The sequence below is a fragment of the Arthrobacter sp. genome, assembly GCF_048266065.1.
Taxonomy (GTDB): Bacteria; Actinomycetota; Actinomycetes; order Actinomycetales; family Micrococcaceae; genus Arthrobacter_H.
The window spans coordinates 1-114,491 of the sequence record NZ_JBLXAH010000002.1 but is presented as its reverse complement, the minus strand read 5'-3'; the positions used below and the strand labels follow the sequence as shown (position 1 = coordinate 114,491).

At 68.3% G+C, this 114,491-nt stretch carries 109 protein-coding genes, 3 tRNA genes and 1 riboswitch (1 of these 113 running past the window's edge); of the genes, 81 read left to right on the top strand and 31 right to left on the bottom strand.

The genetic code is table 11. The features are described 5' to 3' along the window. The 6 genes in view from ACN0TP_RS03690 to ACN0TP_RS03665 are tightly spaced (at most 60 nt apart) and all read left to right on the top strand, a layout consistent with a single transcriptional unit that may run on beyond the window. Positions 1-1,341: the 3' portion of a protein kinase domain-containing protein gene (locus tag ACN0TP_RS03690; protein ID WP_417216790.1), read on the top strand. The gene continues 375 nt to the left of window position 1, outside the view; the window shows 1,341 of its 1,716 coding nt (coding positions 376-1,716); its start codon lies off the left edge, out of view; its stop codon occupies positions 1,339-1,341. 55 nt (positions 1,342-1,396) lie between these two features. Next, positions 1,397-2,098 (top strand): hypothetical protein, encoded by a 702-nt coding sequence (locus tag ACN0TP_RS03685; protein ID WP_417216787.1) that lies wholly within the window; start codon positions 1,397-1,399, stop codon positions 2,096-2,098. A 60-nt stretch (positions 2,099-2,158) separates the two neighbouring features. Further along, positions 2,159-2,788, top strand: coding sequence for a TetR/AcrR family transcriptional regulator (locus ACN0TP_RS03680; protein ID WP_417216785.1), 630 nt, complete (start codon positions 2,159-2,161; stop codon positions 2,786-2,788). Next, on the top strand, positions 2,785-3,441 hold the full coding sequence (locus tag ACN0TP_RS03675) for a VC0807 family protein (RefSeq protein ID WP_417216782.1): 657 nt from the start codon (positions 2,785-2,787) through the stop codon (positions 3,439-3,441). The genes ACN0TP_RS03680 and ACN0TP_RS03675 overlap by 4 nt, the downstream gene beginning before the upstream one ends. Before the next feature lie 4 nt (positions 3,442-3,445). Further along, on the top strand, positions 3,446-5,794 hold the full coding sequence (ligA, locus tag ACN0TP_RS03670) for an NAD-dependent DNA ligase LigA (protein ID WP_417216780.1): 2,349 nt from the start codon (positions 3,446-3,448) through the stop codon (positions 5,792-5,794). After that, complete coding sequence (locus ACN0TP_RS03665; RefSeq protein ID WP_417216777.1) at positions 5,791-6,627, top strand: inositol monophosphatase family protein; 837 nt, start codon at positions 5,791-5,793, stop codon at positions 6,625-6,627. Before ligA ends, ACN0TP_RS03665 begins: the two co-directional genes overlap by 4 nt. 21 nt (positions 6,628-6,648) lie before the next feature. Here the strand turns inward: ACN0TP_RS03665 and ACN0TP_RS03660 are convergent, their stop codons facing one another. The 8 genes from ACN0TP_RS03660 to ACN0TP_RS03625 form a co-directional block, all read right to left on the bottom strand. After that, the gene (locus ACN0TP_RS03660; RefSeq protein ID WP_417216774.1) at positions 6,649-7,464 is read right to left on the bottom strand and encodes a sulfite exporter TauE/SafE family protein; all 816 of its coding nucleotides are present in this window, start codon (positions 7,462-7,464) and stop codon (positions 6,649-6,651) included. 71 nt (positions 7,465-7,535) lie between these two features. Next, entirely contained in the window at positions 7,536-8,390 is an 855-nt protein-coding gene (locus tag ACN0TP_RS03655) for a glucosamine-6-phosphate deaminase (protein WP_417216772.1), read from the bottom strand. 31 nt (positions 8,391-8,421) lie between these two features. Next, on the bottom strand, positions 8,422-9,369 hold the full coding sequence (locus ACN0TP_RS03650; protein WP_417216769.1) for an ROK family protein: 948 nt from the start codon (positions 9,367-9,369) through the stop codon (positions 8,422-8,424). Then, on the bottom strand, positions 9,366-10,856 hold the full coding sequence (locus ACN0TP_RS03645; RefSeq protein ID WP_417216766.1) for a glycoside hydrolase family 3 protein: 1,491 nt from the start codon (positions 10,854-10,856) through the stop codon (positions 9,366-9,368). Before ACN0TP_RS03645 ends, ACN0TP_RS03650 begins: the two co-directional genes overlap by 4 nt. Then, positions 10,853-11,692: a carbohydrate ABC transporter permease gene (locus ACN0TP_RS03640; protein WP_417216764.1), complete on the bottom strand. Its 840-nt coding sequence runs from the start codon at positions 11,690-11,692 to the stop codon at positions 10,853-10,855. The genes ACN0TP_RS03645 and ACN0TP_RS03640 overlap by 4 nt, the downstream gene beginning before the upstream one ends. Then, entirely contained in the window at positions 11,689-12,696 is a 1,008-nt protein-coding gene (locus ACN0TP_RS03635; RefSeq protein WP_417216762.1) for a carbohydrate ABC transporter permease, read from the bottom strand. The genes ACN0TP_RS03640 and ACN0TP_RS03635 overlap by 4 nt, the downstream gene beginning before the upstream one ends. A gap of 86 nt (positions 12,697-12,782) precedes the next feature. Then, a complete protein-coding gene (locus ACN0TP_RS03630) occupies positions 12,783-14,150 on the bottom strand; it encodes an extracellular solute-binding protein (protein WP_417216759.1) in 1,368 nt (455 codons plus the stop codon). Positions 14,151-14,221: 71 nt separating this feature from the next. After that, on the bottom strand, positions 14,222-15,373 hold the full coding sequence (locus ACN0TP_RS03625; RefSeq protein WP_417216756.1) for an ROK family transcriptional regulator: 1,152 nt from the start codon (positions 15,371-15,373) through the stop codon (positions 14,222-14,224). 125 nt (positions 15,374-15,498) lie between these two features. Between ACN0TP_RS03625 and ACN0TP_RS03620 the strand changes: the two genes are divergently transcribed. The 6 genes from ACN0TP_RS03620 to ACN0TP_RS03595 all read left to right on the top strand — a co-directional run bounded on the left by ACN0TP_RS03620 (position 15,499) and on the right by ACN0TP_RS03595 (position 21,284). After that, positions 15,499-16,023, top strand: a complete 525-nt coding sequence (locus tag ACN0TP_RS03620; RefSeq protein ID WP_417216753.1) for a GNAT family N-acetyltransferase — start codon at positions 15,499-15,501, stop codon at positions 16,021-16,023. A gap of 84 nt (positions 16,024-16,107) precedes the next feature. After that, positions 16,108-16,404 (top strand): Asp-tRNA(Asn)/Glu-tRNA(Gln) amidotransferase subunit GatC, encoded by a 297-nt coding sequence (gene gatC, locus ACN0TP_RS03615; protein WP_417216750.1) that lies wholly within the window; start codon positions 16,108-16,110, stop codon positions 16,402-16,404. 3 nt (positions 16,405-16,407) lie between these two features. Continuing rightward, positions 16,408-17,955, top strand: coding sequence for an Asp-tRNA(Asn)/Glu-tRNA(Gln) amidotransferase subunit GatA (gene gatA, locus ACN0TP_RS03610; RefSeq protein WP_417216748.1), 1,548 nt, complete (start codon positions 16,408-16,410; stop codon positions 17,953-17,955). A gap of 1 nt (position 17,956) precedes the next feature. After that, entirely contained in the window at positions 17,957-19,468 is a 1,512-nt protein-coding gene (gene gatB / locus ACN0TP_RS03605; protein ID WP_417216746.1) for an Asp-tRNA(Asn)/Glu-tRNA(Gln) amidotransferase subunit GatB, read from the top strand. A gap of 88 nt (positions 19,469-19,556) precedes the next feature. Then, entirely contained in the window at positions 19,557-20,456 is a 900-nt protein-coding gene (locus ACN0TP_RS03600) for an aminoglycoside phosphotransferase family protein (protein ID WP_417216743.1), read from the top strand. Between the two features lie 66 nt (positions 20,457-20,522). Then, on the top strand, positions 20,523-21,284 hold the full coding sequence (locus ACN0TP_RS03595) for a type 1 glutamine amidotransferase domain-containing protein (RefSeq protein ID WP_417216740.1): 762 nt from the start codon (positions 20,523-20,525) through the stop codon (positions 21,282-21,284). A gap of 16 nt (positions 21,285-21,300) precedes the next feature. Here ACN0TP_RS03595 and ACN0TP_RS03590 read toward each other — a convergent pair whose 3' ends face one another. Together ACN0TP_RS03590 and ACN0TP_RS03585 are read right to left on the bottom strand one after the other, a co-directional pair. Further along, positions 21,301-21,807: a hypothetical protein gene (locus ACN0TP_RS03590; protein ID WP_417216737.1), complete on the bottom strand. Its 507-nt coding sequence runs from the start codon at positions 21,805-21,807 to the stop codon at positions 21,301-21,303. A gap of 51 nt (positions 21,808-21,858) precedes the next feature. Further along, positions 21,859-22,797, bottom strand: a complete 939-nt coding sequence (locus ACN0TP_RS03585) for a LysR family transcriptional regulator (RefSeq protein WP_417216734.1) — start codon at positions 22,795-22,797, stop codon at positions 21,859-21,861. A gap of 129 nt (positions 22,798-22,926) precedes the next feature. Between ACN0TP_RS03585 and tdh the strand changes: the two genes are divergently transcribed. From tdh to ACN0TP_RS03570, 3 genes are read left to right on the top strand one after another with little or no spacing between them, the layout of a single operon-like run. Further along, positions 22,927-23,976, top strand: coding sequence for an L-threonine 3-dehydrogenase (tdh, locus tag ACN0TP_RS03580; RefSeq protein ID WP_417216732.1), 1,050 nt, complete (start codon positions 22,927-22,929; stop codon positions 23,974-23,976). A gap of 23 nt (positions 23,977-23,999) precedes the next feature. After that, positions 24,000-25,199 (top strand): glycine C-acetyltransferase, encoded by a 1,200-nt coding sequence (locus ACN0TP_RS03575; RefSeq protein WP_417216729.1) that lies wholly within the window; start codon positions 24,000-24,002, stop codon positions 25,197-25,199. A gap of 4 nt (positions 25,200-25,203) precedes the next feature. Then, complete coding sequence (locus ACN0TP_RS03570; protein WP_417216726.1) at positions 25,204-26,454, top strand: MFS transporter; 1,251 nt, start codon at positions 25,204-25,206, stop codon at positions 26,452-26,454. A gap of 4 nt (positions 26,455-26,458) precedes the next feature. Here the strand turns inward: ACN0TP_RS03570 and ACN0TP_RS03565 are convergent, their stop codons facing one another. The 3 genes from ACN0TP_RS03565 to ACN0TP_RS03555 all read right to left on the bottom strand — a co-directional run bounded on the left by ACN0TP_RS03565 (position 26,459) and on the right by ACN0TP_RS03555 (position 30,360). Further along, complete coding sequence (locus ACN0TP_RS03565; protein ID WP_417216724.1) at positions 26,459-26,710, bottom strand: Txe/YoeB family addiction module toxin; 252 nt, start codon at positions 26,708-26,710, stop codon at positions 26,459-26,461. 1 nt (position 26,711) lies between these two features. After that, positions 26,712-26,969 carry a type II toxin-antitoxin system Phd/YefM family antitoxin gene (locus ACN0TP_RS03560; RefSeq protein WP_417217478.1) on the bottom strand — a complete coding sequence of 86 codons (258 nt, stop codon included), beginning with the start codon at positions 26,967-26,969 and terminating at the stop codon, positions 26,712-26,714. A 145-nt stretch (positions 26,970-27,114) separates the two neighbouring features. Beyond that, entirely contained in the window at positions 27,115-30,360 is a 3,246-nt protein-coding gene (locus ACN0TP_RS03555; protein WP_417216721.1) for an efflux RND transporter permease subunit, read from the bottom strand. A gap of 119 nt (positions 30,361-30,479) precedes the next feature. On the opposite strand from ACN0TP_RS03555, the gene ACN0TP_RS03550 reads away from it, so the two are divergent. Beyond that, positions 30,480-30,944: a MarR family winged helix-turn-helix transcriptional regulator gene (locus ACN0TP_RS03550; RefSeq protein ID WP_417216719.1), complete on the top strand. Its 465-nt coding sequence runs from the start codon at positions 30,480-30,482 to the stop codon at positions 30,942-30,944. Between the two features lie 242 nt (positions 30,945-31,186). On the opposite strand, the gene ACN0TP_RS03545 is transcribed toward ACN0TP_RS03550, so the two are convergent. The 4 genes from ACN0TP_RS03545 to hutH all read right to left on the bottom strand — a co-directional run bounded on the left by ACN0TP_RS03545 (position 31,187) and on the right by hutH (position 34,701). Then, the gene (locus ACN0TP_RS03545; protein WP_417216717.1) at positions 31,187-31,381 is read right to left on the bottom strand and encodes a hypothetical protein; all 195 of its coding nucleotides are present in this window, start codon (positions 31,379-31,381) and stop codon (positions 31,187-31,189) included. Further along, positions 31,378-32,340 carry a hypothetical protein gene (locus ACN0TP_RS03540; protein ID WP_417216715.1) on the bottom strand — a complete coding sequence of 321 codons (963 nt, stop codon included), beginning with the start codon at positions 32,338-32,340 and terminating at the stop codon, positions 31,378-31,380. The genes ACN0TP_RS03545 and ACN0TP_RS03540 overlap by 4 nt, the downstream gene beginning before the upstream one ends. A 154-nt stretch (positions 32,341-32,494) precedes the next feature. Beyond that, the gene (locus ACN0TP_RS03535) at positions 32,495-33,106 is read right to left on the bottom strand and encodes a HutD family protein (RefSeq protein WP_417216712.1); all 612 of its coding nucleotides are present in this window, start codon (positions 33,104-33,106) and stop codon (positions 32,495-32,497) included. Between the two features lie 32 nt (positions 33,107-33,138). Further along, the gene (hutH, locus tag ACN0TP_RS03530; RefSeq protein WP_417216709.1) at positions 33,139-34,701 is read right to left on the bottom strand and encodes a histidine ammonia-lyase; all 1,563 of its coding nucleotides are present in this window, start codon (positions 34,699-34,701) and stop codon (positions 33,139-33,141) included. A gap of 147 nt (positions 34,702-34,848) precedes the next feature. On the opposite strand from hutH, the gene ACN0TP_RS03525 reads away from it, so the two are divergent. From ACN0TP_RS03525 to ACN0TP_RS03490, 8 genes are all read left to right on the top strand, one after another. Beyond that, the gene (locus tag ACN0TP_RS03525; protein WP_417216706.1) at positions 34,849-35,562 is read left to right on the top strand and encodes an IclR family transcriptional regulator; all 714 of its coding nucleotides are present in this window, start codon (positions 34,849-34,851) and stop codon (positions 35,560-35,562) included. After that, on the top strand, positions 35,559-37,256 hold the full coding sequence (gene hutU / locus ACN0TP_RS03520; protein ID WP_417216703.1) for a urocanate hydratase: 1,698 nt from the start codon (positions 35,559-35,561) through the stop codon (positions 37,254-37,256). The genes ACN0TP_RS03525 and hutU overlap by 4 nt, the downstream gene beginning before the upstream one ends. A gap of 3 nt (positions 37,257-37,259) precedes the next feature. After that, complete coding sequence (locus tag ACN0TP_RS03515; RefSeq protein ID WP_417216700.1) at positions 37,260-38,603, top strand: YjiH family protein; 1,344 nt, start codon at positions 37,260-37,262, stop codon at positions 38,601-38,603. Positions 38,604-38,607: 4 nt separating this feature from the next. Continuing rightward, a complete protein-coding gene (locus tag ACN0TP_RS03510) occupies positions 38,608-39,915 on the top strand; it encodes an allantoate amidohydrolase (protein WP_417216697.1) in 1,308 nt (435 codons plus the stop codon). Continuing rightward, the gene (locus ACN0TP_RS03505; RefSeq protein ID WP_417216695.1) at positions 39,912-41,156 is read left to right on the top strand and encodes a formimidoylglutamate deiminase; all 1,245 of its coding nucleotides are present in this window, start codon (positions 39,912-39,914) and stop codon (positions 41,154-41,156) included. Before ACN0TP_RS03510 ends, ACN0TP_RS03505 begins: the two co-directional genes overlap by 4 nt. Then, on the top strand, positions 41,153-42,373 hold the full coding sequence (hutI, locus tag ACN0TP_RS03500) for an imidazolonepropionase (RefSeq protein ID WP_417216692.1): 1,221 nt from the start codon (positions 41,153-41,155) through the stop codon (positions 42,371-42,373). The genes ACN0TP_RS03505 and hutI overlap by 4 nt, the downstream gene beginning before the upstream one ends. A gap of 327 nt (positions 42,374-42,700) precedes the next feature. After that, positions 42,701-43,279 (top strand): hypothetical protein, encoded by a 579-nt coding sequence (locus tag ACN0TP_RS03495; protein WP_417216689.1) that lies wholly within the window; start codon positions 42,701-42,703, stop codon positions 43,277-43,279. Further along, positions 43,174-43,797 (top strand): RES family NAD+ phosphorylase, encoded by a 624-nt coding sequence (locus ACN0TP_RS03490; protein ID WP_417216688.1) that lies wholly within the window; start codon positions 43,174-43,176, stop codon positions 43,795-43,797. The genes ACN0TP_RS03495 and ACN0TP_RS03490 overlap by 106 nt, the downstream gene beginning before the upstream one ends. Before the next feature lie 43 nt (positions 43,798-43,840). Here ACN0TP_RS03490 and ACN0TP_RS03485 read toward each other — a convergent pair whose 3' ends face one another. Then, positions 43,841-44,440, bottom strand: coding sequence for a class I SAM-dependent methyltransferase (locus tag ACN0TP_RS03485; RefSeq protein WP_417216685.1), 600 nt, complete (start codon positions 44,438-44,440; stop codon positions 43,841-43,843). 82 nt (positions 44,441-44,522) lie between these two features. Here ACN0TP_RS03485 and ACN0TP_RS03480 point away from each other — a divergent pair, with 82 nt between their 5' ends. The 3 genes from ACN0TP_RS03480 to ACN0TP_RS03470 all read left to right on the top strand — a co-directional run bounded on the left by ACN0TP_RS03480 (position 44,523) and on the right by ACN0TP_RS03470 (position 47,097). Continuing rightward, entirely contained in the window at positions 44,523-45,266 is a 744-nt protein-coding gene (locus ACN0TP_RS03480) for a CPBP family intramembrane glutamic endopeptidase (RefSeq protein ID WP_417216682.1), read from the top strand. Positions 45,267-45,328: 62 nt separating this feature from the next. Next, on the top strand, positions 45,329-45,919 hold the full coding sequence (locus ACN0TP_RS03475) for a TetR-like C-terminal domain-containing protein (RefSeq protein ID WP_417216680.1): 591 nt from the start codon (positions 45,329-45,331) through the stop codon (positions 45,917-45,919). Continuing rightward, positions 45,916-47,097 carry an SGNH/GDSL hydrolase family protein gene (locus tag ACN0TP_RS03470; protein WP_417216678.1) on the top strand — a complete coding sequence of 394 codons (1,182 nt, stop codon included), beginning with the start codon at positions 45,916-45,918 and terminating at the stop codon, positions 47,095-47,097. Before ACN0TP_RS03475 ends, ACN0TP_RS03470 begins: the two co-directional genes overlap by 4 nt. Positions 47,098-47,152: 55 nt before the next feature. On the opposite strand, the gene ACN0TP_RS03465 is transcribed toward ACN0TP_RS03470, so the two are convergent. After that, positions 47,153-47,797, bottom strand: coding sequence for a VOC family protein (locus ACN0TP_RS03465; RefSeq protein WP_417216675.1), 645 nt, complete (start codon positions 47,795-47,797; stop codon positions 47,153-47,155). A gap of 161 nt (positions 47,798-47,958) precedes the next feature. Continuing rightward, a riboswitch (SAM riboswitch) is annotated at positions 47,959-48,075 on the top strand. A gap of 66 nt (positions 48,076-48,141) precedes the next feature. On the opposite strand from ACN0TP_RS03465, the gene ACN0TP_RS03460 reads away from it, so the two are divergent. Both ACN0TP_RS03460 and metX read left to right on the top strand, forming a co-directional pair. Further along, positions 48,142-49,497 (top strand): bifunctional o-acetylhomoserine/o-acetylserine sulfhydrylase, encoded by a 1,356-nt coding sequence (locus tag ACN0TP_RS03460; RefSeq protein WP_417216672.1) that lies wholly within the window; start codon positions 48,142-48,144, stop codon positions 49,495-49,497. A 17-nt stretch (positions 49,498-49,514) separates the two neighbouring features. Further along, on the top strand, positions 49,515-50,639 hold the full coding sequence (gene metX, locus ACN0TP_RS03455; RefSeq protein ID WP_417216670.1) for a homoserine O-acetyltransferase MetX: 1,125 nt from the start codon (positions 49,515-49,517) through the stop codon (positions 50,637-50,639). Positions 50,640-50,654: 15 nt separating this feature from the next. Here metX and ACN0TP_RS03450 read toward each other — a convergent pair whose 3' ends face one another. Then, entirely contained in the window at positions 50,655-51,542 is an 888-nt protein-coding gene (locus ACN0TP_RS03450) for an SGNH/GDSL hydrolase family protein (RefSeq protein WP_417216669.1), read from the bottom strand. A gap of 67 nt (positions 51,543-51,609) precedes the next feature. Here ACN0TP_RS03450 and ACN0TP_RS03445 point away from each other — a divergent pair, with 67 nt between their 5' ends. The 3 genes from ACN0TP_RS03445 to ACN0TP_RS03435 all read left to right on the top strand — a co-directional run bounded on the left by ACN0TP_RS03445 (position 51,610) and on the right by ACN0TP_RS03435 (position 53,756). Further along, the gene (locus tag ACN0TP_RS03445; protein WP_417216666.1) at positions 51,610-52,257 is read left to right on the top strand and encodes an alpha/beta hydrolase; all 648 of its coding nucleotides are present in this window, start codon (positions 51,610-51,612) and stop codon (positions 52,255-52,257) included. A gap of 123 nt (positions 52,258-52,380) precedes the next feature. Further along, a complete protein-coding gene (locus ACN0TP_RS03440) occupies positions 52,381-53,412 on the top strand; it encodes a hypothetical protein (protein WP_417216664.1) in 1,032 nt (343 codons plus the stop codon). Next, entirely contained in the window at positions 53,409-53,756 is a 348-nt protein-coding gene (locus ACN0TP_RS03435) for a GntR family transcriptional regulator (RefSeq protein ID WP_417216661.1), read from the top strand. The genes ACN0TP_RS03440 and ACN0TP_RS03435 overlap by 4 nt, the downstream gene beginning before the upstream one ends. Positions 53,757-53,770: 14 nt before the next feature. On the opposite strand, the gene ACN0TP_RS03430 is transcribed toward ACN0TP_RS03435, so the two are convergent. Next, positions 53,771-53,998 carry an RNA-binding S4 domain-containing protein gene (locus tag ACN0TP_RS03430; RefSeq protein WP_417216658.1) on the bottom strand — a complete coding sequence of 76 codons (228 nt, stop codon included), beginning with the start codon at positions 53,996-53,998 and terminating at the stop codon, positions 53,771-53,773. A gap of 58 nt (positions 53,999-54,056) precedes the next feature. On the opposite strand from ACN0TP_RS03430, the gene ACN0TP_RS03425 reads away from it, so the two are divergent. The 16 genes from ACN0TP_RS03425 (at position 54,057) to ACN0TP_RS03350 (ending at position 70,557) form a co-directional block, all read left to right on the top strand. Then, positions 54,057-55,055 carry a DMT family transporter gene (locus ACN0TP_RS03425; RefSeq protein WP_417216655.1) on the top strand — a complete coding sequence of 333 codons (999 nt, stop codon included), beginning with the start codon at positions 54,057-54,059 and terminating at the stop codon, positions 55,053-55,055. 103 nt (positions 55,056-55,158) lie between these two features. After that, positions 55,159-56,544: a glycine--tRNA ligase gene (locus ACN0TP_RS03420; protein ID WP_417216653.1), complete on the top strand. Its 1,386-nt coding sequence runs from the start codon at positions 55,159-55,161 to the stop codon at positions 56,542-56,544. 73 nt (positions 56,545-56,617) lie between these two features. Next, positions 56,618-57,529, top strand: coding sequence for a GNAT family N-acetyltransferase (locus ACN0TP_RS03415; protein ID WP_417216650.1), 912 nt, complete (start codon positions 56,618-56,620; stop codon positions 57,527-57,529). 149 nt (positions 57,530-57,678) lie between these two features. After that, on the top strand, positions 57,679-58,857 hold the full coding sequence (dusB, locus tag ACN0TP_RS03410; RefSeq protein ID WP_417217476.1) for a tRNA dihydrouridine synthase DusB: 1,179 nt from the start codon (positions 57,679-57,681) through the stop codon (positions 58,855-58,857). Continuing rightward, complete coding sequence (locus ACN0TP_RS03405) at positions 58,841-60,169, top strand: deoxyguanosinetriphosphate triphosphohydrolase (RefSeq protein WP_417216647.1); 1,329 nt, start codon at positions 58,841-58,843, stop codon at positions 60,167-60,169. Before dusB ends, ACN0TP_RS03405 begins: the two co-directional genes overlap by 17 nt. A gap of 89 nt (positions 60,170-60,258) precedes the next feature. After that, positions 60,259-62,244: a DNA primase gene (gene dnaG, locus ACN0TP_RS03400; RefSeq protein WP_417216645.1), complete on the top strand. Its 1,986-nt coding sequence runs from the start codon at positions 60,259-60,261 to the stop codon at positions 62,242-62,244. Between the two features lie 64 nt (positions 62,245-62,308). Next, positions 62,309-62,381, top strand: a tRNA-Asn gene (locus ACN0TP_RS03395). Positions 62,382-62,496: 115 nt separating this feature from the next. After that, entirely contained in the window at positions 62,497-63,942 is a 1,446-nt protein-coding gene (locus tag ACN0TP_RS03390) for a lipase maturation factor family protein (RefSeq protein WP_417216642.1), read from the top strand. Positions 63,943-64,041: 99 nt separating this feature from the next. Beyond that, a complete protein-coding gene (locus tag ACN0TP_RS03385) occupies positions 64,042-64,851 on the top strand; it encodes an SGNH/GDSL hydrolase family protein (RefSeq protein WP_417216640.1) in 810 nt (269 codons plus the stop codon). Between the two features lie 63 nt (positions 64,852-64,914). Beyond that, positions 64,915-64,990 (top strand) — tRNA-Asn (locus tag ACN0TP_RS03380). A 430-nt stretch (positions 64,991-65,420) separates the two neighbouring features. Further along, entirely contained in the window at positions 65,421-66,221 is an 801-nt protein-coding gene (locus ACN0TP_RS03375) for a phage holin family protein (RefSeq protein WP_417216637.1), read from the top strand. A gap of 96 nt (positions 66,222-66,317) precedes the next feature. Beyond that, entirely contained in the window at positions 66,318-66,938 is a 621-nt protein-coding gene (locus ACN0TP_RS03370; RefSeq protein WP_417216634.1) for a CDP-alcohol phosphatidyltransferase family protein, read from the top strand. After that, positions 66,926-67,834 (top strand): DMT family transporter, encoded by a 909-nt coding sequence (locus ACN0TP_RS03365; protein ID WP_417216631.1) that lies wholly within the window; start codon positions 66,926-66,928, stop codon positions 67,832-67,834. Before ACN0TP_RS03370 ends, ACN0TP_RS03365 begins: the two co-directional genes overlap by 13 nt. Before the next feature lie 93 nt (positions 67,835-67,927). Beyond that, positions 67,928-69,118, top strand: a complete 1,191-nt coding sequence (locus tag ACN0TP_RS03360) for a glycosyltransferase (protein WP_417216629.1) — start codon at positions 67,928-67,930, stop codon at positions 69,116-69,118. Between the two features lie 81 nt (positions 69,119-69,199). Beyond that, positions 69,200-69,273: transfer RNA gene (locus ACN0TP_RS03355), tRNA-Ile, on the top strand. A gap of 87 nt (positions 69,274-69,360) precedes the next feature. Next, positions 69,361-70,557 (top strand): glycosyltransferase, encoded by a 1,197-nt coding sequence (locus tag ACN0TP_RS03350; RefSeq protein ID WP_417216626.1) that lies wholly within the window; start codon positions 69,361-69,363, stop codon positions 70,555-70,557. On the opposite strand, the gene ACN0TP_RS03345 is transcribed toward ACN0TP_RS03350, so the two are convergent. Beyond that, positions 70,517-71,089 (bottom strand): murein hydrolase activator EnvC family protein, encoded by a 573-nt coding sequence (locus ACN0TP_RS03345; protein ID WP_417216624.1) that lies wholly within the window; start codon positions 71,087-71,089, stop codon positions 70,517-70,519. The two genes, ACN0TP_RS03350 and ACN0TP_RS03345, sit on opposite strands and share 41 nt — an antisense overlap. Positions 71,090-71,478: 389 nt before the next feature. Between ACN0TP_RS03345 and rpsB the strand changes: the two genes are divergently transcribed. From rpsB to ACN0TP_RS03315, 6 genes are all read left to right on the top strand, one after another. Then, on the top strand, positions 71,479-72,387 hold the full coding sequence (gene rpsB / locus ACN0TP_RS03340; protein ID WP_417216621.1) for a 30S ribosomal protein S2: 909 nt from the start codon (positions 71,479-71,481) through the stop codon (positions 72,385-72,387). Between the two features lie 124 nt (positions 72,388-72,511). Then, a complete protein-coding gene (gene tsf, locus ACN0TP_RS03335) occupies positions 72,512-73,351 on the top strand; it encodes a translation elongation factor Ts (RefSeq protein ID WP_417216619.1) in 840 nt (279 codons plus the stop codon). Between the two features lie 172 nt (positions 73,352-73,523). Further along, entirely contained in the window at positions 73,524-74,249 is a 726-nt protein-coding gene (pyrH, locus tag ACN0TP_RS03330; protein WP_417217474.1) for a UMP kinase, read from the top strand. 87 nt (positions 74,250-74,336) lie between these two features. After that, positions 74,337-74,894 carry a ribosome recycling factor gene (gene frr / locus ACN0TP_RS03325; RefSeq protein ID WP_417216616.1) on the top strand — a complete coding sequence of 186 codons (558 nt, stop codon included), beginning with the start codon at positions 74,337-74,339 and terminating at the stop codon, positions 74,892-74,894. Continuing rightward, complete coding sequence (locus tag ACN0TP_RS03320) at positions 74,894-75,850, top strand: phosphatidate cytidylyltransferase (protein ID WP_417216613.1); 957 nt, start codon at positions 74,894-74,896, stop codon at positions 75,848-75,850. Before frr ends, ACN0TP_RS03320 begins: the two co-directional genes overlap by 1 nt. A gap of 77 nt (positions 75,851-75,927) precedes the next feature. After that, positions 75,928-76,512 (top strand): DivIVA domain-containing protein, encoded by a 585-nt coding sequence (locus ACN0TP_RS03315; RefSeq protein ID WP_417216611.1) that lies wholly within the window; start codon positions 75,928-75,930, stop codon positions 76,510-76,512. Here ACN0TP_RS03315 and ACN0TP_RS03310 read toward each other — a convergent pair. The 4 genes from ACN0TP_RS03310 to ACN0TP_RS03295 are packed head-to-tail and all read right to left on the bottom strand — an operon-like array spanning position 76,493 to position 80,341. Next, entirely contained in the window at positions 76,493-78,013 is a 1,521-nt protein-coding gene (locus ACN0TP_RS03310) for a cation acetate symporter (RefSeq protein WP_417216609.1), read from the bottom strand. The two genes, ACN0TP_RS03315 and ACN0TP_RS03310, sit on opposite strands and share 20 nt — an antisense overlap. Next, positions 78,010-78,405 carry a hypothetical protein gene (locus ACN0TP_RS03305; RefSeq protein WP_417216606.1) on the bottom strand — a complete coding sequence of 132 codons (396 nt, stop codon included), beginning with the start codon at positions 78,403-78,405 and terminating at the stop codon, positions 78,010-78,012. Before ACN0TP_RS03305 ends, ACN0TP_RS03310 begins: the two co-directional genes overlap by 4 nt. After that, positions 78,402-79,118 carry a LytR/AlgR family response regulator transcription factor gene (locus tag ACN0TP_RS03300; protein WP_417216603.1) on the bottom strand — a complete coding sequence of 239 codons (717 nt, stop codon included), beginning with the start codon at positions 79,116-79,118 and terminating at the stop codon, positions 78,402-78,404. Before ACN0TP_RS03300 ends, ACN0TP_RS03305 begins: the two co-directional genes overlap by 4 nt. A 35-nt stretch (positions 79,119-79,153) precedes the next feature. Further along, positions 79,154-80,341, bottom strand: a complete 1,188-nt coding sequence (locus ACN0TP_RS03295) for a sensor histidine kinase (protein WP_417216600.1) — start codon at positions 80,339-80,341, stop codon at positions 79,154-79,156. Positions 80,342-80,555: 214 nt separating this feature from the next. On the opposite strand from ACN0TP_RS03295, the gene ACN0TP_RS03290 reads away from it, so the two are divergent. Next, a complete protein-coding gene (locus ACN0TP_RS03290) occupies positions 80,556-80,972 on the top strand; it encodes a DUF485 domain-containing protein (RefSeq protein ID WP_417216597.1) in 417 nt (138 codons plus the stop codon). After that, positions 80,969-82,606 carry a cation acetate symporter gene (locus ACN0TP_RS03285; protein WP_417216595.1) on the top strand — a complete coding sequence of 546 codons (1,638 nt, stop codon included), beginning with the start codon at positions 80,969-80,971 and terminating at the stop codon, positions 82,604-82,606. Before ACN0TP_RS03290 ends, ACN0TP_RS03285 begins: the two co-directional genes overlap by 4 nt. A 108-nt stretch (positions 82,607-82,714) precedes the next feature. On the opposite strand, the gene ACN0TP_RS03280 is transcribed toward ACN0TP_RS03285, so the two are convergent. Continuing rightward, positions 82,715-83,176 carry an Lrp/AsnC family transcriptional regulator gene (locus ACN0TP_RS03280; RefSeq protein ID WP_417216593.1) on the bottom strand — a complete coding sequence of 154 codons (462 nt, stop codon included), beginning with the start codon at positions 83,174-83,176 and terminating at the stop codon, positions 82,715-82,717. A gap of 203 nt (positions 83,177-83,379) precedes the next feature. On the opposite strand from ACN0TP_RS03280, the gene pdhA reads away from it, so the two are divergent. The 3 genes from pdhA to ACN0TP_RS03265 are packed head-to-tail and all read left to right on the top strand — an operon-like array spanning position 83,380 to position 86,900. Then, positions 83,380-84,507, top strand: a complete 1,128-nt coding sequence (gene pdhA / locus ACN0TP_RS03275; protein WP_417216591.1) for a pyruvate dehydrogenase (acetyl-transferring) E1 component subunit alpha — start codon at positions 83,380-83,382, stop codon at positions 84,505-84,507. Then, positions 84,504-85,511, top strand: coding sequence for an alpha-ketoacid dehydrogenase subunit beta (locus ACN0TP_RS03270; RefSeq protein ID WP_417216588.1), 1,008 nt, complete (start codon positions 84,504-84,506; stop codon positions 85,509-85,511). Before pdhA ends, ACN0TP_RS03270 begins: the two co-directional genes overlap by 4 nt. A 9-nt stretch (positions 85,512-85,520) precedes the next feature. Next, entirely contained in the window at positions 85,521-86,900 is a 1,380-nt protein-coding gene (locus ACN0TP_RS03265; protein ID WP_417217472.1) for a dihydrolipoamide acetyltransferase family protein, read from the top strand. A 105-nt stretch (positions 86,901-87,005) separates the two neighbouring features. Here the strand turns inward: ACN0TP_RS03265 and ACN0TP_RS03260 are convergent, their stop codons facing one another. Then, positions 87,006-87,470 carry a GNAT family N-acetyltransferase gene (locus ACN0TP_RS03260; RefSeq protein WP_417216585.1) on the bottom strand — a complete coding sequence of 155 codons (465 nt, stop codon included), beginning with the start codon at positions 87,468-87,470 and terminating at the stop codon, positions 87,006-87,008. A 90-nt stretch (positions 87,471-87,560) separates the two neighbouring features. After that, a complete protein-coding gene (locus ACN0TP_RS03255) occupies positions 87,561-88,232 on the bottom strand; it encodes a TetR/AcrR family transcriptional regulator (protein WP_417216582.1) in 672 nt (223 codons plus the stop codon). A gap of 81 nt (positions 88,233-88,313) precedes the next feature. Here ACN0TP_RS03255 and ACN0TP_RS03250 point away from each other — a divergent pair, with 81 nt between their 5' ends. The 7 genes from ACN0TP_RS03250 to ACN0TP_RS03220 all read left to right on the top strand — a co-directional run bounded on the left by ACN0TP_RS03250 (position 88,314) and on the right by ACN0TP_RS03220 (position 95,486). Further along, complete coding sequence (locus ACN0TP_RS03250) at positions 88,314-89,921, top strand: carboxyl transferase domain-containing protein (RefSeq protein ID WP_417216580.1); 1,608 nt, start codon at positions 88,314-88,316, stop codon at positions 89,919-89,921. 5 nt (positions 89,922-89,926) lie between these two features. Next, on the top strand, positions 89,927-91,954 hold the full coding sequence (locus ACN0TP_RS03245; protein ID WP_417216578.1) for an acetyl/propionyl/methylcrotonyl-CoA carboxylase subunit alpha: 2,028 nt from the start codon (positions 89,927-89,929) through the stop codon (positions 91,952-91,954). A 10-nt stretch (positions 91,955-91,964) separates the two neighbouring features. Further along, positions 91,965-93,128 carry an acyl-CoA dehydrogenase family protein gene (locus ACN0TP_RS03240; RefSeq protein ID WP_417216576.1) on the top strand — a complete coding sequence of 388 codons (1,164 nt, stop codon included), beginning with the start codon at positions 91,965-91,967 and terminating at the stop codon, positions 93,126-93,128. Positions 93,129-93,137: 9 nt separating this feature from the next. Then, positions 93,138-93,701: a MaoC family dehydratase gene (locus ACN0TP_RS03235; protein WP_417216574.1), complete on the top strand. Its 564-nt coding sequence runs from the start codon at positions 93,138-93,140 to the stop codon at positions 93,699-93,701. Then, on the top strand, positions 93,698-94,522 hold the full coding sequence (locus ACN0TP_RS03230; RefSeq protein ID WP_417216571.1) for an HpcH/HpaI aldolase/citrate lyase family protein: 825 nt from the start codon (positions 93,698-93,700) through the stop codon (positions 94,520-94,522). The genes ACN0TP_RS03235 and ACN0TP_RS03230 overlap by 4 nt, the downstream gene beginning before the upstream one ends. A gap of 79 nt (positions 94,523-94,601) precedes the next feature. Next, a complete protein-coding gene (locus ACN0TP_RS03225) occupies positions 94,602-95,033 on the top strand; it encodes a MarR family winged helix-turn-helix transcriptional regulator (RefSeq protein WP_417216568.1) in 432 nt (143 codons plus the stop codon). Positions 95,034-95,063: 30 nt separating this feature from the next. After that, the gene (locus ACN0TP_RS03220; protein ID WP_417216566.1) at positions 95,064-95,486 is read left to right on the top strand and encodes an organic hydroperoxide resistance protein; all 423 of its coding nucleotides are present in this window, start codon (positions 95,064-95,066) and stop codon (positions 95,484-95,486) included. Here ACN0TP_RS03220 and ACN0TP_RS03215 read toward each other — a convergent pair whose 3' ends face one another. Together ACN0TP_RS03215 and ACN0TP_RS03210 are read right to left on the bottom strand one after the other, a co-directional pair. Then, on the bottom strand, positions 95,487-96,176 hold the full coding sequence (locus ACN0TP_RS03215) for a response regulator (protein WP_417216563.1): 690 nt from the start codon (positions 96,174-96,176) through the stop codon (positions 95,487-95,489). Next, the gene (locus ACN0TP_RS03210; protein WP_417216560.1) at positions 96,173-97,795 is read right to left on the bottom strand and encodes an ATP-binding protein; all 1,623 of its coding nucleotides are present in this window, start codon (positions 97,793-97,795) and stop codon (positions 96,173-96,175) included. The genes ACN0TP_RS03215 and ACN0TP_RS03210 overlap by 4 nt, the downstream gene beginning before the upstream one ends. Positions 97,796-98,001: 206 nt before the next feature. Between ACN0TP_RS03210 and ACN0TP_RS03205 the strand changes: the two genes are divergently transcribed. From ACN0TP_RS03205 to ACN0TP_RS03135, 15 genes are all read left to right on the top strand, one after another. Next, positions 98,002-99,006 carry a Bug family tripartite tricarboxylate transporter substrate binding protein gene (locus ACN0TP_RS03205; RefSeq protein WP_417216558.1) on the top strand — a complete coding sequence of 335 codons (1,005 nt, stop codon included), beginning with the start codon at positions 98,002-98,004 and terminating at the stop codon, positions 99,004-99,006. Then, positions 99,003-99,506 (top strand): tripartite tricarboxylate transporter TctB family protein, encoded by a 504-nt coding sequence (locus tag ACN0TP_RS03200; RefSeq protein ID WP_417216555.1) that lies wholly within the window; start codon positions 99,003-99,005, stop codon positions 99,504-99,506. The genes ACN0TP_RS03205 and ACN0TP_RS03200 overlap by 4 nt, the downstream gene beginning before the upstream one ends. Next, positions 99,507-101,138, top strand: a complete 1,632-nt coding sequence (locus tag ACN0TP_RS03195; protein ID WP_417216552.1) for a tripartite tricarboxylate transporter permease — start codon at positions 99,507-99,509, stop codon at positions 101,136-101,138. It abuts the gene before it with no gap. A gap of 616 nt (positions 101,139-101,754) precedes the next feature. Next, positions 101,755-102,147, top strand: coding sequence for a hypothetical protein (locus ACN0TP_RS03190; protein ID WP_417216550.1), 393 nt, complete (start codon positions 101,755-101,757; stop codon positions 102,145-102,147). Positions 102,148-102,994: 847 nt separating this feature from the next. Beyond that, a complete protein-coding gene (locus ACN0TP_RS03185) occupies positions 102,995-103,534 on the top strand; it encodes a hypothetical protein (protein ID WP_417216547.1) in 540 nt (179 codons plus the stop codon). A gap of 48 nt (positions 103,535-103,582) precedes the next feature. After that, a complete protein-coding gene (dxr, locus tag ACN0TP_RS03180) occupies positions 103,583-104,812 on the top strand; it encodes a 1-deoxy-D-xylulose-5-phosphate reductoisomerase (RefSeq protein ID WP_417216544.1) in 1,230 nt (409 codons plus the stop codon). Next, positions 104,809-106,176, top strand: coding sequence for a M50 family metallopeptidase (locus ACN0TP_RS03175; protein ID WP_417216541.1), 1,368 nt, complete (start codon positions 104,809-104,811; stop codon positions 106,174-106,176). Before dxr ends, ACN0TP_RS03175 begins: the two co-directional genes overlap by 4 nt. Further along, positions 106,169-107,797: a hypothetical protein gene (locus tag ACN0TP_RS03170; RefSeq protein ID WP_417216538.1), complete on the top strand. Its 1,629-nt coding sequence runs from the start codon at positions 106,169-106,171 to the stop codon at positions 107,795-107,797. The genes ACN0TP_RS03175 and ACN0TP_RS03170 overlap by 8 nt, the downstream gene beginning before the upstream one ends. A 40-nt stretch (positions 107,798-107,837) precedes the next feature. Beyond that, positions 107,838-108,128: a YciI family protein gene (locus ACN0TP_RS03165; RefSeq protein ID WP_417216536.1), complete on the top strand. Its 291-nt coding sequence runs from the start codon at positions 107,838-107,840 to the stop codon at positions 108,126-108,128. An 80-nt stretch (positions 108,129-108,208) separates the two neighbouring features. Beyond that, positions 108,209-109,369: a flavodoxin-dependent (E)-4-hydroxy-3-methylbut-2-enyl-diphosphate synthase gene (gene ispG / locus ACN0TP_RS03160; protein ID WP_417216533.1), complete on the top strand. Its 1,161-nt coding sequence runs from the start codon at positions 108,209-108,211 to the stop codon at positions 109,367-109,369. A gap of 114 nt (positions 109,370-109,483) precedes the next feature. Next, positions 109,484-110,395 carry a GNAT family N-acetyltransferase gene (locus ACN0TP_RS03155; RefSeq protein ID WP_417216530.1) on the top strand — a complete coding sequence of 304 codons (912 nt, stop codon included), beginning with the start codon at positions 109,484-109,486 and terminating at the stop codon, positions 110,393-110,395. Between the two features lie 113 nt (positions 110,396-110,508). Continuing rightward, entirely contained in the window at positions 110,509-111,351 is an 843-nt protein-coding gene (locus ACN0TP_RS03150; RefSeq protein ID WP_417216527.1) for a hypothetical protein, read from the top strand. A gap of 110 nt (positions 111,352-111,461) precedes the next feature. Further along, complete coding sequence (locus ACN0TP_RS03145) at positions 111,462-113,261, top strand: proline--tRNA ligase (protein WP_417216525.1); 1,800 nt, start codon at positions 111,462-111,464, stop codon at positions 113,259-113,261. A 12-nt stretch (positions 113,262-113,273) separates the two neighbouring features. Further along, complete coding sequence (locus ACN0TP_RS03140; protein ID WP_417216522.1) at positions 113,274-114,098, top strand: sulfite exporter TauE/SafE family protein; 825 nt, start codon at positions 113,274-113,276, stop codon at positions 114,096-114,098. 90 nt (positions 114,099-114,188) lie between these two features. Next, a partial coding sequence (locus ACN0TP_RS03135) for a hypothetical protein (protein ID WP_417216519.1) occupies positions 114,189-114,491 on the top strand: 303 nt, incomplete at its 3' end.

Sequence of the window (114,491 nt, the reverse complement as noted above, 5' to 3'; positions counted from 1 at the left end):
GCCGTGGAGACCGCGCACCGTGCCGGCATCGTCCACCGGGACATCAAACCGGCGAACATCCTGGTTACCGACTACAACCGGCCGGCGCTCACCGACTTCGGGATCTCCGGCACCACCGACACGCTCGACGACGAGGCCGGCCTGTCCATCCCGTGGTCCCCGCCCGAGGCCTTCGCCGGCGGTGCCCCCAACGGCGTGAAGATGGATGTCTGGTCGCTCGGCGCCACGGTCTATACACTGCTGGCCGGTCGATCGCCGTTCGTGCGTGCGGGGGCGGACAACTCCCAGCGCGAACTCATCTCCCGCATCACCACCTCACCGCTTCCCCCGCTGAACCGCCCCGACGTCCCCGCTGCCCTGGAACAGACGCTGGCCACCAGCATGGCGAAGAACCCCGCGGCGCGCTTCGAATCCGCCCGCGACCTGGCCCTGGCGTTCCAGCGTGTGCAATCCGAACTCGGCTTGTCGGTGACCGCGTTCGAGGTCATGGAGGAACCAGCACCCCGCGAGGACCCGGGCGACGGGAACGACGGCGAGGCAACCCGGGTCCGCCAGGTCGTCTCGATTGATCCGGAGGCCAGCACCGGCTCAGTGAAGCCAACCGGAACTGCATGGGCCACCCCGGAGGCCGAGCACACCGTCCTCCGTCCCGCAGGAGCGCCCAGCACCGCAACCCCGGATCCGGCAGCGACCCCGGCGGGCGCGGGCGATGAAGCCACGATCATGCGCGGACGCCTGCCCGACGGATCGCTGGCCGGCGCCCGGCCACGCACGACCGACGGCAACGGTGCCGCACCGCAGGGCGTGCCGCGGGCCCATGGCCGGCCATCGTACGCCGCCGGCGAGGAGCCCGGTGCCCCCGGATGGGTCCCCGCGGTCCCGCCGGCCACCGGCGCGCCCGAACGCGGCGGGCAACGTTTTCCCACCGGACTGGTCGCTGGCATCGGAGCCGTGCTGGCGATCATCATCGCCGGGATTTTCGTCGTGGCGGCACTGAACCGCGGTGTCGACTCCGACCAGGTCTCCTCTGGCGCCCCGCCCAGACAGGGCCCGGCGGACCCGTTGCTCGGCAACGAGGGAGTGGTTCCCCAGGTCAAGGGATTCGCCTCGAAGACCTCGGGTGGCAAGGTCACCTTCACCTGGAAGAACCCGGAACCCCGCGCGGGCGATGCCTACTACTGGGCCCCGGTCACGGCGACGGATCAAGGGGAAAACCGCAAGGTCGACAAGCCCACCGCCACCACCACTGAGGTGAAGGGGGAGCCGACCTGCATCCAGGTGGTGCTGGTGCGCGAGAACGGCAAGGCCTCGGATGCCAGCAGGTATTGCGCCAAGAGATAGTCTGGACAGTGGATAATCCGAGGGGGATCAACGAACGACGCAGGGGGCGCGAAACGTGACCGAAGTGAACATTGATTTTTGCGGGGAATGGTTTCCGGTTGCCGACGAGCAGGTGTTCACCATCGGCCGCGAGGGGGACCTGGAGGTCGACGACAATCCATACCTCCACCGCCGGTTTCTGACCATCGCCCGGTACGACAACATCTGGTGGCTCTCCAATGTCGGCTCCCGGCTGGCGGCCACCATCGCCGACGCCACCGGGGGCATGCAGGCATGGGTGGCACCCGGAGCCCGCATCCCGCTGGTTTTCGGACAGACCAACGTCGTCTTCACCGCCGGCCCCACCACCTACGAGTTCTCCGTCCACCTCGCCACCCCGGCCTTCCGGCAGGAATGGAGCGCCGACGACGGAGACGGCCAAACGACCATCGGCCCCGTCGTGTTGACCGACGCCCAACGGGCGTTGGTGGTGGCCTTGGCCGAACCCATGCTGCGCCGCGATGGCAACGGGCTCAGCTCCATCCCGACCTCCGCGAAGGCCGCCAGCCGTTTGGGCTGGCCACTGACGAAGTTCAACCGCAAGCTGGACAACGTCTGCGACAAGCTGGACAAGTCGGGAGTCGCCGGCCTGCGCGGTGGTGCCGGCAAACTCGCGACCAACCGGCGTGCCCGCCTGGTCGAACATGCTGTTACCTCACATCTGGTCGTCCCGGCGGACCTGCCGTTGCTCGACGCCGAACTCAACGCCGACGACTGAAGCACCGTCCCCTGACAGGGGGCCCTAGCCAATGCTGGCCGGGCGGACTAATATTTGGCCATGCGGTCAAATAATGCCACGGGCTCTCACGACGGACGGACCTTCATCGAGCAGGCGCGGCGTGCCCAGATCATTGAAGCGGCCATCGAAACCATCGCCGAGCTGGGGTACGCCCGGGCCTCCCTGGCGGAGATCGCCCGCAGGGCGGGCATCAGCAAGGGGGTGATCTCCTACCACTTCGCGGGCAAGGACGAACTCACCGAACAAATCGTCCTGGAGCTCTACACGCGCGCGGGGGCTGGCATCGGCGATCGCGTCGACTCCGCGGAGTCGGCCGCAGCTGCCTTGCGCGGCTACGTCGAGGCGAACCTGGACTTCATCGCGGGGCATCCGGAACAGGTCCGGGTGCTCGTGGACATCTTCATGAACTTCCGCCATCCGGACGGCTCGCCACACATCGATGCCGACGGCCAGGACGGGCTGTTGGGCCATCTCGGTTCCCTGTTGCACCAGGGACAGGAAGCCGGGGAATTCCGGGAGTTCGCCGTTCGTCCGATGGCGATCGTGATCCGTTCCGCCATCGACGCGGCATCCGGCCAGCTGGCCCTGGACCCGGCATTCGACGTCCGGGCCTATGCCGCCGAGTTGGTGGCCACGCTGGAGCGGGCCACCCGGAAGGACCAACCGTGAACCGGGATCCGGCCACCGGCCGGCGCATCGCCGGGTCCCGGACGTCCCTGATCCTGATGCTGGTCGAAGTCATCGTTCCCCTGGCCCTGTTCTACATCCTGCGGGCCGTCGGCGTGGGGCAGTGGGCTGCACTGCTCATCAGCGGCGCGGCACCACTGCTCGCGCTGGCCTACCGCTGGATCGCGTACCGGAGGATCGAGATGTCCTCGATCTTCACGTTGAGCATTCTGGTGGCGGGGACCCTCATCGGCCTGCTGACGGGGGACCCGCGGCTACTGGTCGCCCGCGAAAGCTATCTGACGGGCATCGTCGGCCTGTGGATGATCGGCACGCTGTGGGCTGCCCGGCCGTTCATCCTGGTGGCCACGATGCCGCTCCTTCCCCCGGCGACCGCGGCCACCTGGGACGCGAATTGGCGGCAGGAAACGGTATTCCGCAAGGTGATGCGGGCGATGACGCTGGCCTGGGGGTGCGCCTTCCTGGTCGATGCCGTCGCCCGGATCGTCATGGCCTACACCCTGCCCCTGGACATTGTTCCACTCGCCGGAACCGCACTCCTGGTGCTGCTGCTCATCGCCGTCGTGCAATTCAGCAAGGCCTACGGGCGTCGGGCCGCCTCGGCTCCCACCCGTCGGGTCGGTGGGGCAAGATAGAGGGGTGACGAACAGCGAGCAGCAGGACACCACGGCCCGTACCACCACGAAATCCACGGAGGGCGCCACGACGTCGGCCGGCGAGGAGGTCATCCCCGCGGACCGCCTCCGCGACGAGTACCAGCAACTCATCGAGGACGTGCGCCGGTACAGGACCGCCTACTACGTCGAGGACAGCCCGGTCGTCTCCGACGCCGAATTCGATGTGCTGTTCCGCCGGCTCGAGGAGATCGAGCAGCTCCACCCCGAGATCGTCTCCAACGATTCGCCCACCCAGGAGGTCGGCGGTGAGGTCTCCGCCGCCTTCTCGCCGGTCAAGCACCTCACCCAGATGTATTCGCTCGAGGACGTGTTCTCCCTCGAGGAGCTCACCGCGTGGCTCGAACGCGCCACGGTGAACGCCGGAACCCGGGCCGCCAAGCACCAGTTGCGGTGGCTCTGCGAGGTGAAGATCGATGGGTTGGCCATCAACCTGCTGTATCGCAACGGAAAGCTCGTGCGGGCCGCCACGCGTGGCGACGGGACCACCGGTGAGGACGTCACCCACAACGTGCTGACCATCAAGGACATCCCCACCGAGCTGGCCGGGAAGAACTGGCCCACGGAGGTCGAGGTCCGGGGCGAGATCTTCTTCCCGTCCCAGAAGTTCAGGGAATTCAACGAGGCGCTGCTCGAAGCCGGCAAACCAGAATTGGCCAACCCGCGCAATGCTGCAGCCGGGTCGCTGCGCCAGAAGGATCCCGCCGAAACCGCGAAACGCCCGCTGGGCATGTTCGTCCATGGGTTCGGTGTGCGCGAGGGCCTGGACGCGGCCTCCCAATCCGAGACCTACGAGCTGCTCAAGGAGTGGGGGCTGCCCGTCACCCCGTACTCGCAGGTCGTGGATTCCATCGACGAGGTGCTGGCCTACATCGAGAAGTTTGGGGCGGACCGCCACTCGCTGGTCCACGAGATCGACGGGATCGTGATCAAGGCGGACGCCTTCGCCATCCAACGCGCCCTCGGATACACCTCCCGGGTCCCGCGCTGGTCGGTGGCCTACAAATACCCGCCGGAGGAGGTCCACACCCGGCTGCTGGACATCCGCGTCAACGTCGGACGCACCGGCCGGGTGACCCCCTACGGGGTGATGGAACCGGTCAAGGTCGCCGGCTCCACCGTGGAAATGGCGACCCTGCACAACCAGGATGTCGTCAAGGCCAAGGGCGTGCTGATCGGCGACACCATCATCCTGCGCAAGGCAGGGGACGTCATCCCCGAGATCGTCGGCCCGGTGCTGCCCCTGCGGGAGGGCCGTGAGGAGGAACTGCGCGAATTCGTGATGCCCACCCACTGCCCCTCCTGCGGTGAACCGCTGGCCCCGGCCAAGGAGGGCGACGTCGACATCCGGTGCCTGAACGCCCAATCCTGCCCCGCCCAGCTGACCGAGCGCATCGCCCACCTGGGAGGCCGCGGTGCCTTCGACGTCGAGGCGTTGGGCGAGGAAGCAGCCCTGGCCCTGACCATGGGCCCCGGCCCCGACCCCGCAGGACTGGGCGGCATCGCCGAGCCGGCCGGCCCCGGCCCGATCACCAACGAGGCCCAGATCTTCGACCTGGCCACCGGCCACGCCGATGACACGCTGCGCGATGCCCTCGCCGAGGTCAAGGTCTGGCGGGAAATCCGCCGCAAGGGCGTGCCCACCGGAACCTTCGAACTCGTGCCCTACTTCTGGACCAAGGGCACCGACAAAAAGCCCTCGGCGCCCACCGCCAACACGAAGACACTCTTCAGCGAACTCGAAAAGGCCAAGACCCAACCGCTCTGGCGGGTCCTGGTCGCCCTGTCCATCCGCCACGTCGGGCCCACCGCCTCGCGCGCCCTGGCCACCCACTACGGGTCCATGGACGCCATCCGCACTGCAGTCACCGCCGAGGACGCGATGGAAAAGCTCGCCGACGTCGACGGGGTCGGGCCGATCATCGCCGAGGCGCTCATCGAATGGTTCGGCGTCGACTGGCACTTGGACATCCTGAAGGCGTGGGCCACCGAGGGGGTCCGCATGAAAGACGACTCCCACGGCCAGACCGAACGCACCCTGGAGGGGCTGACCATCGTGGTCACCGGTTCACTCGAGGGATTCAGCCGCGACGAAGCCAAGGAGGCGATCATCATCCGCGGCGGCAAGGCGTCCGGTTCCGTCTCCAAGAAGACCAGCTACGTGGTGGCCGGCGAGGCGGCAGGATCCAAGCTGGACAAGGCCCAATCCCTCGGGGTTCCCGTGCTGGACGAGGACGGCTTCCGCACCCTGCTAGCAGAAGGCCCCGCACCGGAAACCGACCAGGAAGCCACGACCGACGGAGACACCGCATGAGCCACAACACCGCAGCAACGCCCGACCTGACCGCCGAGCTGTTGGCCACCGCGCGACGCGCCGCCGCCGCCGGTGCCGCCGTGTTGGCACAGCGCCACGGCGTCCACATCGAGGCCGACACCAAGTCGGCAGCGGGGGACTGGGTCACCGACTACGACCGCCGTGCCGAACAGGCAGTCCGCGAGGTCATCACCGCCGAACGCCCCCGGGACGCGATCACCGGCGAGGAATACGGCAACACCACCCCCGCCGACGCCAGCCCGTACCGGTGGTCCATCGACCCGTTGGACGGCACGGCGAACTTCGTGCGCGGCATCCTCTACTACGCGACCTCGGTCGCCGTCGCCGGCCCCGCACCCGAGGGCACCGGCGAGCAGGTCTGGCTGGCCGGCGTCGTGCAGGCACCGGCTTTGGCCAGCACCTGGTGGGCCTCCCGCGGTGCCGGGGCCTGGCTGGGGGGAACCGACGCCGGGGACGACGCCGGTGCCCGCCGGCTCACCGGTCCCGTCCCCGGGGCAGCTGGTGCCCTGGTTGCCACCGGGTTCGGCTATGACGCGGAACGTCGCGACTTCCAGGTCCAGGCACTGGCCGCGCTGATGCCCGGATTCGCCAACGTGCGCCGCATCGGGTCCGCCGCCTTGGATTTGTGCCTGGTCGCAGACGGCACGCTGGATGCCTACGCTGAATATGGCACCGGCGAACACGACTGGTCCGCCGGGGCCCTCATTGCCGAGGAGGCCGGCTGCCCGGTGTTGCGGCCGGACACCGACCCGGGCTGGCAGGCCGTCGGGTACGTGGACTTCGACCAGCTGCCGGCGCCGCCGGCCGGTTGAGCGCCGCACAACCGGCTGGGCTCAGGCCGGGCGGATCACCAGCATCGACACCAGCACCACCACCAGCAGCACGATGAAGGCGATGGCGTGGACGCGGTCGGGCATCTTGCCGACCAGGCGTTTGGCCACGGCAATCGTCGGCAACGACCCGGCCAGCAGCCCGGCCATGGCCAGCAGGTCGATGTAGCCGAGGCGGCCCGCCGCCAGGGCGCCGGTGGTGGCCGGCAGCGAGAACGCGTACACCGCAGCGCCGACGACCGAGACGGGAACCGAGAGCGGGTTCGCCATCGCCGCCGAGGTCGCCATCGGCAGGCCCAACCGGCGCAGCAGGGGCACCGTCATGATGCTCCCGCCCACGCCCAGGAAACTGGCGACGGCACCGATTCCGAGCCCACCGACGCTGGTGGTCACCGGTCCCAACCGGCGTTCGGGGGCGTCCGCGGAACGGGAGATGAACCCACGCCGCAGCAGCGAGTCCACGATCGTGATCGCCAGGTAGGCGATGAACAACACGTGGAGCAGGGCATCCGGGACCCGGGTCGCCACCAGTGCGCCGATGAGTGCGCCGACGCCGATGTAGCCGACCAGCGGGAACAGCATCCCGGTCCGCAGCCTGCCAGATCGCCAATGGGCCAGCGTCGCCGAGAGCGAGTTGACGATCATCACGGCCGTCGAGGTGGCGACGGCCACCAGCATCGCATCGGGCCCGGTACCCGAGGCGACGGCCACCGCGTACACCACCGGGACGATCACGAAACCGCCGCCGAAGCCGAACAGCACGGTGGTCAGTCCGGTCAGGATGCCGAAGGCGGCGAAGGTCAACAGGGTGGGAAGCATGATCCGATCCTAGGAGAGGTCGCTCGAAGACGGCTTCCCCATGACGTGGCCGGAAACGCCCCCGCGCGTGCTCACGGCGTCCCGAGTCCGGCAGCGGCGTCGTCATAGTAGGACCGGTTGCGCAGGCGGGCCGCTGCGGCGCCGTCCAGGACGACCACTGCATCGGGGTGCCACTGCAGGATCGAGGCCGGGCAGGACGCGCTGAGCGCTCCCTCCACGGCGGCGGCCACAGCGGCTGCCTTGCCGGAGCCGGTGGCGATCAGCACCAGGCGGCGGGCTCGGGCGATGGTGCCCAACCCCTGGGTGAGGCAATGGGTCGGCACGTCAGCGGGGTCGGCGAAGAAGCGCGCGTTGTCGGCGCGGGTTTGTGCCGCGAGCCGTTTGACGCGGGTGCGCGATGACAGGGCCGATCCGGGCTCGTTGAAGCCGAGGTGCCCGTTCACCCCGATTCCGAGGATCTGCACGTCGATGCCGCCGGCATCGATGATCTGCCGCTCGTAGTCGTGGGCCCGCCGCGTGAATCCGGCTGCGGTTCCAGTGGTTTCCGCGGTCGCGTCGGGGACATGGAGCCGGTGAGTGGCCAGCCCGATGACGGCGCAGACCTCGCGTTCCAGGATGCGGCGGTAGGACTGGGGATGGCCGGCCGGCAGTCCGATGTACTCATCGAGGGCAAACCCCTGCGCATCGCCGAACCATGCCTCCGAGCGTTCGACGGCCCGCCCGAGTTCCGCGTACAGCCCCAGGGGTGAGGAGCCGGTGGCCAGGCCCAGCACGGGTGGCAGGCCGTCGTTGCACGCTTCCTTTCGTGCGCCGGGAAGGCCGGCCAAGACGGCGGAAGCGGCGCTCCGGGCGGCCTGGGCGGGCGACGTGCAGATCAGGACCTGCATGCGTGCACCGCCCCCGACGGGTGCTGTGGCGTGCTGCACGCACGAGGTGTCCCGGGGTCGACGGTGCCCCTCATGCGGGGACTCCCGAGGGCCGCTGCGGTGTGGGCAGGGGCCCGTGCTGGAGCATGGCGGCACCCAGGGCGGCAACGGGCAGGTCGGCGGGTACCAGCTCGATCCGGGAGGCCAAATTCAGTGATGCCACGAACTCGGAGGCCCGGGCGCGTTGTTCGATTTCCCGGGCCAGGGCCGTGCTGAGGTCCCCACCGAGTCGGGTGAGCCCGCCGCCGATCACGATCCGGTCGGCCCCGGTGGTGAGCACCAGCATCTGGACCGCCAGGAACAACCCGGCGGAGAGCTGCGCGCCGGCGGCCGCAGCGGAAGTGTCCCCGTTGTCGGCGGCCACGAAGGGATTGCGCCCGTGCGGTCGGCCCGATCCACCCGGTGGCCACATGCGTTCGAGTGCCGAACCGGAGACCAGGGTTTCGAGGCAGCCGCGTTGACCGCATTTGCAGACGGCATCCCCACCCATCGGCAGGTGTCCGATTTCCCCCAGGGAACCGTCGGAGCCGCGCAGGACTTCGCCGTTGCGGACCAGGGCTGCTGCCAATCCGGTGCCGATGTTCAGATAGGCGAGCGTGCCGTCGGTGTTCCGCTGGTCCAACAGGTGGTGGGCACCCAGGGCTGCCGTCTTGACGTCGTTGTCGACGGCGACCGGTTGGTCCAGTGCGGCCCCCAATCGTCCGGCGAGGTCGAGTCGCTCGACGCCGAGGTTGACGGCGTGGCTGACGAGTCCGCTCTCCCGGTCCACGAGGCCCGGCATGCAGGCCCCGATGAAGGAGAGGCCGGCCGTCGTGGTGCCCGCCGCGGCCACCGCCTCGAGGGCCAGGGATGCAGCGACCCGCACCACGGCATCCGGGCCGTGGCCCGAGGCCCTGGTGCGCAGGACGGCCAGCCGGCCATCGGTGTGGACGATGGCCGCTGCGGTTTTGGTTCCGCCGATGTCCAGCCCGAGTTTCATGCGTTTCCAGCTTCCGGCAGGACAGTGGACCGTGGGCGTCCGCCGTCGAGCAGGAACCGGGCCAGGGCCTGCCCGACGACGCGGGAGGCGCCGAACGTCACGACGTCCGCAGCCGCCCGCGGCCAACCGCAGTCGACGAGGATCACCGGATGCCCGGCCGCCCGTAGCCGGGTGGCGGCATCGTACGCCGGGTGGCCCGAATGCAAACCACGGGCCACGACGGCGACCTTGGACCCCGTGGCCACCGCGGATTCGGCGGTCATTGCATCTGCGGCCGCCGGGCCCCACGGAACCTGCCCGACGGCCATGTTGGCGGCCGATTCGACCTGGACGATCACCGCTGGTGCCGGATCGCGGAGCCAGGCGGCGGTGTTGGGGCCGACGTCGAAGGCCTCTTCCAGCCGTGGGCCCACCGGGGTGGCGGGGGAGGCGTCAGTACCCCGAACACGTGGGGAACCGGCAGGCGGCGCTGCAGGCGGCACGGCAGGGAAGCCCGACGCCAGCCGGGTGTTGCGGGCCACGGCGTCTTCGAGTCGGGACGCAGGGAGCCGGCCCGATTCCACGGCGTCGACGATGGCATCGAGGCAGGCAGCGTAGAGCCCACCCGTCGTTCCGGAACCGAGGCACAACATGTCAGCCCCGGCAATGAGGGCGCGGACGGCGGCCTCGGGGATCCCAATCCCGGCGGAGGCACCTGCCATGTCCAGGGCATCGGTGATGACCACACCCCGGAAGCCCAGTTGGCTCCGGAGCACCTGCTGCAAGATGGCGGGCGAGAAGGTGGCCGGACGCCCGGGATCCAGGGCCTCAACCACGATGTGGCTGGTCATGATGGCGGCACCGCCGGCTTGGACGACGGCGGCAAAGGGCACCAACTCGCGCCGGTGCAGGGTCCCGGCGTCCACCGTGACCCGCGGAAGGTCCAGATGGGAATCTGTCGTGGTGTCGCCGTGGCCGGGGAAATGCTTGGAGCAGGAGGCCACGCCCGCTGACTCCAACCCGGCGATCCATGCCGCGGTGTGCCGGGCCACCAGGTCGGGATCATCGCCGAAGCTGCGTACCCCGATCACCGGATTCTCCGACGCCGAATTCACGTCGACCACCGGGGCCAGGCTCAGGTTGATGCCGAGGTCCACAAGTTCGGTCCCGATGGCAGCGGCGCTGGCCCGGGTGAGCTGCGTGTCGTCCAGCCGGCCGAGTACTGCGTTGCCCGGCTGGTCGGATCCGGTGAGATAGTGCAGGCGCGTCACATCGCCGCCCTCCTCGTCGGTGGCCAGCAGGGCGTGCGGGGCCAGCTCACGCAGCCGGGCACAAAGTTCCCGCAGCTGGGTGGGGGAGGCCATGTTGTCCCCGTAGAGGCAGATGGCCGACAGTCCTTCAGCGTAGGCCTGCAGCACCCACACCGGGGCCGAGGTGCCGATGAAGCCCGGCAGGAGGGTTCCTGCGGCACGACGCCGGAGGATGGCACCGGATCCCGTGCCGCTCATCCCTTCACCGCCCCGCCGACCAGCCCACTGCTCATGCGGCCCTGGACGATCAGGAAGAAGACGATCACCGGCAGCGCGACCAGGGTGGAAGCGGCCATGACCATTCCCCAGTCCGTCTCACGGCTGGCACTGGCCTGGACGAATCCCCGCAACCACAGCGGAAGCGTCTTGGCCTGGTCTTCGGTCATCACCACCAGGGCGATGGTGAATTCGTTCCAGGCCTGGAGGAAGGCGTAGACGCCGGAGGCGACCAAACCCGGTGCCAGGAGCGGAAAGGTGATGCGCAGGAATGCCTGGGTGCGGCTGAGGCCGTCGACCATTCCCGCCTCCTCCAGTTCCACCGGAATCCCGGCGACGAATCCGCGCAGCATCCACACGGTGAACGGGACGACGGCGGCGGTGTAGAGGACGGTCAGGCCCACGACGTTGTTGAGCAGTCCCACCGAGGACATCATCTTGTACTGGGCGATGAACAGTCCCTCGGCCGGAAGCATCTGGATCAGCAGCAGGGCGAGGATGAACGAACGGCGGCCACGGAAGCGGAAACGGCTGACGGCCAGTGCCCCGAGGAATGCGATGACCAGGGTGGCCGCGACGGTCGCCAGGGTCACCGTCAACGAGACGGCCAGGGCGGGGAGGAACCCGCCGTCGGCGAAGACTGCGGCGAAGTTGTCCAGCGAGCCGCCCCAGGGCACGAAGGTCGGCGTGGCGCTCTGCAGCACGACATTGGGCAGCAGCGAGGAATTGAGCATCCAGTAGACCGGGAAGGCCCACGCCAGGGCGATGGCGATGGCCAGCAGCGAGTACAACGAGGTGGCGACACGGGCGGACCTCATGCGGCTTCCTCCTTCATCAGGGAACGGACGTAATACCAGCTGACGGCCACCGTGATCAGGAGCATGACGATCGACACCGCGCTGGCGCTGCCGAAGTCACCGGAGCCGACACCCAGTTGGTAGATGTAGGTGCCCAGCAGGTGCGTTTCGTTGGCCACGCCGCCGGCATCTTGGAGGAGTTTGATCTGGGTGAAGACGCGCAGGTCCCAGATGATCTGCAACAACAGCACGATGGAGAGCACGGGGGCGATCAGCGGCAGGATGATGAGCCGGACCCGCTGGATGCCGGCGGCGCCGTCCATGGCAGCCGCCTCCAGGACCTCTTCCGGGATCTGGGTCAACCCGGCATAGAGGCTCAGGGCGACGAACGGCACGCTCATCCACACCACGATGATCGCCGCGATGGCAAAGAAGGTCACCGGCTCGGCCAGCCAATTGTGCCCGGCGGCATCGACACCGATGCGTGTCAGCAACCAGTTCAGGACACCCCGGCGCCAGTCGACGAGCCACACCCAGACGGTCATGGCCGCCACCAGCGGCATGGCCCAGGCCAGGAGCATGGACACCTGCAGGACCAACCGCACGACCGTGCCCACCCGCTTCATCAGCAGGGCTAGCAGGCCACCAATCAGGACAGTGGCGAACGCGCACACCAGGCAGAACAGCAGGGAGCGTCCCAGGACCGTCCACAGGGCCGGGTCGGTGAAGATCGTGACGTAGTTGGCCAGGCCGACGAATTCCGGGGGCAGGCCGAATTGTTGCTTGAGCCCAAACTCCTGGAAGCTCGTGGCAACCTGCCACGCGACGGGATAGCCCAGCGCGCCGACCAGCACCGCGATGGTGGGCAGGACCAGCAGCAGCGGCAGCACACCCCGACGCCGTCGCGGCCCACGCGATGCGGTGCCGGATCCGGAGGCGCGACCCGGTGTCTCCGGATCTTCGGGCGCCACCGTCCGCACTTCCCGGGGGGAAGACGACGGCGGTGCCTGGGTTCTGGGCGTCATGGTGGCCTCTCATCGCGGCGTTGGGGGCGGGTGGATGGACGGCCGGCTGTCCCGGCCCGGTGGGGCAGGGACAGCCGGCCGGCGTGCTACTCCATGTTCAGTTTCGGCGTGATCTTCGCGTCGTACTCCGCCGCGAGCCCCGCGAGGTCGTTGGAGTCGCGGATCTTGCCGAAGAACTCCTCGAGGATCTGCGAGGACTCCACAGCTGCCCATCCCGGGGCCGCCGGGGTCAGCTTCGAGTTCGACGCCGAGGCGATGGACGCCTGCGCGAACTGGTCGTCGCCGAGCGAGGAGTTGTACTCGCTGTTGGCCGGACCCAGGCCCGCCTTGCCCAGCATCTTCTGGTAGTCCGCGGAGAAGATGATGCGCATCAGGTCCTTGGCCAGTTCGGGCTGCTGGGATTTTGCGGAGATGCCGATGTTGGAGCCGCCGGCCAGGACGGGTGCCGGCTGGCCGTCGTTGCCGGGGAGCACGAAGGTATCGAACTTCTTCTCGTCCCAGACACGCGTGTTCTTGCCGTCATCGCCCTTTTCCAGGTTGCCGATGGACCAGTGGGCCCACCCCGGGGCCATGATCGTGGCTGCCGCCAGCGACGTCTTGCCGGTGGGCTTGCCGGCGTCGTCCAGGATCTCGTCGGCGTCGTTGATGTAGAGCCACGGCGTGACGTCCTTGGCGTCGGAGGGGGCCTTTGAGGCGTTGCGGTAGAGGTCCTGGAGCTGTTCGAGGCCCTTGATGGTGTTGGGGTCCGAGAGCGTCGACTTCCATTGGCCATCGACCTTCTTGGCGAGGTCCCCGCCATTGGCGAAGATCCAGGAGATGCCGTTGCGCCAGTCCTGCCCACCGATGAAGAAGCCGGAGAAGTTCTTGATGTCCCGGGGGTTCTTCTCGGTGATGGTCTTCACCGCCGTGTTGAACTCCTCGAGGGTGCCGGGCTTCTCGACCCCTGCCTCCTTCCAGAGGTCGTTGCGCATGAACATGTACCGCGAACCCGAGTAGTAGGGCAGGGTGAACTTCTTGCCATCCACCGAGCCGGCCTCGACGAACGAGGGGATCAGCTTCTCGCCGCCGAGTTCGTCATACATGTCGGAGAGGTCCAGGAAGGCGCCCACATTGGTGAAGGTGGGAGACTGGGTATTGCCCATTTCGACGACGTCAGGGGTGTTGTTGGCGTCGGGCAGCGCAGTGGTCATCTTGGTGACCAGGTCGCCCCACCCCTGCTCCTCGATCTTCAGGGTGGCCCCGGTCTGGGCGGTGAATTCCTTCTTCAGGTAGCTGCGCAATTCGTCAGGGGTGTCGCCTCCGGCGAGCCACAGGGTGATGGACTTTCCCACGTTGTCGGCGGCCGCCGTGGAGGACTGTGCCGGCGAGGATGCCGCTGAAGTCGACGAGCCGGCACATCCGGAGAGTGCCAGCGCAGCGGCGGTGAGCGCCGCGAGGCCCAAGAGCTTTTTCATTGCTGTTCCTTCGGGTTGGAGCGAGGCGATGCCGGGGGGCACCTCCATCTGGTTCAAGCGCAGTTCGACTCTCAGGCCACCCCCAACCGGTTCCAGAGGACCAGGACGGCCGTTCCGAGCAGGACGATGTCCTCCGGGGCCGCAGCCAACCGGACCGAGACCGGGGGCGGTTGCTGGGGGAGTAGGCGTTGGCGGAGGGTGCGTTCGGTGCTGGCCAGCAGCGGGCCGTCCAACAGGTCGGTGGGTCCGCTCAGGACGATGTCCGTCAGATCCAGGGCGCCGACCACCGGTGCCAGGGCGATGGCCAACCGTTCCCCGGCGGTGCGCAGGACCTCGTCCGAGGCGGCTGCGGGATCTGCGGCGGCTGCGGCCGTGGCCAGGCTGTGTTTCAGCGACGGCACTGAGAGCCACGTTTCAAGGCAGCCGTCCTTGCCGCAGCTGCACCGGGTGCCGCCGTCGGTGCCCACCGTGACGTGGCCGATTTCCCCTGCGGCGCTGTGGACACCACGCACGCGCTGGCCTCCGATGATCAGGCCCGATCCGACGCCGCGACCGACCTTGATGAGAATCATGTCGGCGCCTCCTTCGCCGAAGGTGTAATCGGCGTGGACGGCAGCGTCGGCGTCGTTGGAGACCAGGGTGGGCAGGCCGGTTTCGGTTTCGAGCAGCGTGCGCAACGGGACATCGGTCCATCCGAGGTTGGGTGCCGTCAGGACCACGCCGTCAGCGTTGACGACGCCGGGCGTGCCGACGCCGATGCCCAGCAGCGGGGCCGTGGCCAGGGCTGCAGCTTCCCGCGCCATGTCCAGGACGAGTTCGATGACGGCATCGCCGGTTTCCCCGGTCAGGCGCCGCTCGGTCCGGGCCAGGATGTTGCCGTCGAGGTCCAGGACTGCAGCGCGCAGGATGGAGTCCTCGGCCAGATCGAGTCCGAGGATCTGCAGGCCGCGGCGGTTGAGGTCCACGAGCATGGCCGGCTTGCCCGGTCGCACAGCACCGGTCTGGCCCAGTTCGATGACATGGGTGCGCTCCATCAGCTCGGCGACCAGGTCGGAGACCGTGACACGCGTCAACCCGAGTGCACGCGAGAGGTCGGCGCGGCTCATCGGGCCCCCCGAGTGCAGGGTCTGGAGCACCAGGGACAGGTTGTGCTCGCGTCCGTGGGAGGGCAGGGCTGCGTTCTCGAGGGACAGGCGGTGTCTGCGGGCGGGTGCGCTGGTCATGAATGTTAGTAAAGTGTACTAACAATCAAAAAACAAGACGTGGATCACATTTTTCTTGACGATCCGAAAGGCACCGCGGGGAACGATGCCGGGGCAGTGTCCCGGCGGTGGCAAAATGGACGACGATGACTTCTTCCGCAGCGCACCCGCCGTCCACGATCACCATCCGCCAGGCCACGGCGGCCGATTATCCCGAGATCGCCCGGATCACCGTCGAGTCCTACCTCTCGGCGGGGCACTTCGACGATCCGGACCACCCCTACCTGCAGGTGGTCCAACAAGTTGCCGAACGTCACGCGGCAGCCGAGATCCTCGTCGCCGAGCGGGACGGAGTGGTCATCGGCGCAGTGACCCTGGTGCGGGCGGGCAACCCGTATGCCGACATCGCGCTGGAGAACGAGCTCGAATTCCGCATGCTCGTCGTGGATCCGGCAGCCCAGCGCTCCGGGGCCGGACGGGCAATGATGCAGGAGATCATCCGGCGCGGACGCGCGATGGACGGGGTGGACACCGTCTCGCTGACCACCGGCAGCAACTGGCTGGCCGCCCAGGCCCTGTACACCCACCTGGGGTTCCGCAACGTCCCGGAGCGCGACTGGCTCGTGCCCGACACCGACATCCTGCTCAAGGTCTACACCCTGGCCCTCTAAGCGCCCGCGGGCCGGGGGAAACGCCCGCCGGTCCTGAACTAGACTGGTGGGGAAAACCCACCACCCATCAATTCGGGGAGATACATGCCTGCCATCAGTCGTGAGGACGTTGCCCACCTGGCGCAACTGGCCCACCTGGAGATGAGCGATGCCGAGCTGGAGAAAATGACCGGCGAACTCGGTGTCATCGTCGACGCGATCAAATCGGTGAGCGAAGCCGCCGGTGACGACGTCCCGGCCACCAGCCACCCGCTGCCGCTGGTCAACGTGATGCGCGCGGACGTCATCGGGCAGACCCTGACCCAGGAAGAGGCCCTGCAGAACGCACCCGACGCCGAGGACGGCCGCTTCAAGGTCCCGGCCATCCTGGAAGGGGAGTAGGACATGAACGAGCTCATCAAGCTCTCCGCGGCCGAACTGGCCGCGAAACTGCGTGACGGCTCCGTCACCTCCACCGAGGCAGTGCAGGCCCACCTGGACCGCATCGCCGCCGTCGACGGCGGGGACCGCGGCGTCCACGCCTTCCTGCACCTGAACGGGGAGGAGGCGCTCGCCGTCGCCGCCGAGGTCGACGCGATCCGCGCCGCCGGTGGCCCCGAGGCCGAGGCCCTGCACCCGCTGGCCGGCGTGCCCATCGCCATCAAGGACCTCATCGTCACCAAGGGCCAGCCCACCACCGCCGGCTCCAGGTTCCTCGAGGGCTGGATGAGCCCCTACGACGCCACGGTGATCGAGAAGATCCGCGCCGCCAAGCTCCCCATGCTCGGCAAGACCAACCTCGACGAATTCGCCATGGGTTCCTCCACCGAGCACTCGGCCTTCGGCAACACCCGCAACCCCTGGAACCTGGACCGGATCCCCGGCGGCTCCGGCGGCGGCTCGGCGGCAGCAGTGGCCGCCTTCGAGGCCCCCCTGGCCCTGGGCACCGACACCGGCGGCTCCATCCGCCAGCCCGGCGCCGTCACCGGAACGGTCGGCGTGAAGCCCACCTACGGCGGTGTCTCGCGCTACGGCGCCATCGCCATGGCCTCCTCGCTGGACCAGATCGGCCCGGTGACCCGCACGGTGGCCGACTCCGCGCTGCTGCACGAACTCATCGGCGGCCACGACCCGAAGGACTCCACGTCCATCGACGGCCCGGTCCCGGACCTGGTGGCTGCGGCCGCCCAGGGCGCCACCGGCGACCTGACCGGAGTCCGCGTCGGCGTCATCCGCGAGCTGCAGGGAGAGGGATACGACGCCGGTGTCCAGGCCCGCTTCGATGAATCCCTGGAGCTGCTGCGCGGCGCCGGGGCACAGATCGTGGAGGTCTCCTGCCCGAACTTCGAATACGCGCTGGGCGCCTACTACCTGATCATGCCCTCCGAGGTCTCCTCGAACCTGGCCAAGTTCGACGGCGTGCGCTACGGCAACCGGGTACTTCCCACCGACGGTCCGATGACCATCGAACGCGTCATGGCCTCCACCCGCTCCGCCGGGTTCGGCGACGAGGTTAAGCGCCGCATCATCCTGGGCACCTACGCCCTGTCCGCCGGCTACTACGACGCCTACTACGGCTCGGCGCAGAAGGTCCGCACGCTCATCCAACGGGACTTCGACGCCGCCTTCGCCCAGGCCGACGTGCTGATCTCCCCGACCTCCCCGGTCGTCGCCTTCGAGCTGGGCTCCAAGCTGGATGACCCGCTGGCGATGTACCTCAACGACGTCGCCACCATCCCCGCCAACCTGGCCGGCATCCCGGGCATCACCGTCCCCGGTGGGCTCTCCGAGGACCTGCCGGTCGGCATCCAGTTCCTTGCCCCCGCCCACGAGGATGCACGCCTCTACCGGGCCGGTGCCGCGTTGGAGAAGCTGCTGGAGGACCGCTGGGGCGGACCGCTGATCAACCAGGCCCCCGAACTGGCCGAATCGTCCAAGGAAGGTGTCGCCTGAAATGGCCCACGCAACGGAAGAACTCGTCGACTTCGATGAGGCCCTGGACCGCTACGATCCGGCCCTCGGCTTCGAGGTCCACGTCGAGCTGAACACCGCCACCAAGATGTTCTCCGACGCCCCGAACGCCTTCGGCGACGTCCCGAACACCAACGTCACCCCCGTGGACCTGGGCCTGCCCGGTGTCCTGCCGGTGGTGAACAAGAAGGCGGTGGAATACTCGATCAAGATCGGCCTGGCCCTGAACTGCCAGATCGCCGAATACTGCCGCTTCGCCCGGAAGAACTACTTCTACCCGGACACCCCGAAGAACTTCCAGACCTCGCAATACGACGAGCCCATCGCCTTCGACGGCTACCTGGACATCGAACTCTCCGACGGCGAGGTCTTCCGCGTGGAGATCGAACGCGCCCACATGGAGGAGGACGCCGGAAAACTGACCCACATGGGCACCTCCGGCCGCATCCAGGGCGCCGACTTCTCGCTGGTGGACTACAACCGTGCCGGCGTCCCGCTGGTGGAGATCGTCACCAAGCCGATCCTCGGTGCCGGCAAGCGCGCCCCCGAACTGGCCAAGGCCTACGTGGCGGCCATCCGGGAGATCGTGAAGAACCTCGACGTCTCCGACGCCAAGATGGAACGCGGCAATGTCCGCTGCGACGCCAACGTCTCGTTGATGCCCAAGGGGACCACGAAGCTGGGCACCCGCTCGGAAACGAAGAACGTGAACTCGCTGCGCGCCGTCGAACACGCGGTGCGCTTTGAGATCGAACGCCACGCTGCGGTGCTGGACGCCGGCAACCAGGTCGTCCAGGAGACCCGCCACTGGCACGAGGACACCCGGACCACGACCTCCGGCCGCCCGAAGTCCGACGCCGACGACTACCGCTACTTCCCCGAACCGGACCTGGTGCCGATCGTCACCACGCGGGAATGGGTCGAGGAACTGCGCGCTCAGCTGCCCGAGCCCCCGGCCGAACGCCGCAAGCGCCTGCAGGCGGATTGGGGTTATTCCGACGCCGAATTCCGCGACGTCGTCAACGCCGGTTTCCTGGACGCCATCGAGGAGACCATTGCCGCCGGCGCCAGCCCGGCAGTGGCCCGCAAATGGTGGATGGGCGAGATCTCCCGCCTGGCCAAGAACGCCGACGTCGAGCCGCTGGACCTGGGCGTCACCCCGGCAACCATCATCGAGCTCAACTCGCTGATCGAAGCCAAGAAGATCAACGACAAGATCGCCCGCCAGGTCCTCGAATTCGTGGTCGCCGGCGAGGGGACGCCAACCGAGATCGTCGAAAAGCGTTCGCTGGCCGTCGTGAACGATGATTCCGCGCTGGGCGCCGCGATCGACGAGGCGATGGCCGCCATGCCCGACGTCGTCGCGAAGATCAAGGACGGCAAGGTCCAGGCCATCGGCGCCCTCATCGGCCCGGTCATGAAGGCCACCCGCGGGCAGGCCGACGCCGGCCGTGTCCGCGAGATCGTGCTGGAGAAGCTCGGCGTCGACGGCTGACACCGGCCGTTTGAACACCTGCCTGGGGCGGGCGGATCACCGTGATCCGCCCGCCCCACGGCGTTGCGGGATTGTGTACCGTGAACCCATGACAGCTCAGCAGGGCCCAGCCGGTGGGGTTCCGGCGCACGATGTGGACATCGACGATGCCCTGGTCCGGACCCTGCTCACCGACCAGCATCCCGACCTGGCCGGACTGCCGCTGGCGCGCGCCGCCAACGGCTGGGACAACGTGGTCTACCGCCTCGGCGACGAGCTGGCCCTGCGGTTGCCGCGCCGGTCCGCGGCCCATCAGCTGCTCCTGAACGAACTGCGGTGGCTGCCCTTCCTGGCGCCGCGCCTGCCCCGGCCCATCCCGGCGGCCGTGCGCCGCGGCAGCCCGACCGCCGGGTATCCCTACCATTGGGCCGTCGTGCCCTGGTTCCCCGGCCACAGCGCGGCACGGCGTCCGCCCGCGGGCCGGGATGCCTACGCCGGGGATCTCGGCCGCTTCCTGCGCTCCCTGCACGTCCCGGCCCCCGCCGACGCCCCCCGCAACCCGGTTCGCGGCGTCCCCTTGGCCACCCGGGCCGCAGCCTTCGCCGACCGCCTCGCGACGGCCGGTCTGCCCGTGGAGGGGCCCTGGCAGGAGATCTTCGACGAAGGCGCCGCCGCGCCGGCGTACCAGGGGCCTCCGCTGTGGCTGCACGGTGACCCGCATCCGCACAACGTGGTGGTGGCACCCGGTGAGGGCCCGGCGGCGCTGGAAGCCGTCGTCGACTTCGGGGACATCACCGCAGGAGACCCGGCCAGCGACCTGGCCGTGGCGTGGCTGCACTTCACCGCGACCGGGCGGGATGCCTTCCGCCGTGAACTGCGCTACGACGACGCCACCTGGCTCCGCGCCCGCGGCTGGGCGGTCCACTATGCGGTGCTGATGTCCCAGCTGCCGTCCGCTGACCCCCTGCACGACGCCGGGGCGCACGGCCTGCGTGAACTCGCCCCGTGAGGGCCCCGCCGTGCAGGGGAACGTCGTTTGTTCTAGGGTGAAACACACCGACGAAAGGAACGATTCGTGAAGAAGATCCTGATGGTACTGACCAGCGTCGACAAGATCGGCGACGAGGCAACCGGCTACAACGTGGCCGAAGCGGCACACCCGTGGAAGGTGTTCAAGGACTCCGGGCACTTCGTGGACTTCGCCTCCATCCAGGGCGGCCAGCCCCCACGCGACACCGTCGACACCGAGGACCCCATCCAGGTGTCCTTCACCGAGGACGAGACCACCCGTGCCGGGCTCTACAACACCGCACGCGTTGACGTCGTCGACCCGGACCAGTACGACGCCGTCTTCCTGGTGGGCGGACACGGCACCATGTGGGACTTTCCCGACAACGAGGGCCTGCAAAAGCTCGTGGGCAGCGTCTACGACGCCGGCGGCGTGGTTGGCGCCGTCTGCCACGGACCCGCGGGCCTGTTGAACGTGGAGCTGTCCAACGGCTTCCGCCTGGTCGAGGGGCGCAAGGTGGCGGCGTTCACCAACGACGAGGAGGTGGCGGTCGGCAAGGACAAGGTCATCCCCTTCTTCCTGGCCGATCGGCTCGAGGAGCAGGGCGCAACGCACGTGCAGGCGGACGTCTTCGAGGAGAAGGTCCAGGTGGACGAACGCCTGGTGACCGGCCAGAACCCCGCCTCCGCCGCCGGTGTGGCCAAGGAAATGGAAAAGCTCCTGGCCGAGGTCATCCATCAGGAGAAGGCCGAGGAGGAGTCCGAGTCCGAGGCATTGCGTGCCGAGAAGGACGCGGAAAAGGCTGCGGCCGCCGAGGATGGGAACTGACCCCTGAAACGGGTCCCTACGAGGGCACGACGAGCAGCCAGTACTCGGCCTCCTGCGGAAGGTCCAGGGTGAGGATGCCCGTTTCCGCTCCGAGGGGCAGCGTGGCGCCGGTGGCCCCGTCGGGGAGGCAGGTGCCGGCATGGAAGGTGCCGAAGGTGGCCCGGAAGTCGGCCCCCGCGGAGCAGGTGACGTAGATCCGCAGGCCCGAGGATTCCGTGGGGTCAAGGGCAGGGATCCTGAAGCCGGCGGGCCCGGTGCCGCGCTGGTGGACCAACGGGGCGGGGAGTCGATCGATCTCCGCCCCGTCGGCTTGCATGGCTGCCCAGTAATCGACCTGCGGATCGGATAATCCCTGGTCCCCGAGCGGCCCTCCGCTCGACCCGCCGGTCGACGCGCGGGCACCGTGGGTCGGCGGCACGGACCCATGGACGGGGTCGTCCGGGACCGGCAGGGGGCTCGCGGTGCAGGCGGTGGCCAGGGCCACCGTGAGCACGGCAAGGCTCCCGGCGATGCGTCGTTGCATGGCGGCCTCTCCACAGTGTTTAGGCCATCGTCCGGTGGGTGCCGTTGATTGTCAACTAGATTGATTATTGTGTCGTGGTCCCTCGTCGGCGGCGCGTTCGGCCATGGTCTCGCGCAGGGCCGCCGCCACCCGTTGCACCGAGACACGGCGCATCGATTCCGGCCGGGCCAGCAGGTCGATGCGCCGCCGGTTGGCCACACCCTCCAGGGGCAGGAGCACCACGCCGGTGCCAACCAGGGACCCTGCCGTGTACCGCGGGATGATGCCCAGCACGTTGCCGGTGCCGACCAGTTCGGCGACCGTGGCGTAGTCGTTGATCCGGTGGACGATCTCCGGCGCCGATCCGGAGACCGCGGAGATGGCGCCGAGGATGTCGGCGGGGGAGTAGCCCTCACGGCTGACTGCCCAGCGTTCGCCCCGCAAGTCTTCCGGGTTCACCGCCCGGTGCCCGGCCAGGCGGTGCCCCACGGGCACTGCGACGTCCAACGGCTCGTGCGCCAGGGCCATCACGGTCACCTGGTTCTCCGGCCATGCCGGGGTGTGGTCCATCCGGTGGGCCAGGACCAGGTCGTAGCGTGAGGTCAACGCCGGGAAATCGTGCTGGGCGACGTCCTCGTCGGAGAACAGCGGTTGCGGGCCACCGGATGCCTTGAGCCGCGCCAGCAGCGGGGCGAAGAGGGATTGGCCCACCGAGTGGAAGCCGGCGAGCGTGACCGGGGCATCGGCGTCGTTCTGGTAGTTCCCGATGGCCGCCCGCGCATCGGCGAGCGAGGCGACGACTGCCGCGCCGGCGTCGGCCAGGATCCTCCCCGCCTCGGTCAGCACCAGGGTCCGCCCCTCCTTGCGGGTCAGTGGCACGTCGACTCCGCGCTGGAGCAGCGCCAACTGCTGGGAGACGGCCGATGGCGTGACGAACATGGCCTCGGCGACGGCGCGGACGCTGCCGAGGTCCCCGAGCTCGCGCAGGATCTGCAACTGATGGACTTCCATTAGATGATCCTAAATCGTCGCTTGAGATACTCGTGCATTATCTAAACTATTGATGTGGGTCCAGCGGTGCCAGACTGGGACCAGACGCGGTGTCAGCCGCAACCCGCCAGCAGCCCAGCAGAGGAACCCATGAAGGCACTGTACAAATCCGGCCCCCACGCCGGACTCGAACTGGTCGACCGCCCCGAGCCGGTGACCGGCCCGCACGAGGTCAAGATCCGCGTCATGACCGCCGGCATCTGCGGCACCGACCTGCACATCCTCGCGTACGACGACGCAGCTCAGGCCATGATCAATGCGCCACTGGTCCCCGGGCACGAGTTCTACGGCGAGGTCGTCGAGGTCGGCGAGCTGGCCACCCACGTCGCCGTCGGCGACCGGGTCTCGGGCGAGGGCCATGTGGTCTGCGGGATGTGCCGCAACTGCCGGGCCGGGCGGCGCCAGATGTGCATCAACACGGTCTCCGTCGGCGTCCAGCGCGATGGCGCGTTCGCCGAATACGTCGTCATCCCCGAAACCAACGTCTGGGTCCACCGCGACGAGACCATCACCCCGGAACTAGGCGCCATCTTCGACCCGTTCGGCAATGCAGTGCACACCGCGTTGGCCTACCCGCTGGTCGGGGAGGACGTGCTGATCACCGGTGCCGGGCCCATCGGGTTGATGGCGGCCGAGGTCGCCCGCCACGCCGGCGCCCGCAAAATCGTCATCACTGACGTCTCGGCGCCGCGGCTGGAGTTGGCCCGCACCATGGGCGTGGACCTGGCCATCGACGTCTCGGCCTCGCGCATCCGCGAGTCGCAACGTGAAATGGGCATGGTCGAGGGGTTCGACATCGGGCTGGAGATGTCCGGGCACGCCAGCGCACTGCCGGAGATGATCGACAACATGAACCACGGCGGCAAGATCGCCATGCTGGGGTTGCCGAGCACGCCGATCGACATCAACTGGGGCAAGGTCGTCACCCACATGCTCACCCTCAAGGGCATCTACGGGCGGGAAATGTTCGAGACCTGGTACGCGATGTCCGCCATGCTCGGCTCCAACGAGCAGCTGCGCACCAGGATCTCCTCCATCGTCACCGACCGGCTGCCGGCCACCGAATGGGAAGCCGGCTTCGAGGCCGCCCGCGCCGGACAGGGCGGCAAGGTCGTGCTCGACTGGACCGTCTTCAACTAACCGCAGGCCCGAAAGGCAGCATCATGTACTCCACCCTGAAGGACCAGCTCACCGCCGACCTGGCGGAGATCACCGACGCCGGAACGTTCAAGCACGAACGCCGCATCGACTCCGCCCAGTCCAGCCACATCGCCGCCGGCGCCCTCGGTGCCCCGGCCCGCGAGGTGCTGAACTTCTGCGCCAACAACTACCTGGGCCTGGCCGATGACCCGCGGCTGATCGAGGCCGCGAAGACCGCCTTGGACGAACGCGGCTTCGGCATGGCCTCGGTGCGCTTCATCTGCGGCACCCAGGACCTGCACCTGGAACTCGAGTCCCGCGTCTCGGCGTTCCTGGGCACCGAGGACACCATCCTGTTTTCCAGCTGCTTCGATGCCAACGGCGGCGTCTTCGAATCACTCTTCGGCCCCGAGGACGCGATCATCTCCGACGCACTGAACCACGCCTCCATCATCGACGGCATCCGCCTGTCCAAGGCCAAGCGCTTCCGCTACGCCAACCAGGACATGGAGGACCTGCGCACCCAACTCACCGCGGCACAAGAGATGAACGACGGCGGTGGGCCGCGTCGGTCGATCATCGTCACCGACGGGGTCTTCTCCATGGACGGCTACCTCGCACCGCTCGCGGCCATCTGCGACCTGGCCGACGAATTCGGTGCCCTGGTCATGGTCGACGACTCCCACGCCGTCGGTTTCATGGGAGCCACCGGCGCCGGCACCCCTGAGCATGCCGGGGTCTCGGACCGCATCGACATCTACACCGGGACGTTCGGCAAGGCCCTGGGCGGCGCCTCCGGCGGCTACGTCTCCGGGCGGAGCGAGATCGTGGCGATGCTGCGGCAGAAGGCCCGCCCCTACCTGTTCTCCAACTCGCTGGCCCCGGCCATCGTCGCCGCCACGCTCAAGGCGCTGGAACTGGTCGTCGAATCCGGGGAACTGCGCACCCGGCTGTTCGAGAACGCTGCACTGTTCCGCCGCCGGATGACCGAGGAGGGCTTCGAGCTGCTCGACGGCGAACACGCCATCATCCCCGTCATGTTCGGCGACGCGGCGAAGGCCGCGCAGGTGGCCGATGCGATGCTCGAGCACGGAGTCTACGTGACCGCCTTCAGCTTCCCGGTGGTGCCGCGCGATGCCGCCCGCATCCGCGTTCAGCTCTCCGCGGCCCACTCAGCGGAGGACATCGAGGCCTGCGTGCAGGCGTTCGTGGCCGCCCGGTAGCGACATGACCGTCGGGAGCGGCGCGGTGCCCCTGGGGCGTCCCTATGCCTGGCTGTGGTCCTCGTCCGCGCTGTCCAACCTCGCGGACGGCGTGCTGAAGGTTGCCCTGCCCCTGGTGGCGCTGCGGTTCACCGATTCCCCGACGCTCATTGCCGGGCTCGGGGTGGCCCTGAGCCTGCCGTGGCTGCTGTTCTCGCTGCCGGCCGGTGCGCTGGCCGACCGCTGGGACCGGCGACGCAGCATGCTCTGGGCCAACGTGGTCCGCGGAGGCGTCGTCGTGGCCCTCGGCACCGCCTTCGTGCTCGGCGCCGGAAACCTCTGGATGCTCTACGCAGCGGCGGTCATCATCGGCAGCACCGAGACGCTGTACGACACCTCGGCGCAATCCATCCTGCCGCAACTGGTCCCCACCGCGGGCCTGGACCGCGCCAATGGCCGGCTGCAGGCCGCCGAGCTGACCACCAACCAGTTCATCGGCCCACCGCTGGGTGGCCTGCTCGCCGCCAGCGGGGCCGCGCTCTCGTTCGCGACGCCGGCCGGGCTGTGGCTGGTGGCCGTCGGGGCCCTCTGGATGGTGCGCGGGAACTTCCGCATCGAACGCACCGGGTCTCCCGTCACCCTGCGCGAGGACATCGCCGAGGGCCTGCGCTTCCTCTGGTCCAACCCCGTCCTGCGTGTGCTGGCCGCCATGACCGGCGCGTTCAACCTGGCCACCAGCGCCGCCTTCGCGGTCTTCGTGCTCTATGCCGTCGGCCCGGCGTCGGTTCTGCATCTGGAAGGCGCAGCCTACGGTGCCTTGCTCGCGTCCACCGCCGCCGGTGCGGTGGTGGGGGCACTCTTCGCCGGGCAGGCGGTGGCCCGGATCGGACGGGCGGCGTCGTTGTTGATTGCCATCTGCACCGGTGCCCTGTTCGTCGGCGTCCCGGCGGTGACCTCGAACGTCTGGCTGGTCGGCGGGGTCTTCGTGCTGGGGGGATTGGGGATGGCATTCTGGAACGTCGTCACGGTGACCCTGCGCCAGCGCATCGCCCCGGCCCGGTTGCTGGGACGCGTCAACAGCGGCTACCGCCTGCTGGCGTGGGGCACCATGCCCATCGGTGCCGCGCTGGGTGGGCTGATCGGCGAGGCCTGGGGTCTGCGGGCCGTCTTCGCCATCATGGCGGTGCTGACACTGTGCCTGCTGGTGGGCCTCATCTGGGTGACCGACCGCCACATCGCCGAGGCAGAGGAGGCGGCCGAACGGGCGGCCCGCTGATGGTTCAGTAGGGGAACCGGCAGGCCGCGATGAGGACGTCGTCGCCGTCGATGCGGCATGCCAACCGGTGTTCCTGGTCGATTCGGTGGGACCAATAACCGTGGAGGGCATGTTTCAGGGGCTCCGGTTTGCCGATGCCGTGGGTTCCGTTGCGCTGGACATCACGGATCAACGAATTGATCCGCTTCAGTATCCGACGGTCCTCGGTTTGCCAGATCAGGTAATCGTCCCATGCGGCGCAGGACCAGAGAAGCATGCTAGCCGGCGTTCGGAAGGTCCCGGACGGTGCCGCGGCCCGACTCCAGCTGGTCGATGGCGTCCATGAGTCGGCGCGCGTTGGCGGGGCTGCGCAGCAAGTGAGCGGTTTCCACGAGGGAGTCGTATTCGGATTGCGCGACCTTGACGACTGGCTCGTGGCCGGTTCGGGTGATCACCACTTCCTCAAGGTCGTCCACCACGGCGTCCAAGGTTGCCGCGTAGTTGGCCCTCGATTCCGAGTAGCTGAGAGTCCGCATCATCAGGCCTTTCACGGACAAGATATTGCACGCCGCGTCTTCTCTTGCAGACAACAGGGCAGCTGGTGGGGCCGGCGCGGAGCCGAGACCACGGTGGGCGAGGGCCGACCCGCTGCTGCGGATCGGCCCTCCAGTGGGGGAATGGCTACGCGTTCGTCGCGGTGTGGGGCGGCAGGTCGGGCTCCACGGGGGCGGCGTGGGCGCCGTGTCCGGCGCTGCGCGATGCCTTGCGTTGTTCCCGCTTTTCCTTGCGTCCTTCCACCAGCCGGTACAGTACCGGAACCAGGATCAGCGTCAGGGCCGTCGAGGACACCAGCCCGCCGATGACCACGATCGCCAGGTCCTGTGAGATGAACCCGCTGGAACCGGTGACGCCGAGCGCCATCGGGGTCAGCGCGAAGATCGTCGCCAGAGCGGTCATCAGGATCGGGCGCAACCGTTGGCGGGCGCCGTTGACCACGGCTTCCTGCACGCTCTGGCCCTGCCTGCGGTACTGGTTGACCAGGTCGATCAGCACGATGGCGTTGGTGACCACGATCCCGATCAACATCAGCAGGCCGATCAGCGAGGCGACGCCCATGGGCTTGCCGGAGACGAGCATGAGCAGGATCGCGCCGGTGGCCGCGAACGGGATGGAAACCAGCAGGATCAACGGCTGGATCAGCGAACGGAACTCGGCGACCATCAGCAGGTACACGATCGCGATGGCGACCAGCATCGCCAGCCCCAGCTGCTTGAACGAGTCGGTCTGCTGGGTGCTGACGCCGCCGAGCTCCACCGAAACGCCGCCGGGCAGATCAAGCCCGTCGAGCCGGTCCTGGACGGCGGCCGTGACCGCGCCGAGTTCGCCGTCGTCGGGGGTCAGGGACACGGTGGCGACCAGGTCGCCGCCCTGCCGGCTGACCGAGGAGGGCGTGCTGACCTGCTGGATGTCGGCGAGGTCGGAGAGCTTCTTCATGCCGCTGGCCGTCGGGATCGTGAAGTCCTCGAGATCCTTCTGGGAGGATACCGAGGTGCCGGAGTCGACGTAGACCGAGAGGTCCTTGTTGTCGATCCGGATGCTGTCCACGGCCTGCGGGTTGGCCTCCGAGGCCACCATGCCGGACACCTGCATTTCGGTCAGCCCCGCCTGCGCCGCCTTGGCCCGGTCGACGGACACCTGGATGGTCGGCTGGTCAGCGGCGAGGTCGCTGGTCAGGTCGGCGGCGTGGGGGGTGCCCTTCAACGCCTTCATGACCTGGTCGGAGGCGTCGGTGAGTGCCGCCTTGTCATCGTGTGCCTTGACGATGACGTCCACGGTGCTGGATCCGTAGGCGGCGGCCTGGCCAACGGTGATGGTGTCACCGGCCGGCAGGTCGGAGAGGCGCTGCGTGATGGCGTCCGAAATCGCCGTCTGGTCGCCGTTGGGATCGGTGTTGACCATGTAGGTGGCCGTCCCGGACCCGCCGCCCATCATGGCTGCCAGGCCTTCGCCGCCGACACCGGCGGTGAGCAGGACGCTTTCGACGCCGTCGGAGTCCAGCAGGGCGTCCTCGGTGGCCTGGGCGGTTTTGCTGATCGTGTCCAGATCCGCTCCGGAATCGAATTTCTGGGTCACCTGGAGGCTGTTCTGCCCCGTGCTGCCCAGGAAATCGACCTTGAGCAACGGCAGGATGCCGGCGGTCAGGACCAGGATCAGCACGGCTCCGACCAGTGTCCAGACCGGGTGGCGCTGGGTGCCGCGCAGGATCGGCAGGTAGCCGCGCTGCAGCCAGCTCTTGCGCTCCTTGTCCTCCGAGGCGGCCCGTACCTGGACGGGGTCGACCTCGTGGGTGGGCTGGCGCATGAACCAGTAGGCCAGGATGGGCACGATGGTCAGGGCGACCAGCAGGGACGAGAGCATCGCGATGGCCACGGTGAGCGCGAACGGCCGGAACAGCTCGCCCACCATGTCGCCGACCAGCGCGATCGGCAGGAACACCATGATGGTGGTCAGCGTCGAGGCGGTGATCGCGCCGGAGACCTCCTTCACGGCGGCCAGGATCGCGTGGCGCTTCTCTTCCCCGTAGCCCAGGTGCCGCTTGATGTTCTCGATGACCACGATGGAGTCGTCGACGACACGGCCGATGGCGATGGTCAGTGCACCCAGGGTCAGCATGTTCAGCGAGTAGCCGCCGAGGTTCAGCCCGATGAAGGTCACCAGGACCGAGATGGGGATGGAAATCGCGGTCACCAGGGTCGAGCGCAGCGAGAGCAGGAAGACCAGGATGACGACGACGGCGAACGCCAGTCCCAGCAGGCCCTCGATGGCCAGATGGCTGATGGACTGCTCGATGAAGGGTGCCTGGTCGAAGATCGGGGTGATGGCCCCGCCCTTCCCGAGTGCGTCCCTGAAGGCGTCGAGCTGGTCATTGACCGCGTGGGAGATGGAAACCACGTCGGCATCGGGCAGCGCGGTCACCTGGACCGACTGGCTGGGCACTCCGTTGGTGCGGGTGATGGAGGTCTGCTTTTCGGTGGTGAGCTTCACCGAGGCGACGTCGCCAATGGTCTTCACGGGGCCGGTGGCCGGTGCCGCGGGCGGCTGCTGCCCCTGTCCGCCCGGGGTGGCACCGGTGGCACCTGGTGCGCCGCCCGTGGACGGCTGCTGCTGGGCTGCGCCGGTCGACGATGCGGGCAGCAGCGGCAGTGCCTTGACGGCGGCGAGCGATTCAACGGGGTCCCCGACCTGGACCGCCACGGACTCGTGGTCCTCGATGATGGTGCCGGCCGGCAAGGTGGTGCCGTTGGAAGTCAGTGCCGAGGAAATGCTCTGCGCGCTCAGGCCGGCGGCGGCCAGCTTCCTGGTGTCGGGGGTGATGGTGATGCGCTGCGTGGACTCGCCGCTCAGCTGGACGTCCCGGACGCCTTCGATGCCCTGGATTTCCGGGAGCACCGAGGATTCAAGGGTTTGGCTCAGCTGTTCCGACGAGGCGTCGGAGGACGCGGTGAGCATGACGACGGGGATGTCCGAGGTGCTGCCGGCCAGGATTTCCGGTTCGGAGCCCTCGGGCAGCTGGGCCTTGACGGTGTCGATGGCGTCGCGGAGGCTCGATTCGAGCTTGTCCTGGTCCAGCCCATATTCGGTGGAGACGGTGATCGTCGAGACCGACGGGGACGACGTGGCCGAAACGGTGTCCACCCCGCTGACGCCCTTGAGCGCCTTGGAGAGGGGAAGGCTGATCTGCTGGTCAACGATCTCCGGGCTGGAACCGACGGCGGTGGTCATGATCGTCGTCTGGGGAATGCTGATCGGGGGGATCAGTTCCTGTTTGAGCGAGCCCATCGATACGACGCCGGCCACGGCGATGATCAAAGTCAGCAGGGCGACGACGGCACGGTTGGCCAGACTCAGGCGGGCGAGATGGTGCACGGGGTTTCCTTCGACGGAAGACGCGGGGGAGCGCAGCGGTAGGCTGTCCAAATAAGCATAGCCCTCGGCTAAGCAATGGTTCATGAGCCGCAGCCGGCGGCGACGAAGGAGCGGGGACGATGGAGGAGCGGGAATCGCTCATGGGCCGCATCGAGGCCCTGGACGCGGCGACTGGGCGGCTGCGGCTGGATGCCTCCATGGAGGCGCTGATGTCGCTGCCCCTGACCGTCCAGCAACTCAGGGCCACCGCGGTGGTGATCACGGGGAACGGTGACACGACGGCGCAGCGCATCGCCGAGGTGCTCAACGTCTCGTTGGCAACGGTGTCCGGCATCGTTGACCGGCTGGTGGCCCATGGGGTCGTCGAACGCGTTCCGGACGACCGGGACCGACGTGCCCGCCGGCTGGTCGCCACCGACCGTGGCCGGGAGATCATCCAGTCGCTGATGGTGGAAGCCGACGGGTTTCGGCGTGCCGCGGTAGAGCGGCTGGACATCGAGGACCTCAGGGCACTGGTGCAGGGCCTTGAAGCTTTGATGCGGGTGGCGTTCGCCAGTGGCGTGACGGCCCCGCATGCGGAATAACTGGCGCCGTTGCGGATTCCGGGGCACCCGACTGACGTCTCACCCCGGTGCGTCATGGTTTCAGGGAAATATCCGTGGGTCTTCGCGTCCTCGGAAAGATGAGACGAGGGCCGCTAACAATGCGGCCAAATAGGGCCATGGACTTTTAGTGCGGGAGGCGCAGGGTGGAATGCCCTGTTGGACGACGCGCCCGAGGACTTCGCAAACGTCTGCCCTTGCCCCCGAACTGATCCCTGCTCCAACTACTTGGAAAGTTCGCTCAGGTAGGAGTTCAGAAGATTCTTTTGACGTCGATCTTGGAGCTGTTTGGACAACTTTGTAGCTGCTGTGGACCTGGCGCGGCTCTCGTCCCTGAGTTGAGCGATATTTTCCTCGGTGCGACGAGCTGCTGCCGATTCGGCAGGAGTCAGTTCGGACGGTTCAAGTTGTGCCTTCACGTCGACTCGTCCTCTCCCGCTTCCAAATGTGTTTCCTGCGTCACTCCATCATAGTTCTCCGACGGATGGGGGCCCAGGCTTGAGTGAGTCGAATCCTGCGGCGTGTGCCCAGGGTTTCGCATTTTGGAACGACTTGCCAGGACACGTGGTCCTTCTTCGAGGGCGAGAATTGCGCCCATTATTCGGGCGAGGGACACGGTTGCGACGCGATCGAGTTCAGTCAGGTCGCCCACGTTGGGGGCGTTGATGGACAGCATGCCAAATGCGACGGCACCTGCCTTGACCGGAACAGATATGAAGGTCTTATAGGGCTTGACGTGCCAGTCCACGTCGCATTCCTCGGGACAGGATCGTATTTCGCAGGCCATGTCCCGGCCGTCCATGAGTTTCCAGATCGAATGTTCTGGCTGGTCCTTCTCGAAGAAGACCGTCGTGGCCTCGTTATGGCGACCGCGGCTCTTCGGGTTGCCGAGGATCCGATATCCGCCTTCGTAGGTGAGGGGATAGTACGTTGCCTGCACGGCGGATGCGACGGGTAGTTGCGCCGCAGCTGCCGCAAGCTGTGTGCGAAGCGTGATGAGGCTGGTCGCACGGGCCTTGCCCTCAGCGAACGAGGCGTCGTGGATATCGTCGAGAACTGAATTGATGGACGCCACCACTCGATGTCCTGCTGCTTCTTCCGCTCGTACTTGAAGGAGTGCAATCTTGGCGCCTTGCTGATCCGCCACTTTGTCGGCGATCACGGCAACGGCAGCAGCGATTCCCAAAATTGTTGTCATCAAGACGGCTGCCGACGGCATTTTTCCGTCGGCGTCGAGCCAATAGCGCGGTACGACGGCAAGCGCTACCGCTGTCACCCCGACGACGCCCGTCAACAGCCACTTTTCACGCAGCCACAAGGCCGCGTAGCCGATATTCCAGCTTAATCCGCGAGTCTTAGGGGCCTCGATAGCGCTCACTTTCAGGTCATCCCACAACCAGGGCACGGCGAATGGGGGCTGTAGATTACGTCCACGGGTGCGCGGTGCGGCGTCCTGGTGCAGGGCCTGGAGGCGCTGGTGAGGGTGGCGTTCGAGGACGGCGGACCCGCGCCTTCAGCAGGCTAGGGCCCGCTCAGGCGGGGTCGACGGAGACCACTGCGAGGAAACCGCGCCCGGAGACCTCCGGCGGAGTCTCGTCGTTGCCGACCACGGTATCCAGCCGCTGCAGTGCGGTGCCCTCGGCTTCACCGGGTGCCGGGATGGCCACGGCGTTGCCTTGCAACAGCACGGCGTGCTGGCCGCCGAAGACCGGATGGGGACGTTTCTTGGACAGTTCCACGATCACCACATGCCCGCGGAACCCCGGTCCGGTGATCAGGTTCAGGTCCCGGATGGGGCCCTCCGGCAGGCTTGCGCTGGTCTCGGCGCCGCCGTCGAAGCGGAACGGGCGGTACTTCTGCAGTCCCTGTTCGACCCCGTCGACGGTGAGCATCATGAACTCCCCGTCGATGACTGTCAGGATCCTCTCGCACTGCCCAAAGGTGGAGAAGGGGCCCTCCTGTGCCACGTCGGCCACGCTGATTCGCCAGTCCCAGCCCGGCCCGGAGGCAGGGTTGCCCCCGTGGCCGGGATCCGCCGTCGTGCCGGAACGGGCGATCTCCACGGTGCTGCCCCCGCCATTGCGCCAGCGCTGTGGAGTGAGGTCGGCGAAGCGGATGAGGTGGGCTGGTGTGGAGGTGCTCATGGCGGTGTCCTGACGTGGTGGGGTGCTGGCGCCTACTGTAGCGGGGCGGTGGCCGCCTCGTTGGCTGCGGCGAGGATGGATCCGTCGGCGACCAGGGTGTGCACGGCCTCGATTTCGGGGGCCAGGTACCGGTCGGTGCCCGGGCCCTCGACGACGCCGCGGATCGCCCGGCGCACGGCGGTGACGATGGGGGAGGACTTGGACGTGGCCAGTCCGCCGTCGCGCATGTCCAGGGCGCGGGCGCTGGTGAGCAGTTCCACGGCCAGTACGCGCTGCAGCCCGTCGATGGACCGGCGCAGCTTCAGCCCGGCGGCCCAGCCCATGGAGACGTGGTCCTCCTGCATGGCCGAGCTGGGGATCGAGTCCACCGAGGCCGGGACGGCCAGGCGCTTGAGCTCCGAGACGATGCCGGCCTGGGTGTACTGGGCGATCATGTGGCCCGAATCCACTCCCGGGTCATCGGCCAGGAAGGCGTTGAGGCCGTGGCTGCGGGCCTTGTCCAGGAACCTGTCGGTGCGGCGTTCGGAGATGGAGGCCAGGTCGGCGACGGCGATGGCCAGGAAGTCCAGCACGTAGCCGACCGGTGCGCCGTGGAAGTTGCCGTTGGATTCCACGCGGCCGTCCGTGGTGACCACCGGGTTGTCGATCGCCGAGGCGAGCTCCAGGGCGGCGACGGATTCGGCATGGTCCAAGGTGGCGCGCACGGCACCGTGCACCTGCGGGGCGCAGCGCAGCGAGTAGGCATCCTGCACGCGGGTGAAAGCGTGGTCGCCTTCCTTCTGTTCGGCGATGAGCGTGGAACCGGCCAGGACGGCGCGCATGTTCGCCGCCGAGGCGATCTGTCCCGGGTGCGGGCGCAGCGCATGCAGGTCGGCGGCGAAGACGTCGTCGGTGCCCAACAGGCCCTCGATGCTCATGGCGGCCGACAGGTCGGCGGTGGCGAGAAGCCGGTGCAGGTCCTCGGCGGCCATGAGCAGCATGCCCAGCATGCCGTCGGTGCCGTTGATCAGCGCCAGGCCCTCCTTTTCGGCCAGGACCACCGGTTCGATGCCCGCGGCGGCGAGGGCCTCGGCGGCGTCGACGAGTTCGCCGTCGGCGGTGCGGACCTTGCCTTCACCCATGACGGCCAGCGCGCAGTGGGAGAGCGGGGCCAGGTCGCCCGAGCAGCCGAGCGACCCGTATTCGCCGACCACGGGGGTGATGCCGGCATTCAGGACCGCTGCGTAGGCTGCGGCGACCTCGGGGCGGACGCCGGTGCGGCCGGTGGTCATGGTGTGCAGGCGGTTGAGCATCAGCCCGCGGACGACCTCGCGGTCGACCTCGGCACCGGAGGAGGCGGCGTGGGAGCGGATGAGCGAGCGCTGCAGCTGGGCCCGCAGCTCGATGGGGATCTGCTTGGTGGCCAGGGCGCCGAAGCCGGTGGAGACCCCGTAGTGCGGGCGGGTGTCGGTGACCAGTGCATCGATCACGGCGCGTGATTCGGCCATGGCACGCATCGACTCCTCGGAGATCTCGACGCGGGCGTCGTGGCGGGCCACGCGCACGACGTCGCGCGGTGCCAGCGGTGCGGGGTTCAGGGAGATGGTCTCTGCCATGGTCTGTCCTTTCGGTGGGCCACCTCACAAGTCGGGCTTGCCAAGTGGTGCAATTCACGTTTCAATAAGTGAAACGCAAATTTTGGCTGGTGGCAAGGTGGACCGCGCTGCGGAACCGCCCCCGCCGGCCCCGAAGCAGGAGGAACCATGGCCGAACCGTCCACCCGCACGGTGGAACGGGCGCTGCAGCTGCTCGGCTCCGTCTGCGACGCCGGGAACATCACCCTGGCGGAGGCGGCACGCGAGACGGGACTCTCCGCCTCCACGGCACTGCGCTTGTTGCGCACGCTGGAATCCAGTGGCTTCGTCCGCCGGGACCCTGAGGCCGGCTACCGGCCCGGCATGCGGATCGTCCAGCTCGGCGCCCAGGCGCTGAGCCACGAATCGCTGGTGTCCCTGGCGATGGAGTCACTGCGCCACCTGGTCGCCGCCACGGGGGAGTCCGCCTACCTCAGCGTCCCGTCCCTGGGCGGCACCGCCGCCGAACACAGCGTCTACATCGCCGTCGAGGAGGGAACCCATTCGGTCCGCCATACCTCGTGGGTCGGACGCAGCATCCCCCTCGAGGGCAGTGCCGTCGGCGTGGTCCTGCGCGGGAAGACACCGGCGGAGGGCTACGTGGTCGTGGACCGCGGCGTCGAGAAGGACGTCACCGCGATCGCCGCGCCCATCACGGTCGGCCGCGGGGACGAGACCCGGGTGATCGCCGCGCTCTCCGTGGTGGCGCCCTCCTACCGCATGACCGCCGACCTTGTATCCGCCATCGGCCTGCAGGTCGCCGCGGAAGCACACACCATCCTCACCGCACACCAAGACACCGACGCCGGCACCGCCGCCGGCAGCAAGGAGAAGACGGCATGAGCCAGTCATTCACCCAGCACGATCCCTCCCGCAGCATCCGTGCTGCCCGCGGCACGCAGCTGACCGCCAAATCCTGGCAGACCGAAGCCCCGTTGCGCATGCTCATGAACAACCTGGACCCCGAGGTCGCCGAACGCCCCGAGGACCTGGTCGTCTACGGCGGCACCGGCCGCGCGGCCCGCTCCTGGGAGGCCTTCGACGCCATCACCCGCACGCTGGAAACGCTCGAGGACAACGAGACCCTGCTCGTCCAGTCCGGCAAGCCGGTCGGCGTGTTCACCACGAACAAGTGGGCCCCGCGCGTGCTGATCGCCAACTCCAACCTGGTCGGCGACTGGGCCACCTGGCCCGAATTCCGCAAGCTCGAGGCCGAGGGCCTGATGATGTACGGGCAGATGACCGCCGGTTCCTGGATCTACATCGGCACCCAGGGCATCCTGCAGGGCACCTATGAGACGTTCGCGGCCATTGGGCGCAAGAAATACGCGGACGACGGCGGCACCCTGGCCGGCACGCTGACCCTCACCGGCGGCTGCGGCGGCATGGGCGGGGCCCAGCCGTTGGCAGTGACCCTCAACGGCGGGGCCTGCCTGATTGTGGACGTCTCCGAGGACCGGCTGCGCCGCCGGGCCGGCAAGCGCTACCTCGACGAGGTCGAAACCGACCTGGACACCGCGCTGGCCAAGGTGCTCGCCGCCAAGTCCGAGAAGCGGGCCCTGTCGGTCGGCTACGTCGGCAACGCAGCCGAGGTCTTCCCCGAACTGCTCCGCCGCCACACCGCCGGGGAGATCACGGTGGACATCGTCACCGACCAGACCAGCGCCCACGACCCGCTGAGCTACCTGCCCGTCGAATACACCATCGACCAGTGGGACGCCGAGGCGAAGGCCGATCCCGTCGGCTTCACCAAGAAGGCCCAGGAATCGATGGCAGCCCACGTCGAGGCCATGGTCGGTTTCCAGGACGCCGGCGCCGAGGTCTTCGACTACGGCAACTCCATCCGCGACGAGGCCCGCCAGGGCGGCTTCGCCCGCGCGTTCGAGTTCCCCGGCTTCGTCCCGGCCTACATCCGTCCGCTGTTCTGCGAGGGTCTGGGCCCGTTCCGCTGGGTCGCACTCTCCGGGGACCCGGAGGACATCCGCGTCACCGACGAGGCGCTGAAGGAACTCTTCCCCGAGAACGAGCACCTGCACCGTTGGCTCGACGCCGCCGCCGAGCACGTCGAATTCGAGGGCCTGCCGGCCCGCATCTGCTGGCTCGGCTACGGCGACCGCGCCAAGGCCGGGCTGCTGTTCAACCAGCTCGTCGCCGACGGCAAGGTCTCCGCCCCCATCGTCATCGGCCGCGACCACCTGGACTCCGGCTCCGTGGCCTCCCCGTACCGCGAGACCGAGGCCATGAAGGACGGTTCCGACGCCATCGCCGACTGGCCCCTGCTCAACGCTCTGACCGCCGCCTCCTCCGGCGCCACCTGGGTCTCCATCCACCACGGCGGGGGAGTGGGCATCGGCCGCTCCATCCACGCCGGGCAGGTCTCCGTCGCCGACGGAACCGAACTCGCAGCCGCCAAGCTGGAGGCCCTGCTGACCAACGACCCGGGCATGGGCGTCATCCGCCACGTCGACGCCGGCTACGACCGCGCCGTCGAGGTCGCCGCCGAACGCGGCGTGCGCATCCCGATGACCGAGGGCTGATCGATGGGCGACACCTCGAGCCCCGTGGATACGCGGGAGGCCACCACGCTGAAACCGCGGGGAGCCTGGCGGTTCTTCGTCTTCAGCGCCGTGGGGATCTTCATGTTCTTCATCCCCATCACCCTTGGCGGCACCAGCACCATCCCGCTGGACCACGTCGTGACGTTCGTGACGAAGCTGCTCGGCGAGTCGGTGCGCTACGTCGCCCTGGCGCTGATCATCGCCGGGACCGTCTATCCCTTCGCCACCGGGCGCTGGCGCCAATCGGGGCTGAAGACCCTGTTCGCGTTCCTGAACATCCTGGGCCTGGCCACCGGCACCGCACTGGTCTTCGGCGTCGGCCCCGCCTGGCTGTTCGAGGCGGACATGGGGCCGTTCCTGTTCGACAAGCTCGTGATCCCCGTCGGGCTCATCGTGCCCATCGGCGCCGTCTTCCTGGCCCTGCTGGTCGGCTACGGGCTGATGGAGTACGTCGGGGTGCTGGTCCAGCCGGTCATGCGGCCGGTCTGGAAGACCCCGGGGCGCTCGGCGATCGACGCGGTCGCCTCCTTCGTGGGCAGCTATTCGCTGGGCCTGCTGATCACCAACCGGGTCTACCAGGCCGGGCGGTACACGGCCCGCGAGGCGGCGATCATCGCCACGGGGTTCTCCACGGTCTCGGTGACGTTCATGCTGATCGTGGCCAAGACACTGGACCTGATGCACCTGTGGCTGCCGTACTTCTTCCTGACCTTTGCCGTGACGTTCCTGGTCACCGCGATCACCGTGCGCATCCCGCCGCTGAGCCGGATCAAGGACGACTACCATCCGGGCGCAGAACCGCAGCCCGAGGTCCCGGTGACCTCGCGCCGGATGGCCACCGCCTGGCGCGAGGCCATGGGGATGCTGCACCAGGCGCCCGGCCTGGGCCGGAACATCTGGGAGAACTTCCGCGATGGCCTGCTGATGGCCATGGCGATCCTGCCCTCGATCCTCTCGGTGGGGCTGATCGGCCTGGTGCTGGCCCGTTTCACCCCGGTCTTCGACTGGCTCGGCTACCTCTTCGTCCCGTTCACCTGGGCGCTCCAGCTGCCCGACCCGCTGCTGGCCGCCAAGGCGTCGGCGGTCGGCATCGCCGAGATGTTCCTGCCCGCCACCGTGGTTGCCGGCCACGAGTCCGAGCTGCTGCGCCTGGTCATCGCCGTCGTCTGCGTCTCGGCGATCATCTTCTTCTCCGCGCTGGTGCCCTGCATCCTGGCCACGGAGATCCCGATCAAGGTCTGGCACCTCGTGGTGCTCTGGGCCGAACGCGTCGCCCTGACCCTGGTCATCACCACACCCATCGCCTACCTCATGGTTGGAAGGTAACCGCATGCCAGAACCCAGCACCGTCAATTCACTGATGGCGGCCATCGCCGACACCGGACGCGATGCCCGCCGCGGCGGCTACTCCCGCCCCGTCTACTCCACCCCCGAACTCGACCTGCGCGAATGGTTCACCACCGAGGCCACCGCCCGCGGCCTCGAGCTCGAACGTGACGCCAACGGCATCATCTGGGCCTGGTGGGACCTGCCGGCAGGTGCCGCCGCAGGGCACGACGGCGGTGCCCCCGCCGGCGCCGACCCGCGCCGCGGTGCCCTGGTCACCGGCTCCCACCTGGACTCGGTCCCCGGGGGAGGCGCCTTCGACGGCCCCCTCGGCGTCGCCTCGGCACTGGCCGCCTACGACGTGTTGGCCGCCCGCGAGGCGGCAGGGGACCTGAGCCGGAACCGCGCCCTGGCCATCGCCGTCTTCCCCGAGGAGGAGGGCTCCGCGTTCGGTGTCGCCTGCCTGGGCTCCCGGCTGCTCACCGGCGCCATCGACACCTCCCGGGCGCTGAACCTGCGCGACGCCTCCGGCACCACCTTCGCCGACGCCTCCCGCGCCCACGGGCTGGACCCCGACGCGATGGGCCGCGACGAGGTGGCCCTGTCCCGCATCGGGGACTTCGTCGAACTGCACGTCGAACAGGGCCTGGGCCTGAATGGGGCGGAGTTCACCGACGCCGCCGGGCGCGGCCCCGCGGTGGCCGTCGCCTCTTCGATCCTGGGCCACGGCCGCTGGCGGTTTTCGGTGGCCGGCCAGGGCAACCATGCGGGCACCACGCTGATGACCGACCGCGCGGACCCGATGGTCGCAGCGGCGCAGATGGTGCTGGCGGTGCGCAAGACAGCCGCCGCCCAGGCCGATGCCCGCGCCACCGTGGGCCGGCTCGAACCGGTCCCCGGGGGCACCAACGTCATTGCCTCCCGCGTGGACTTCTGGATGGACGTGCGCCACCCCGACGACGCGGTTACAGCTGCCCTCGTCGAACGGATCCATGGACAGGCCCAGAAGATCGCCGCCTTCGAGGGCTGCTCGGTCGCCATGACCGAGGAGTCCTACTCCGGCACCGTGCACTTCGACGCCGCGCTGACCCGTGCCCTGCAGGGCTCGGTCCAGCGCACCACGCCCGGGGCGCCGGCGTTGTCCACCGGTGCAGGGCACGACGCCGGTGTGCTCGCCTCCGAGGCCCCCACGGGCATGCTCTTCGTGCGCAACCCCTCGGGCATCAGCCACTCACCCGAGGAACACGTCGAGGACGACGACGCCACCGCCGGCACCCTCGCGCTCGCCGACACCCTGGATGACCTGCTGTGAGCCGCGGCGACGAACACCTGATCCGGGTCCCCGGACCCATCAACGCCCACTCCCATGCCTTCCACCGGATCCTGCGCGGCCGCACGCACGAGGGGGCCGCCGGCGGGGCGGGGGACTTCTGGACCTGGCGCGAACAGATGTATGCCGCCGCCGACCAGCTGGACCCGGCCGGCTACGAACAACTGGCCACCGCCGTCTTCGCCGAAATGGTGGTCACCGGGTGGACCGCCGTCGGCGAATTCCACTACCTGCACCACGGCCCCGACGGAACGCCGTACCCGGACCACGCCATGGAGCGCGCCCTGGCCCGTGCCGCCCGGACGGCAGGCATCCGCCTGGTCCTGCTGGACACCTGCTACCTCTCCGGCGGACTCGACACCGACGGGCGCGCGGTGGACCTGAACGACACCCAGCTGCGCTTCTCCGACGGCGACGCCGGCCGGTGGGCGGCCCGCCACAGCGCGCTGCGTGCCGCACTCGCATCCGACGAACCGGCCACCGCAGAGGCCGGCGCCGGACTGGTCACCCTGGGCGCTGCCATCCATTCGGTCCGCGCCGTCCCGCCGGCCGCCTTGGCCGTCGTCGCCGGGGCGCTGGCCGAGGGCGAGCCGCTGCACGTGCATCTCTCCGAGCAGCCTGCGGAAAACGCTGCCTGCCGGGCCGCGCACGGGATGACGCCGGCGGAACTGCTGGCCGCGCACGGGCTGCTCACCGACCGGCTGTCCGCGGTCCATGCGACCCACCTCACCGCAGCCGACATCTCAGCGCTCGGCGCAGCGGGCTGCTCGATCGTCATGTGCCCCACCACCGAGGCCGACCTGGCCGACGGCATCGGCCCCGCCCGCCAGCTCGCCGACGCCGGAGCCACGATCGCCCTGGGCACCGACCAGCACGCAGTAGTGGACCCGTACCTGGAGATGCGCGCGCTGGAGCACGGCGAGCGGTTGCGCACCGGCATCCGCGGCAGGTTCTCCCCGGCAGAACTCGCAGCCGCCTCCCGGACCGGCGGGCTGCGCAGCCTCGGGCTGGCCGACAACGACGACCATCTCCTCGTGGACAGCGCCAGCCTGCGCACCGCGGGCAGCCGGGAGGCGCAACTGCCCTTGACGGCCACCGCCGCCGACGTCCACGCTGTGGTCATCAACGGCATCGAGATCGCCCGCGACGGGATCCACACCCGGCTCGGCGATCCCGCCGCCTTGTTCCGGGAATTCACCTACGAGCATCGGGAGTTCGCATGAGTGCCACCTTGGTGACCAACATCGGGGAACTGACCACCCTGGATGCCGACGGACGCGTCCTCGCCGGCGCCGCCGTCGTCCTGGACCGCGGGCGCATCGCCTGGATCGGACACCCGCGCCACGCCCCCGCCGCCGACGCCGTGTACGACGCCGGTGGCCGGGCCGCGCTGCCCGGCTGGGTGGACTCGCACACCCATCTGCTCTTCGCCGGGGACCGGGCCGCCGAATTCGAGGCCCGCATGGCAGGGGCCGACTACGCCGCCGGCGGGATCAGCGTGACCATGGAGGCCACCCGGGCCGCCACCGACTACGACCTCACCCGGCTGCTGATGGGCCGCGTCGCCGAGGCGGCGGCCGGGGGGACCACCTACCTGGAAACCAAGACCGGGTACGGGCTCGACGTCAACGAGGAGGCCCGCCACGCGCGGATCGCCTCCACGATCGTGGACCAGGTGACCTATCTGGGCGCCCACCTGGTGCCGCCGGGTGCCGACGCCGAGGAGTACACCGACCTGGTCTGCGGGGACATGCTCTCCGCGGTCCGCCCCTACGTGAAGTGGGCCGACGTCTTCTGCGAACGCGGGGCCTTCACCGAGGAGCAGTCACGCCGTGTGCTCACCGCCTGCCGTGATGCCGGCCTGGGCCTGCGCGTCCACGGGAACCAGCTCGGCACCGGGCCCGGGGTGAAGCTGGCCGTCGAATTCGGCGCCGCCAGCGTCGACCATGTGAACCATTTGGAGGACTCCGACGTCGAAGCGCTCGCCGGGACCTGGTCCGGGTGGGACTCCGAGATGCGCACCGGTGAGGTCGGTACGGTGGCCACCTGTCTGCCGGCCTGCGACCTGTCCACCCGCCAGCCGCTGGCCGACGGGCGCCGGCTGATCGACGCCGGCGTCCAGATCGCGCTGGCCTCGAACTGCAACCCCGGCACCAGCTACACCAGCTCGATGGCGTTCTGTGTCTCCACCGCGGTGCTGCAGATGCGCCTCAGCCTGAGCGAGGCGCTGCACGCCGCAACGATGGGCGGGGCAATGGCCCTGGGGGTCCAGGACCATGTCGGCAGCATCGAGGTCGGCAAGCGCGCCGACCTGCAACTGCTCAACGCCCCCTCAGCGGCCCACCTGGCCTACCGGCCGGGCATGCCGTTGACCGGCGCCGTGTGGCGCGCGGGGGAGCGGGTGGACCGTACAGCAGTGGGATCGGCGCCGCTGGCCTGAGTTCTGGAGGTGCCGGCGCGATCGCGTCCCGGCAGGTCTCTGCACGGCCCTATTTTCTGACGCCGCTGACGCGTAGCGTAGAAGTAGTCGCCGTCAAAGGAGGCAGTGGTGCCACGGAACGCAGAGGGCCAACCCCGGCACGCCGCAGCTTCCCTCGAGGCTGCTGCCGCCGAACTCGCGGAGGTCGCGAAAGCCCTCGGGGCAACGATCGACCTGGGGCCAGCCACGAAGTCGACCGCGGAAGCAGCTGTCGCCGGAACGACTGCGCCGGCCTCGGCACCTGTGACGACCCGGGATCTGCTGAATTCCCGGCACGGCAGGGTCATCATGGCCGCGATCAACATGGAGCGGAGCATCGCGGCGCTCGGGCCTGCGCTGTCAGAGGTCGACGTGGACACCTCGCCCCAGCTCGCCAGAAGCCTGCAGGCCACCGAGAACGCTTGGCGCGACATGGAGGCGGAATTTGGCTTGCTGACCAGCGTTGAAGTCTCGCGGGCGGTCGGTTCACGGTCGCCGAATCGTAGCTATGCCTCGGACCAACGTGGAGCCGGAAGGCTGCTTGCCGTCAAGCGGCCCGGGGGATACAAATATCCAGGTTTTCAGATCGACCGGCGCGAGCAGGCAATTCGCCCCGTGATGCACGAGCTGATCGCACTCGCGACCGAAGCAGACCGCTCGGAGTCCGGACTCGCGCTGTGGATGATCTCTCCCACTGGCTATCTGGACGGACTTCGGCCCGTGGACCTGCTCGACGAGCCCGATCACGTGGTGGAAGCGGCACGGCAGTCGTTCAACGTCCAATGGCGAGGCGGACGCCCCCAGTCCCCTTCGAGCCGCAGGACTGGATCCTCGAGGCCAAGACCGAGCTCTTCCGGGTCGTGGAGAACCGTCCGGGCCGATCCGTGACGAGCTTCAACCCGGGGATCTGTGGACCAACGCGATTCGCATTTTTTGGAAGCCCCGCCGTTCCCGTCCTCTATGCCGCCCAGTCGGAGGAGGCAGCGGTGTGCGAAACCATCCTCCACGACGTGCCACCGGGGCCGGGGACGGTGCTGTATGACAACGTCAAGGGTCGCGTTTGCACCCAGCTGGCCCCGACCCGCGACGTGAGGTTGGCCGCCTTCATGGGCGACGGCCTTCGGACGTTGGGGACGGAGGCGAAATATGTGACGGCAACGATGGCCTCGCAGTATCCGAGAACGGTCCTCTGGTCGCAAGCTGCGCACGAGGCCGGCTACGACGGCGTGGTCTGGATGAGCCATCGTCGTGACACCGATCGTGCCTACGTCTTCTTTGGCGACCGCGTTGCCCCGACGGACATGGTCCAGGTGCCGGGTCTCGCCCACCCTTTTGCCGCGGGGCCAGGCTTCGACTGGCTGGCCGACTACCTGGCCAGCCTCAAGCTCGAGATCCTCATGACCTGAGAGGACCAGGTCCGGAGCGCACCTGCCGGGAAAGGGCCGGGTGTCAGCGGCGAACGGCGGACATCGACGCGTGGGGCCGGGATCCCTCATCTTGGCGGGTCTCGACGTCGAGGACCTCGAATCCGGCGTCGTCGAGCAGGCGGGAGAACCGATCGATGGAACAATAATGGGCGGGAGTGATGGCATGATCGAGCGTCTGGCCGTGCGGGCCCTCGAAGAATCCCACGAGCAGCTGGCCTCCTGGTGCGAAGGCGCGGGTGAACCCGGCCAGGACGTGGGGCAGCTCCGCCGGCCGGAGATGGATCAGCGAATACCAGGCCAGCACGGCTCCGAGACTGTGGTCCGGAACGTCCAGATTGCCCAGTGATGCGACGTTGAACCGGATCCCGGGGAACCGGACACGTGCCTGATCCACGAACGCCGGCACGAGGTCGATCCCGGACACGTCGACACCACGTCTGTGGAGGAAGTCGGTCCATTGCCCGGGACCGCATCCAGCATCGAGGACGTGGCCGTCGATGCCGTCCGCCCACTGCCCGATGCGCTGCCGGTCGAGTTCATGCAGGTCCCCGACCGATCCCAGGAGCGCGGTGTATTCGGCGGCGCGCTCGGAGTAGGCCCGCCGCACGACGTCGTCGATCATGATGCCATCATAGGAGCAGGGGTGAGCCGGGACCGCGAGCCGGGCACCGCCGTCGTGCAGTGTCCTGCCATAGGATGCACCCATGCGCAGCAAGAGCCTCTGGCCGGAAATCCTGATCGTCCTGGGGCTCTCACTGGGGCAGTCGGCCATCTACGCGATCGTCTCGCTCGCCGACAAGCTGACCCGCGGACCGCTGTCGGGGCAGACGACCACGATGAACAACGCGCTGAGCGACCGGCAGTTCTTCGACCTCACCTACCAGCTGCTGGACATCGTGTTCTCGCTGGTGCCCGTGCTGCTGGTGTTCTTCCTGTTCCACCTGGCCGGGCGGAACGGATTCCGTGCCCTGGGCTTCGACCTGCGCCGGCCCGGGCGCGACGGCTGGCAGGGAGTGGGTTTGTTCCTGGTCATCGGGATCGGGACCCTGGGCGTCTACTGGCTGGGCAGGACGCTGGGGGTGACCACGGCGATCGTCCCCGAGGCCATGTCGCCGTACTGGTGGACCATCCCGGTGCTTCTGTTCTCCGCGATCCGCCACGGGATCCTCGAGGAGACGATCGTCGTCGGCTACCTCTTCGACCGGCTGCGTGCGCTGGGCTGGGGGATGTGGCCGATCATCCTCACCAGTGCGGTGCTGCGTGGCAGCTACCACCTCTACCAGGGGTTCGGTCCGTTTGTGGGCAACGCGATCATGGGGGTCATTTTCGGCTGGGTCTACACCAAAACCGGGCGGGTGATGCCGCTGGTGATCGCCCACGCCCTGCTCGATACCGCGGGGTTCGTCGGATATTCGCTGATCGGCCCGGCGATTGGGTTGGGGACGTAGGGAGCCGTCCCCGCATTGCCTACGGCTTGTAGGCTCATACCTACAACCTGTAGGCTTGGCGCATGGAACGTTCCCCGCTGACCCGCGCCTCCCTCGTGGCCGCCGCCGCCGACCTGGCCGACCGCGAGGGTTTCGACGTCGTCACCATCTCCGCCGTGGCCCGCCAGGTCGGCGTCAAGCCCGCCAGCATCTACTCACACCTGAAGGACCTCGCAGCACTGCTCGACGGCGTCCACGAACTAGCTCTGGATGAATTGGCGGACCTCATCGCCGGTGGCATCGCGGGGCGGTCGGGACGGGACGCGTTGGCTGCCCTGGGACAGGCCCACCGCGACTACGCACGGGGGCATCCCGGGCGCTGGTCCGCCATGCAGCGGCCCGCCGGCCCCGCGGTGGCCGGATCCGCCGCCGCGGCGCGGATCGTCGAGTACATCTGGGCCGTCCTGCGTGGCTATGAGCTGCCAGCCAACGAACTGGTGCATGCCACCCGGTTCGTCGGCGCCACCCTCAACGGCTACCTGGCGCTGGAGAAGGCCGGCTCCTACGACCACCGCAGCGATCCCACCGATACGTCCTGGCAGCGCACCCTGGCCGCCCTGGACCGCGCACTACAGACCTGGGCCACCGCCCTCGAAGGAGAAGCACCAGCATGATCGACACGCCCTTCACCCCGGACATCGTCCGGGGCGCCGCCGAACTCGAGCAGACGCCCCGCGGTGTGCGGATCCACCGGCTCCCCTCCTGGGCGCGCCGGCAATTTCCCGACCCCCAGTTGCTGGACCGCGAGGCCCAGCCCTCCGGCGTGCGCGTGGCGGTGCGGACCACCGCGACGCGGATCGAGTTGGTGACCCATCCGTCGCACACGAGCTTCCGCGGCACCGAACGCCCGCGTGGGCGCATCGACGTCTTCGTTGACGGAGAACTACGGCTCGAGGACGAACTGACCGGCGGGGACGCCACGGTGATCGACCCGGCAAACGGCTCGGTGCAACAGATCTCCGGGCCGGCGCAGTCCACCGTCGTGGACGGGTTGCCCGCGACCTCGAAAACCGTCGAGTTCTTCCTGCCCCACAACGAGGGACTGGAGCTGGTGGGCCTGTCCTCCGACGCTCCGCTGCACCCGGTGGAATCGGCGAAGCCGCGCTGGGTCCACCATGGCAGCTCCATCAGCCAGGGCTCGAACGCCGCATCGCCGAGTGCCATCTGGCCGGCCCTGGCCGCCCGGCGGGGAGGCGTCGAGCTGCGCAACCTCGGCTTCGGGGGCAGCTGCTTCATCGATCCGTTCGTGGCCCGGGTGATCCGCGATGAACCGGCGGAGTGCATCAGCCTGAAATTCGGCATCAACACAGTGAACCTGGACGCGATGCGCGTGCGCACCCTGGTCCCGGCGATCCACGGTTTCCTGGACACCATCCGCGACGGGCACCCCACGACCCCGCTGCTGGTTATCTCGCCGATCTTCTGCGGCATCCACGAGGACACCGCAGGCCCCGGGGGCATCGATCCCGCCAGCGTGGGCACTGACCAGATGAAGTTCACCGCCACCGGCACTCCCGGCGACGAGGCGCTGGGACGGCTGACCCTGCAGGTCATCCGCCGTGAAATGCGCTCGCTGATGGAGCGCCGTTCCGAGGATGCCCAGCTGTTCTTCCTGGACGGGCTGGAACTCTATGGGGAGGCCGACGCCGCCGCCGCGCCGCTGCCCGACAACCTGCACCCGGATACCGCCACCCACCGGCTCATCGGCGAACGGTTCGCCGACCATGTCTTCGCGGCCTCCGGACCGTTCGGCGCAGTGGCCCGCCCGAGCCAGGTGGCACCCGGGCAATGACAACGACGGCGGCCCGCGGGCCGCCGTCGTGCATTAAACCAGTTTCCGTAACGGATCAGAGGGTGATGGTGCCCTGCGGGGTCTCGAAGGTCACCGACATGATGCCCGGGGTGCCGTTGGGGGCCTCCCACTCGACGTCGACATCCTCCAGCGGCGACGATGCGGGGGTGCCCAGCCACTCGCGGACGCGCTCGACCGAGCCGGCGATGGTGATGCCGGAGATGCGGCTGGTGGGCTCCAGGGCCTTGGAGGGGTGCAGGTGCTCGGTGCCGTCATCCCAGCGCAGCATGTAGGGCACCTGCGGGTCGGCGATCAGGCCCTTGATGCCGATCTGCTGCCAGGTCAGCTCCTGGCCGTCGGGGAACTTGCGGTTGCCCGGAACGGAGGAGCGGCCCAGGCGTTCCTCGAACGGTGCCAGGTCGTCGACGCAGACGCACCAGCCCATCCAGCCGCCGCCCATCTCGGAGCGGGCGCGCACCGCCTGCCCGAACGGCGCCTTGTCGGAGGCCGGGTGGTCCAGGACCTCCACGACTTCCAGGTATTGGGTGTTCTGCAACGGGAAAATGACGTTCCTGGTCCCGAAGCGGGGATGGATGCCGCCCTTGACGGACTCGATCCCCAGGGTCTTGGCTACACGGGCGGCCGTGGCGGCCAGCCCGTCTGGTCCGCATGCGTATGAAACGTGATCCAACCTCATCATGCGTTCATGATGGCACTTTGTGAGGTGTGTCTCGACTTAGGGTGGCCTAAGTCATGGGGTGTGCGTATTTTTCCCCGGGAGGGGCGGCGATTGTTGCGCACCACGTCATATTGGGGGGTCATGGGTTGCGGGGCACCGGGGGATCTAGAACACTGGACGCAGGTCATGAGTGCCAGCGTGAAACCCCGGTTTGCTGGCCGGCAACCCTCCACTCGCGGTGGGGTGCCCCGGGTGAAGACCTGGTCCGCCTCCACCTGGAGAACGGGCAAGCGCGGGTCACCTCCCGGCACCCCCCCGGGGGTGCCGTGGCACAGGGGCCCCTGAGTAGTAGAAGGGGACGACACATGTCCGCATCATGGTCTTTTGAAACCCGCCAGGTCCACGCAGGCCAGACCCCCGATCCGGCCACCGGGGCCCGGGCGCTGCCGATCTACCAGTCGACGTCGTTCGTCTTCCCGAGCGCCGAGAGCGCCGCCGCACGGTTCGCCCTGCAGGAACTCGAGCCGATCTACACGCGCATCGGCAACCCGACGCAGGAAGCGGTGGAGAACCGCATCGCGGACCTCGAGGGCGGTGTGGGCGCGCTGCTGCTGGCCTCCGGACAGGCGGCCACCGCGTTCTCCCTCCTCAACGTCGCGGGGGCCGGGGACCACATCGTGGCCAGCCCGAGCCTCTACGGGGGAACGCAGAACCTGCTCAAGCACACCCTGGGCCGGTTGGGCATCGAGGTCACCTTCGTGGCCGACCCCGACGACCTCGCCGCCTGGAGCGATGCAGTGCAGCCCAACACGAAGGCCCTCTTCGGCGAGGTGGTCTCCAACCCCCGCCAGGACGTGCTGGACATCGAGGGCGTCAGCGAGGTGGCCCACGCCGCCGGCGTGCCGCTGATCGTGGACAACACGCTGGCCACCCCGTACCTGATCCGCCCCATCGAGTGGGGTGCCGACATCGTGGTGCACTCGGCCACCAAGTACCTGGGTGGGCACGGAACGGCAGTCGCCGGGGTCATCGTGGACTCGGGGAAGTTCGACTTTGCCCGGGATGCCGAAAAATTCCCCGGTTTCAACACCCCCGACGAGTCCTACAACGGGCTGGTCTTCGCCCGCGACCTGGGTGTCATGGGGGCGTTGGGCGCGAACCTGGCGTTCATCCTCAAGGCGCGCGTGCAGCTGCTGCGCGACCTGGGATCCGCCGTCGCCCCCTTCAACGCATTCCTCATCGCGCAGGGCCTGGAGACCCTCAGCCTGCGGATGGAGCGCCACGTGGAGAACGCGCAGAAGGTCGCCGAATGGCTCGAGGCCCACGCCCAGGTCGAATCCGTCGCCTTCGCGGGGCTGGCTTCCAGCCGCTGGCATGACCGCGGCCGCAAGTACGGCCCCCGCGGCGTCGGAGCCGTGCTGGCCTTCGAGATCGCCGGCGGCGAGGCCGCCGGGCGGGCCTTCGTCGACGGGCTGGAACTGCACTCCAATGTCGCGAACATCGGCGACGTCCGCTCCCTGGTCATCCACCCGGCCTCCACCACGCACTCCCAGCTCAGCGAGGCCGAGCAGGTCGCCGCCGGCGTGAGTCCGGGGCTGGTCCGCCTCTCGGTGGGCATCGAGCACATCGACGACATCATCGCCGACCTGGAACTGGGCTTCGCGGCGGCTGGATCCGCGCCGGTTCAGACCCGCGCCGCGGAACCCGAGGCCGCCCGGTGACCCAGGAGGTTCCCGGCGTGACGGAACAGGTCCGCACCGGCAGCACGCCGGTCATCCGCGACGGCATCCTCAAATGCGTCCCGATCGGCGGCTACCGGTTCGAGACCGGTGGCTGGCTGCCCGAGGTGATGATGGGGTACGAGACCTGGGGGACCCTGAACGCGGAGGCCAGCAACGCCGTCCTGCTGCTCCACGCGTTGACCGGCGACACCCACGTCTCCCGCGGTGACAGCCGCGAAGACGGCTGGTGGGACGGCTTCGTGGGCCCCGGCAAGACCATCGACACCGACCGGTTCTTCGTCGTCGCCCCCAACATGGTCGGCGGATGCTACGGCTCCACGGGCCCGGCCAGCCCAAACCCCGACGGACGCCCATGGGGTTCGCGCTTTCCCTTCACCACGGTGCGCGATTCGGTGCGCACCGAGGCGCGGCTGGCGGATTTCCTGGGCATCACGCGCTGGCACGCAGCGGTGGGCGGATCCCTGGGCGGGGCGCGGGCGTTGGAATGGGCCATCGAATTCCCCGAGCGGGTGGCCCGCTGCGCGGTCATTGCCGCCACCGCGGTCGCCTCCGCCGAGCAGGTCGCCTTCGGCCAGATCCAGACCCAGGCCATCCGCCTGGATCCGGCGTTCCGCGGCGGCGACTACTACACCGAGGGGAGCGCACCGGTCGAGGGGCTGGGCATCGCCCGCCGGCTGGCCCACATCACCTACCGCTCCGAGCCCGAGCTGGAGATCCGCTTCGGGCATGAGGGACAGGGCGATGAGGACCCGTTCGGCAGTTCCGACGCGGTCCGCGGCCGCTACCAGGTCGAAAGCTACCTGGACCACCAGGCCGGAAAGCTGGTCGGGCGCTTCGACGCCAACTCCTACATCGTGCTCACCGAGGCACTCGTGGGGCACGACGTCGGACGCGGCCGGGGCGGGCTCGAGGCCGCCCTGGCCCGGGCCGGGTCCGTGGAGTTCTTCGTCGCAGCCGTCGACAGCGACCGGCTCTACGTCCCCGGGCAGTCAGAACGACTGGCGGCGGCACTGGCCGGAAACCCGCAGGTGCACTACATCCACTCACCCATCGGACACGATGGGTTCCTCACCGATATCGAGCAGCTGAACCAGGTGCTGCGGGCCGGGCTGTTCGCCTGACCCGGCGGGGACTGCCTACTCCGAGGCGTCCTGCGGGTCGCCGGCGCCGATGCTCTGGCTCCCCGGCGACGACGCAAACGGCTTGGCCTCCGGGCGCTTGGGGGTGATGCCGTCACCACTGGACTGGTGGCGCAGGCGCCGCAGCACCCACGGTGCCAGGTGCGTCCGCGCCCAGACCAGGTCCTCGCGGCGGGCGGTGCGCCAGGGCTTCGGGGTGGCCGGGAGCGCCTGAAGCGGCTTGAGGTTGTGCTCCACGTTCAGCGTGTCCAGGACCATCATCGCAATGGTGTGGTGGCCCAACGGCGAAAAGTGCAGCCGGTCCGGCGCCCACATGCGCGGCTGGTGCAACTCGCGCAGTGCCCACATGTCCGCGACGATGGCGTCATGGCGTGCCGCGACGGTGCGCAGGTTCTCGTTGTAGATGGCCACCCGGCCACGCATGGATCCCAACACCGGGGTCTCGCCGATGTCAGGACCGTTGAACATCAGCACCGTGGCGCCCGTGGCCGCCAGGCTGCCGATGAAGTCGTCCATGACCACTGCCAACGCGTCGGGGTCACCGCCCGGACGCAACACGTCATTGCCGCCGGCGCAGACGGTGATCAGGTCGGGCTTCAGGGCGATCGCCGGTTCAAGCTGTTCGGCCTGGATCTGCCGGACCAGCCGCCCCCGGATGGCCAGGTTGGCGTAGGCGAAGTCGTCGACGCCGTAGCTGAGTTGCTCGGCCACGCGGTCGGCCCAGCCGCGGTTTCCGCCGGGGCTCTGGGGATCCGGGTCGCCGATGCCCTCGGTGAAGGAGTCGCCCAACGACACCATGCGGCGCCAGGGATGGCGCTCCGCGGCCTCGGTGGAGGCGTTGGGGGATTCCTGCTGTTCTGCTGCCGTCGGCTCTGCGCTACTCACGGGTACATTGTTTCACCGGGCAACGAAGTTGACCACCCGGGGGCCGTCTCCGTGATTCAATGGCCGCATGACTGACACCCTGCCCCAGCCCGTTGTTGCCTGGTCACGTCCGGAAGCCGAGCGTGCCGGCACACCGCTGCTGGTGCTCTTCCACGGCTACCTCTCCCATGAGAAGGACCTGATCGGGCTGGCCCCGATGCTCCCCGCGGAGTTCACGCTGGCCTCGGTCCGGGCGCCGCATGCGATGGGGCCGGGCTACACCTGGTTCCCGCTGATGCATGAGCCCGACTACTCCACCGAGCGCGTGGTGAAGGCGGTCTCCGACGTGTGGGACTGGATCGATTCGGTCAAGGCACAGCACTCCTCCGTCACCGTCCTGGGGTTCTCGATGGGCATGGCCGTGGCCACCTCGGTCCTGCGCCATCGCCCCGAGGAGATTTCCGCCGTCGTCGGCTTGTCGGGATTCGCCATCCCCGCGCAGGGTGACGCGTTCTTCGACGACGAGGCCACCCGGGCCGCGAAGCGCCCCCTGTTCTGGGGCCGCGGCCAGGCCGACAACGTCATCACCGAGGACAAGATCGAGTCCACCCTTGACTGGGCCAGCGAGCATACCGAGCTGACCAAGATGCTCTACGCCGGCCTGGCGCACAGCGTCTCGGAGCCGGAGATGAAGCATGTCTCCGAGTTTCTGCGCCACCACGTGCTGGGCGGCTGAGGGGCCGGGGGAGCGCCGGGCAGTGAAATTCTTGTGCCAAACCGTTGACACAAGAAGGACGTCCTGTTTGTATTAGTCCACTGATACAAGCAGTTGGTGGCTGCCCATCTGAGGACGTGGATCATGAGCGGTGTGCTGGTGTTGTTGGTGGTCATCGTGGTGGCGGCGATCGTGGTGTTGCGCGCGGTGCACCTGGTTCGACGCCGCGCCGTGCTTCCCGGCCGGCTCCTGCCGCCGCCGGGCTCGCCGTCGTCGATGGAGGCCGCCGCGCTGCTCGCCGCCCTGCGTCGTCGCGGTGGTGCCGCCGTCATCGCGGTGGCAGCGGTGGTGCTGCTCTGCCTGGCCGTGCAGGCCGTGTGGCCGTCGGGTGGGGGACTGCCCATCGTCCTGGCGCCCGCACTGGCCCTGCTGGTCCTGACCGGCACCCATGCCGTGTGGCCCCTGCCGGACGAGCCGGCGCCCAGCGCATCCACGAGGACCCATGCGGACATCACCACACGGCGCGCCGGCGGCTTCGGCCCGTCCTGGGGCTACTCGCTCCCGGCCCTGCTGATGGCCGCGACCCTGGCCTCGGTCATCGTCGCCGGACTGGTGGCCACCCCGGATGAAGCGGGCAGGTCACGCGAATACGGCTATGCCATCGCCGCGTCCGCGCTACCGGGCGAGGTCGGACCCGCCAGCGGGACAACAGGTCCCTTCCCCGGGTGGTACTACGGGATTCCCGTCATCGTGGTCCTGCTGGTTTCTGCCCTGCTGCTGGGCTGGGCACTGCACCGCAACGCCCGGCGCCCGCGGCTGAGGGGCGCCGGCCTGGTGGCGTTCGATGACGCGGTGCGCACCTGCGTCGGCTTCGCGCTCTCGGCGGGAGCCGGCACACTGCTGGCACTGCAACTGGCCCTGCTGGGGCTGATGGCCGGACCGGCGCTGCTCAACGCCGCCCGGAACATCCCGGGGGCTGCCGTGTCGGAGGGCGGGGGCATGGCCGGTGCGGATGTGCCCACGCTCTGGGCCGGAGTGGCAGTGCTCGTCCTCGCCCTGGTCCTGCTGGGGGTCGTGGCCGTCCTGGGCGCCACGTTCATGTCCTGGATCCTGGGCCAGCGGCGGCCACCTGCGGGGCAGCCCGGACGCCTCCAGCCGGGAGGAGCCCAGCGGTGATCACCGTCGATGCGGACGACCCCTCGGGCCCTTCCGAACAAATCAGGGTGCAGTTCACGGCATTGATCCGTTCCGGCGTGCTGCCGGCGGAAGCGAAACTGCCGCCGGTCCGCCAGCTGGCCGGGGATTTGCGCCTGGCCCCGGGAACTGTGGCGAAGGCCTACCGCGAACTCGAGGCCCAGGGACTGGTGGTCACCGGCCGGGCGGCCGGCACCCGCGTGGCCGGCGGACAGGCACTGCCCGCCTCGATCCTCAGGCAATCACGGGACTTCGCGCACGCTGCCCGCGCTGCCGGTTTGGGAGTCGCCGAGGCACAGGGGTTGGTGGCGCTGGGGTGGGGCTGACCCGGGGGAGCGGCCTACTCGGCGGCGACGACCACTGACTCCCCGGCCAACGTGACCACGTCGCCGACGTGGAGCTGCTTGCCGCGACGGGACTCGATCTCGCCGTTGACCTTGACCATGCCGTTCTCGATGAGCTCCTTGGCGTGGAAGCCGTCCTCGGCCAGGCCCGCCAATTTCAGCAGCTGGCCCAAGCGGATCGAATCGTCGCGGATGCTGATGGGTTCGGGCTGCGCAGAAGTCATGGCTCCATCTTCCTTCACGATGTGCCGACCCGCCAACGCGCGGCTAGCATGACCTGCGATGAACTCTGTATCTTCGCGCGCGGACACCACCCGCCACCTTCCCCTGTGGGCCGGACTGGCCCTGGCGATCGTGGGCGGGTTGATGATGCCCATCCAGGGCCGGATCAACGGTGCCCTGTCCGAACAGATGGGCGATGGCAACGCCGCAGCCGCCATCAGCTTCGCCGGCGGGACCGTGGTGATGATCCTGGTCTCGCTGATGCTGCCGCGCGGCCGGGCCGGACTCATCGCCATGCGCCGGGCCGTGACCGGGCGCGAGTTCCCGCGCTGGTACCTGCTGGCCGGCCTCAGCGGCGGCTACATCGTCTTCGGGCAAAGCCACGCGGTGCCGCTGATCGGCGTGGCGTTGTTCACGGTGGCCATCGTGACCGGGCAGACCATCAGCGGCCTGATGGTCGACCGGGTCGGCTTCGGTCCGGGCGGCAAACGCTATGTCACCGCCCGGCGCATGGCAGGTGCCGTGTTGATGATCATCGCGGTGCTCTGGGCGGTGTCGCCGCGCCTGGAGACCTCGGCCGGTGGACTCGTGTGGCTGATCCCGATTCTCATGCCCTTCAGCGCCGGCCTGTTCATGGGGTTCCAACAGGCCATGAACGGCACGCAGACCGCTGCCTATGGCACCCCGATCACCGCCACCCTGGTCAATTTCCTGACCGGTGGGACTGCGTTGTTCATCCTCTGGGGCCTCACGTCCCTGGCCGCGCCGCACCACCTGGAGTTCCCCTCCACGTGGTGGCTCTACACCGGTGGCGTCTTCGGGTGCGTCTTCATCGCCATCGGCGCCCTGCTGGTGAAATCCCTGGGCGTGCTGGTCTCCGGGTTGTGCATGATCGCCGGACAGCTGATCGGCTCGCTGGCCATCGACATCATCCTGCCCGCACCCGGCACGGTGGTGGCGCTGGCCACCGTCCTGGGCACCGTGTTGACCCTCGTCGCCGTCGTCCTGGCCAGCATTCCCACCGGACACCGCCCCCGGGTGCGCCCGCCGCGGCCCTAGCCCAGATTGCCCGGCGACCTCGGGCTCGCGTTAGGCTTGACCGGTATCCCTGCCCCGTTACGGACCGCAACCAGCGGCCTCGTGAACCATTGGAGTTAATTTCATGGCGCCCCAGTCCAAGCTCGACCAGGTCATCTCCCTCGCCAAACGGCGCGGCTTCGTCTTCCAGGCCGGTGAGATCTACGGCGGGTCACGCTCGGCATGGGACTACGGACCCCTCGGGGCGGAACTGAAGGACAACATCAAGCGCGAGTGGTGGCAGAACTTCGTGCGCGGCCGCGAGGACATGGTCGGCCTGGACTCCTCGATCATCCTGCCCAAGCAGGTCTGGGAGGCCTCCGGGCACGTCGCCACGTTCACCGACCCGCTGGTCGAATGCACCCAGTGCCACAAGCGCCACCGGCAGGACCACCTCATCGAGGCCTTCACCGAGAAGAAGAAGCGCGAGCCGCAGGACGGCATGTCGGAGATCGTCTGCCCCGACTGCGGCACCAAGGGCGGCTGGACCGAACCCCAGCTCTTCTCCGGCCTGATCAAGACCTACCTGGGCCCGGTCGACAACGAGTCCGGCCTGGCCTACCTGCGCCCCGAAACCGCGCAGGGCATCTTCGTGAACTTCAACAACGTGCTCACCGTCTCGCGCAAGAAGCCGCCGTTCGGCATCGGCCAGATCGGCAAGGCCTTCCGCAACGAGATCACCCCCGGCAACTTCATCTTCCGCACCCGCGAGTTCGAGCAGATGGAGATCGAGTACTTCACCGCCCCCGAGGACGCGCCGCAGTACTTCCAGGAGTGGGTCGACTCCTGCTGGGCCTGGTTCCTCGACCTGGGCATCAACCCGGAGAACATGCGCCAGTTCGACGTCCCCGAGGACGAGCGCGCCCACTACTCGGCAGGCACCATCGACTTCGAATACCGCTTCGGGTTCAAGGGCTCCGAATGGGGCGAGCTGATGGGCGTGGCCAACCGCACCGACTATGACCTCGGGTCCCACTCCAAGGGCTCCGGTACCGAACTGAGCTACTTCAACCAGGCCACCGGCGAACGGTTCACCCCCTACGTCATCGAACCCTCCTTCGGCCTGACCCGCTCGATGATGGCCTTCCTGGTCGACGCCTACACCGAGGACGAGGCACCCAACGCCAAGGGCGGCGTCGACAAGCGCACCGTGTTGAAGCTGGATCCGCGCCTGGCCCCGGTGAAGGCAGCCGTGCTGCCGCTGAGCCGCAACGAGGAGCTCTCGCCCAAGGCGAAGGCCCTGGCCGCCGAGCTGCGCAAGCACTGGAACATCGACTTCGACGACGCCGGCGCCATCGGCCGCCGCTACCGCCGCCAGGATGAGATCGGCACCCCGTTCTGCATCACCGTGGACTTCGACACGCTCGAGGACCAGGCGGTGACCATCCGTGAACGCGACACCATGAGCCAGGAGCGCGTCGCCCTGGACCAGGTGAAGTCCTACCTGGCCGGGCGACTGCTCGGAGCCTGAGTCCTTCACGGGCCGGCTGCCACCCGGCGGCCGGCCCGTCCGTCTTTTCCCCATCAACCGCATCAGGAGCAACATGAGCAACCTCACCTACCGGCCGTGGCAAGAAGGCGATGACCTGGCGCTGCTGCAGATCCTCGGGGATCCCTCCACGCCCCAGGCCCACATCGACCGGACCATGCTGCGTGCCGACAGCGACGACCCGTGGGCGCGCACGCTGGTCGCCGTCGACGACGGGGTTCCGGTAGGTGCCGGCACGCTCTTCGAATCCTCCCTGCACCCCGAGCGGCTGTGGCTCTTCGTCGAGGTCGCCCCGGCCCTGCGCCGGCAGGGTGTGGCCACCGAGTTGCTGCGCCGCCTGCGCGAATTCCCGGCACCGTCAGGCGTCACCGCGCTGAAGTCCCGCTACACCGTGGAGGGCTCCGAGGGCGAGGCCGCCGCCGCCTTCACCGCCTCGCTGGGCCAGGAACAGATCATGCGCTCGCGCGGCATCGTCGTGGAGCCGGGTGCGCTGAAGCTGCCCGTGTTCGACGAGGACGGGTTGACGTTGGAGGAGGCCGCCACCGGTTCCGTCGAACTCTCGCAGGTCGTCGCGGACTACTACAACGCGGTCCACGACTGGGACCGGGCCCAGATGACCCTGGGCCGCGCCCAGACGATGCTGCTCAACGACGCCACGGGGGCAAAGGGCGCGATCGTGCTGCGCGAGAAGCCCAAGGAGGCCGGCGGCAAGATCCTCTCCTTCGCGATCAGCTACGAGCCCGACCGCGTTGACGCCCCGGCCGACGTGCTCATGGGCTGGGATCCCACCCTCTCGGATTCCGAGGCGCGCGAAGCGGTCCGCGGCCTGCTGGCCATGCTGGCCCACCAGTACCCGGTCAAGCTCGAGGTCGACGACGCGATGGCCCCGCTCTCGGACCTGGTGGATGAGCTGATGGCCGCCGGCCAGGCCACCGTGGTCACCACCACGATCATCGTCGCGAACTGATCCCAGCGGTGGCCCTGCGCGGTCACCGGGTACAACGGCGGCGCCACCTGTGCGGGGAGCGCCGCCGTCCGCGTCTGGCCGGCTCTTTCCCCACCGCGGAACCGTCGTTCGGCGGATTTGGACGGCTTTGAGAGAATAGGGGTGTGAGCGTGATTTCCCCCGATACCCAGACCCCGCCGAAACTGGCCCTGCCACCCCTGCAGCTCGGCCGGCTGACAGTGGACACCCCGGTCGTCCTCGCACCGATGGCGGGCATCACCAACACCGCCTTCCGCCGGCTCTGCCGCGAATACGGCGGCGGACTCTACGTCGCGGAAATGGTCACCTCACGCGCCCTGGTCGAACGCAACGAGCAGTCCATGCGCATCATCTCCCATGACGACGACGAGGACATCCGCTCCGTGCAGCTCTACGGGGTGGACCCCGCCACCGTGGGCGCCGCGGTGCGCCTGATCGTCGAAGAGGACCGCGCTGACCACATCGACCTGAACTTCGGCTGCCCCGTCCCCAAGGTCACCCGCCGCGGCGGGGGAGCGGCCCTGCCGTGGAAGACCGACCTGTTCACCTCCATCGTCAACGCGGCCACCCGCGAGGCGGCCCGCGGCGACATCCCGCTGACCATCAAGATGCGCAAGGGCATCGACGAGGACCACCTGACCTTCATCGAGGCCGGCAAGATGGCCCGCGACGCCGGCGTGGCAGCCGTGGCCCTGCATGGGCGCACGGCCAGCCAGCACTATTCGGGAACCGCCGACTGGAACGCCATCGCCGAACTGCGCAACGCCCTGCCTGACATCCCGGTGCTGGGCAACGGGGACATCTGGAGCGCCGAGGACGCCATCGCCATGGTCGAGCAGACCGGAGTGGACGGCGTCGTCATCGGCCGCGGCTGCCAGGGCCGCCCCTGGCTCTTCGGGGACATCCAGGCGGCCTTCGAGGGCTCCGAACGCCGTTTCCGCCCCACCTTGTCCAAGGTGGCCGCCAGCTTCCACCGCCACGCCGAACTCCTCGTCGACTACTTCGAGGACGAGGGCAAGGCCCTGCGGGACATCCGCAAGCACGTCGCCTGGTACTTCAAGGGCTATGCCGTGGGCGGGGAACTGCGCGCAGCCCTGGCAGCGGTACCCACGCTCGAGGTCCTCGCCGAACTGCTCGCCCAGCTGGACCCGGAAGCGCCCTACCCGGGCGAGGGAGCCGAAGGCCCGCGCGGCCGTGCCGGCTCCCCGAAGAAACCCCACCTGCCCGATGGCTGGCTGGAGAGCCGCACCCTGAACGAGGAACACCGCGCGCAGATCTCCGCCGCCGAGCTGGATGTCTCCGGTGGCTGAACCGAACCAGCGCCGGACCCCCGCCGGCTACACCGCCTTCGATGAGGAACGCTGGGTTCCCGAACCGGAAAAGAAGTCGTACCGCACCAGCTTCGAACGCGACCGCGCCCGCGTCCTGCACTCCTCGGCACTGCGCCGCCTCGGGGCCAAGACCCAGGTCGTCGCCCCCTACTCGGACGACTTCGTGCGGACCCGGCTCACCCACTCCCTCGAGGTCGCCCAGGTCGGCCGCGAACTCGGCGCCACGTTGGGCTGCGACCCGGACGTCGTGGACACCGCCTGCCTCTCCCACGACCTCGGCCACCCGCCGTTCGGGCACAACGGGGAGAAGGCGCTGAACCGCCTGGCCGCCGACATCGGCGGGTTCGAGGGCAACGCCCAGACCCTGCGGCTGCTGACCCGGCTGGAAACCAAGAAGTTCCGCCACGACGGTTCACCGGCCGGCCTGAACCTGACCCGTGCCACCCTCGACGCCGCCTGCAAGTACCCGTGGCGCCGCGAGGATGCCCCGATCCGCAACGGACGGCAAACCGGCAAGTTCGGCGTCTACGAGGATGACCGGCCAGTCTTCGACTGGCTGCGCTCCGGGCACGACGGCGGCGCGGTCGTGGCGCCGGAACCCCGGCAGAAGTGCGTGGAGGCCCAGGTCATGGACCTGGCCGACGACATCTCCTACTCCGTGCACGACGTCGAGGACGCCATCGTCGCCGGACGCTTCCAGCTGCAGTGGATCCGCGACGCCGACCAACGCGCCCGCGTCATCGACTGCACCCAACGCTGGTACCTGCCCGACGTCGACGCGGCCACCATCGACGCGGCCCTGGCCCGCCTGGAAGCCACCGGCGAATGGGTCGAACACTACGACCAGTCCCGCAAGGGAGCCGCGGCGCTGAAGGACATGACCAGCCAGTTCATCGGCAGGTTCTGCCAGTCCGCCTACGAGGCCACCCGCGCCGTCTACGGCCCCACCCGGCTCACCCGGTTCAACGGCCGGCTCATCGTCCCCGAGGAAACCGAGCACGAGATCGCCGCGATGAAGGGCCTGGCCGCCGCGTATGTGATGACCAGCCAGGAACGCCAACCCATATACCAGCGCCAGCTCGAGGTCCTCAGCGAACTGGTCGTCCTGCTCAACGAGACCGGTGATCGCTACCTGGATCCCCTGTTCGTCGAGGACTGGCGCGCGGCCGACGACGACGCCGGGCGCCTGCGCGCGGTCATCGACCAGGTCGCGAGCCTCACCGATTCCTCGGCCAAGGAATGGCACGCCACCCTGGTCCAGGGGCACTCCTTCAGCCTCGAGCTCTTCTAGCACGACGGCGGAGCCCACCCGGGGTGCCCCGTCCACAGGCGTTCCCGGGGCGTGGTTCGGCGTCCGGGGCGGGCACTAGACTGGTCGTCATGGCCGGCCTGATCAAACGCGAAGACATCGACGAGGTCCGCTCCCGCACGGACATCAAGGAGGTCGTCGACGGCTACGTCACGCTCCGCTCGGCAGGCATCGGTTCCTTCAAGGGGTTGTGCCCCTTCCACGACGAACGCAGCCCCTCCTTCCACGTCCGCCCCCAGGTCGGCACGTTCCACTGCTTCGGCTGCGGCGAATCCGGTGACGTCATCTCCTTCATCCAGAAGATGGACCACACCACCTTCTCGGAGACCGTCGAGCGCCTGGCCGCCCGCATCGGCTTCGAACTGCACTACGAGGACGGCGGAACAGGTCCCAACCGCCAGGAAGTGGGGCGACGCCAACGACTGCTCGATGCCCACAAGATCGCCGAGGAGTTCTTCCGCGCCCAACTGCTCACCGAGGAAGCGTCCACCGGACGCAAGTACCTCTCCGAGCGGGACTTCGACCGGGCCGCCTGCGACCACTTTGGCGTCGGTTATGCCCCGCGCGGTTGGGACCCGCTGCTCAAGCACATGCGGAACAAGGGCTTCCACGACGAGGAACTCAAGCTCACGGGGATGTTCTCGGAGGGCAACCGTGGCATCTACGACAGGTTCCGCGGCCGCCTCATCTGGCCCATCCGCGACCTGACCGGTGCAACCATCGGTTTCGGCGCCCGCAAGCTCTACGACGACGACCAGGGCCCCAAATACCTCAACACACCCGAAACCCAGCTCTACAAGAAGTCCCAGGTGCTCTATGGCGTCGACCTGGCCAAGCGCGAGATCACCAAGAACCGGCAACTGATCGTCGTCGAGGGCTATACCGATGTGATGGCCTGCCACCTCTCGGGGCTTGGCACCGCGGTGGCAACCTGCGGCACGGCCTTTGGTGCCGACCACATCAAGATCGCCCGCCGGCTGCTCCAGGATGACGGAACCGGCGGTGAAGTGGTCTATACGTTTGACGGCGATGCCGCCGGCCAGAAGGCGGCGTTGCGTGCCTTCGACGAGGACCAGAGCTTCATCGCCCAGACGTATGTCGCCGTCGAACCCACCGGTGCAGATCCCTGCGAGTTGCGTCAGCAGCGCGGCCCGGAGGCCGTGAAGGAACTCATCGCCTCCAAGCGCCCGCTCTTTGAATTCGCCATCCGTACCGGACTGAAGAAGTTCAACCTGGACACCGTCGAGGGACGGGTCCAGGCCCTCCGCGCCTCGGCGCCCATCGTGGCCGCCATCCGCGATTCGGCCATGCGTCCGGCCTACTCCCGCGAACTTGCCGGGTGGCTGGGGATGGACATTGAAGACGTCAACCGCGCCGTCGGGGCTGCCGCCAAACGGGCCCGGGAGGCCCGGGCCCCAGGCCACCAGCAGCCAGGATACGACCGCGGCTCCCGGCCCGCGGGAGACGCCCGTTTCGCCGGACACGGCCAGCGTGGTGACGGGCAGCAGCGCGCCACCGGCTACCCTGCGGATCACGGGGCCGCTGGTTCCGGCGGCGGCATGCCGGAGGCCCCTGCACCGGCTTTCGAACGCCCGGACCTGCGCGACCCGGTCACGCGCATGGAACGCGAATCCCTCGAGGTCGTGCTCCAACAGCCGGGTCTGCTCAGCGCCGAGCAGTGGCAGGCCTTCTATGCGGCCAGGTTCCTGGCCCCCGTGCACGCCGCAGTCCACGATGCCGTCCGTGCTGCCGGCGCTGCCGGAGCGACCCCGGCACAATGGGTGGAATCCATCCGGCAGGAGGTCCCGGACCCGCTGCGTCCCTTCGTCTCCGAGCTGGCGGTCAACCCCCTCCCCGCCAACTCCGAGGAGGGATTGGCCAAGTACTGCCAGGGCATCATGAACCGCCTGTTCGACCTGCAGATCACCCACCAGAAGGCCGACCGGATCGGACAGCTCCAGCGCATGGACCCCGTCGCGGACCCCGAGGGCTACCAGCGGATCAACCGTGAGCTGATGGAATTGGAGTTGCGCCGGCGCGCATTGCGCAAGGACTAGGAGCAGCCCGCGACGACGATTTAGCAACCCCGGCCGGGCTCTTGTATAGTCGTATCTGTTGCTTTCCCCCGTAGCTCAATTGGCAGAGCATTCGACTGTTAATCGAAGGGTTACTGGTTCGAGTCCAGTCGGGGGAGCGAATACCGGATGTCCCCGCCACAGATCGTGGCGGGGACATTTTTTCATTCCCGGTCCACCTGACGAGGCAAATCCCGGGTGGGGTCATCAGGCATCCGGACCTACGATGGGCCCATGGAGTGGCTGGCCGCATCGGACTACTGGATCGCGCGGGAGATCCTGCAGCGCGGGGTCGCCGCGCTGTACATCGTCGCCTTTGCCTCCACGCTGAACCAATTCCGGGCGCTCCTGGGTGACAGGGGACTGCTGCCGGCCCCACGGCTGCTCGCCGGCCCGGGTGCCAGAGGTCCTTCGATCTTCACCAAATGGGGTTACTCGGATCGGAAACTGGTGCTCGTGTGCTGGGTCGGCATCGCCGTCTCCGCCGCCCTGGTGGTCGGCTTGCCGCAGTCCGGCCCCGCCTGGCTACCGCTGCTCGCGTTTCTGCTGTTGTGGGGCCTGTACCAGTCGGTGGTGAACATCGGACAGGTCTTCTACGGTTTCGGGTGGGAAATGCTGCTGCTCGAGGCAGGGTTCACCGTCGGATGGCTTGGATCCCATCAGGTGGATCCGCCGCGGACGATGCTGCTGCTGATCGCCTGGCTGGTGTTCCGGCTGGAATTCGGCGCTGGCATGATCAAATGGCGTGGCGACCCCGCCTGGCGTGATCTCACCGCCCTCTACTACCACCATGAGACCCAACCGATGCCCGGGCCACTCAGCCGTCGCGCCCATCTGGCGCCGCGCTGGTGGCACCGCTGCGAAGCAGCAGGAAACCACGTCGCGCAACTGGCGGTCCCCTTCCTGCTGTTCGCGCCACAGCCGGTCGCCTCCCTCGCCACACTGGTCATCGTCGTCACCCAATTGTGGCTGGTGGCCTCGGGCAACTTCGCCTGGTTGAACTGGATCACCATCGTGCTCGCCTGCTGCGCCGTCAACGACACGGCCCTCCGCGCCATCGTCCCGTTCCTGCCCGGAAGGGCAACACTCCAGCGCGGACCAATCGACGCCGCAGAGCCCTGGTGGATCGTGTTGGTCCTGGCAGCCACGGTGCTGTTGGCCGTCGCCAGCCTGCCCGCCTTGCGCAACCTGTTCTCACGCCGCCAACTCATGAATGCCAGCTTCAACCGCTGGCAGCTCGGCAACGCCTATGGCGCCTTCGGCAGCATCACCCGCGAGCGCGTCGAGGTCGTCATCGAGGGGGCCACCGGGCCGGGGACCCCGGTAGATGAGCCGACGTGGCACGAATACGAATTCCACGGCAAGCCCGGCGACGTCCGCCGGCGGCCACGTCAGTTCGCGCCCTACCACCTGCGCCTGGACTGGATGATGTGGTTCCTGCCGCTGGGTTCGGTCCACCAACGCTGGTTCCATGCCCTGCTGGGCCAACTGCTGGTGGCAGACCCCGCCGTCCTGGCCCTGCTGCGCGTGGACCCCTTCCAGGGCAGGCCACCGGACCGCATCCGGGTCCTGACCTACAGATACCGGTTCGCCACGGATGCGGAGAACCGCACCCATGGCTTGTACTGGATCAGGTCGAATCGCCGGCTGGTGATCGGTCCCGTCGAACGCGACCGATGATGACATCGCGGCCCGGACGGCCGACCGGCCACCTGGTGTTTGCCGCGCGTTCGCACCGGTGTCGCCGAACGGCGACGTCCCGCTTGTAGCATCGCGGACATGGCAAAACGGCTCGTCGCGATCGGCGACTCCTTCACGGAAGGCGTCGGCGATTGGGAACCCCGTCTGCCCAATGGGGTCCGCGGCTGGGCCGACCGCGTGGCAAAGCAACTGGGGAAGGCCGACCCGGACTGGGAGTACGCCAATCTGGCCATCCGCAGCCGACGGCTACGCGGGATCGTCGAGGAGCAGATCGAACCGGCGTTGGCCCTGGAACCCAGCGTCATCACCTTCTACGCCGGCGGCAACGACCTGCTTGAATTCCGCCAGGACGTGCCGGCCCTGCTCGAGGAGTATTCCCGGGCCGTCGCCCGCCTGTGTGCCTCCGGAGCGCAGGTCCTGCTGTTCACCGGGTTCGACATCCCGCTGCCCCCGCTGCTGGAGCCGATGCGCCGGCGCAACCAGGTCTTCAACGCGCACGTGCGGGAACTGGCAGCCCACCACGGGGCGACCCTGGTGGACTACTGGTCGTGGGACGTCTATCGCGACCGCCGCATGTGGGACACCGACAAACTACACATGAACCGTGCCGGTCACCGGTACCTGGCCATTCGGGTGTTGGAGATCCTCGGCGTCGAGCATCAGCTGGCCTTTGAACCGTTCGGGCCCGCCGAACGGGTGCCGGCCCGTCAGGCGCTCGTGCGCGACATCGAGTGGGCGCGCCAATGGGTCTTCCCGATGTTCGGCCGACGGATGCGCGGCGTGACCCTCGGAGACGAGCTGAGCCCACGATGGCCACACCCCATCAGACCTGCCGACGGCATGAAGAAGCTGTATCGCAAACGCCGGCAGGACGCGATCGCGGGCTGATCCGGCAGGCGGACAGCGATTCGGAATTCACCGGGCCTCCTGCTAAAGTTTTACTCGCTTCCTTCCCCCGTAGCTCAATTGGCAGAGCATTCGACTGTTAATCGAAGGGTTACTGGTTCGAGTCCAGTCGGGGGAGCCAGTAGAGGGCGTCCGCCCCGCCAGCACGGCGGTCCGGACGCCCTTTTTCGCGTCCCTCAGCTCATGCGAGGGACCCTCGCTGCCCGACCTTCCCGGCCGCAGCGCGGCGATGGCCAGCAGGATGCGCCCGTCCCCAGGGAACCTGCGCGATGGCGACACCGGCGATGACCCAGCAGGCCCCGAACCGGTAGGCCAGCCGACAACCGGCCAGCCGCGAAAGCGGGTCCGGGCACGGGCATTCTCGGGGGCAACCGGGCAGGCCAGCGCACCGGTCGACGGGGCGCCGGGCCCGCCGTCCAGCCCGGCGCGGGATGGGTATCGACGGCGTCTCGTGGCGGTCCACCGTTCACTGGCACGCGCCTCATGTCGGTCAAGATGGTAGGTTTTTGAGTGCACGGGCCCATCCGGGCCGCCGCCGAAGGAGGATCAGGATGACACGAACAACGTCCGCACGTCGCCCATCGTCGTTCACTGGCTTGATCAAGCTTGTTGGCCGGCTGGTGCCCAAGCAGCTGCATGATGAGATCCAGCTGGCGATCACCCAGATGAAGACCAAGGGCATCCAAGCCGGGATTGGTGCCGGGCTGGCACTGGTCGCCGTCGTCTTCCTGGCGTTCATGGTGGTCGCCCTGATCACATCGGGCATCCTCGGCCTTGGCCTGGTGTTCAAACCCTGGCTGGCAGCCCTGATGGTGGCAGCGCTCTTCCTGGTCATTGCAGCCATCCTCGCGTTGGTCGGCATCGGGAAGATCAAGAAGCAGCTTCCCCTGATCCCCGAAGACGCCATTCGCGGCGTGAAGTACGACCTCGGCATCATCAAGGAAGGCCGTTCCTTCGACCCGTCCACCCTGGATGAGAAGAAGTCGAAGGAAGACAAGGCAGCCGAGAAGAACCAGAAGAAGGAAGAAAAGGACAAGGACAAGCCGGCCCCGGTCCCGTACAACGAACTGCTCAAGCGTTCGCAAGCACGCCGCGAACACCTAGCGGAGGTCCGCGACGACCTGGCCCCGAAGCTCGACGTGAAGCGCCAGGCCAAGGAGAAGTCGGCCACCGCCAAGACGTACGCCCAGGACGGCAAACTGCGCGCCCGCCATGCGCTGGACGAACGCATCCACCAGCCGGCGCCGTCGGACGCGTCGCAGGTCTTCAAGGAGCGCTGGCAGCCGCTGGCCGTGATGGGTGCCTCCCTGGTTGCCCTGGCCGCGTTTGTGCGCAAGCTCCGCAAGTCCTGACCGAGGCGGTTCCGCGGCCGGGGTGGACGTGGCGGCCACGTCGGCTCCATCTGGCCACGGGGCCGGCCGGGAACGGCAGCGAAAGGGGAAGCGCGCGTGAAGATCATCGGTGCCGGTGGCCGTGACGACATCGAATACCGCGAGCTCGCCACCTTCTGGACGATTCCGAACCTGATCACGGTCCTGCGCTTCGGGCTGGTCCCGGTCTTCTTGTGGCTGGTGATCGCCGACCACTACGCCTGGGCCACTGCGGTGCTCGTGCTCCTCGGGTCGACCGACTGGATCGACGGCTACGTCGCACGCCGGCTCAACCAGATCTCCACCGTCGGCAAATGGCTGGACCCGGTAGCCGACCGGCTGGCCCTGTTCGCCGTGGTCATCATCTTCGTGGTCGACGGGATCGCCCCGGCCTGGCTCGTCTACTCGATCATGGTCCCGGATCTGGTGCTGATCATCAACGCCCTGGTCCTGTTCCATGGAAGCCCGAACCTGCCCGTGAGCAACCTCGGCAAGATCCGCACCGCGCTGCTGCTGGTCGGAACGCCCCTGTTGCTGCTCAGCCAGGTCGAAGCCGCGCAAAGCGCAACTGTCGAAGCGGTGGCCACCATCATCCTCGGCATCGGATGCCTGCTGCACATCGTGGCCGCCGTCCTGTACTTCCGACAGGCCCAACGCAAGGCCCGCGTGCTGAAGGCCGGCGGAACATGGTCTGGCTAGCGGTCTGCTGCGCGGTGGCTGCCGCGTTCTTCCTGGCCTTTGGCACCCAGCGCCAGAGCAGCGCGGTACGCGCCAGCAGTGGCGGACTGGCAGTGTCCTCACGGGGGATCCTGCGCATGCTGGCCAACCCGCGGTGGCTGACGGGCATGCTCCTGATGGGGGTCGGTACAGTGCTGAACGTCTATGCGCTGGCTTCCGCCCCGCTGACCGTCGTGCAACCCATCGGCGCGATCGCCCTGGTCATCACCACCGTGGTCAACTCCCGGGACCAGGGAATCAGGATCAACCGGCCCACCGTACTGGCCATCACCGCCTGCATCACCGGGAGCATCGGCTTCGTGCTGCTGGCGATCAACGCCACCGTCTCCACCCACGAGATCAACAGGCAGCAGGAACTGGCGACCGTGTTGCTGCTGTGCGTCGTCGTCGCCGCGCTGCTGGGCATCCTGGTCACCTTCCGGCGGCGGATCGGCGCCTTCGTCTACATCATGGGAGCCGGAGTCCTCTTCGGCTTCGTGGCGGTGCTCGTGCGCACCATTGCCATCGGCCTGATGGATCCCAACGGCAAGGTTCTGGGCAACATTGCCTGGTACGTCATCGTCGCCGTCGCCGTCGCCGGGCTGTTGGGCACCTACTGCGTGCAGAACGCGTATTCCAGCGGCCCGCCCGACCTGGTCATCGCCGGGCTGACAGTGATCGATCCCATGATCGGCATCGCCATCGGGGTGGGCATCCTGGGGGAGTTGCGACCCGACGTGCATCCGGTGGTCGCGATGTCCATGGTTGGGGCCGCCCTCATTGCTATCGTGGGTGTCATTGCGTTGTCACGTCATCACCCAGATGTCCTGCAGCGCCAGGAAGAAGCACGACGACGGCAGGCGGCTTCGGGGGCTTAGTGGACCTGGATCCACCCGGGCACGATCGCCACCGGCCCGACGTCGCGGACCCAGCAGTCGTACCCACCCCCGAGTAGCAGGAGCCAGCCCCCAGTGAGCGGTGACAAACCCCTGACCATCCTCATCGCAGCGGACACCTACCCGCCGGACGTCAACGGGGCGGCGGTCTTCTCGCACCGCCTGGCCACCGCGATGGCCTCCCGAGGGCACACGGTCCACGTCGTGGCCGCCCGCGAAGTGAACGGCCCCGGCACCGTCGAGCACCGGGTGGAGGCAACCGTCCACCGGCTGCGCTCGCACAGCCAGCCGACCAAATCCACCTTGCGCCTCTGCCTGCCGTGGGAGGCCAAACGGGACATCGGGAACATCCTGGACGAGGTCAAGCCCGACGTCGTGCACGTCCAATGCCACTACATGATCGGGCAGGCCGCCGTGAACGAGGCGGCCCGCCGGGGGATCAGGACGATCGCGACCAACCACTTCATGCCGGAGAACCTCGACCCGTTCCTGCCCTTCCCGAAATGGTTCAAGCGCATCGTCGCCCGCAACTCCTGGCGGGACATGGGCAAGATCATGGGGCGGGCAGCGGTGGTCACCACCCCGACACCGCTGGCCGCCCGCGCCATGATGAGCCACGCCCGCCTGCGCAAGGTCCTGCCGTTGTCCAACGGCATCAACGCCGCCAACTACCAGCTGGCCGCCGGCGAGACGGTGGAACCTGCAGCCTGGCCCATGGTGCTGTTCGTGGGGCGCCTGGCCGTGGAAAAGAACGTGGACGTGCTCATCGAGGCACTCGGGCAGACCACCTCGGAACCGGCCCCGCATCTGACCATCGTCGGCTCCGGCGAACAACGCGGGCCCCTGGAGCGTCGCGCCGCCGAATTGGGCCTGAAACACCGGGTGCACTTCACCGGCCACATCGACGACGCGGCACTGCGCAACGCCTACCTCCAGGCAGATGTGTTCTGCCAGCCCGGTACCGCCGAGCTCCAGTCCCTGGTGACCCTTGAGGCCCTCTCCGCGTCGACCCCCGTGGTCCTGGCCGATGCCATGGCGCTGCCGCACCTGGTCGAGGACGGCGTCAACGGCTATCTTTTCGAACCCGGAAACGCCCGGGAACTGGCCGGCAAACTGGACGCGATCCTCTCCCTCGATCCCGCCGACCGGGCACGGATGGGGGCAGCCGGGCTGAAGAAGGCCGAACAACACAGCGAGGCCCAGACGATGGATGTCTTCGAGGCGCTCTACCACGGTGCCGACGCCGATGACTTCCTCCCGGCGTGAGAACCTGACCTCGTTGCGGCCCCGGACGCCGGTTTCCATTAGGATGACAAGGGCCGCAGCGCCACCGGACGGTGGTGGCAGGGGGCGATAGCTCAGTTGGTTAGAGCAAGGGACTCATAATCCCTGGGTCGTGGGTTCAAGCCCCACTCGCCCTACCCTCCCGGCCGGTGCGCAGCAGCGCACCGGCCGGCACTCCGTCCAGGTGGTTTCTTCAACGGCAGATACCGATCCGGAGGGCCAGCATGGACAGCGCATTGCACGTGGTCATGTTCACCGACCAGCATCCCCACACCCTGGGGGGCATGCAGACCTCCGTCGAACTCCAGCGCAAATTCCTCTCGCGTGCCGGGCACCGCAGCACTGTCGTTTCGCCGGCCCTGCGGGGCTCGGAAGCGGCACCGGATCCGGATATCGTGCCCATGCCCACGCTCCCGCTGGGGCCCGGCGAATACGGCATGGCCATTCCGTCGAAGCGGGCCATCGCCACCGTCATCGATGAACTGCGCCGGCGCGGGAACATCGATGTCATCCACGTCCAGGCCGACTTCTGGGGGGCGGCTGTCGGATACGCCGTCGCCGCGGCGCTCGGAATACCCGTCGTGCACACCATGCACAACCACGTCGAGGCCGGATTGCGGGCGACCATGCCGCTCCCCGGACTCTTCCAGCGGGCCTTTTCCCTGATGCAACGTCGGGTGCTGCACACCGGGGGTCCCACACCGGCTGATGCCTCGGCCTACCTGCGCGGCTTCGCGTCCCGGGCCGCCGTGGTGACCGCGCCCTCCACCCATTTCGCCGAGCTCCTCCAGGATCGCGGAGTCTGCTGGAAGGCCGAGGTCATTCCCACCGGGCTGGACGACGACGTGGCTCGCGAACTGCTGGCAGAGCCCCGTGAACGGGCCCCTCGGGACCGGCCCGTGCTGACCTGGATCGGCAGGTTCAGCGCGGAGAAACGCCTCATCCCGTTCCTCCAGGCGGTAGCGGCCTCCGGCATCACCGCCCAGGTGGACATCTTCGGCGACGGCGCCGAACGCCATCGCGCCCAGCGGCTGGCCGCCGACATCACCGCCTCCACCGTGACCTTCCGTGGCCGGGTCCCCTACCGGCGGATGCTCACGGAATTGCGACGCAGCGACGCCCTGGTCCAGACCTCACAGGGATTCGAGACCCAGGGGATGACCGTCTACGAGGCCGCAGCACTGGGGACCCCCACGGTGCTGAGCGACCATCGGATCGCCGCAGACCTGCCGGCCGAACTTCTCTGGCTGACCCCCGATGACACGGTCGCCGGGTTGGCACGGGCGCTATCGCGTGCCACCGCCGACCTGCGCGATGGCCAGCGGGCCGGCACCCGGTCAGTGGACCCGGAGCGGTTCCTGCAAAGCCGCCAAACCGAACTCATGGTTGCCGCCTACCGTCGGGCCATGTCCGGCCGGTAGCCGACGGGATCGGCAACAGCACCGACGGGCGCCGGTCCATCACCAGCGACAAGGGGTCGATGTACTCCCCGTTCAGACGCACGCCCCAATGCAGACAGGCATCCGAGCAATGCCCGCCGGCGTGCACGCCGGCCACCACCTGGCCCCGCGAGACCACGTCGCCCACCTCCACCGTGGCGAGTGCTGGTTCGAAACTGGAAACCAGCCCGTTGCCGTGGTCCACGGTGACCACCGGGCGGTCAACCACGATGCCCACGAACGCCACGACACCGGCGGCAGGGGAGTGGACGCGGGCTCCGCGTGAACTGGTGAGGTCAACGCCGCGGTGACCGGCGGACCAGGGCGACTCCGGCCGATCGAAGACGGCCAGCAGGTCATCCGGTCCGCCCAGCGGCCAGGCCCAGGCCCCGACCGGTGCCGGGGATTCCCCGGTCGGGGGCCGGGGTGCCACGGCGGAGGCCGGCCCCGCGGCGAACAGGCAGCAGACGAGCAGGACGGCGGTGGAGTGAAACCGGGAAATCGAGGTGGCCATGCACCGATCGTCCATCGTCGCTCCGGGCTGTTGTCGCCGCCGGTGGCGCCGGGGGATATCCGGTGCCGATTGCCGCTTGTGGAGGGCGGGAGGGCGGTCAGCGGGACCTGGCCGCTGTAGTACACTGGTAACCGCAGTTCTGTGCGTCGATGGCCTGTGCCCATGGGCCGGATACGCAGGGAACTGACTTCGCGCATTGCGTCTCCATCCGTTGACCGGATGGATCGTGCCGCCCACGGTCCGGAAACCCGGTAGGCGGCACGGACCGGGACTCCGGTGCACAATGCCAGGGGCGCCACCGACCGGTGGAACGCCAGACAACCGAAACAACAGGTGGTTACCGCGATCCCGTCAGGGATCGGACTGCTACCGCCGGAAGGAGTTGCGACATGCCCGTCGTAACCATGCGCCAGCTGCTCGACAGCGGCGTCCACTTTGGCCACCAGACCCGTCGCTGGAACCCGAAGATGAAGCGCTTCATCTTCACCGAGCGCAACGGCATCTACATCATCGACCTCCAGCAGTCGCTGTCCTACATCGACCGCGCCTACGAGTTCGTCAAGGCCACGGTTGCCCACGGTGGAACCGTGCTGTTCGTCGGCACGAAGAAGCAGGCCCAGGAGGCCATCTCCGAGCAGGCCACCCGCGTCAACCAGCCGTACGTCAACCAGCGTTGGCTCGGCGGCATGCTGACCAACTTCGCCACGGTCTCCAAGCGCGTTTCGCGCATGAAGGAGCTCGAGGAAATCGACTTCGACGATGTCGCGGGCTCGATGTACACCAAGAAGGAACTGCTGTTGATGCGCCGCGAGCTCACCAAGCTGCAGACCAACCTGGGCGGCATCCGCAACCTGACCAAGGCACCGTCGCTCCTCTGGGTCGTTGACACCAAGAAGGAGCACCTCGCCGTTGACGAGGCCAAGAAGCTGAACATCCCCGTCGTGGCCATCCTGGACACCAACTGCGATCCCGACGAGGTCGACTTCCCGATCCCGGGCAACGACGACGCCATCCGCTCCGTCAACCTGCTGACCCGCGTCGTCGCCGACGCCGTTGCCGAGGGCCTGATCGCCCGCAGCAACAAGCAGAGTGGCAACACCGAGGCCGCCGCCGAGCCGATGGCCGAGTGGGAGCGCGAGCTGCTCGAGGCCAAGCCCGAAGCGACCGAGGCTCCCGCAGCCGAGGCCGCCCCGGCCGCCGAAGCAGCTCCGGCCGAAGAGGCAGCTCCGGCCGAAGAGGCAGCTCCGGCGGCCGAGGCCGAGGCAGCACCCGAGGCTCCGGCCGAGGACGCCAAGTAACAACTGTTGGGCCACGGGAGCCGGCGGGCCATATGGCTCGCCGGCTCCCTTCAAACCGGGCCGCGTCCGTGATCGGACCAGCCCGTGGGAACTAGCTAGATCACCACTGAGAATGGGGTTGCACATGGCGAACTACACCGCCGCTGATATCAAGGCGCTTCGCGAGCGCACCGGCGCAGGCATGATGGACGTGAAGAAGGCCCTCGACGAGGCCAACGGCGATGCCGAGAAGGCCATCGAGATCATCCGCGTGAAGGGCCTCAAGGGCGCCACCAAGCGTGAGGGCCGCTCCACCGCCGAGGGCCTCGTGGCCGCAAAGGTCGTCGACGGCACCGTCGGCGTCATGATCGAGGTCAACTGCGAGACCGACTTCGTCGCCAAGAGCGATAAGTTCATCGCCCTGGCCGACAAGGTCCTGGACGTCGCCGTTTCCACCGCCGCCGCCGACGTCGAGGCCCTGCTGGCCGCCGATGTCGATGGCAAGTCGCTCTCCGACGTCGTCGTCGAGGAAGGCGCCATCCTGGGCGAGAAGATCGTCGTCCGCCGCCTGGCCCGCCTCGAAGGCGCCACGGTTGATGCCTACCTGCACAAGACCTCCAAGGACCTCCCGGCCCAGGTCGGCGTCCTCATGGCCGTCGACGGCACCGGCGAGGCGGCACAGACCGTCGCCCACGACGTGGCAGTGCACACCGCCGCCCTGGCCCCGACCTTCCTGACCCGCGAGGACGTCCCCGCCGAAACCGTCGCCAACGAGCGTCGCATCGCCGATGAGACCGCCCGCGCCGAAGGCAAGCCGGAAGCCGCGCTGACGAAGATCGTCGAAGGCCGCCTGACCGGGTTCTTCAAGGAGATCGTGCTGCTGGACCAGCCGTTCGCCAAGGACTCCAAGCAGCTGGTCGGCAAGGTGCTCGAGGGCGCCGGCGTGACCGCTACCGGGTTCGCCCGTTTCCGCGTAGGCTCCTAGCAGCGCCAAGGCGGCCGGATTCGCCCGCCCATGCGGCAATGACAAGGGGGCGGCCACCAGCACGGTGGCCGCCCCCTTGCCACGCCCAGACCATTTTCGAAACCCAGCACGACGGCGGACCCCGGTCCGCGACAGGAGGCCCACCGTGGATGCAACCCAGCAGGCAGAACCGATCCAGATCACCAATGAGTCCGGAACCCGCCGCCGGGTCCTGCTCAAGCTCTCCGGCGAGGTCTTCGGCGGCGGCAAGCTCGGCGTGGACCCGGTGACCGTGCGCGGCGTCGCCGACCAGATCGCCGCGACCGTCGGGGAAGTCGAGACGGCCATCGTCGTCGGGGGCGGCAACTTCTTCCGTGGTGCAGAGCTCTCCCAATCCGGCATGGACCGCTCCCGTGCGGACTACATGGGGATGCTCGGCACCGTCATGAACTGCCTGGCCCTGCAGGATTTCCTGGAACAGGCAGGGGTCGAGACCCGTGTGCAGTCGGCCATCAGCATGGCCCAGGTCGCCGAGGCCTACATTCCCCGCCGGGCCATCCGCCACCTGGAGAAGAACCGTGTGGTCATCTTCGGCGCCGGTGCCGGCCTGCCGTACTTCTCCACCGACACCGTCGCCGCCCAGCGCGCCCTCGAGGTGCGGGCCGACGTCGTGCTCATGGCCAAGAGCGGTGTCGACGGCGTCTACACCGCCGACCCCAAGAAGGACCCCACCGCTCAGCGCCTGGCGACGCTGACCTACGACGAGGCGCTGCTGAAGAACATCCGCGTCATGGACCAGACGGCGATGACCATGTGCAAGGACAACGGCCTGGACATGATGGTCTTCGGCATGGAAGGCGACGGCAACGTCACCCGCGCGATCCGCGGCGAGGCGCTGGGCACCCGCGTCACCGTCTAGCACCACCGCCGTGGCATAGGATGAATGCTGAGCGTGGAACCCATCCCGGGTGCCGTCTGACGGGCCCGGATTCCTAAGGAGAGAGTAGTGATCGAGGAAACCCTGCAGGACGCCAACGAGAAGATGGAGCGTACCCTCGAGGCGGCGAAGGAGGACTTCGCCACGATCCGTACCGGGCGGGCGAACCCGGGGCTGTACTCGAAGGTGCTGGTGGACTACTACGGCTCGGCGACCCCGCTGCAGCAGCTGGCCTCCTTTGCCGTACCCGATGCCCGCACCATCCTGATCACGCCCTACGACACCACTGCATTGCGCGAGATCGAAAAGGCCCTGAGCGATTCGGAGATCGGTGCCAACCCGTCCAACGACGGCAAGGTCATCCGCGTCACCCTGCCCGAGCTGACCGCCGAACGCCGCAAGGAATACGTGAAGGTCGTCAAGGGCAAGGGCGAGGACGCCAAGGTCGCGATCCGCAACCACCGCCGCAAGGCGAAGGAGACCATGGACAAGATGGTCAAGGACGGCGACGTGGGCGAGGACGATGGCTCGCGTGGCGAAAAGGACCTGGATGCGTTGACGAAGAAGGCCACCGACCAGGTCGACGAGCTGCTCAAGCGCAAGGAAGCCGAGCTGCTGGACGTCTAATGCCCACTCCGACGCAACCCGACGGCGGCAGCGGCCCCGGTGAAGCGCCGGGGCCCGATCCCGCGGCACCGGCGCCGATCTCCCGACGCCAACTGCGGGAGCAACGGGCGGCGAAGCCCTCGCGGGCCGGCCGGGACCTCCCGGCGGCCATCGGCGTCGGGGTGGTGCTGCTGGCCGCCGTGCTGCTGGGCTTGTACTTCCTGCCCCTGGCCTTCGTGGGCCTCGTCGCGGTCTTCGCCGTCGTCGGTTCCTGGGAAGTCAGCCGGGCGCTCATGGCCGCCAAGACCGAACTCCCGCTGCCGCCCCTGGCCGTGGGCGGTGTGGTCATGCCATTCGCGGCCTACCTCGGTGGGCCCGAGGCCCTCGGATTCGCCCTGGCCGGCTCCGTGCTGCTGGTGCTCATCTGGCGTCTCGTCGAAGGCGCCGCCGGGGCCTTCCGCTCGGTCGTTGCCTCCACCTTCGTCCTGCTCTGGGTCCCGTTCCTGATCAGCTTCTCCGTCCTGCTGCTGCAGGAGGCCCAGGGCCAGATCCTGGTCACTGTGGTGCTCCTGCTGGTGGTGGCCAACGACACCTTCGGCTACCTGGTCGGCGCCTCGCTGGGCAAGCACCCGATGGCACCGAAGATCAGCCCGAAGAAGTCCTGGGAGGGATTCGCCGGCTCCTGCGCCGGAGCGCTGCTGGTCGGGATCGGCAGCATCGTGTTCCTGATGGACCGCCCCTGGTGGATCGGCATCCCGCTGGCCCTGGCCACGGTGGCCGCCGCGACCGCCGGGGACCTGGCCGAATCGATGGTCAAGCGCGAACTCGGGATCAAGGACATGAGCAATCTGTTGCCGGGCCACGGAGGGGTGATGGACCGTCTCGATTCGGTCGTCTTCTCCTTCCCGATCGGTTACATCATTTCGGTGCTGCTGCTCCCCGGGGCGGACGGCACGATCGGCCTGATGCTGCCCTAAGATGGGTGCAGTAGTGTGGCGGCCCGGGTGGCCGCCCGTGGAATGTCAGCCAGGAACGCAAGCTTGAGGGAAGTGCAGTGAGCCAGGAAAGCCAGCAGAAGACCCAGACCCCGTTCGAACGGGTCGACGCGAAGGAATTCGGCTACCACGTCAAACAGGTCGACCATTTCCTGGCCCGCGCCCGTGCCACCTACAACGGGACCGGGGACGATGACAGCGTGGTCACCAGCCACCTGGTCCGCAGGACCTCCTTTGAACCGCAGAAGGGCGGATACGCTGCCCAGGACGTGGACGCCGCACTGGATCGGCTGGAGGATGTCTTCGCCCAGCGCGAGCGCGATGCACTGATCGAAACCGCCGGCGAGGATGCCTGGCTCGAACAGGTCGGCCACCTCTCGGCGATCCTGCGCGGGCGGTTGCACCGCGAACCAGGACAGCGCTTCCGCCGCCCCAGCCGCCGCAATGCCCCCAGCTACAACGTCGAGGACGTCGACAGCCTGTGTGGGCACCTGCTGCAGTATTTCGAGCAGGATGTGCCGATGAGCGTCGACGCAGTGCGCAAGGCCTCGTTCCGCGAGGCGGTCGGTGCCGACGGCTACGAGGAAAGCCAGGTCGACGCCTTCCTGGACCGCGTCGTCGAGCTCATGGCCTCCATCGACTAGGAGCCACCTGCCGGCGGCCCGCCCGCGGGTCCGCCAGTCCCCGTTCGGGGGCATGCAGCCGCGTCATGACCGCAGTCGTCGCCGCGGGGTCCGGGCCGCGGGTCGCCAGCGAGACGAGGACTGTCACCACGAAGGCCAGCGGTACCGTCCAGGCCGCCGGTTGGGTCGCCAGATCCCGGAGCAACCCCGGCAGGTCGGGGAACGCCGAAGCGGTGAACATGGCCGCGGCGCACCCCACCGCCCCGGACACCATCCCGGCGACCGCCCCGGCCGCTGTCAGGCCCCGCCACCAGATGCCCAGCAGCAGCAACGGGCAGATCGTGGAGGCGGTGAAGGCGAACACCGAGCCGATGGCACCGGCCAGGGCCAACGTGCTGGTCCCCAGGGCCAGCAGCAACGGGACGGCGCTGGCCAGCAGCGCCGACGAGCGGAAACCGCGTACGGTTCCCCCGAACAGGTCCTGGCTCATCACCCCGGCGAGTGAGACCACCAGGCCGGAGGTGGTGGACATGAACGCCGCGAACGCCCCGCCGATGACCAGGGCGGTCAGCAGGTTGCCTGCGGTGCCCCCGACCACCCGGGCCGGCAGCAGCAGCACCGTGGCGTCGGCATTGCCCTGCACGGCCAGTTCCGGAAGGTACACCCGGCCCAGCACGCCCAGGATCGTGGGGAAGAGGTAGAACATCGAGAGCAGCCCCAGCACGATCGCCGTCGTTCGCCGGGCGGAGGCCCCGTCGGGGTTCGTGTAGAAGCGCACCAGCACATGCGGCAGGCCCAGGGTCCCGAACAAGAGGGCGACGATCAGCGAGATCGTCGCATAGATCCCCGACTGCCCCAGGGCGGCCTGGGGCAGGTCAAATGCCAGCCCGTTGCCGGTGGCCGAGCGCCCGCTGAGCCCGAGCTGCAGCAGCACGAACACCGTGGGAACCGCCAGGGCGCCGAGCTTGAGCCAGAATTGGAAGGCCTGCACGAACGTGATCGAGCGCATCCCCCCGGCCACCACCGTCAGGTAGACGACGGCCATCACCAGTCCCGCACCGAGCCAGCCCGGCAGCCCTGTGGTGATCGCCAGGGTCAGGGCCGCACCATGGAGCTGCGGCACGATGTAGAGCCACCCCACCACCACGACCAGCAGGCTGGTGGCCAGCCGGGCGATGCGGCTGTCCAGGCGGATCTGGGCGAAGTCGGGCAGCGTGTAGGCACCGGAACGGCGCAATGGGGCCGCCACGAAGAGCAGCAGCATCAGGTAGCCGGCCGTGTAGCCGATCGGGAACCACAGCGCGTCCTGCCCGGAGACGACGATGAGCCCGGCGATGCCCAGGAAACTGGCGGCCGAGAGGTACTCCCCGCCGATCGCCGAGGCGTTCCACCACGGCCGGACCGTGCGTGAGGCGACGTAGAAGTCGCCGGTGGTGCGCGAGAGGCGCAGCCCGTGCACGGCGATGAGCACAGTGGCCAGCACGACGACGGCGATCGCCACCACCCCTGTCCCGGGACTCATTCGCCGGTCACGTCCCGATAGCGCTGTTCGTAGCGCGCACTGACCCGGTTGTAGAGGAACGCCCCCAGCAGGATGATCGGATAGACCCCGATGCCCAGCACGATCCAGGGCAGCGGAATCGTCAGGATCCGGATCTCGTGGATCTGCGGCCAGGCGGCGACCATGACCGCCAGGCACAGCAGCAGCAGCAGGAAGCCCACCGCCACGGACAGGGACAGGCGCAATTGCGAGCGGATCAGCGACGCGACATAGAACTCGGCTGCGGGATCGGGACCGGGCCGTCGGCCGGCCAGGCCCAGCGGCGCACCCTCAGGCGCCGTCACCCTCACGCGGACCGGGGCGGCGGAAGCGGGGGTATCGGGGCCGGTCGGGCCCGCGGAGCCGTCGCTCACAGGGGACGGATGCGGTTGGCTGCCAGGTTTCCGCGCAGCAAGGGCAGGGCGCGGCGGCTGACCGGCAGTTCGGTGCCGTCGATGACGACGCAGGCCTTGCCGGGGGTCATCCTGACCTTCTCGATGCGGGCCATGGCCACCAGGTAGCCCCGGTGGATGCGCAGGTAGCCGGAGGGGCCCCACTGCTGTTCCAGGTCGTTGAGCGGAACCCGGATCAGGTAGCTGGCATCGGCGGTATGCAGCCGGGCGTAATCGCCCTGGGCCTGCACGTAGCGGATCTCGTCGCGGCGGATCAGCTGGGTGACCCCGCCCTTCTCGACCGTCACGAGCTCCGGTTCGGCGGGTCCGTCCTGGAGCTGCTCGCAGACCCGGCGCACCGATTCGGCCAGCCGTTCGGGCCGGATCGGCTTGAGCACGTAGTCGACCGCCGCGAGCTCGAAGGCCTCCAGCGCCTGTGCCTCGTCGGCGGTGACGAAGACGACGGCGGGGGGCCGGCTGAAACGCGAGATGACCCGGGCGATGTCCAGGCCCGAGAGGGCCGGCATGTGGATGTCCAGGAAGAGGGCATCGACGTCGAACTCCTCGAGGGCCTTCAGGGCAGCCGCCCCGGATGTCGCCCGGTGGATCTGGCCGACCCTGTCATCGCCGTCGAGCAGGAAGGCCAGTTCCTCGACGGCGGGTGCCTCATCATCGGCGACGACGACATTGATCATGGCACCATTCTATGCAGCGATGTGAGCCGGGGCACTCAGGCCGGTGGGGAGGCGTCGTAGCCGGGCTGGAACTTGGGGATGCGCAGCGTGATCAGGGTTCCGGCCCCCGGGGCGGTGTCGATGACCAGTCCCTGGCCCTCGCCATAGAGCTGGCGCAGCCGCACGTCGACGTTGCGCAGCCCCACATGCACGTCGTCAGTGGTCCCCGCCAGGATGGACCGCAGCACCTCGGGGTCGATGCCGACCCCGTCGTCTTCGACGGTGATCTCGGCGAACGCCCCGGCGTCGGAGGCGGTCAGGGTGATCAGCCCGCCGCCGGCCTTGCCCTCCAACCCGTGCCGGACCGCGTTTTCCACCAGCGGCTGCAGCGACAGGAACGGCATGACGGTACCCAGGACCTCGGGGGCGATGGCCAGCGACACCCGGATCCGGTCCCCGAAACGGGCCTTTTCCAACAGCAGGTACCTGTCGATCGCCTGCAACTCCTCGGCGAGGGTGGTGAAATCACCATGCCGGCGGAACGAATACCGGGTGAAGTCCGCGAATTCGACGACCAGGGTGCGGGCGCGCTGCGGGTCGGTGTTGATGAAGGAGGCGATGGCGTTGAGGCTGTTGTAGATGAAGTGGGGGCTGATCTGCGCGCGCAGGGCGCGGACCTCGGCCTCCATCAGCAGGGCACGGGATTCGTCGAGCTCGGCCAGGCCCAGCTGGGCGGCCACCCAGGCGGCCAGCTCGGTGGTGGCCCGGACCAGCCCCGCGTTCGCCCGCGGTGCCATGGCCACCACGGTGCCCACCGCAACGCCGCGCACCAGGATGGGGGCGTAGACGTTCTCGGCCCCTGGGGTGCGCACCACCTGGGTACGGGCGGCCCGCACCGCCTGCGTCGCCCCCTGCTCCAGCTGTGCCGGGGCGCCGCGTCCCGCCTCGGCGAGGGGGCCGTCCATGGCGAGCACCGTCGTCGTATCCGTGATGGCCAGCCCCTCGCACCCCAGGACGTCGCGCAGGTGGCGTGCCGCACGGCCGGCCCCGTCGGCGCGCAGGCCGGCGCTGAAATGCGGGGCCGCCTGGGAGACACGGTGCAGGGTCTCGTACGTCGCCCGGTCGGCATCGGTGCCCAGATCCCTAAACGAGCGCAGGATCCGGAACCCGACGTAGACCACCACTGCTACGGCAATGGTGAGGATCACGATGATCAACGTGGTCTGGGTGGCGGCGGAGAGCATGGACACAGCTTAGATGCCCCCACGGGGGCCGACCGTTCGCCGGGGAACGTCGACCGCTCGGCGCAGGCCGGACACCGCTGGGCCATCCGGGGGCGTGACGCACTTCACTATCGCCCGGGGGTGCATGACAGTGATGGAAGCCGACTTTTCGCGCGGGCGCCCGGAACGACACCGGGCCCCGTCGCGGATGGCATGACCACCTTGAGGAGGAACCATGGCACACCCCACCACCCCGGATCCCGTTCCGGAAAACCCCGGAGACGTAGGCGCCGACGCCGGCGTCCAGACCGCCCACCCGGACCCGGCGGCCGGCGAGTTCACAGCAGTCCAGGCCAGCGACGAGTTCCAGGAACTACGCCGCACCCATCGCAGCTTCGTCTTCCCGATGGCCATCGCCTTCCTGGTCTGGTACTTCGCCTACGTCCTGCTGGCCGACTACGCCCACGACTTCATGTCCATCCGCGTGGTGGGCAACATCAACCTGGGGCTCATCCTGGGGTTGCTGCAATTCGTCTCGACCTTCGGCATCACCGCCGCCTACGTCCACTTCTCCAACAAGAAGCTGGACCCGAAGGCCACGGCGCTGCGCGAACGCCTCGAGGCCACCGTCGACGAAGGAGACCTGAAATGAGCGTCCTGGCCACCGGCGCCGCCATCCCGTTGGCGGCGGCCACCGAATCCACCTCGGTGGGCAATCCGTTCGTGAACATCGGCATCTTCGCCCTCTTCGTCGGCGTCACCCTGGTGGTGGTGCTGCGTGCGAGCAAGAACAACAAGACAGCAGCCGACTACTACGCCGGCGGGCGTTCGTTCACCGGGACCCAGAACGGCACGGCGATTGCGGGGGACTACCTCTCCGCAGCCTCGTTCCTGGGCATCTGCGGGGCCATCGCCATCAACGGCTACGACGGCTTCCTGTATTCGATCGGCTTCCTCGTCGCCTGGCTGGTGGCCCTGCTGCTGGTGGCCGAGATGCTGCGCAACACCGGCAAGTTCACCATGGCCGATGTGCTCTCCTTCCGGCTGAAGCAGCGCCCCATCCGCATCGCAGCGGCCATCACCACCCTGGCCGTCTGCCTGTTCTACCTGCTGGCGCAGATGGCCGGGGCCGGCGCACTGGTCTCGCTGCTGCTGGGCATCGACGGCAAGCTCGGACAGTCGCTGGTCATCACCGTCGTCGGCGCGCTGATGATCGTGTACGTGCTGGTCGGTGGCATGAAGGGCACCACCTGGGTGCAGATCATCAAGGCGTGCCTGCTGATCGCCGGTGCGTTCATCATGACCATCTGGGTGCTGGCCATGTACGGGTTCAACCTCTCCACCCTGATGGGTGCCGCCGTCGAAACCGCCAACAATCCTGCACTGCTGGATCCGGGCCTGAAGTACGGGGCGTCGGAGACCTCCAAGCTGGACTTCATCTCCCTCGCGTTGGCCCTGGTGCTCGGCACCGCCGCCCTGCCCCACGTGCTGATGCGCTTCTACACGGTCCCCACCGCCAAGGAGGCCCGCAAGTCGGTGGTCTGGGCGATCTGGCTCATCGGCGCCTTCTACCTCTTCACCCTGGTGCTGGGCTACGGTGCCGGCGCCCTGATTGGTCCGGAGCGGATCACCAACGCCCCGGGCGGCGTGAACTCGGCGGCACCGCTGCTGGCGTTCGAGCTCGGCGGTCCGATCCTGCTCGGGGTGATCTCCGCGGTCGCCTTCGCCACCATCCTGGCGGTCGTGGCCGGTTTGACCATCACCGCTGCCGCGTCGTTCGCCCATGACATCTACGCCAACGTCATCGCCAAGGGCAAGACGACCCCGGAGAAGGAGATGAAGGTCGCCCGCCGCACCGTGGTGGTCATCGGCATCCTGGCGATCATCGGCGGCATCGGCGCCCAGGGCCAGAACGTGGCCTTCCTGGTGGCGCTGGCCTTCGCGGTCGCCGCCTCGGCCAACCTGCCGACCATCATCTACTCGCTGTACTGGAAGCGCTTCTCCACCCAGGGGGCCGTCTGGTCGATGTATGGCGGCCTGGCCGCCGCCATCGTGCTCATCGTGTTCTCCCCGGTGGTCTCCGGTACCAAGACCTCGATGATCGCCGGTGCGGACTTCGCGCTCTTCCCGCTGTCCAACCCGGGCATCATCTCGATCCCGTTGGCGTTCTTCCTGGGCTGGCTGGGCACCGTGCTCAGCAAGACCAAGGAGGACCCGGCCAAGCAGGCGGAGATGGAAGTCCGTTCGCTCACCGGTGTCGGCGCCGAGAAGGCGGTCGACCACTAGGCCGGCACGGCCGGGTCGATGACCCAGTACGACGACGCAGGGTCGGGTCCACGCGGACCCGACCCTGTTCCGTGCCCGGGGGAGGCGAGGGCTGGTGCGGCCCGGCGGCTACCGGGGGCCGAGCAGCGGTCGCATGCGATGGGGGATCAGCTCCGCCATCGACAGCGAGGTATCGGCACGTTCCACCCCGTCGATGTCCAGGATGGCGCCGTTGACCCGGAACAGGTCCTCGGCGTTGCGGGCCACGACGCTGGCCAGGATGTCGGCGGCTCCGCTGAGCCCGTGGGCCTCCACGACCTCGGGGATGCGGGCCAGCGCGGTGACGATGTCGGAGAGCTTCTTCTGCTGGACGTGGATGTGCACGAAGCTGGTCAGCGGGAACCCCAGGGCGGCCGGGTTGATCCGGCGTTCGAAGGACAACAGCGCGCCGTGGTTCTCCAGGCGGGCCAGTCGTGCCTGCACCGTGTTCCTCGACAGCCCCAGGGTCGACGCGAGGGCCACCGTGGTGGCCTTCGGGTCCTGTACCAGGGCGTTGAGGAGCCGGCGGTCGGTAGCATCCAAGTCGGTCATGTTGCACAACATTATCAGGTACTGGCCGAGCCCGGTTGAGCACTCTGCTCAAAAAATATGTTCATGGTTGTGCGCCTTGCGTATTGTGAGTACCGTCACAGTAAGGGTCGGGCAAGGACGCCGGACCCGCCGTTCGGGCGCCGGATGACCCATCCGGCAACCGGCGAGTCGGCCGACGAACCACGAAGGACGCGCAGCAGACCATGAACATGTCACAGCCAGCCGGCGACCGGGACGCGGGGCTGATCCAGCTCATCGATCCCAGCGGGCACCGCACCCCGAATGATGACTTCGACCCCTGGGTCACCGACGTCGATGCCGAGGCACTGCGTGGCCTGTATACCGACATGGTGGCCATCCGCCGGATCGACCAGGAGGGCACCGCCCTGCAACGCCAGGGCGAGCTGGCCCTCTGGCCACCCCTGCTGGGACAGGAAGCCGCGCAGATCGGCTCCGGCCGCGCGTTGGAGGACGACGACTTCATCTTCCCCTCCTACCGCGAGACCGGGCTGGCCTACTGCCGCGACATCGACGCGGAGGACACGTTGCGCGTCTGGCGCGGCAACGCCTACAGCGGCTGGGACCCCTTCGGCAAGAACATGGCCACCCCGCAGATCATCATCGGGGCCCAGACCCTGCACGCCGCCGGCTATGCCATGGGCATCAAGTACGACGGCGGTTCCCAGGCGGCGATCACTTACTTCGGTGACGGCGCCACCAGCCAAGGCGATGTCAACGAGGCCATGGTCTTCGCCGCCAGCTACCAGGCGCCGGTGGTCTTCTTCTGCCAGAACAACCACTGGGCCATCTCCGAACCCGTGGAACTGCAGAGCAACACCCACATCGCCGACCGCCCCGTCGGCTTCGGCATCCCCAGCCTGCGCGTGGACGGCAACGACGTCCTCGCCTGCCTGGCAGCCACCCGCATCGCCCTGGACCGGGCGCGGACCGGCAACGGGCCGACGTTCATCGAGGCCGTCACCTACCGCATGGGCCCGCACACCACCGCCGATGACCCCACCCGCTACCGGGACGCCAATGAACTGGACCTGTGGGCGGCCAAGGATCCGATCGACCGCCTGGAGAAGCACCTGGCAGGCCTCGGACTCGACGTCGAGGAGCTGCGGGCCGGTGCCGCCGAGGTCGCCGATGCCGTCGCCGAGAAGCTCCGCAAGGCCATCATCGGCCTGCAGGACCCGCAGCCCATTGAGGTCTTCGAGAACGTCTACTCGCAGCCCCACACCACCCTGGACCGCCAGCGTGAACACTACGAGCTCTACCAACAGCAATTTGCCGCCGCTGGATCGGCGACTGAAGGGGGAGCACGATGAGCGCGCTGACCTTTGGCAAGGCACTGACCGCCGGCCTGCGCCACTCCATGGAAGCCGACCCGAAGGTCGTGCTGATGGGCGAGGACATCGGAAAACTCGGCGGGGTCTTCAGGATCACCGACGGACTGCAGAAGGACTTCGGCCAGCACCGGGTCATCGACACCCCCTTGGCGGAGTCGGGCATCGTGGGCACCGCGGTGGGCATGGCCTACCGCGGGTTCCGCCCCGTCGTCGAAATCCAATTCGACGGCTTCGTCTACCCGGCCTTCGACCAGATCGTCAGCCAGGTCGCCAAGCTGCACTACCGCACCCACGGCCAGGTCTCGATGCCGCTGACCATCCGCATCCCCTTCGGCGGCGGCATCGGCTCACCCGAGCACCACTCCGAATCGCCGGAGGCCTACTTCGCCCACACCGCGGGACTGCGCGTGGTCAGTCCGTCCAACCCGCAGGACGCCTACGTGATGATGCAGCAGGCCATCGCGTGCGATGACCCTGTGGTGTTCTTCGAACCCAAACGCCGTTACCACGAGCGCGGCGAGGTCGACCTCGAAGCCGGCATCACCGGTCCTGACCTCGGCAGTGCCATCGTCCGCCGGCCCGGCACCGACGTCACCCTGGTCGCGTACGGGGCGCTGGTGAAGACGGCGCTGGATGCGGCCACCGCAGCGGAAGACGACGGGATCTCGATCGAGGTCATCGACCTGCGCTCGCTCTCCCCGGTGGACTACGCCACGCTCGAGGCCTCGGTGAAGCGCACCGGACGCCTCGTCGTCACCCACGAGGCGGCACAGACGCTGGGCCTCGGCGCTGAAATCGCCGCCAGCATCACCGAACGCTGCTTCTACCACCTCGAGCACGCCCCCGTTCGGGTCACCGGATTCGACATCCCCTACCCGTTCTCGAAGCTCGAAATGCACCACCTGCCCGATCTGGACCGGATCCTCGACGGTGTGGACCGTGCGCTGGGTCGTCCCAACTCCCTCAGTTCCCTGGAAGGCTAGATGAGCACCGTGTTGAAGGTTTTCAAACTCCCCGACCTCGGTGAGGGGCTGACGGAATCGGAGATCGTCAGCTGGAAGGTCGCCGTCGGCGATACCGTGAAGCTGAACCAGATCATCGCCGAGGTGGAGACTGCCAAGGCAGTGGTCGAGCTGCCCAGTCCCTACTCGGGGGTGATCACCGAGCTCCACGAGGCGCCCGGTGCCGTGGTGGAGGTCGGCAACCCGATCGTGTCCTTTGACGTCCCCGGCGGGGGCGGATCCGACGACGGGGCTCCCGGTGGTTCGGACGCGTCGGCCGCCACCGCCGAACCGGCGGCTGCCAAGCGCGAGGCCACCCTGGTGGGCTACGGGGCTGCCGTGGAGACCGGACGGCGCCCGGCCCGCAAGGCGCGTGCCCACGCCACGGCATCCGCGGCGTCGATGGCCCCGGTTCCCAGCGCCCCGGCCCCGGTGGAAACGCCGGTGGAACGCCCGGCGGCCGAGCGTCCCCGTTCCACCCCGCCGGTGCGCAAGTTCGCCCGCGACGCCGGGGTGGACCTGGAGCAGGTCACCGGCACCGGCCCCTATGGGCTCATCACCCGTGATGACGTGATCGCCGCCCAGGGTGCACCGGCCTCGCCGGCTGCGCCCGCCGGTCCGCTCGCCGGAAGTGCGCCGGCCGGTGGTCCGCGCACGCTCGGGGGAGCGCCGCGTGAGGTGCGCACCCCCATCAAGGGGATGCGCAAGCACACCGCCCAGGCGATGGTGGACAGTGCCTTCACGGCACCGCACGCCACCGAATTCCTCACCATCGATGTCACCCCGATGATGGAGCTGCTCGAGCGGTTGCGCGCCGACCGCGCCTACCGCGACGTGAAGCTCACGCCGCTGACCATCGCGGCCAAGGCCGTCTGCATCGCCCTGGAGCGCCAGCCCACGCTGAACTCGCACTGGGACGGCGACGCGCAGGAGATCGTGCAGCTGAACTACGTGAACCTGGGCATCGCCGCGGCGACCCCGCGCGGACTCATGGTGCCCAACATCAAGGACGCCCAGTCGCTGGACTTCAGGTCACTGGCCGGGGCCCTGCGCGATCTGGCGGCCACGGCGAAGGAGGGCAAGACGGCACCGGAGGCGTTGCGCGGCGGCACGTTCTCCATCACCAACATCGGGGTCTTCGGCATCGATGGCGGAACGCCGATCCTCAACCCCGGCGAGGCCGGCATCCTGGCCCTGGGCCAGGTGCGCGAACAGCCCTGGGGCCACCGCGGGGAGGTCGTGCTGCGCCAGGTGACCACGTTGAGCCTCTCGTTCGACCACCGGCTCGTCGACGGCGAGCAGGGCTCGCGCTTCCTGGCCGACGTCGGCACCATCATGGCCGACCCCGGCATGCTCATCACCATGCTGTAGGGCGCCCCGGCCCCACCAGCTGAACCACGGCACACAACAGGACAGGCACCCGGCGGAAACCCGCCGGGTGCCTGTCCCGGTTCAACGTGCTGGTGGGAACCGGCGCTAGGCCAGTTCCATGATGTATTCCTTCACCACCGCGGCGCGCGCGTTGGCGAAACCGTCGACCTCGCCGACCACTGTGAAACCGCGGCGCTCGAGGACCTTCTGGCTGCCGATGTTGTCGGTGACCACACGGGCACGGATCGGACGCGTGGTGATCTCCTGCAGGAACTCGTCCACTGCGGACGTGGTCACTCCCTGGCCCCAGTAGGCGCGGTCGGTCCAGAAGCCGATCTCCACGCCGTCGTCCGACGTGTACGCCATGACGTTGCCGACTGGCTTGCCGTCCTGCTCGATGGTGCGCACGGTGACGCCCGGGTCGGACAGGATGGAGGTCCAGTGGTGGTTGAACACCCCACGGTCCGCGGGGTTCTTGGCGGTGAATGCGGCCATCACATTGGCCTCGGGATCCTGCTGGTGCTTGAAGAACCAGTCCAGGTCCGCGTGCTCGACGGGGCGAAGCTTCACGGTCTGTACCTCTCTATGACAACGGCGTCGGTCGTTCATGCTCCGGCTGGCGGACATGATTCCCACCAGACTACCGGTGTGCACCGGCTCCTAGCGCACGGGCGCCTGAAGTGCGGCCAGGGCCATCGCCACCAACCGCCTTCTGCGCGCCGCCGGGTCCACCGCCGAACGGTGGGCCGAGTGCGGGGTGGAATTGATCAGCCCGAGCACCGATTGGGCGCGGAAACGGGCCGCCGATTCGTCCTCCTCGGGGTGCAACAGGCGCAATTGCCCGGTCCAGACCTCGATGTAGGCGCGCTGCAGCCGCCGCACCGTGGCGGCGTCCTCCTCGACCAGGCTGGCCATGTCCCGGTCCTGGACCCGGATGACGTCGCGGTGGCCCAGGGCGAAGTCGGCCTGGAAGCCGACCAGTTCGGCGAGCACCCCGGCGGGGGTGCCACCGGCGCGCGCCACCGTGCTGCCGCCGTCGTACAGGTCGTGGCTGACCTCGATGAGCAGCGCCCCGAGCATGGCCGCCTTGCCGGGGAAATGCCGGTAGACGGCCGGGCCGCTGATGCCCGAGGCCTGGCCGATGTCCTCGATGGTGACCCCGTGGTAGCCGTGCTGGGCGAAGAGCCGCGCCGCCTCGGTGAGCAGGGTGGAGCGGCGGGAGGCCTTGGCCAGGCTGCGCCCGGTGGGCTCGGGGACGGTCTCCGGGGGCGGATCGTGCTCCACGGGGCACCTCCTGTCGATGTGGCCCAGGCCACCTGCTGTGCTGGACATTTCAGTTAATGAATACTAACGTCTATTTCAGTTAGTACCTATTAACTCAATTGACCCGATCGACGCCGAGGAAGAGCACCCATGGAAACCCTGGCCTCCCATCTGGACCCGGCCGCCGCCTCGTTTGCCGAGAACGATGCAGCCCAGCGCGCGCTCGTCGGCGAACTGGGCGCCCGGTTGGACGCAGCGGCCCGCGGAGGCAGCGAGAAGGCACGCCGCCGCCACACCGACCGCGGCAAGATGCTCCCGCGCGAACGCGTCGATGCGCTGCTCGATGAGGGGTCCCCGTTCCTGGAGATCGCCCCGCTCGCCGCCGAGGACATGTACGACGGCGAATGCCCCGGCGCTGGCATCATCACCGGGATCGGGCTCATCCACGGCCGCCAGGTGCTGGTCATCTCCAACGACGCCACCGTCAAGGGTGGGACCTACTACCCGATGACCGTCAAGAAGCACCTGCGGGCCCAGGAGATCGCGCTGGAGAACCACCTGCCCTGCATCTACCTGGTCGACTCCGGCGGTGCGTTCCTGCCCCGCCAGGACGAGGTCTTCCCGGACCGGGACCACTTCGGGCGGATCTTCTACAACCAGGCCAACCTCTCCGCACGGAAGATCCCGCAGATCGCCGCCGTGCTGGGCTCCTGCACCGCGGGTGGGGCCTACGTGCCGGCCATGAGCGATGAGACCATCATGGTGCGCAACCAGGGCACCATCTTCCTGGGCGGCCCGCCGCTGGTGAAGGCCGCCACCGGCGAGGTCGTCACCGCCGAGGAGCTCGGCGGCGCCGAACTGCACTCCGGCACCTCTGGCGTCAGCGACCACATCGCCGAGGACGACGGGCACGCCCTGCAGATCGTCCGCGACATCGTCGAAACGCTCCCGCCGCCCGCAGCGCCCGCCTGGGCCATCACCGACACCCAGGACCCCGTCGTCGACCCGGGCCAGCTCTATGGCGCGGTCCCCGTCGACGTCAACGGCCGCTACGACGTCCACGAGGTCATCGCCCGCATCACCGACGGCAGCGGCTTCCACGAGTTCAAGGCCGGCTACGGCACCACCCTGGTCACCGGATTCGCCCGGATCCACGGCCACCCGGTCGGCATCGTCGCGAACAATGGCGTGCTGTTCTCCGAATCCGCGCTCAAGGGCGCCCACTTCATCGAACTGTGCGACCAGCGCGGCATCCCGCTGGTGTTCCTGCAGAACATCTCCGGCTTCATGGTCGGGCGCGACTACGAGGCCGGCGGCATCGCCAAGAACGGGGCCAAGATGGTCACCGCCGTCGCCACCTGCCGGGTGCCGAAGCTGACAGTGGTCATCGGCGGGTCCTTCGGCGCCGGGAACTACTCGATGTGCGGACGCGCCTACTCCCCGCGCTTCCTCTGGATGTGGCCCGCCGCCAGGATCTCCGTCATGGGCGGCGCCCAGGCCTCCTCGGTCCTCTCCACCGTCAAACGCGACGGCATCGAACGCACCGGCGGCACGTGGAGCGACGCCGAGGAGGAGGCCTTCAAGGCCCCCATCCGCGACCAATACGAAACCCAGGGCAACCCGTACTACTCCACCGCCCGCCTCTGGGACGACGGCATCATCGACCCCGCCGACACCCGCCGGGTCCTGGGCCTGGCCCTGGACGTCTGCGCCACCGAACCGCTGCCGGACACCTCGTTCGGCGTCTTCAGGATGTGAACCCGATGACCCAGAACCACACCGACACCGCGCCCACCGACGCCCCGCTTTTCGACACCGTGCTGGTCGCCAACCGCGGTGAGATCGCCGTCCGCGTGATCCGCACCCTGCGCCGGCTGGGCATCCGCTCCGTCGCCGTCTACTCGGAGGCCGACGCCGGTGCCCGCCATGTGCGCGAGGCCGACGACTCAGTCTGCCTGGGCCCCGCGGCAGCCGCCGAAAGCTACCTGGACATCGAAGCCGTCCTCGCCGCCTGCCGGACCTCCGGCGCCCAGGCGGTGCACCCCGGCTACGGGTTCCTCTCCGAGAACCTCGACTTCGCCCGCGCCCTGGAATCCGCAGGCATCACGTTCATCGGCCCCAGCGCCCACTCCATCAACCTCATGGGCGACAAGATCCGGGCCAAGAACCACGTCGCCTCCCACGGGGTCCCCGTCGTCCCCGGGGTCGCCGACCCCGGGATGGACGATGCAGCCCTGATCGAGGCGGCCGCAGGCGTCGGCTTCCCGCTGCTCATCAAGCCCTCGGCCGGCGGTGGCGGCAAGGGCATGCACGCGGTGGAGACCGCCGCCGAACTGCCCGCCACGTTGCAAACCGCCCGCCGGGTCGCCCGGAACTCCTTTGGCGATGACACGCTGCTGCTCGAACGCCTGGTCCGCAGCCCCCGCCACATCGAGGTGCAGGTCCTCGCCGACACGCACGGGAACACCATCCACCTCGGCGAGCGCGAATGCTCGCTGCAACGCCGCCACCAGAAGGTCATCGAGGAAGCCCCGGCCCCGCTGTTGGAGATGCTCGACGACGGTGCCTCGATCCGTGCGCGGATCGGGGAGGCAGCGGTCAACGCCGCCCGGTCGGTCGACTACGTCGGCGCCGGCACCGTCGAGTTCCTGGTCTCGGATGAGAACCCGGGCGAGTTCTTCTTCATGGAGATGAACACCCGCCTGCAGGTCGAACACCCGGTGACCGAGGAGGTGGTCCGCGTCAACGGGCAGCGCATCGACCTGGTCGAATACCAGGTGCGCATCGCCGCCGGCGAGGTACTGGACATCGCCCAGGACGCCATCACGCTCAGCGGCCACGCCATCGAGGCCCGCGTCTACGCCGAGGACCCGGCCCATGGGTTCCTGCCCTCCATCGGCACCATCCTGCGCGCCGAGGATCCCAGCGGTGACGGAATCCGCATCGATTCCGGCATCGGTACCGGCTCCCGGGTCACCCCGAACTACGACCCAATGCTGGCCAAGGTCATCGCCCACGGCACCGACCGCCCCCAGGCCCTGGCCCGGATCGACGCCGCCCTGGCCGGCACCCTGGTGCTCGGGGTCCAGACCAACCTGGAATACCTCAGGGCCTTGATCGCCGAACCCGACGTGCAGGCCGGACGGCTGGACACCACATTCATCGACCGGTGGGGCGTCCAGGCCCAGCGGACCCCCACCGAGGCCGAACTGCAGGCCATCGCCGCAGCCTTCCTCGCCGCCGAACCCCGCACCGCCAGCCGGTTCGGTGCCTGGGCCACCGACGGTTGGCGCATGGGCACCCACCGGGAGCGCGCGCTGGCGCTGGAGGTCAACGACGAGCTGTACACGGTGCACCCGGCAGCCGCAGCCGCCATCCCGGCAACCGCCGTCGAGCCGGTCGTGGACATCGTCCCCGGCACCGCTGGCCGCGAGGCCTGGATCGGCTCGGCCGGCTACGGCGCCCACGTGCGCTGGCTGGACCGGCGCGCCGTGGTGCACCGCCGTCTGGCACGCCTGGAACGCGAGGAGGCCGGCGGCGACCCGGAGGCCCGTTCACCGATGCCCGGCACCGTCGTCGCCGTCCAGGTCGCCACCGGCGACCACGTCGAAGCCGGCCAGGGGCTCGCAGCGGTGGAGGCCATGAAGATGGAACACCCGCTCACCGCGGGACTCACCGGAACCGTCACCGTCCACGTCGTCGTCGGCGACCACGTCGCCGCCGGACAATCCGTCGCCACCGTGGCACCGGACCCCGCAGAACCCGCAGCCGTCACCACCCCCACCAGCTAAAGGACCCAGCATGCCGAACCTTGAACTTGAAGAGGACTACCAGGACCTCTCCGACACCGTCCGCGACTTTGCCGACACCGTCGTCGCACCGGTCTCCGCGCAGCACGACGAGGAGCACAGCTTCCCCTACGAGGTCGTGTCCCAGATGGGGGAGATGGGCCTGTTCGGCCTGCCCTTCCCCGAGGAGCACGGCGGCATGGGCGGGGACTACTTCGCCCTGGCCCTGGCCCTCGAGCAGCTGGGACGCGTCGACCAGTCCGTCGCGATCACCCTGGAGGCCGGCGTCTCCCTCGGTGCCATGCCCATCCACCGTTTCGGCACCGACGCGCAGAAGGAGCAGTGGCTGCCGATGCTGGCCAGCGGGCAGGCTCTCGCCGGATTCGGCCTGACCGAGCCGGAGGCCGGTTCGGACGCCGGCGGCACCAAGACCACCGCCAAGCTGCAGGACGGGAACTGGGTGGTCAACGGCAACAAGGAGTTCATCACCAACTCCGGCACCGACATCACGCGCCTGGTCACGGTCACCGCGGTCACCGGCAGTTCCGAACGGCCCGACGGATCGGTGAAGAAGGAGATCTCCACCATCCTGGTGCCCACCGATACGGAGGGCTTCACCGCCGAAAAGGCGTACAACAAGGTCGGCTGGAACGCCTCGGACACCCACCCGCTGACGCTCAAGAATGCCACCGTCCCGGAGGCCAACCTGCTGGGCACACGCGGCCGCGGCTACGCGAACTTCCTGTCCATCCTGGACGAGGGCCGCATCGCCATCGCGGCGCTGGCCACCGGTGCCGCCCAGGGCTGCGTGGACGAATCCGTGCGCTACGCGAAGGAGCGCAGCGCGTTCGGGCAGAACATCGGCAAGTACCAGGCGATCCAGTTCAAGATCGCCCGCATGCAGGCCCGCGCCCACACCGCCCGCCTGGCCTACTACGGTGCGGCGTCGAAGATGCTCGCCGGCAAGCCCTTCAAGACCGAGGCCGCGATCGCCAAGATGGTCGCCGGCGAGGCCGCCATGGACAACGCCCGCGACGCCACCCAGGTCTTCGGCGGCTACGGCTTCATGAACGAATTCCGCGTCTCGCGCCACTACCGCGACTCCAAGATCCTCGAGGTCGGCGAGGGCACCACCGAGGTGCAGCTGATGCTCATCGCCCGCGAGCTCGGGCTCTAGGCTGGCATCATGAATGACACGCCCGGCACACCCGGTACCCCCGCAACACCCGGGCACGACGGCGGTGCCCCCTCGGGCGGACGGCGCATCACCCAGCGCGGTCTCTACTTCGATGAACTCGAGCTCGGCACCGTCTACGTGCACAGCCCGGGGCGGACCATGACCGAGACGGACAACGTCCTGTTCACCACCATGACCATGAACACCCAGGCCCTGCACCTCGATGCCGCGTGGAGCGCGCAGCAGCCGTTCGGCCAGCGGCTGGTCAACTCGATGTTCACCCTGGCCACCCTGGTCGGCCAATCCGTCGGACAGCTGACCCAGGGCACGATCATCGGGCAGCTGGGCCTGACGGACGTGAATTTCCCGCACCCGCTCTTCCATGGGGACACGCTCTACACCGAAACCGAGATCACCGGGCTGCGTCCCTCGAAGTCACGGCCCGGCCAGGGGATCGTAGCAATGAAGCACACCGGCCGCAACCAGGACGGGGTGGTCGTGGCGGAGGCCTCGCGCACCGCGCTGATGTGGACCGAGGCGGGACACCGGGTCGCGGGCCAGGAGCAGGCATGAGCACGGGGACCTACCCGGCGTTTTCCATGGGCCCGGCCATCCTGTTCTGCCCGGCCGACCGGCCCGAACGCTACGCCAAGGCGGCGGCCCGCGCCGACGCGGTGATCATCGACCTCGAGGACGCCGTCGCCCCCGCGGACAAGCCCGCGGCCCGGAAGGCCATGGCCGACAGCGCCCTGGACCCGGAACGGACCATCATCCGCCTCAACCCGGTCTCCACCGACGATTTCGCCGCCGACCTGGCAGCCGTGCGGCAGAGCGCCTACACGACAGTCATGTTGGCCAAGACCGAATACGTCGAGCAGTTGCGCGAACTGGAGGGCTACAGCGTGATCGCCCTGTGTGAAACCGCCCTGGGAGTCCTCAATGCCGGTGCCATCGCCGCCGAGGAGAACGTGGTGGCCCTGATGTGGGGGGCCGAGGACCTGGTTGCCTCACTCGGGGGAACCTCCAGCCGGCACGCGGACGGGTCCTACCGCGACGTCGCGGTCCACGCCCGGGCCTCCGTCCTGCTGGCCGCCGGAGCCCATGGCAAGGCGGGCATCGATTCGGTCTACATCGACATCCCCGACACCGAGGGCCTGGCCGCCGAAAGCCGCGATGCGGTCGCCAGCGGGTTCGCCGCCAAGGCCAGCATCCATCCCGCCCAGATGCCGGTCATCCGCGCCGCCTACGCCCCGGATCCGGCTGCCGTGGAACGCGCCCGCGCCATCCTGGAGGCGGCCCGCACCGCCCACGGTGTCTTCTCCTTCGAGGGGCAGATGGTCGACGAGCCGCTGCTGCGCCACGCCCGCCGACTCGTGGCGCGCGCGGGGGAGTAGGCGCCCCGTCGGTGGCCGCCGAGGTAGTGTCATCGACAATTAAGTTGTGCACAACTGAGTTGTGCGTTATCTTTATGGCATGACGACGACGGATCCACTGGCACTCGATGCGCAGGTGTGCTTTTCGCTCTATTCCGGCGAGCGCGCCGTCGGTGCCGCCTACCGTGAACTTCTGGCCCCGCTGGGCCTGACCTACCCCCAGTACCTGGTCATGCTTGCGCTCTGGGAGGACGATGACCAGCCCGTCTCGGCGCTGGGTCGTCGACTGGGTCTGGATAGCGGGACCCTGTCACCCCTGTTGAAGCGGCTGGAGGCCGCCGGCCGGCTCACCCGGAGCCGATCGGACGACGACGAACGCGTCGTCAGGGTCCAGCTCACCGGCTCCGGCGCCGCGTTGCGGGCCGACGCCGTCACCATCCCCACCGAACTGGCTTCCCGCATGCGGCTCACCGCCGCGGAAGCCACCGAATTGCATCGTCTGCTCGGCAAGATCTGCGGCCGAGATGCCTAGGCCACCCACCACCATCCAGGAGAGAACACCATGAAGACCCTGTACACCGCAGAAGCCCTCGCCACCGGAGCCGGCCGTGACGGCCACGTCGCCACCACCGACCGGCGGGTCGACGTCGAGCTCGCAGTACCCGAGGCCATGGGTGGATCGGGCAACGGTGCCAACCCCGAACAGCTCTTCGCCGCCGGGTACGCGGCCTGCTTCCACAGCGCACTCCAGCTCGTCGCCCGCCAGCGCAAGGTCAACATCGAGGGATCCAGCGTGGGCTCCGAAGTGCACCTGGGCGGCATCGACGGCGGAGGATTCGGCCTGGCGGTCACCCTGGAGGTGACGCTGCCCGAGGTGGACGCCGACATCGCCCGCGAACTGGCCGACCGCGCGCACCAGGTCTGCCCCTACTCCAATGCCACGCGCGGGAACATCGAGGTGGACATCCGCGTCTCGGACGACTGATCAGGTGCTCGGGACGGACGGCGGGGCCTGCCGGCGGACATAGCGGCGCTCCGGCCTCCCGGCGCCATAGCGCAACTGGACGTCGACGTTGCCGGTCGCGCTGAGATGTTCCAGGTAGCGGCGGGCGCTGACCCGCGAGATGCCGAGGGCCTCGGCGGCTTCCAATGCCGAGACGTCGCCGGAGGTGGTGTCCAGCAACTCCTCGATCTGGCGCAACGTCTCGGCGCTGAACCCCTTGGGTACGGGGGAACTCCGGGGAGCCGACACCCCGAAGACACGATCGATGTCGGCCTGGCGGGCAGTCCCGGACTCGTCGAGCGAGCGGTAGGTGCTGGCATAGTGCGCCAGCCGGTCGGCCAGGTCCTGCCGGGTGAAGGGTTTCATCAGGTAGTGCACGATCCCGCCGCGCAACGCGCTGCGAACCGTGTCGGCCTCCCGGGCGGCGCTGATGACCAGGACATCCAGCTCCGGGACCACTTCGCGCATCCGCCGCAACAGTTCGAGTCCTCCGATGTCTGGCAGGTGGATGTCCAGCAGCACCAGGTCCGGGACCACCCGGCGGATCTCGGCGAGTGCCTGGGCGCCGTTGTGTGCCACACCGCAGACTTCGAATCCCGGCACCGCCGAGACGAAGCCGGTGTGGATGCGGGCGACCATGAAATCGTCGTCGACGATGAGGACCTTGATCACTGTCCTCCCTCCCGGGGCAGGACGGCGGTGAAGACGGCACCGCCGTCGTGGTCCACCGAGGCCGAGCCGCCGCGCCGTTCGCAGACCAGCCGTGTCAGGGCCAATCCGAAGCCGCGCCCGGCGGAGGACACCGAGGGCTTGGAGCTGTAGCCCTGCTGGAAGATCCTGTCGCGCTCGGAGGCATCGACGCCCGGTCCGGAGTCCCGCACCGTCACGGTCACCGCCCCCTCGCGGTCGGTGATGCCCAGTTCCACGGTGCCCTCCGGCAGGCCGGCCACCGCATCGAGTGCGTTGTCGATCAGATTGCCGACCACCGTGACCAGATCGCGGGAGAGCACTTCGTCGACCTTGTCCAGGGCGCTTCCGGGGGCCAGGTGGATCGAGACCCCGCGTTCCCCCGCCAGGCTGGATTTCGCAATGACCAGCGCCGCGATGGCCGGGTCGGCGATCACCTGGCCGACGTCGTCCACGAGTTGCGTGCGGCTGAAGCTCACTCCATCGACGAACCCCAGGGCCTCGTCGTATTCGCCCAATTGGAGCAGACCGGAGATCGTGTGCAGCTGGTTGGCGAATTCGTGGGTCTGGGCCCGCAGCGTGTCGGTCGTGGTCCGCGTGGCGCCCAATTCGCTCTCGAGCGTGGACAGTTCGGTGCGGTCACGCAGGGTGGTGACCCATCCGACGGCCCGGCCACGGGACTGCATGGGCCGCCGGTTGAGCACCACCAGGCGCTCGCCGACCAGCAGGAGCTGGTCCATCTGCGTCGGCCCGCTGGTCAGGGCCTCGTGCAGGGCCGCGCTGACGCCCACATCCTGGAGCTGCAGCCCCTCGCAATTGGCCGGCCAATCCAGCAATTCGAGCGCCGCGTCGTTGACCAGGGCAATCCGGTCGCGGGGGTCGATGGCGACGACCCCCTCCTTGATGCCGTGGAGGATCGCCTCCCGGTGTTCGACGAGCCCGGCGATCTCGCCCGGTTCCATGCCCAGTGTCTGGTGCTTGACGCGGCGGGAGAGCAAGAGCGAACCCACGGTGCCGACCGCCAGCGAAACACCGAGGTAGATCAGCAGGTTGGGCACCGTGCCACCCAGTCGCTCCCACAGCGAGGGGTACGTGCGGCCGATGACGGCGACGCCGACCAGGTTCCCGCTTTCATCCAGCACGGGGACGTGCGCGACCAGGACGCGCAGCGAATTCGTGGTGATCGACCCGGTCCAGGCGCGCCCGTCCATCACATTGCTGCCTCCGAGTTCCAGGGACTCCCCGAGGTCCCCGGGGTTGGAGGACGCGACGATCGTGCCATCTCGGCGGGCCAGTTGGGCCAGGGACGCCCCGGAGACAGAGCGCACCGACTCGGCCACGGCCGGCAGTGCGGCGCCCAGCCGGGGGGAGGAGTCGGGAAGCAGGGACCTGACGATCGGGGTCGCCGCCAGGGTTTCCGCCGCTGAAAGGGCACGACGGCTCTCCATGCGTTCGAAGGTCCGTTCCGATTGGGCCAGGGAAATGAACAGCACCCCCACGAGCACCGCCAGCACGATCAGCAATTGCAGAGCCAGGAACTGGCCGGAAAGCGTGAGCCGACGGCGGTTCTGCGGTGGTGGGTTGCCGGTTGCTGGTCGGGGCACGGGTGCGGCCTTCCTGCGCGCACGGACGACGCCGGTGCCGCATCATAGGGGCGGGGGAACGCCTGAACTCTACACAGTGTCCTGCCTCGCGGCGACTGTGACGGTTTACACAATGAACACAAGTTCCATTGCGACCACAAGAGTGACCCCGGTCACGGCCGGACCTAGCGTGATTCCATTCGCATCCCCACTGAAAGAGGTACACCATGCGCCGCAGAAGTGCGCTCAAGCTTTCCGCCCTCGCCGCGGGCATCATGCTCGCGGCCTCCGGTTGCGGGGTCACCGGCTCTGCCGACAGTGCCGCAGGCTCCGAGGCATCGGGCCCGGTGACCGGCCTGCGCATCATGGTCCCGAACACCCCCGGCGGCGGCTACGACACCACCGCCCGCGTGGCCGCGCAGGCCATGGAGGAAGCCGACATCACCAGTGGTGCCGAGGTCTTCAACCTGGCCGGCGCCGGCGGAACCGTCGGACTGGCCCGCATGATCAACGAAAAGGGCAATGGGGACCTGGAGATGCTGATGGGGCTCGGCGTCGTGGGCGCCAGCTACACCAACGATTCAAAGGCCAAGCTGACCGAGACCACTCCCATCGCCAAGCTCATTGAGGAGCCCGGCGCGATCATGGTCTCGAAGGACTCCCCGTTCAAGACCATCGACGACCTGGTGAAGGCGTGGAAGGAGAATCCGGGCAAGATCAGTGTCGGCGGTGGCTCCTCGCCGGGCGGTCCGGACCATTTGCTGCCCATGCAGCTGGCCCAGACCATCGGGATCGACCCCAAGGACGTCAACTTCGTCTCCTACGACGGCGGCGGCGACCTGCTCCCGGCCATCCTGGGCAACAAGCTCGACGTTGCCGCCTCCGGTGCCGGCGAATTCCTGAAGCAGATTGAATCCGGAGACATCCGCGTCCTGGCCACCAGCGGCGAAAAGCGGCTGGACGGCGTGGACGCGCCGACCCTGAAGGAATCGGACATCGACCTGGTCTTCAGTAACTGGCGCGGTCTCGTGGCCCCTCCGGGCATCTCCGATGAGGACAAGGCCAAGCTCGTTGACACAGCCACCAAGATGCACGATAGCGATGAATGGAAGGCGGCCCTGAAGAAGAACCGCTGGACGGACGCCTTCCTGACCGGTGACGAGTTCGGGTCCTTCCTCAAGGACCAGGACCAGCGGGTAGCCGACGTCCTGCAGAAGCTGGGGCTGGCGTGAGCGAAGTCGCCACCCGGCGTGCCAACCGCTCCGAGCTGGGCTTTGCGGCCCTGCTCGGGGCGGTCGGCGCCGTCGTCATCATCGACGCTGCCGGCCTGCACGCCCCGTATTCACAGGCCGATCCCGTCGGCCCGCGCGTCGTCCCCTTCATCGTCGGTGGGCTGCTGCTGGTCTGCGCTATCCTCCTGGCCGTCAGGGTCTGGCGCGGCGACAGTGCACCCGCCGAGGAGGGCGAGGACATCGACCCGAGCACACCCATTGGCTGGCGGACCGTGTTGCCGCTCATCGGCTTCTTCATCCTGAACATCGTTCTGATCAATCCCCTGGGATGGGTGATCTCCGGGACCGTGCTGTTCTGGGGAAGCGTCTGGGCGTTGGGCAGCCGCCATTACGTCCGCGACGGCATTATCTCCCTGGTGATGGCGCTGGGGACTTTTTACGGTTTCTACTTGGGCCTCGGCATCCATTTGCCGGCCGGCGTGCTGGAAGGGGTGCTCTAGATGGATACCTTCAACATGCTCATGCAGGGTTTCGCCACCGCCGCTACACCCATGAACTTCATGTATGCGTGCCTCGGAGTGCTGCTGGGTACCGCCGTCGGCGTGTTGCCCGGCATCGGCCCGGCCATGACCATCGCGCTGCTGTTGCCGGTGACCTCGGCTCTCGGGCCGACCAGCGCACTCATCATGTTCGCCGGTGTCTACTACGGCGGCATGTATGGCGGATCGACGACCTCCATCCTGCTTAATACCCCGGGTGAATCCTCGACCGTCATCACGGCGATCGAGGGCCACAAGATGGCCAAGGCGGGACGAGCGGCCCAGGCGCTGGCCACCGCGGCCATCGGTTCCTTCGTCGCCGGAACCATCGGCACCGCGTTGTTGGTCACCCTGGCCCCGATCGTGGTCGAGTTCGCCGTCAGCCTCGGTGCCCCCAGCTACCTGGCCATCATGTTGCTGGCTCTCATCGCGGTGACTGCCGTCCTGGGCGCCTCCAAGCTGCGCGGCTTCGCCTCCCTCGGGCTCGGTCTGGCCATCGGACTCATCGGCATGGATATCGTGACCGGCCAGGGCCGGCTCATCTTCGGACAGCCGCTACTTTCGGACGGCATCGACATCGTCGTCGTGGCCGTGGCGATCTTCGCCCTTGGCGAGGCGCTCTGGGTCGCGGCCCATCTCTCGCACACCAAAACACAGACGATTCCTGTCGGACGGCCCTGGATGGGCAAGAGCGATTGGAAGCGATCGTGGAAGCCGTGGCTCCGAGGCACTGCCTTCGGTTTCCCGTTCGGCGCACTACCTGCCGGGGGCGCCGAGATTCCGACGTTTCTGTCCTATGTCACCGAGAAGAAGCTCTCCAAGCACCCTGAGGAATTCGGACACGGCGCCATCGAGGGCGTGGCCGGACCCGAGGCGGCCAACAACGCCTCCGCCGCTGGAACGTTGACGCCCATGCTGGCGCTGGGTTTGCCCACCAACGCGACCGCAGCTGTCATGCTGGCAGCCCTGATGCAGTTCGGCATCGATCCGGGACCACTGCTCTTCGAAAACGAACCGCAACTGGTCTGGGCGATGATCGCCAGCCTGTTCATCGGCAACACGCTCCTGCTGATCATCAACCTGCCGTTGGCCCCCCTGTGGGCGAAGTTGCTCCAGTTGCCGCGTCCGTACCTTTACGCGGGGATCCTGTTCTTCGCCACCTTGGGTACGTTTGCCGTAAACAGCCAGACGTTCGACCTGATCCTGCTGCTGGTTCTGGGCCTTCTCGGATTCGCCATGCGGCGCTTCGGCATCCCAGTGTTGCCGCTCATTCTCGGCGTCATCCTGGGTCCACGCATCGAAGGAAAGATGCGCCAGGCCTTCCAGCTCAGCTCGGGTGACCCGATCGGACTGGTGAACGAACCTGTCGCCGTGGTCGTGTACGTGATCATTGCGCTGGTTCTGCTGTGGCCGGTCGTCACCGCGATCCTTCGCCGTATCAACCCACGGGTTGCGGCTGCCGTGACGCTGCCCGAGGAAGAACGGGTCACCGTCACGAACGACGACCTGGCCAGCATCGACAGCGTCTCCGCACGATCAGCGCAGGACGTCGCCGGGTCGGATACCGCAAAGGCGCCCCCTCGGAAGCGCTAAGCAGTTGCATCCAGCATCAATGGCCCGCCACCCGAGTCGAAGGATTCGGGGTGGCGGGGCATTGCGCTCTGACGTTGGGCGGGAGCGATGCACAAGGTTGCCTCGTGCCGCCGATGTTCGGTCCCTTGAAACTGGTGCCTGTGCGAACTCACGTCGGTTGCGAAGGTCGAGTCCGGCCACGCAATGGTGGAGTCCCGAGGCCGTTTTTGGTGTGTGGCGTTTGGGCAACCTTCGCCGGGCATTTTTGCGGGCGGGACGTATGGGAATTCGTGGGTGTCAGAAACGTGTCAAACGCGGTTGGGCGTGATTCGCGTCTAGCCTGTCTCCGGGATCAACCGACCTGTGGAACCTATAAGCCACAGGAATCCGGGTCCTCTTTCGGTGGAATAATTGAAGCATGGCTGACGCTCGGGCACGTGAATTCTCATCTATCACCGCTTGTTGGAACGATGGATACGAAGCCGTTGAGCTCGTTGTAGACGGTGCACCTGTTCCGCATCTTGTTCAGCGTCAACGACTGGTTGGCATGTCGCCCTTCGCACGCCGATTGCCCAAGTCCCGCGTCAGGGAGTGGCTGGCCGGCTACTGAGATCCCGGGCTGAGGTCCAACGCAGAATTGTCGAAGGGCGAGCTTGAACTCACAGTCTGTTCGGTCGACGCGGACATTGATTGCGGTTCCTTTGCCGTTTGGCTTGAGCGGGACCACGACCGGGTGATCTGGCGCGGACCGCACTGGGCAGGAGACGATTCTGAAGACCCGCCGTCAGACGATGAGGTCTTGGATCCAGAGATCATCGAGGAAGACCCACTCGTCTACTTTCCCGGAAAACTGGAGTTTCGAAGCGCGGACTACGACGCGGCTATGGATTCCGTCCAGCAATTGATGGATGCCCACCGATGGCCAGTCTTTGCTCCAAATCCGACCGGTCGGTTTAGCCGGTTGATGAATCGAGTCAAGGGCAATAGTGGCGAACAACTACATTCCGACGGCGATCCTGCGGCGTCATAGAGGGTTACTCTCTCGAAATCTATGAATCGAGCATCAGGAAGAATGGGACTTATGTGGCCGTTTACGAAGAAAAATCCCTGGCGTGGAGATTGCCCAATCTGTGGCCACGATTGGCGCGAACATCTGCCCGAGGACGGAAAGCCCTCGGTGTGCAGTGAATGTCGGTATGAAATTGAGCACGGGGACCCGGAGGCGCCTTGCAGAGTGTGCATCGCTGAAGCACCTCCGCAGCAGTCGGGTCAATTGTGATCTAGCGCCATCGCAAAGTGTTGTAAGAGTCTCCCCTTGCGAATGCCAGATGCGACAATTACTGCTGCGGGGTCAACTATTCGGGGGATGCCATGTGCAGCAATTCAGGTCCCGCTCAGCTCTGGGCGTCGCCCCGCCAGGAGGGGTTCCCGCCAGAAACCTCTACACATGTACGTCGAAGAAACTGGAATGTACATTCGGATCATGTTGAACATGAGTGTCGCAGACGCACGAAAGCACTTCTCTGACGTCATCGCCCGTTCCGAGACGGAAGCAGTCTTCATCGAATGACGCGGCCAGAGCGCCGCTGTCGTCATCAGTCCCTCGCAGTACGAGCGAATGCTTGCGGCGTTGGAGGAATCCGAGGATGCCGCCGCTTTTGACGAGGCCATGGCCGAAGACGGCTCCAATATCCCCTGGATGCAGGTAGAGGCCGGCCTGGGCTGGGCATGACTCCAGCACGGCCTCCGGCTGCCAAAGCCCTCCCAGGCCGTCCTGGTCGTCGCGTGGAGGTCGGCAACCACCACATCGTCTACGGTCACTGACTGCGGCGCCGGGCCTGACCTCGGCGAAACGACATTTCTGCCAGACTGGCCCGATGGACGAGGAACTGGACACCACCTACAGCACGCTCGAGGGCGTGCCCTATGTCCGTCTCTTCGCCGACTACGGGGAGAGCCCGGTCTGGACGTGGGAGCCGCTGGACTACGCGGAGATGCAGCTGCCCCCGGACCTGGAAGCGCGGATGCGCGCCTGGGAGGCGGAGTACTACGCGAACGACATCAACGAGGCCTCGAACCACCCGATGGCCCAGCGACACCGCGCGGAGGGAATCCTGATCGCCGGACAGCTCGCCGGGGAACTGGGCTCGCCTCTGGCCGTGCACTACGGGGCTGCCGACCCGGAGAAGCTGTCCCTGGCGGGGGAGGACGGCGTCGAGGGCGGCAGGCTCTCCCTGGCGGATTCGACCATCTTCCACGTCGACACCTTTCCGGTCCGCCCCGCGGTCACCCGCGACATCATCTGGAAGCTCCAGCACCCCTTCGGGGCCCCGGACGACACCGGGGGAGCGGGCGCGCTGGACGCCGACTGGAGCGACCTCGACGACGGCGACGGCCCGCCAGGCGGTATCCACTAGCACCCCCGCAGGTGCGCTACGGGTCCGCCGGTGCGCGATACTGGATCCATGGAGTTCCGCGAGCCGCAGCACAGCACACTTCCCCTGCACGATCCCCGGCGCATCGCCCTGCTCGGATCGACAGGCTCCATCGGCACACAGGCCATCGAGGTCGCCGACGCCGCCCCCGAACGCTTCAGCATCGTCGCGCTCGCCGGCGGCTCCAACCTCGAACTGCTCGCCCGCCAGGCGGTCCACACCCGCGCCGAGGTCGTCGCGCTCGCCGACGGGGACGTGGACGAACTGCGCCGGCGCATCCACGACCACGCCGAGCTGGCAGGACACAGCGGCTACCGCCCCGAGCTGCTCACCGGCCCCACGGCGGCAGCCCGCGTTGCCGCCTACCCGGGTGCCGACGTCGTGCTCAATGGCATCACCGGGTCCATCGGCCTGGCGCCGACCCTCGCGGCGCTGAAGGCCGGACACCTGCTGGCGCTGGCGAACAAGGAATCGCTCATCGTCGGTGGGGCCCTGGTCAAGGAGGCAGCGGCCCCCGGACAACTGGTGCCGGTGGACTCCGAGCATTCGGCGATCGCCCAGGCCCTGCGCGCCGGAACCCCGGAGGAGGTCGCCCGGCTCATCGTCACCGCCTCCGGCGGCCCGTTCCGCGGCATGACCCGCGCGCAGCTGGCGGACGTCACCCCCGCCCAGGCGCTGGCCCACCCCACCTGGGACATGGGGAAGGTCGTCACCACCAACTCTGCGACCATGGTCAACAAGGCGCTGGAGGTCATCGAGGCCCACCTGCTCTTCGATGTGCCGTTGGATCGGGTCGAGGCCGTGGTGCACCCGCAGTCGATGGTGCATTCCATGGTCGAGTTCATCGACGGGTCCACCATCGCCCAGGCCTCCCCGCCGGACATGCGCCTGCCGATCGCCCTGGGCCTGGGCTGGCCCGCCCGGGTGCCCGGTGCAGCGGCCGGCTGCGACTTCGCCCGCGCCTCCGAGTGGACGTTCGAGCCGCTGGACGAGGACGCCTTCCCGGCGATCCGCCTGGCCAAGGCGGCGGCCCGCGCCTCCTCCACCCACATGGCCGTCTACAACGCGGCCAACGAGGAGGCAGTGCACGCCTTCCACGCCGGAGCGATCCGCTTCCCCGACATCGTCGACACCGTCGAGGCGGTGGTGGACGCGTACGACGCCGGTGCCACCACCGGGGGCGGGCTCACCGTGGACGCCGTGTTGGCAGCAGAAACGTGGGCACGAAAAACGGCCCAGGATCGTTGGGGTCAGTTGTGAGCGTTCTCCTCTTCATCGCCGGCGTGCTGATCCTCGCGATCGGCGTCGCCGTGTCCATTGCCCTGCACGAGGTCGGACACCTGGTCCCGGCCAAGGCGTTCGGCGTGCGCGTGCCGCAGTACATGATCGGCTTCGGCAAGACCCTGTTCTCGCGCCGCCGCGGCGAAACCGAATACGGTTTCAAGGCCATCCCGCTCGGTGGCTACATCTCGATGATCGGGATGTACCCGCCCTCCGCAGCGACCGACGTGGACGGCAAGGTCAAGGCCTCCAGCACCGGCATGTTCACCCAGATGGCCGACGAGGCCCGCAAGGCAGCCGCCGAACAGCTCCAACCCGGCGACGAAAACCGCATGTTCTACAAGCTGCCCGTGTACAAACGCGTCATCATCATGCTGGGCGGGCCCTTCATGAACCTGGTCATCGCGTTCGTGCTCTTCGCCGTGCTGCTCTCCGGGTTCGGGACCGTCCAATCCACCACCAACGTCACCGAGGTGTACCAGTGCGTGGTCAGCCAGGCGGACCAGAAGGCCCGCGGCGGCGACGACGCGGCCACCAACTGCCAGCCCGGTGACCCGAAGGCCCCGGCCTACGCCGCCGGTCTGCGCCCAGGGGACCGGATCACCTCCTTCAACGGCCACGACGTGCGCGAATACCAGTGGGACGAACTGACCACGCTGATCCGCGCCTCCGCCGGGACGTCCTCGACGATGACCTACCTGCGCGACGGCGCCGAACACACCACCACCATCACCCCGATGCTGACCCAGCGCCCGGCACTGGACATCAACGGCCGCGCCAAGACCGACGCGGACGGCAACACCGAACTGGTCAACGTCGGCTTCGTCGGCATGGGGTCCCAGGCCAAGCAGATGACCGTCCCGCTGACCGAGGTCCCCGGCGCCGTCGGCGAAAACGTGCGGGCCGTCGCAGGCATCGTCATCGACCTGCCCGCCCGCCTGGTCGCCGTCGGCAAGGCGGCGTTCTCCAGCGCACCGCGCGACCCCAACGGGCCCATGTCGGTGGTCGGCGTCGGCCGCATCGCCGGCGAGGTCAGCGCCATGGACCAGATCCCGGTCAAGGACAAGGTCGCCACCCTGATCGGCCTGGTCGGCAGCCTGAACATCGCCCTGTTCGTCTTCAACCTCATCCCGCTGCTGCCGCTCGACGGCGGACACGTCATCGGCGCGCTGTGGGAAGGACTGCGGCGCACCGTCGCCAAGATCTTCAAACGGCGCGATCCGGGCCCCGTGGACATCGCCAAGCTCATGCCGCTGACCTACGTGGTGGCGGTGCTGATGCTGGGCATGGGCGCCCTGCTGATCTACGCCGACATCGTCAAACCGGTGAACATCTTTGGTTGACGCCCCCGCCCCACGCCGGGTGGCCGCGACCGCAGCGGCCGGCCTCGCGATCGCCCTGGTCCTGTCCGGCTGCACCGCATCCGGACCGGCCGACCCGTCGGCCCCGGGCACGACGGCGGCCCCGGCCTCCTCCGCCGATCCCGCGCAGGTGCGGCTGACCGCGGCCACCACCGGCATCCACCCCATCACCGGCACCGGCCCGGACCTCGCCCTCGCCACCAGCCGTGCCCTGTTCGCCCACGCTCCCGCCGTCGTCGTCCTCGATGACGCAGAGGGTGGCGCAGACAGTGGCGCCGCGCACGCAGCGGCCGAACGGGCCCAACAACTCGGCGTCCCGCTGCTGCTGGCACCCGGATCAGAAAAACAGGCCCGGGCCCTCGACGCGGAACTCACCCGGCTCGGCGCCACCACCGTCATCCGCTACGGTGCCGCCACGGATTCTGACCACACAGATGCTGCCCCCACGGATTCTGCGGCCTCCGCCGCCGCGTCGGACCAGGCCGCCGGGCCATCGTTCGGCGCCGGCGTGAAGGTCATCGACGGCGCCGATCCGCAGGCCGCGATCCCCGACGTGCAAGCCGCAGCCCCGGGCACTGCGCGTGCCGCGGTCACCGTGAAGGGCAGCGCCGACGCCGGAACCCGTGCGGGCCTGGCCACCGCCCGGGCCGCCGGGGCCGCCACCCACACGATGGCCTCCGCCGATCCCCGCACGGACGCCAACCGCGGCTTCTTCCGCAAACACGCCGACGCGGCGCTCTATCCCATCGGCCAGGGGTTCGGGCCCGCCCGCGAGTTCGCCGCCCTGGCCGCCACCGCCGCGACCGGCCCGGAACTGCCCGGCGGCGGGCAGATCGTCTTCCCCGACCGGCGCATGGTCGCGTTGTACGGGACACCGGGAACCGCATCGCTGGGCCTGCTGGGGGAGCAGGGGGTCGACGCGGCCATCCGGCGGGCCAGGAAACAGGCGGCCGCCTATCAGCCCTACAGCAAGGAAAAGGTCCAGCCGGCCTTCGAGATCATCGCCACCGTCGCATCGGCCTCCGCCGGCCAGGACGGCACCTACTCGACCTACGTTCCGGTGAAGAAGATCGAGACGTGGGTGAAGGCGGCCCGGAAGGCAGGCGTCTACGTGGTGCTGGACCTGCAACCGGGACGCAACGACTTCCTGACCCAGGCCAGGCACTATCGGCAACTGCTCGAGTACCCGAATGTCGGCCTCGCCTTCGACCCGGAATGGCGCCTCAAACCGGGCCAGAAGCACATGGCACAGATCGGCTCGGTCGACGCCTCCGAGATCAACAGGACCAACGACTGGCTGGCGGAGCTGACCCGGAAGAACCGTCTGCCGCAGAAGGTGGTCATCCTGCACCAGTTCCAACGCCGGATGATCAGCCACCGGGAGGACCTGGACACCTCGCATCCGGAACTCGCCCTGGTCCTGCACGCCGACGGCAACGGGACCCCGGGCCAGAAGCTCGCCACCTGGAACAACCTGCGCCGGGACCTGCCGAAAGGCATCCGCATGGCGTGGAAGAACTTCATCGACGAGGATTCACCGACCTTCACCCCGCAGCAGACCTACGCCCTGGACCCGAAACCCTGGTTCGTCTCCTACCAGTAGCCCGTCCCGGGAACGCCGTGGCGGAACGTACACTGGGGCCATGACGATCATTGCCGTGGAATACGTATACGCCGCCGATTCGGAATCAGCCCGCGACGAGCACCGCCCCGGCCACCGCGCCTTTTTGGGCGGCCTGTCCGGCGACTACTCCCTGGTCGCCTCGGGCCCCTACGTCGACGGCTCCGGGGCACTGCTGCTCATCAAGGCGGTCTCCGAACAGGCACTGGCGGAGAAGCTCGCCGAGGACCCGTTCAACGCCAACGGACTGGTTTCGGCGGTCCGCCTGACCGCGTGGAGCCCTGTCACCGGTGAGCTCTCTCACCACGCCTGAACCCGATCGGGCCCCCGCAAACCCCGTATCGGGGGGATAATGGGGTCTGAAGAACCACCCCTGAATCCCCGGAGGATAATTTGACCTCGGTCAGCCTTGGAATGCCAGCCGCCCCGCCACCGGTGTTGGCCCCGCGGCGGAAAACCCGCCAAATCAAGGTCGGTTCGGTGGGCGTCGGCTCCGAATCCCCGATCAGCGTGCAGTCGATGACCACCACGCCGACCACCGACATCAACGCCACCTTGCAGCAGATCGCCGAGCTCACCGCCTCCGGCTGCGACATCGTGCGCGTGGCCTGCCCATCGGCCGACGACGCCGAGGCGCTGCCGATCATCGCGAAGAAGTCGCAGATCCCCGTCATCGCCGACATCCACTTCCAGCCGAAGTACGTCTTCGCCGCCATCGAGGCAGGATGCGCAGCGGTCCGCGTGAACCCCGGGAACATCCGCAAGTTCGATGACCAGGTCAAGGAGATCGCCCAGGCGGCGAAGGACCACGGCACGTCACTGCGCATCGGCGTCAATGCCGGCTCGCTGCACCCGGACCTGATGAAGAAGTACGGCAAGGCCACCCCCGAGGCCCTCGTCGAATCAGCGGTCTGGGAGGCCTCCCTGTTCGAGGAGCACGACTTCCACGACTTCAAGATCTCCGTCAAGCACAACGACCCGGTGGTCATGGTCGCCGCCTACCAGCTGCTCGCCGAACGCGGCGACTGGCCGCTGCACCTGGGCGTCACCGAGGCCGGACCCGCCTTCCAGGGCACCATCAAGTCGGCCACCGCCTTCGGCGCGCTGCTCTCCCAGGGCATCGGCGACACCATCCGCGTCTCCCTCTCCGCCCCGCCGGTCGAGGAGATCAAGGTCGGCAACCAGATCCTGCAGTCGCTGAACCTGCGCCCGCGCAAGCTGGAGATCGTCTCCTGCCCGTCTTGTGGCCGCGCCCAGGTCGACGTGTACACGCTGGCCGACCAGGTCACCGCAGGGCTGGAGGGCCTGGAGGTCCCGCTGCGCGTTGCAGTCATGGGCTGCGTCGTCAACGGTCCCGGCGAGGCCCGCGAGGCCGACCTCGGCGTCGCCTCCGGCAACGGCAAGGGCCAGATCTTCGTCAAGGGCGAGGTCATCAAGACGGTGCCCGAGGACCAGATCGTCGAGACGCTCATCGAGGAGGCCATGCGCATCGCCGAATCCATGGAGGCCCCCGAGGACGGCACCGCGGCAGCCCCCACCGTTTCGGTGTCCTGACCCGTCCGCCCACCCGCGTCCACCGGGTGGGCGTCATGCGGTTTCGCACCGCCACGGATTCTGCGAGACTTGGCCCCAGGACGCCACCGTGGCGCGCCGGGAAAGGGGAAGGCGATGTCCAGGATCCTCTCCCGCGCCGTCCCCTGGTTCCCGGCCCCCAAGGCCCGGTACACCGGTGGCGAGCAACTCGGTGACACCATCCGGGTCCTGGCAGCGGAGGACACCCCCGCCCTGCGCGGGCTCATCGCCCGCGACCCGGTGGCCAACATCTTCATGGACGCCCAACTCGCGGCCACCGGCACCGCGGCCCCCACCGCCGGTGGATCGCTGGTGCTGGGACGGTTCGACGCCGGGGAGCTGGCCAGCGCGCTCTGGGTCGGCGCCAACCTGGTCCCGGTGCAGGCCGGCCCCGCGGACGCAGTGCCCTACGCCACCGCCGTCCTGGCGCTGCACCGCAACTTCTCCTCCCTGTTCGGCCCCTCCCGCGCAGTGCTGCCCCTGTGGGACTCGTTGCGCCCCGAAAGCCGGCAGCACGCGTTCGACGTCCGGGCCCGGCAACCGCTGATGGTCCTGGACCAGCAGCCGGCCATCCTGCCCTCCACCCGGGTCAGGCGATCCACCTCCCGGGATTACGACGCCGTCCTGCCGGCCTGCGCCGCCATGTTCCAGGAGGAGCTGGGCTACTCCCCGCTCGATGCCGGCGGGTCCTTCTACCGTTCGCGGGTGCGGACCCTGATCCACCAGGGGCACTCCTTCGTGGACACCGCGGCAGATGGCTCCATCCGCTTCAAGGCGGAGCTGGGGACCGTTTCGCGCCACGCCACCCAGATCCAAGGCGTGTGGGTGGCCCCCGCACATCGCGGGGAAGGCCTCGCGGCACCGGCCATGGCCGCCGTCGCCGGATCCGCCCTGGCGTTGGCACCGGTGACGAGCCTGTACGTCAACGACTACAACGCCGCCGCGCTGGCCACCTACCGCCGCGTCGGGTTCGAACAGGTCGGCGAATTCGCCACCGTCCTGTTCTGATCTCCGAAACCCCCGCTGCGGGATCCACACGCCGCCGGGAGGGATTCGCTACGCTGGAGGAAGAACACACCGGTGCCGACGGCACCGGAACCGACCGGCACGACGGGGGAACCATGGGCAGCCCAAGGGCGCACCGCCACCCCACACGGCATTCCACGCTGCGTCGCACCCGACGTGCCACCCGCGCCCTCGCCCTGCTGGTGGTCCCGCTGGCCCTGGCCGCCTGCACCGGTACCCAGGGCCCCGGCCCCAGCCAGCCCGGCAGCAGCACACCGTCCGCGAGCACCGGGGCACCGGCGTCGTCCACTGGTGGTGGCCCCGCCGCGTCGACCAGCGCGTCGGCACCGCCCCTGACCGGTCCGCTTCCCACCTTCACTGCCGAAGAACTCACCGCCGCGGCGCAGGAAATCGCCGATGGGCACCCGGGATCGCGGGTGCGCGGCGACGAGGAGATCCAGGGACTGGCCGCCTCGGGCCAGCAGCTGCTCGACGGCATGGACATCACCCCGGCGAAGTGCGCACCCTTCATGGACGACCAGAACGCCACGGTGCCCACCGGCGCCACCATCGCCTCGGTGACGATCCCCGGCGGCTCGGTGGAGAACGAAACCTACATCAGCCTGGCGTCCTATCCGGGGCCCCGTGACGCGGCGGACGCCGTCTCCCGGACCACCGCCCTGTTGCGCAGCTGCGGGACCTTCACCCTCCAGCTCGGCGGCACCGAGGGGACGGCGACGCTGAAGTCACGGCACGCCGCCAGTGACGCCGAGAGCACCGCCGGCTACTGGATGCAGGTGCAGGCCGGAGGGCAGAACGTGGCCAGCTACACGATGTCCGGCAACGACGGGGCCGTCGTCGTCTCGGTCACGACCCGCGACGACACGGAGGCGGAGATCATGCCCGACGACGTCCGGGCCACCCTGGACGAGGCGCTCACCGCCCTGCGCAGCCGCTGACGACGCCGCCGGGTTCTCCGCAACGCCGGGCAACGGGTAAATTGGAACCGTCCCGTCACGGACATCATCCCCACGACCAGCGGCGAAGCCCGCGGAAACGGACAGCAAGCGTGGTCCTGCGACTTTCCACCATGTTCCTGCGCACCCTGCGCGAAGACCCGGTTGACGCCGAGGTCGCCAGCCACAAGCTGCTGGTGCGGGCCGGCTACATCCGCCGTGCCGCCCCGGGCATCTACACCTGGCTGCCGCTGGGCCTGCGCGTCCTGGCCAAGGTCGAGGCAATCGTCCGCGAGGAGATGAACGCCATCGGCGGCCAGGAAGTGCACTTCCCGGCACTGCTGCCGCGCGAACCCTACGAGACCACCGGCCGGTGGACCGAATACGGCGAGGGCCTGTTCCGCCTCAAGGACCGCAAGGACGCCGACTACCTGCTGGCGCCGACCCACGAGGAGATGTTCACCCTCCTGGTGAAGGACCTATACAACTCGTACAAGGACCTGCCGGCGTACCTCTACCAGATCCAGAACAAGTACCGCGACGAGGCACGCCCCCGCGCCGGCCTGCTGCGCGGACGCGAATTCATCATGAAGGACTCCTACTCCTTCGACATCGACGACGCCGGCCTGGACACCGCCTACGCCAAGCACCGCGAGGCCTACCTGAAGATCTTCGCCCGGCTGGGCCTGGAGATCCTGCCCGTGAAGGCCACTGCAGGGGCCATGGGCGGTTCCAAGTCCGAGGAGTTCCTGCACCCGACGGCCGTCGGCGAGGACACGTTCGTGCGCTCGGCCGGCGGGTATGCCGCCAACGTCGAGGCCGTCACGACGGTCGTCCCCGCGGACATCGACTACTCGGCGCTGCCCGCCTTGGAGGTCAAGGACACCCCCGACACCCCCACCATCGACTCCCTCGTCGAGGTGGCCAACCGCGTCGCCCCGAAGGCCGACGGTGCCTGGACCGCGCTCGATACGCTGAAGAACGTGGTGCTGGCGGCCAAGCTGCCCACCGGCGAACGCCGCGTGGTGGTCATCGGCCTGCCCGGTGACCGTGCAGTGGACCTCAAGCGCGTCGAGGCCAACATCGCCGGACACCTCGAGACCGGCGGCGAAGTGGAAATCGAAGCAGCCACCGCGGAGGACATTGCCAAGCACCCGGGACTCGTCAAGGGCTACATCGGCCCGGGCAACGGCCTGGAGAACGCGGTCCTCGGCACCGAGGGCTCCACCGGCCTCCTGTACCTGGTGGACCCGCGTGTGGTCACCGGCACGTCCTGGATCACCGGGGCCAACGAGGCAGGGCGGCACGTCTTCGGACTGGTCGCCGGACGCGACTTCACCTGGGACGGCACCATCGAATGCGTGGAGGTCCGCGAAGGCGATCCCGCACCCGATGGATCCGGTCCGTTGGAGACGGCACGAGGCATCGAGATGGGCCACATCTTCCAACTGGGCCGCAAGTACGCCGAGGCCCTGGAACTGAAGGTCCTGGACCAGAACGGCAAGCTCGTCACGGTGACCATGGGTTCCTACGGCATCGGGGTCACCCGCGCTGTCGCCGCCCTGGCCGAGTCCAACCACGATGACCGTGGCCTGATGTGGCCGCGGAACGTCGCGCCGGCCGACGTGCACCTGATGGTGACCGGCAAGGGAGCCGAGCTCTTCGAGGAGGCGGAGCGGATTGCCGCCGCCTTGGATGCCGAGGGCATCGAGGTCATCTTCGACGACCGGCCGAAGGTCTCCGCTGGCGTGAAGTTCGGCGACGCCGAACTGGTGGGCGTTCCCACCATCGCCGTCGTCGGTCGCGGGCTGGCCGAGGGCCTGATCGAGGTCAAGGACCGCGCCAGCGGCGCCGCCGAGAACGTTCCGGTGGCCAACGTGGTCGACTACCTCATCCGCGCAGTGCGCGGCTAGCACCGGCACCTGATGGACTGGGCTTCACTGTTGCACGGTTCCGGACTGGAGGACATCCAGGCCGGAACCGTGCTGTTGGTGATCGTTGCCGGTCTGGCTGCCGGCTGGATTGACGCAGTCGTCGGCGGGGGAGGGCTGCTGCAGTTGCCGGCGCTGCTGCTGGTTCCCGGGATCACGCCCGTCCAGGCACTGGCCACCAACAAACTCGGCTCCATCTTCGGGACGACGACGAGTGCCGTCACCTATTACCGCAGGGCCCATCCCGACCTGAAGACTGCCCTGCCCATGGCCGGCATCGCGCTGATCGGCAGTTTCGGCGGGGCCATCGTCGCGACACTGCTGCCCTCATCGGTCTTCAAACCCATCATCGTCGCGGCCCTGGTGGCCGTTGCCCTCTTCACCGCGGTGAAACCGACAGTGGGCGAATTGACCGCCCTGCGGCACTCCGGTCGACGACACTACGCCGTGGCCGCCGTGATCGGCCTGGTGATCGGGTTCTACGACGGCCTGATCGGTCCGGGGACCGGATCGTTTCTGATCATCGCCATGGTCATCTTCCTCGGCTACAACTTCCTGGCCTCCAGCGCCAAGGCCAAGATCGTGAACATGGCCACCAACCTCGGAGCGCTGGCCTTCTTCCTGCCCACGGGCCACCTCCTGTGGGGACTGGGGTTGCTGCTGGGACTTGCCAACATGATTGGCGGCTACCTGGGGGCGAGGATGGCCGTCAGCAAGGGCAGCAAGTTCATCCGTGTCGTTTTCCTCGTCGTGGTCGGGGTGCTCATCATCCGGCTGGGTTACGACGTCCTGCAGGAGAACATCCTGCACCGTACGTAGTTTCCGGGCCTCGATTCCGAGAGGGCACGGGCCCCTCACAGGGTGGTTTTTCGGGGATGTGAGCGAGGTCGGCCCGGTAGAATCGAATACATGTTCGAGTCTTCTGTGGTTCAGGATCCGGCCCCCATGGAGCCGGTGTCCGTTCCTGCCGCGGAGCCTGACGGGACGGGTGCCGGGGCGGGTGCACTGGATGTGGACGGCCTCGATGTCCAGGGGCTGTTGGACACGGTCCTGTCCGTGTTGCCGGTGCTGGACGTCAGGGGCCTGGGGGAGCCGGCGCTGGTTGATGTCATCGCCGGTGCCGAATCAGTGAAGAACGCGTTGGCGGGCCTGCAGGCCCGTGCCGAGGTCGTACTGGACCAAAGGGTCCGTGCCCGGCAGGAAGCCGCTGGA

Coding starts and splice junctions, on each gene's coding strand:
- ACN0TP_RS03660 (WP_417216774.1), bottom strand. CDS start 7,464: ATGCTTCCCACCCTGTTGACCTTCGCCGCCTTCGGCATCCTGACCGGA.
- pdhA (WP_417216591.1), top strand. CDS start 83,380: ATGAACATGTCACAGCCAGCCGGCGACCGGGACGCGGGGCTGATCCAG.
- ACN0TP_RS03525 (WP_417216706.1), top strand. CDS start 34,849: ATGGCCGAACCGTCCACCCGCACGGTGGAACGGGCGCTGCAGCTGCTC.
- ACN0TP_RS03255 (WP_417216582.1), bottom strand. CDS start 88,232: ATGTCCAGCACAGCAGGTGGCCTGGGCCACATCGACAGGAGGTGCCCC.
- ACN0TP_RS03535 (WP_417216712.1), bottom strand. CDS start 33,106: ATGAGCACCTCCACACCAGCCCACCTCATCCGCTTCGCCGACCTCACT.
- ACN0TP_RS03365 (WP_417216631.1), top strand. CDS start 66,926: ATGGTCTGGCTAGCGGTCTGCTGCGCGGTGGCTGCCGCGTTCTTCCTG.
- ACN0TP_RS03510 (WP_417216697.1), top strand. CDS start 38,608: ATGCCAGAACCCAGCACCGTCAATTCACTGATGGCGGCCATCGCCGAC.
- ACN0TP_RS03195 (WP_417216552.1), top strand. CDS start 99,507: ATGGATACCTTCAACATGCTCATGCAGGGTTTCGCCACCGCCGCTACA.
- ACN0TP_RS03495 (WP_417216689.1), top strand. CDS start 42,701: ATGGCCGCGATCAACATGGAGCGGAGCATCGCGGCGCTCGGGCCTGCG.
- hutH (WP_417216709.1), bottom strand. CDS start 34,701: ATGGCAGAGACCATCTCCCTGAACCCCGCACCGCTGGCACCGCGCGAC.
- ACN0TP_RS03415 (WP_417216650.1), top strand. CDS start 56,618: ATGAGCAACCTCACCTACCGGCCGTGGCAAGAAGGCGATGACCTGGCG.
- ACN0TP_RS03385 (WP_417216640.1), top strand. CDS start 64,042: ATGGCAAAACGGCTCGTCGCGATCGGCGACTCCTTCACGGAAGGCGTC.
- ACN0TP_RS03590 (WP_417216737.1), bottom strand. CDS start 21,807: ATGCAACGACGCATCGCCGGGAGCCTTGCCGTGCTCACGGTGGCCCTG.
- ACN0TP_RS03235 (WP_417216574.1), top strand. CDS start 93,138: ATGAATGACACGCCCGGCACACCCGGTACCCCCGCAACACCCGGGCAC.
- ACN0TP_RS03635 (WP_417216762.1), bottom strand. CDS start 12,696: ATGACGCCCAGAACCCAGGCACCGCCGTCGTCTTCCCCCCGGGAAGTG.
- ACN0TP_RS03650 (WP_417216769.1), bottom strand. CDS start 9,369: ATGAAACTCGGGCTGGACATCGGCGGAACCAAAACCGCAGCGGCCATC.
- ACN0TP_RS03245 (WP_417216578.1), top strand. CDS start 89,927: ATGACCCAGAACCACACCGACACCGCGCCCACCGACGCCCCGCTTTTC.
- ACN0TP_RS03430 (WP_417216658.1), bottom strand. CDS start 53,998: ATGACTTCTGCGCAGCCCGAACCCATCAGCATCCGCGACGATTCGATC.
- ACN0TP_RS03490 (WP_417216688.1), top strand. CDS start 43,174: ATGGCGAGGCGGACGCCCCCAGTCCCCTTCGAGCCGCAGGACTGGATC.
- ACN0TP_RS03565 (WP_417216724.1), bottom strand. CDS start 26,710: ATGCTTCTCTGGTCCTGCGCCGCATGGGACGATTACCTGATCTGGCAA.
- gatC (WP_417216750.1), top strand. CDS start 16,108: ATGCCTGCCATCAGTCGTGAGGACGTTGCCCACCTGGCGCAACTGGCC.
- ACN0TP_RS03165 (WP_417216536.1), top strand. CDS start 107,838: ATGACGATCATTGCCGTGGAATACGTATACGCCGCCGATTCGGAATCA.
- dxr (WP_417216544.1), top strand. CDS start 103,583: ATGGAGTTCCGCGAGCCGCAGCACAGCACACTTCCCCTGCACGATCCC.
- ACN0TP_RS03250 (WP_417216580.1), top strand. CDS start 88,314: ATGGAAACCCTGGCCTCCCATCTGGACCCGGCCGCCGCCTCGTTTGCC.
- ACN0TP_RS03425 (WP_417216655.1), top strand. CDS start 54,057: ATGAACTCTGTATCTTCGCGCGCGGACACCACCCGCCACCTTCCCCTG.
- gatB (WP_417216746.1), top strand. CDS start 17,957: ATGGCCCACGCAACGGAAGAACTCGTCGACTTCGATGAGGCCCTGGAC.
- ACN0TP_RS03585 (WP_417216734.1), bottom strand. CDS start 22,797: ATGGAAGTCCATCAGTTGCAGATCCTGCGCGAGCTCGGGGACCTCGGC.
- ACN0TP_RS03420 (WP_417216653.1), top strand. CDS start 55,159: ATGGCGCCCCAGTCCAAGCTCGACCAGGTCATCTCCCTCGCCAAACGG.
- ACN0TP_RS03515 (WP_417216700.1), top strand. CDS start 37,260: ATGGGCGACACCTCGAGCCCCGTGGATACGCGGGAGGCCACCACGCTG.
- ACN0TP_RS03470 (WP_417216678.1), top strand. CDS start 45,916: ATGATCGACACGCCCTTCACCCCGGACATCGTCCGGGGCGCCGCCGAA.
- ACN0TP_RS03185 (WP_417216547.1), top strand. CDS start 102,995: ATGGACGAGGAACTGGACACCACCTACAGCACGCTCGAGGGCGTGCCC.
- ACN0TP_RS03570 (WP_417216726.1), top strand. CDS start 25,204: ATGACCGTCGGGAGCGGCGCGGTGCCCCTGGGGCGTCCCTATGCCTGG.
- ACN0TP_RS03600 (WP_417216743.1), top strand. CDS start 19,557: ATGACAGCTCAGCAGGGCCCAGCCGGTGGGGTTCCGGCGCACGATGTG.
- ACN0TP_RS03560 (WP_417217478.1), bottom strand. CDS start 26,969: ATGCGGACTCTCAGCTACTCGGAATCGAGGGCCAACTACGCGGCAACC.
- ACN0TP_RS03630 (WP_417216759.1), bottom strand. CDS start 14,150: ATGAAAAAGCTCTTGGGCCTCGCGGCGCTCACCGCCGCTGCGCTGGCA.
- ACN0TP_RS03475 (WP_417216680.1), top strand. CDS start 45,329: ATGGAACGTTCCCCGCTGACCCGCGCCTCCCTCGTGGCCGCCGCCGCC.
- ACN0TP_RS03270 (WP_417216588.1), top strand. CDS start 84,504: ATGAGCGCGCTGACCTTTGGCAAGGCACTGACCGCCGGCCTGCGCCAC.
- ACN0TP_RS03405 (WP_417216647.1), top strand. CDS start 58,841: ATGTCTCCGGTGGCTGAACCGAACCAGCGCCGGACCCCCGCCGGCTAC.
- ACN0TP_RS03155 (WP_417216530.1), top strand. CDS start 109,484: ATGTCCAGGATCCTCTCCCGCGCCGTCCCCTGGTTCCCGGCCCCCAAG.
- ACN0TP_RS03680 (WP_417216785.1), top strand. CDS start 2,159: ATGCGGTCAAATAATGCCACGGGCTCTCACGACGGACGGACCTTCATC.
- ACN0TP_RS03440 (WP_417216664.1), top strand. CDS start 52,381: ATGAGCGGTGTGCTGGTGTTGTTGGTGGTCATCGTGGTGGCGGCGATC.
- ACN0TP_RS03550 (WP_417216719.1), top strand. CDS start 30,480: ATGGAGGAGCGGGAATCGCTCATGGGCCGCATCGAGGCCCTGGACGCG.
- ACN0TP_RS03480 (WP_417216682.1), top strand. CDS start 44,523: ATGCGCAGCAAGAGCCTCTGGCCGGAAATCCTGATCGTCCTGGGGCTC.
- dnaG (WP_417216645.1), top strand. CDS start 60,259: ATGGCCGGCCTGATCAAACGCGAAGACATCGACGAGGTCCGCTCCCGC.
- ACN0TP_RS03150 (WP_417216527.1), top strand. CDS start 110,509: ATGGGCAGCCCAAGGGCGCACCGCCACCCCACACGGCATTCCACGCTG.
- ACN0TP_RS03285 (WP_417216595.1), top strand. CDS start 80,969: ATGAGCGTCCTGGCCACCGGCGCCGCCATCCCGTTGGCGGCGGCCACC.
- ACN0TP_RS03240 (WP_417216576.1), top strand. CDS start 91,965: ATGCCGAACCTTGAACTTGAAGAGGACTACCAGGACCTCTCCGACACC.
- hutU (WP_417216703.1), top strand. CDS start 35,559: ATGAGCCAGTCATTCACCCAGCACGATCCCTCCCGCAGCATCCGTGCT.
- ACN0TP_RS03290 (WP_417216597.1), top strand. CDS start 80,556: ATGGCACACCCCACCACCCCGGATCCCGTTCCGGAAAACCCCGGAGAC.
- ACN0TP_RS03390 (WP_417216642.1), top strand. CDS start 62,497: ATGGAGTGGCTGGCCGCATCGGACTACTGGATCGCGCGGGAGATCCTG.
- ACN0TP_RS03205 (WP_417216558.1), top strand. CDS start 98,002: ATGCGCCGCAGAAGTGCGCTCAAGCTTTCCGCCCTCGCCGCGGGCATC.
- ACN0TP_RS03575 (WP_417216729.1), top strand. CDS start 24,000: ATGTACTCCACCCTGAAGGACCAGCTCACCGCCGACCTGGCGGAGATC.
- ACN0TP_RS03225 (WP_417216568.1), top strand. CDS start 94,602: ATGACGACGACGGATCCACTGGCACTCGATGCGCAGGTGTGCTTTTCG.
- hutI (WP_417216692.1), top strand. CDS start 41,153: ATGAGTGCCACCTTGGTGACCAACATCGGGGAACTGACCACCCTGGAT.
- ACN0TP_RS03310 (WP_417216609.1), bottom strand. CDS start 78,013: ATGAGTCCCGGGACAGGGGTGGTGGCGATCGCCGTCGTCGTGCTGGCC.
- ACN0TP_RS03220 (WP_417216566.1), top strand. CDS start 95,064: ATGAAGACCCTGTACACCGCAGAAGCCCTCGCCACCGGAGCCGGCCGT.
- ACN0TP_RS03625 (WP_417216756.1), bottom strand. CDS start 15,373: ATGACCAGCGCACCCGCCCGCAGACACCGCCTGTCCCTCGAGAACGCA.
- ACN0TP_RS03645 (WP_417216766.1), bottom strand. CDS start 10,856: ATGAGCGGCACGGGATCCGGTGCCATCCTCCGGCGTCGTGCCGCAGGA.
- ACN0TP_RS03140 (WP_417216522.1), top strand. CDS start 113,274: ATGGACTGGGCTTCACTGTTGCACGGTTCCGGACTGGAGGACATCCAG.
- ACN0TP_RS03485 (WP_417216685.1), bottom strand. CDS start 44,440: ATGATCGACGACGTCGTGCGGCGGGCCTACTCCGAGCGCGCCGCCGAA.
- ACN0TP_RS03350 (WP_417216626.1), top strand. CDS start 69,361: ATGGACAGCGCATTGCACGTGGTCATGTTCACCGACCAGCATCCCCAC.
- ACN0TP_RS03620 (WP_417216753.1), top strand. CDS start 15,499: ATGACTTCTTCCGCAGCGCACCCGCCGTCCACGATCACCATCCGCCAG.
- ACN0TP_RS03375 (WP_417216637.1), top strand. CDS start 65,421: ATGACACGAACAACGTCCGCACGTCGCCCATCGTCGTTCACTGGCTTG.
- tsf (WP_417216619.1), top strand. CDS start 72,512: ATGGCGAACTACACCGCCGCTGATATCAAGGCGCTTCGCGAGCGCACC.
- tdh (WP_417216732.1), top strand. CDS start 22,927: ATGAAGGCACTGTACAAATCCGGCCCCCACGCCGGACTCGAACTGGTC.
- ACN0TP_RS03230 (WP_417216571.1), top strand. CDS start 93,698: ATGAGCACGGGGACCTACCCGGCGTTTTCCATGGGCCCGGCCATCCTG.
- ACN0TP_RS03280 (WP_417216593.1), bottom strand. CDS start 83,176: ATGACCGACTTGGATGCTACCGACCGCCGGCTCCTCAACGCCCTGGTA.
- ACN0TP_RS03445 (WP_417216666.1), top strand. CDS start 51,610: ATGACTGACACCCTGCCCCAGCCCGTTGTTGCCTGGTCACGTCCGGAA.
- ACN0TP_RS03460 (WP_417216672.1), top strand. CDS start 48,142: ATGTCCGCATCATGGTCTTTTGAAACCCGCCAGGTCCACGCAGGCCAG.
- ACN0TP_RS03640 (WP_417216764.1), bottom strand. CDS start 11,692: ATGAGGTCCGCCCGTGTCGCCACCTCGTTGTACTCGCTGCTGGCCATC.
- ACN0TP_RS03345 (WP_417216624.1), bottom strand. CDS start 71,089: ATGGCCACCTCGATTTCCCGGTTTCACTCCACCGCCGTCCTGCTCGTC.
- ACN0TP_RS03295 (WP_417216600.1), bottom strand. CDS start 80,341: ATGCTCTCCGCCGCCACCCAGACCACGTTGATCATCGTGATCCTCACC.
- gatA (WP_417216748.1), top strand. CDS start 16,408: ATGAACGAGCTCATCAAGCTCTCCGCGGCCGAACTGGCCGCGAAACTG.
- ACN0TP_RS03665 (WP_417216777.1), top strand. CDS start 5,791: ATGAGCCACAACACCGCAGCAACGCCCGACCTGACCGCCGAGCTGTTG.
- rpsB (WP_417216621.1), top strand. CDS start 71,479: ATGCCCGTCGTAACCATGCGCCAGCTGCTCGACAGCGGCGTCCACTTT.
- ACN0TP_RS03300 (WP_417216603.1), bottom strand. CDS start 79,118: ATGATCAATGTCGTCGTCGCCGATGATGAGGCACCCGCCGTCGAGGAA.
- ACN0TP_RS03320 (WP_417216613.1), top strand. CDS start 74,894: ATGCCCACTCCGACGCAACCCGACGGCGGCAGCGGCCCCGGTGAAGCG.
- ACN0TP_RS03465 (WP_417216675.1), bottom strand. CDS start 47,797: ATGATGAGGTTGGATCACGTTTCATACGCATGCGGACCAGACGGGCTG.